This window comes from Bacteroides sp. 224 (assembly GCF_010500995.1).
Lineage (GTDB): Bacteria > Bacteroidota > Bacteroidia > Bacteroidales > Bacteroidaceae > Bacteroides.
This window is the reverse complement of record NZ_QVMK01000002.1, coordinates 1-115,343: the sequence shown is the minus strand read 5'-3', so window position 1 is coordinate 115,343 and position 115,343 is coordinate 1. Positions and strand designations below refer to the sequence as shown.

General features: G+C 37.2%; 131 protein-coding genes, 3 tRNA genes and 3 rRNA genes (1 of these 137 running past the window's edge). 61 read left to right on the top strand and 76 right to left on the bottom strand.

Annotated elements, in window-relative coordinates:
• From D0T60_RS01950 to D0T60_RS01755, 40 genes are all read right to left on the bottom strand, one after another.
• Positions 1 to 232, bottom strand: the 5' portion of a protein-coding gene (locus D0T60_RS01950; RefSeq protein ID WP_163216467.1) for a hypothetical protein. It extends 98 nt beyond the left edge of the window; only the first 232 of its 330 coding nucleotides appear in the window; its start codon is at positions 230 to 232; its stop codon lies beyond the left edge, outside the window.
• A gap of 38 nt (positions 233 to 270) precedes the next feature.
• Positions 271 to 636 (bottom strand): hypothetical protein, encoded by a 366-nt coding sequence (locus tag D0T60_RS01945; RefSeq protein ID WP_163216466.1) that lies wholly within the window; start codon positions 634 to 636, stop codon positions 271 to 273.
• Positions 637 to 642: 6 nt separating this feature from the next.
• Positions 643 to 1,215: a hypothetical protein gene (locus tag D0T60_RS01940; RefSeq protein WP_163216465.1), complete on the bottom strand. Its 573-nt coding sequence runs from the start codon at positions 1,213 to 1,215 to the stop codon at positions 643 to 645.
• Between the two features lie 19 nt (positions 1,216 to 1,234).
• Positions 1,235 to 2,098 (bottom strand): hypothetical protein, encoded by an 864-nt coding sequence (locus tag D0T60_RS01935; RefSeq protein ID WP_163216464.1) that lies wholly within the window; start codon positions 2,096 to 2,098, stop codon positions 1,235 to 1,237.
• On the bottom strand, positions 2,091 to 2,516 hold the full coding sequence (locus D0T60_RS01930; protein WP_163216463.1) for a helix-turn-helix transcriptional regulator: 426 nt from the start codon (positions 2,514 to 2,516) through the stop codon (positions 2,091 to 2,093). Before D0T60_RS01930 ends, D0T60_RS01935 begins: the two co-directional genes overlap by 8 nt.
• Before the next feature lie 84 nt (positions 2,517 to 2,600).
• On the bottom strand, positions 2,601 to 3,026 hold the full coding sequence (locus tag D0T60_RS01925) for a helix-turn-helix transcriptional regulator (RefSeq protein ID WP_163216462.1): 426 nt from the start codon (positions 3,024 to 3,026) through the stop codon (positions 2,601 to 2,603).
• 64 nt (positions 3,027 to 3,090) lie between these two features.
• A complete protein-coding gene (locus D0T60_RS01920; protein ID WP_163216461.1) occupies positions 3,091 to 3,327 on the bottom strand; it encodes a hypothetical protein in 237 nt (78 codons plus the stop codon).
• Between the two features lie 2 nt (positions 3,328 to 3,329).
• Entirely contained in the window at positions 3,330 to 3,665 is a 336-nt protein-coding gene (locus tag D0T60_RS01915) for a hypothetical protein (protein WP_163216460.1), read from the bottom strand.
• A complete protein-coding gene (locus D0T60_RS01910; RefSeq protein WP_163216459.1) occupies positions 3,649 to 3,837 on the bottom strand; it encodes a hypothetical protein in 189 nt (62 codons plus the stop codon). The genes D0T60_RS01915 and D0T60_RS01910 overlap by 17 nt, the downstream gene beginning before the upstream one ends.
• Entirely contained in the window at positions 3,834 to 4,091 is a 258-nt protein-coding gene (locus D0T60_RS01905; protein ID WP_163216458.1) for a hypothetical protein, read from the bottom strand. The genes D0T60_RS01910 and D0T60_RS01905 overlap by 4 nt, the downstream gene beginning before the upstream one ends.
• On the bottom strand, positions 4,084 to 4,515 hold the full coding sequence (locus D0T60_RS01900) for a hypothetical protein (protein ID WP_163216457.1): 432 nt from the start codon (positions 4,513 to 4,515) through the stop codon (positions 4,084 to 4,086). Before D0T60_RS01900 ends, D0T60_RS01905 begins: the two co-directional genes overlap by 8 nt.
• Positions 4,516 to 4,570: 55 nt before the next feature.
• Entirely contained in the window at positions 4,571 to 4,912 is a 342-nt protein-coding gene (locus D0T60_RS01895) for a DUF2829 domain-containing protein (protein WP_203558267.1), read from the bottom strand.
• Positions 4,913 to 4,958: 46 nt separating this feature from the next.
• Complete coding sequence (locus D0T60_RS01890) at positions 4,959 to 5,441, bottom strand: hypothetical protein (protein WP_163216456.1); 483 nt, start codon at positions 5,439 to 5,441, stop codon at positions 4,959 to 4,961.
• Positions 5,442 to 5,461: 20 nt separating this feature from the next.
• Entirely contained in the window at positions 5,462 to 6,445 is a 984-nt protein-coding gene (locus tag D0T60_RS01885) for a phosphoadenosine phosphosulfate reductase family protein (protein WP_163216455.1), read from the bottom strand.
• A gap of 13 nt (positions 6,446 to 6,458) precedes the next feature.
• The gene (locus D0T60_RS18730; protein ID WP_239059475.1) at positions 6,459 to 6,995 is read right to left on the bottom strand and encodes a hypothetical protein; all 537 of its coding nucleotides are present in this window, start codon (positions 6,993 to 6,995) and stop codon (positions 6,459 to 6,461) included.
• Positions 6,996 to 7,013: 18 nt separating this feature from the next.
• On the bottom strand, positions 7,014 to 7,238 hold the full coding sequence (locus D0T60_RS01875; RefSeq protein ID WP_163216454.1) for a hypothetical protein: 225 nt from the start codon (positions 7,236 to 7,238) through the stop codon (positions 7,014 to 7,016).
• A 20-nt stretch (positions 7,239 to 7,258) separates the two neighbouring features.
• On the bottom strand, positions 7,259 to 7,579 hold the full coding sequence (locus tag D0T60_RS01870; RefSeq protein WP_163216453.1) for a helix-turn-helix domain-containing protein: 321 nt from the start codon (positions 7,577 to 7,579) through the stop codon (positions 7,259 to 7,261).
• The gene (locus D0T60_RS01865; protein ID WP_163216452.1) at positions 7,563 to 7,826 is read right to left on the bottom strand and encodes a hypothetical protein; all 264 of its coding nucleotides are present in this window, start codon (positions 7,824 to 7,826) and stop codon (positions 7,563 to 7,565) included. The genes D0T60_RS01870 and D0T60_RS01865 overlap by 17 nt, the downstream gene beginning before the upstream one ends.
• Positions 7,827 to 7,843: 17 nt before the next feature.
• On the bottom strand, positions 7,844 to 8,029 hold the full coding sequence (locus tag D0T60_RS01860; RefSeq protein WP_163216451.1) for a hypothetical protein: 186 nt from the start codon (positions 8,027 to 8,029) through the stop codon (positions 7,844 to 7,846).
• Between the two features lie 6 nt (positions 8,030 to 8,035).
• Positions 8,036 to 8,389: a hypothetical protein gene (locus D0T60_RS01855; RefSeq protein ID WP_163216450.1), complete on the bottom strand. Its 354-nt coding sequence runs from the start codon at positions 8,387 to 8,389 to the stop codon at positions 8,036 to 8,038.
• Positions 8,390 to 8,430: 41 nt separating this feature from the next.
• Complete coding sequence (locus D0T60_RS01850; RefSeq protein ID WP_163216449.1) at positions 8,431 to 8,724, bottom strand: hypothetical protein; 294 nt, start codon at positions 8,722 to 8,724, stop codon at positions 8,431 to 8,433.
• 3 nt (positions 8,725 to 8,727) lie between these two features.
• Entirely contained in the window at positions 8,728 to 9,285 is a 558-nt protein-coding gene (locus D0T60_RS01845; protein WP_163216448.1) for a hypothetical protein, read from the bottom strand.
• Between the two features lie 4 nt (positions 9,286 to 9,289).
• A complete protein-coding gene (locus D0T60_RS01840; protein ID WP_163216447.1) occupies positions 9,290 to 9,754 on the bottom strand; it encodes a hypothetical protein in 465 nt (154 codons plus the stop codon).
• A gap of 23 nt (positions 9,755 to 9,777) precedes the next feature.
• Positions 9,778 to 10,335 carry a hypothetical protein gene (locus tag D0T60_RS01835; RefSeq protein ID WP_163216446.1) on the bottom strand — a complete coding sequence of 186 codons (558 nt, stop codon included), beginning with the start codon at positions 10,333 to 10,335 and terminating at the stop codon, positions 9,778 to 9,780.
• Between the two features lie 92 nt (positions 10,336 to 10,427).
• Positions 10,428 to 12,485, bottom strand: a complete 2,058-nt coding sequence (locus tag D0T60_RS01830; protein ID WP_370524362.1) for a DNA cytosine methyltransferase — start codon at positions 12,483 to 12,485, stop codon at positions 10,428 to 10,430.
• A gap of 27 nt (positions 12,486 to 12,512) precedes the next feature.
• Positions 12,513 to 12,797, bottom strand: a complete 285-nt coding sequence (locus tag D0T60_RS01825; RefSeq protein WP_163216444.1) for a hypothetical protein — start codon at positions 12,795 to 12,797, stop codon at positions 12,513 to 12,515.
• Positions 12,798 to 12,809: 12 nt separating this feature from the next.
• Positions 12,810 to 12,983 carry a hypothetical protein gene (locus tag D0T60_RS01820; protein ID WP_163216443.1) on the bottom strand — a complete coding sequence of 58 codons (174 nt, stop codon included), beginning with the start codon at positions 12,981 to 12,983 and terminating at the stop codon, positions 12,810 to 12,812.
• A 31-nt stretch (positions 12,984 to 13,014) separates the two neighbouring features.
• Positions 13,015 to 13,704, bottom strand: coding sequence for a hypothetical protein (locus D0T60_RS01815; RefSeq protein ID WP_163216442.1), 690 nt, complete (start codon positions 13,702 to 13,704; stop codon positions 13,015 to 13,017).
• Between the two features lie 163 nt (positions 13,705 to 13,867).
• A complete protein-coding gene (locus D0T60_RS01810) occupies positions 13,868 to 14,167 on the bottom strand; it encodes a hypothetical protein (protein ID WP_163216441.1) in 300 nt (99 codons plus the stop codon).
• 1 nt (position 14,168) lies between these two features.
• Positions 14,169 to 14,861: a hypothetical protein gene (locus D0T60_RS01805; protein WP_163216440.1), complete on the bottom strand. Its 693-nt coding sequence runs from the start codon at positions 14,859 to 14,861 to the stop codon at positions 14,169 to 14,171.
• 10 nt (positions 14,862 to 14,871) lie between these two features.
• Entirely contained in the window at positions 14,872 to 15,219 is a 348-nt protein-coding gene (locus tag D0T60_RS01800) for a hypothetical protein (RefSeq protein ID WP_163216439.1), read from the bottom strand.
• Between the two features lie 12 nt (positions 15,220 to 15,231).
• On the bottom strand, positions 15,232 to 15,738 hold the full coding sequence (locus tag D0T60_RS01795; RefSeq protein WP_163216438.1) for a hypothetical protein: 507 nt from the start codon (positions 15,736 to 15,738) through the stop codon (positions 15,232 to 15,234).
• A gap of 14 nt (positions 15,739 to 15,752) precedes the next feature.
• Positions 15,753 to 15,986: a hypothetical protein gene (locus tag D0T60_RS01790; protein WP_163216437.1), complete on the bottom strand. Its 234-nt coding sequence runs from the start codon at positions 15,984 to 15,986 to the stop codon at positions 15,753 to 15,755.
• 95 nt (positions 15,987 to 16,081) lie between these two features.
• The gene (locus D0T60_RS01785) at positions 16,082 to 16,387 is read right to left on the bottom strand and encodes a DUF4120 family protein (RefSeq protein ID WP_163216436.1); all 306 of its coding nucleotides are present in this window, start codon (positions 16,385 to 16,387) and stop codon (positions 16,082 to 16,084) included.
• A gap of 35 nt (positions 16,388 to 16,422) precedes the next feature.
• Positions 16,423 to 16,758, bottom strand: coding sequence for a hypothetical protein (locus D0T60_RS01780; RefSeq protein ID WP_163216435.1), 336 nt, complete (start codon positions 16,756 to 16,758; stop codon positions 16,423 to 16,425).
• Between the two features lie 10 nt (positions 16,759 to 16,768).
• Positions 16,769 to 17,038 (bottom strand): hypothetical protein, encoded by a 270-nt coding sequence (locus D0T60_RS01775; RefSeq protein ID WP_163216434.1) that lies wholly within the window; start codon positions 17,036 to 17,038, stop codon positions 16,769 to 16,771.
• A 21-nt stretch (positions 17,039 to 17,059) separates the two neighbouring features.
• Complete coding sequence (locus D0T60_RS01770; RefSeq protein ID WP_163216433.1) at positions 17,060 to 17,260, bottom strand: hypothetical protein; 201 nt, start codon at positions 17,258 to 17,260, stop codon at positions 17,060 to 17,062.
• 58 nt (positions 17,261 to 17,318) lie between these two features.
• Positions 17,319 to 17,618 (bottom strand): hypothetical protein, encoded by a 300-nt coding sequence (locus tag D0T60_RS01765; RefSeq protein ID WP_163216432.1) that lies wholly within the window; start codon positions 17,616 to 17,618, stop codon positions 17,319 to 17,321.
• 159 nt (positions 17,619 to 17,777) lie between these two features.
• Positions 17,778 to 18,206, bottom strand: a complete 429-nt coding sequence (locus D0T60_RS01760) for a hypothetical protein (RefSeq protein ID WP_163216431.1) — start codon at positions 18,204 to 18,206, stop codon at positions 17,778 to 17,780.
• Between the two features lie 266 nt (positions 18,207 to 18,472).
• Positions 18,473 to 19,063 (bottom strand): hypothetical protein, encoded by a 591-nt coding sequence (locus D0T60_RS01755; RefSeq protein ID WP_163216430.1) that lies wholly within the window; start codon positions 19,061 to 19,063, stop codon positions 18,473 to 18,475.
• Between the two features lie 1,199 nt (positions 19,064 to 20,262).
• Between D0T60_RS01755 and D0T60_RS01750 the strand changes: the two genes are divergently transcribed.
• A complete protein-coding gene (locus D0T60_RS01750; protein ID WP_163216429.1) occupies positions 20,263 to 21,153 on the top strand; it encodes a hypothetical protein in 891 nt (296 codons plus the stop codon).
• A gap of 114 nt (positions 21,154 to 21,267) precedes the next feature.
• Here D0T60_RS01750 and D0T60_RS01745 read toward each other — a convergent pair whose 3' ends face one another.
• From D0T60_RS01745 to D0T60_RS01660, 18 genes are all read right to left on the bottom strand, one after another.
• Positions 21,268 to 23,196: a hypothetical protein gene (locus D0T60_RS01745; RefSeq protein ID WP_163216428.1), complete on the bottom strand. Its 1,929-nt coding sequence runs from the start codon at positions 23,194 to 23,196 to the stop codon at positions 21,268 to 21,270.
• A 1-nt stretch (position 23,197) separates the two neighbouring features.
• On the bottom strand, positions 23,198 to 23,404 hold the full coding sequence (locus D0T60_RS01740) for a hypothetical protein (RefSeq protein ID WP_163216427.1): 207 nt from the start codon (positions 23,402 to 23,404) through the stop codon (positions 23,198 to 23,200).
• 106 nt (positions 23,405 to 23,510) lie between these two features.
• Positions 23,511 to 23,837 carry a thioredoxin gene (gene trxA / locus D0T60_RS01735; protein ID WP_163216426.1) on the bottom strand — a complete coding sequence of 109 codons (327 nt, stop codon included), beginning with the start codon at positions 23,835 to 23,837 and terminating at the stop codon, positions 23,511 to 23,513.
• Entirely contained in the window at positions 23,834 to 24,235 is a 402-nt protein-coding gene (locus D0T60_RS01730) for a hypothetical protein (protein ID WP_163216425.1), read from the bottom strand. Before D0T60_RS01730 ends, trxA begins: the two co-directional genes overlap by 4 nt.
• Before the next feature lie 188 nt (positions 24,236 to 24,423).
• Positions 24,424 to 24,846, bottom strand: coding sequence for a hypothetical protein (locus tag D0T60_RS01725; RefSeq protein ID WP_163216424.1), 423 nt, complete (start codon positions 24,844 to 24,846; stop codon positions 24,424 to 24,426).
• The gene (locus tag D0T60_RS01720; protein WP_163216423.1) at positions 24,815 to 25,159 is read right to left on the bottom strand and encodes a hypothetical protein; all 345 of its coding nucleotides are present in this window, start codon (positions 25,157 to 25,159) and stop codon (positions 24,815 to 24,817) included. The genes D0T60_RS01725 and D0T60_RS01720 overlap by 32 nt, the downstream gene beginning before the upstream one ends.
• Positions 25,156 to 25,668: a transglycosylase SLT domain-containing protein gene (locus D0T60_RS01715; RefSeq protein ID WP_163216422.1), complete on the bottom strand. Its 513-nt coding sequence runs from the start codon at positions 25,666 to 25,668 to the stop codon at positions 25,156 to 25,158. The genes D0T60_RS01720 and D0T60_RS01715 overlap by 4 nt, the downstream gene beginning before the upstream one ends.
• The gene (locus tag D0T60_RS01710) at positions 25,652 to 25,924 is read right to left on the bottom strand and encodes a hypothetical protein (RefSeq protein ID WP_163216421.1); all 273 of its coding nucleotides are present in this window, start codon (positions 25,922 to 25,924) and stop codon (positions 25,652 to 25,654) included. Before D0T60_RS01710 ends, D0T60_RS01715 begins: the two co-directional genes overlap by 17 nt.
• A 4-nt stretch (positions 25,925 to 25,928) precedes the next feature.
• Positions 25,929 to 26,204 carry a hypothetical protein gene (locus D0T60_RS01705; protein ID WP_163216420.1) on the bottom strand — a complete coding sequence of 92 codons (276 nt, stop codon included), beginning with the start codon at positions 26,202 to 26,204 and terminating at the stop codon, positions 25,929 to 25,931.
• A 5-nt stretch (positions 26,205 to 26,209) separates the two neighbouring features.
• Positions 26,210 to 26,719, bottom strand: a complete 510-nt coding sequence (locus tag D0T60_RS01700) for a hypothetical protein (protein ID WP_163216419.1) — start codon at positions 26,717 to 26,719, stop codon at positions 26,210 to 26,212.
• Between the two features lie 601 nt (positions 26,720 to 27,320).
• The gene (locus D0T60_RS01695; protein WP_163216418.1) at positions 27,321 to 27,899 is read right to left on the bottom strand and encodes a hypothetical protein; all 579 of its coding nucleotides are present in this window, start codon (positions 27,897 to 27,899) and stop codon (positions 27,321 to 27,323) included.
• A 102-nt stretch (positions 27,900 to 28,001) separates the two neighbouring features.
• Positions 28,002 to 28,589: a tyrosine-type recombinase/integrase gene (locus D0T60_RS01690; RefSeq protein WP_203558266.1), complete on the bottom strand. Its 588-nt coding sequence runs from the start codon at positions 28,587 to 28,589 to the stop codon at positions 28,002 to 28,004.
• A gap of 178 nt (positions 28,590 to 28,767) precedes the next feature.
• Positions 28,768 to 30,717 carry a BRCT domain-containing protein gene (locus tag D0T60_RS01685; protein ID WP_163216417.1) on the bottom strand — a complete coding sequence of 650 codons (1,950 nt, stop codon included), beginning with the start codon at positions 30,715 to 30,717 and terminating at the stop codon, positions 28,768 to 28,770.
• Positions 30,714 to 31,124 carry an NUMOD4 domain-containing protein gene (locus D0T60_RS19010; protein ID WP_163216416.1) on the bottom strand — a complete coding sequence of 137 codons (411 nt, stop codon included), beginning with the start codon at positions 31,122 to 31,124 and terminating at the stop codon, positions 30,714 to 30,716. Before D0T60_RS19010 ends, D0T60_RS01685 begins: the two co-directional genes overlap by 4 nt.
• Before the next feature lie 4 nt (positions 31,125 to 31,128).
• Positions 31,129 to 31,563: a dUTP diphosphatase gene (dut, locus tag D0T60_RS01675; RefSeq protein WP_163216415.1), complete on the bottom strand. Its 435-nt coding sequence runs from the start codon at positions 31,561 to 31,563 to the stop codon at positions 31,129 to 31,131.
• A 5-nt stretch (positions 31,564 to 31,568) separates the two neighbouring features.
• Positions 31,569 to 31,898, bottom strand: coding sequence for a hypothetical protein (locus D0T60_RS01670; protein WP_163216414.1), 330 nt, complete (start codon positions 31,896 to 31,898; stop codon positions 31,569 to 31,571).
• On the bottom strand, positions 31,882 to 32,337 hold the full coding sequence (locus tag D0T60_RS01665; protein ID WP_163216413.1) for a hypothetical protein: 456 nt from the start codon (positions 32,335 to 32,337) through the stop codon (positions 31,882 to 31,884). The genes D0T60_RS01670 and D0T60_RS01665 overlap by 17 nt, the downstream gene beginning before the upstream one ends.
• On the bottom strand, positions 32,337 to 32,891 hold the full coding sequence (locus D0T60_RS01660; RefSeq protein ID WP_163216412.1) for a DUF4494 family protein: 555 nt from the start codon (positions 32,889 to 32,891) through the stop codon (positions 32,337 to 32,339). Before D0T60_RS01660 ends, D0T60_RS01665 begins: the two co-directional genes overlap by 1 nt.
• A 264-nt stretch (positions 32,892 to 33,155) precedes the next feature.
• Here D0T60_RS01660 and D0T60_RS01655 point away from each other — a divergent pair, with 264 nt between their 5' ends.
• The 55 genes from D0T60_RS01655 to D0T60_RS01380 all read left to right on the top strand — a co-directional run bounded on the left by D0T60_RS01655 (position 33,156) and on the right by D0T60_RS01380 (position 97,863).
• Positions 33,156 to 34,463 carry a DUF935 family protein gene (locus D0T60_RS01655; protein WP_163216411.1) on the top strand — a complete coding sequence of 436 codons (1,308 nt, stop codon included), beginning with the start codon at positions 33,156 to 33,158 and terminating at the stop codon, positions 34,461 to 34,463.
• 26 nt (positions 34,464 to 34,489) lie between these two features.
• Positions 34,490 to 35,332 (top strand): hypothetical protein, encoded by an 843-nt coding sequence (locus tag D0T60_RS01650; protein ID WP_239059474.1) that lies wholly within the window; start codon positions 34,490 to 34,492, stop codon positions 35,330 to 35,332.
• Positions 35,322 to 35,834 carry a hypothetical protein gene (locus D0T60_RS01645; RefSeq protein ID WP_163216410.1) on the top strand — a complete coding sequence of 171 codons (513 nt, stop codon included), beginning with the start codon at positions 35,322 to 35,324 and terminating at the stop codon, positions 35,832 to 35,834. The genes D0T60_RS01650 and D0T60_RS01645 overlap by 11 nt, the downstream gene beginning before the upstream one ends.
• Positions 35,834 to 36,544, top strand: a complete 711-nt coding sequence (locus tag D0T60_RS01640) for a hypothetical protein (protein WP_163216409.1) — start codon at positions 35,834 to 35,836, stop codon at positions 36,542 to 36,544. The genes D0T60_RS01645 and D0T60_RS01640 overlap by 1 nt, the downstream gene beginning before the upstream one ends.
• Positions 36,545 to 36,601: 57 nt before the next feature.
• A complete protein-coding gene (locus D0T60_RS01635; protein WP_163216408.1) occupies positions 36,602 to 37,876 on the top strand; it encodes an ATP-dependent Clp protease proteolytic subunit in 1,275 nt (424 codons plus the stop codon).
• Between the two features lie 15 nt (positions 37,877 to 37,891).
• A complete protein-coding gene (locus D0T60_RS01630; RefSeq protein WP_163216407.1) occupies positions 37,892 to 38,956 on the top strand; it encodes a hypothetical protein in 1,065 nt (354 codons plus the stop codon).
• A gap of 74 nt (positions 38,957 to 39,030) precedes the next feature.
• Entirely contained in the window at positions 39,031 to 39,381 is a 351-nt protein-coding gene (locus D0T60_RS01625) for a hypothetical protein (protein WP_163216406.1), read from the top strand.
• A gap of 14 nt (positions 39,382 to 39,395) precedes the next feature.
• Entirely contained in the window at positions 39,396 to 40,721 is a 1,326-nt protein-coding gene (locus tag D0T60_RS01620; RefSeq protein WP_163216405.1) for a DUF2586 family protein, read from the top strand.
• Between the two features lie 3 nt (positions 40,722 to 40,724).
• Complete coding sequence (locus D0T60_RS01615) at positions 40,725 to 41,180, top strand: hypothetical protein (RefSeq protein WP_163216404.1); 456 nt, start codon at positions 40,725 to 40,727, stop codon at positions 41,178 to 41,180.
• A gap of 127 nt (positions 41,181 to 41,307) precedes the next feature.
• Positions 41,308 to 41,718, top strand: a complete 411-nt coding sequence (locus tag D0T60_RS01610; protein ID WP_163216403.1) for a hypothetical protein — start codon at positions 41,308 to 41,310, stop codon at positions 41,716 to 41,718.
• A gap of 276 nt (positions 41,719 to 41,994) precedes the next feature.
• A complete protein-coding gene (locus tag D0T60_RS01605; protein ID WP_163216402.1) occupies positions 41,995 to 45,519 on the top strand; it encodes a phage tail tape measure protein in 3,525 nt (1,174 codons plus the stop codon).
• Positions 45,520 to 45,522: 3 nt separating this feature from the next.
• On the top strand, positions 45,523 to 46,530 hold the full coding sequence (locus tag D0T60_RS01600; protein ID WP_163216401.1) for a DUF6046 domain-containing protein: 1,008 nt from the start codon (positions 45,523 to 45,525) through the stop codon (positions 46,528 to 46,530).
• A complete protein-coding gene (locus tag D0T60_RS01595; protein WP_163216400.1) occupies positions 46,530 to 47,960 on the top strand; it encodes a hypothetical protein in 1,431 nt (476 codons plus the stop codon). The genes D0T60_RS01600 and D0T60_RS01595 overlap by 1 nt, the downstream gene beginning before the upstream one ends.
• A complete protein-coding gene (locus D0T60_RS01590; RefSeq protein WP_163216399.1) occupies positions 47,950 to 48,903 on the top strand; it encodes a hypothetical protein in 954 nt (317 codons plus the stop codon). The genes D0T60_RS01595 and D0T60_RS01590 overlap by 11 nt, the downstream gene beginning before the upstream one ends.
• Positions 48,903 to 50,666 carry a hypothetical protein gene (locus tag D0T60_RS01585; RefSeq protein WP_163216398.1) on the top strand — a complete coding sequence of 588 codons (1,764 nt, stop codon included), beginning with the start codon at positions 48,903 to 48,905 and terminating at the stop codon, positions 50,664 to 50,666. Before D0T60_RS01590 ends, D0T60_RS01585 begins: the two co-directional genes overlap by 1 nt.
• A complete protein-coding gene (locus tag D0T60_RS01580) occupies positions 50,666 to 53,086 on the top strand; it encodes a hypothetical protein (RefSeq protein WP_203558265.1) in 2,421 nt (806 codons plus the stop codon). The genes D0T60_RS01585 and D0T60_RS01580 overlap by 1 nt, the downstream gene beginning before the upstream one ends.
• A complete protein-coding gene (locus D0T60_RS01575; RefSeq protein WP_163216397.1) occupies positions 53,079 to 59,732 on the top strand; it encodes a LamG-like jellyroll fold domain-containing protein in 6,654 nt (2,217 codons plus the stop codon). Before D0T60_RS01580 ends, D0T60_RS01575 begins: the two co-directional genes overlap by 8 nt.
• A 432-nt stretch (positions 59,733 to 60,164) precedes the next feature.
• Entirely contained in the window at positions 60,165 to 61,466 is a 1,302-nt protein-coding gene (locus tag D0T60_RS01570; protein ID WP_163216396.1) for a reverse transcriptase domain-containing protein, read from the top strand.
• On the top strand, positions 61,466 to 61,954 hold the full coding sequence (locus D0T60_RS01565; protein ID WP_163216395.1) for a hypothetical protein: 489 nt from the start codon (positions 61,466 to 61,468) through the stop codon (positions 61,952 to 61,954). The genes D0T60_RS01570 and D0T60_RS01565 overlap by 1 nt, the downstream gene beginning before the upstream one ends.
• A gap of 275 nt (positions 61,955 to 62,229) precedes the next feature.
• A complete protein-coding gene (locus tag D0T60_RS01560; RefSeq protein WP_163216394.1) occupies positions 62,230 to 65,757 on the top strand; it encodes a hypothetical protein in 3,528 nt (1,175 codons plus the stop codon).
• Positions 65,758 to 65,795: 38 nt separating this feature from the next.
• Positions 65,796 to 66,476, top strand: a complete 681-nt coding sequence (locus D0T60_RS01555; RefSeq protein ID WP_163216393.1) for a hypothetical protein — start codon at positions 65,796 to 65,798, stop codon at positions 66,474 to 66,476.
• On the top strand, positions 66,476 to 67,351 hold the full coding sequence (locus D0T60_RS01550; RefSeq protein WP_163216392.1) for a hypothetical protein: 876 nt from the start codon (positions 66,476 to 66,478) through the stop codon (positions 67,349 to 67,351). Before D0T60_RS01555 ends, D0T60_RS01550 begins: the two co-directional genes overlap by 1 nt.
• Positions 67,351 to 68,262: a hypothetical protein gene (locus D0T60_RS01545; RefSeq protein ID WP_163216391.1), complete on the top strand. Its 912-nt coding sequence runs from the start codon at positions 67,351 to 67,353 to the stop codon at positions 68,260 to 68,262. Before D0T60_RS01550 ends, D0T60_RS01545 begins: the two co-directional genes overlap by 1 nt.
• On the top strand, positions 68,259 to 68,789 hold the full coding sequence (locus D0T60_RS01540; RefSeq protein ID WP_163216390.1) for a hypothetical protein: 531 nt from the start codon (positions 68,259 to 68,261) through the stop codon (positions 68,787 to 68,789). Before D0T60_RS01545 ends, D0T60_RS01540 begins: the two co-directional genes overlap by 4 nt.
• 2 nt (positions 68,790 to 68,791) lie before the next feature.
• Positions 68,792 to 70,558, top strand: a complete 1,767-nt coding sequence (locus tag D0T60_RS01535) for a hypothetical protein (RefSeq protein ID WP_163216389.1) — start codon at positions 68,792 to 68,794, stop codon at positions 70,556 to 70,558.
• A gap of 45 nt (positions 70,559 to 70,603) precedes the next feature.
• Complete coding sequence (locus D0T60_RS01530; RefSeq protein WP_163216388.1) at positions 70,604 to 71,029, top strand: hypothetical protein; 426 nt, start codon at positions 70,604 to 70,606, stop codon at positions 71,027 to 71,029.
• Between the two features lie 10 nt (positions 71,030 to 71,039).
• A complete protein-coding gene (locus tag D0T60_RS01525) occupies positions 71,040 to 71,870 on the top strand; it encodes an FAD-dependent thymidylate synthase (RefSeq protein ID WP_163216387.1) in 831 nt (276 codons plus the stop codon).
• On the top strand, positions 71,861 to 74,023 hold the full coding sequence (gene nrdD / locus D0T60_RS01520) for an anaerobic ribonucleoside-triphosphate reductase (protein WP_163216386.1): 2,163 nt from the start codon (positions 71,861 to 71,863) through the stop codon (positions 74,021 to 74,023). The genes D0T60_RS01525 and nrdD overlap by 10 nt, the downstream gene beginning before the upstream one ends.
• Complete coding sequence (gene nrdG / locus D0T60_RS01515) at positions 74,023 to 74,499, top strand: anaerobic ribonucleoside-triphosphate reductase activating protein (protein ID WP_163216385.1); 477 nt, start codon at positions 74,023 to 74,025, stop codon at positions 74,497 to 74,499. The genes nrdD and nrdG overlap by 1 nt, the downstream gene beginning before the upstream one ends.
• A gap of 162 nt (positions 74,500 to 74,661) precedes the next feature.
• Entirely contained in the window at positions 74,662 to 75,132 is a 471-nt protein-coding gene (locus D0T60_RS01510; RefSeq protein ID WP_163216384.1) for a hypothetical protein, read from the top strand.
• Positions 75,133 to 75,148: 16 nt separating this feature from the next.
• Complete coding sequence (locus tag D0T60_RS01505) at positions 75,149 to 76,507, top strand: hypothetical protein (protein WP_163216383.1); 1,359 nt, start codon at positions 75,149 to 75,151, stop codon at positions 76,505 to 76,507.
• A 55-nt stretch (positions 76,508 to 76,562) separates the two neighbouring features.
• Positions 76,563 to 77,606 carry a phosphoesterase gene (locus D0T60_RS01500; protein ID WP_163216382.1) on the top strand — a complete coding sequence of 348 codons (1,044 nt, stop codon included), beginning with the start codon at positions 76,563 to 76,565 and terminating at the stop codon, positions 77,604 to 77,606.
• A gap of 2 nt (positions 77,607 to 77,608) precedes the next feature.
• Entirely contained in the window at positions 77,609 to 79,936 is a 2,328-nt protein-coding gene (locus tag D0T60_RS01495) for an AAA family ATPase (RefSeq protein WP_163216381.1), read from the top strand.
• Positions 79,926 to 80,429: a hypothetical protein gene (locus D0T60_RS01490; RefSeq protein ID WP_163216380.1), complete on the top strand. Its 504-nt coding sequence runs from the start codon at positions 79,926 to 79,928 to the stop codon at positions 80,427 to 80,429. Before D0T60_RS01495 ends, D0T60_RS01490 begins: the two co-directional genes overlap by 11 nt.
• Before the next feature lie 12 nt (positions 80,430 to 80,441).
• Complete coding sequence (locus D0T60_RS01485) at positions 80,442 to 80,723, top strand: hypothetical protein (protein ID WP_163216379.1); 282 nt, start codon at positions 80,442 to 80,444, stop codon at positions 80,721 to 80,723.
• Positions 80,678 to 81,301, top strand: a complete 624-nt coding sequence (locus tag D0T60_RS01480; RefSeq protein ID WP_370524361.1) for an RNA polymerase sigma factor — start codon at positions 80,678 to 80,680, stop codon at positions 81,299 to 81,301. Before D0T60_RS01485 ends, D0T60_RS01480 begins: the two co-directional genes overlap by 46 nt.
• A complete protein-coding gene (locus D0T60_RS01475; protein ID WP_239059473.1) occupies positions 81,279 to 81,872 on the top strand; it encodes a hypothetical protein in 594 nt (197 codons plus the stop codon). The genes D0T60_RS01480 and D0T60_RS01475 overlap by 23 nt, the downstream gene beginning before the upstream one ends.
• Positions 81,853 to 83,211, top strand: coding sequence for a DnaB-like helicase C-terminal domain-containing protein (locus D0T60_RS01470; protein WP_163216378.1), 1,359 nt, complete (start codon positions 81,853 to 81,855; stop codon positions 83,209 to 83,211). Before D0T60_RS01475 ends, D0T60_RS01470 begins: the two co-directional genes overlap by 20 nt.
• A gap of 7 nt (positions 83,212 to 83,218) precedes the next feature.
• Entirely contained in the window at positions 83,219 to 84,259 is a 1,041-nt protein-coding gene (locus D0T60_RS01465; RefSeq protein WP_163216377.1) for a toprim domain-containing protein, read from the top strand.
• The gene (locus D0T60_RS01460) at positions 84,256 to 85,968 is read left to right on the top strand and encodes a PHP domain-containing protein (RefSeq protein ID WP_163216376.1); all 1,713 of its coding nucleotides are present in this window, start codon (positions 84,256 to 84,258) and stop codon (positions 85,966 to 85,968) included. Before D0T60_RS01465 ends, D0T60_RS01460 begins: the two co-directional genes overlap by 4 nt.
• Positions 85,969 to 85,971: 3 nt before the next feature.
• Positions 85,972 to 87,270 carry an ATP-dependent RecD-like DNA helicase gene (locus D0T60_RS01455; RefSeq protein WP_163216375.1) on the top strand — a complete coding sequence of 433 codons (1,299 nt, stop codon included), beginning with the start codon at positions 85,972 to 85,974 and terminating at the stop codon, positions 87,268 to 87,270.
• A gap of 1 nt (position 87,271) precedes the next feature.
• On the top strand, positions 87,272 to 87,808 hold the full coding sequence (locus D0T60_RS01450) for an NUMOD4 domain-containing protein (protein WP_163216374.1): 537 nt from the start codon (positions 87,272 to 87,274) through the stop codon (positions 87,806 to 87,808).
• Between the two features lie 118 nt (positions 87,809 to 87,926).
• Positions 87,927 to 89,990 carry a DNA polymerase III subunit alpha gene (locus D0T60_RS01445; RefSeq protein ID WP_163216591.1) on the top strand — a complete coding sequence of 688 codons (2,064 nt, stop codon included), beginning with the start codon at positions 87,927 to 87,929 and terminating at the stop codon, positions 89,988 to 89,990.
• A complete protein-coding gene (locus D0T60_RS01440; RefSeq protein ID WP_163216373.1) occupies positions 89,987 to 90,490 on the top strand; it encodes a guanylate kinase in 504 nt (167 codons plus the stop codon). Before D0T60_RS01445 ends, D0T60_RS01440 begins: the two co-directional genes overlap by 4 nt.
• A gap of 3 nt (positions 90,491 to 90,493) precedes the next feature.
• Positions 90,494 to 91,276: a PolC-type DNA polymerase III gene (locus tag D0T60_RS01435; protein WP_163216372.1), complete on the top strand. Its 783-nt coding sequence runs from the start codon at positions 90,494 to 90,496 to the stop codon at positions 91,274 to 91,276.
• A gap of 7 nt (positions 91,277 to 91,283) precedes the next feature.
• Positions 91,284 to 91,553: a hypothetical protein gene (locus D0T60_RS01430; RefSeq protein ID WP_163216371.1), complete on the top strand. Its 270-nt coding sequence runs from the start codon at positions 91,284 to 91,286 to the stop codon at positions 91,551 to 91,553.
• 62 nt (positions 91,554 to 91,615) lie between these two features.
• Positions 91,616 to 92,113, top strand: coding sequence for a terminase small subunit (locus tag D0T60_RS01425; protein ID WP_163216370.1), 498 nt, complete (start codon positions 91,616 to 91,618; stop codon positions 92,111 to 92,113).
• Positions 92,114 to 92,147: 34 nt separating this feature from the next.
• Complete coding sequence (locus tag D0T60_RS01420) at positions 92,148 to 92,483, top strand: hypothetical protein (RefSeq protein ID WP_163216369.1); 336 nt, start codon at positions 92,148 to 92,150, stop codon at positions 92,481 to 92,483.
• Between the two features lie 9 nt (positions 92,484 to 92,492).
• On the top strand, positions 92,493 to 92,696 hold the full coding sequence (locus D0T60_RS01415; protein WP_163216368.1) for a hypothetical protein: 204 nt from the start codon (positions 92,493 to 92,495) through the stop codon (positions 92,694 to 92,696).
• A 15-nt stretch (positions 92,697 to 92,711) separates the two neighbouring features.
• Complete coding sequence (locus D0T60_RS01410; protein ID WP_163216367.1) at positions 92,712 to 93,164, top strand: DUF5675 family protein; 453 nt, start codon at positions 92,712 to 92,714, stop codon at positions 93,162 to 93,164.
• Positions 93,161 to 93,748 carry a hypothetical protein gene (locus D0T60_RS01405; RefSeq protein ID WP_163216366.1) on the top strand — a complete coding sequence of 196 codons (588 nt, stop codon included), beginning with the start codon at positions 93,161 to 93,163 and terminating at the stop codon, positions 93,746 to 93,748. Before D0T60_RS01410 ends, D0T60_RS01405 begins: the two co-directional genes overlap by 4 nt.
• 42 nt (positions 93,749 to 93,790) lie before the next feature.
• Entirely contained in the window at positions 93,791 to 94,117 is a 327-nt protein-coding gene (locus tag D0T60_RS01400; RefSeq protein WP_163216365.1) for an RNA-binding protein, read from the top strand.
• Positions 94,118 to 94,235: 118 nt separating this feature from the next.
• Positions 94,236 to 95,015: a hypothetical protein gene (locus D0T60_RS01395; protein WP_163216364.1), complete on the top strand. Its 780-nt coding sequence runs from the start codon at positions 94,236 to 94,238 to the stop codon at positions 95,013 to 95,015.
• A gap of 551 nt (positions 95,016 to 95,566) precedes the next feature.
• On the top strand, positions 95,567 to 96,844 hold the full coding sequence (locus tag D0T60_RS01385; protein ID WP_370524363.1) for a phage terminase large subunit: 1,278 nt from the start codon (positions 95,567 to 95,569) through the stop codon (positions 96,842 to 96,844).
• Positions 96,845 to 96,846: 2 nt separating this feature from the next.
• A complete protein-coding gene (locus D0T60_RS01380; RefSeq protein WP_163216362.1) occupies positions 96,847 to 97,863 on the top strand; it encodes a hypothetical protein in 1,017 nt (338 codons plus the stop codon).
• 85 nt (positions 97,864 to 97,948) lie between these two features.
• On the opposite strand, the gene D0T60_RS01375 is transcribed toward D0T60_RS01380, so the two are convergent.
• The 18 genes from D0T60_RS01375 to sppA all read right to left on the bottom strand — a co-directional run bounded on the left by D0T60_RS01375 (position 97,949) and on the right by sppA (position 108,829).
• Positions 97,949 to 98,167, bottom strand: a complete 219-nt coding sequence (locus D0T60_RS01375) for a hypothetical protein (protein WP_163216361.1) — start codon at positions 98,165 to 98,167, stop codon at positions 97,949 to 97,951.
• An 11-nt stretch (positions 98,168 to 98,178) separates the two neighbouring features.
• Positions 98,179 to 98,565: a hypothetical protein gene (locus tag D0T60_RS01370; protein ID WP_163216360.1), complete on the bottom strand. Its 387-nt coding sequence runs from the start codon at positions 98,563 to 98,565 to the stop codon at positions 98,179 to 98,181.
• Positions 98,566 to 98,567: 2 nt separating this feature from the next.
• Positions 98,568 to 98,780 (bottom strand): hypothetical protein, encoded by a 213-nt coding sequence (locus D0T60_RS01365; RefSeq protein ID WP_163216359.1) that lies wholly within the window; start codon positions 98,778 to 98,780, stop codon positions 98,568 to 98,570.
• A 7-nt stretch (positions 98,781 to 98,787) separates the two neighbouring features.
• Positions 98,788 to 99,018 (bottom strand): hypothetical protein, encoded by a 231-nt coding sequence (locus D0T60_RS01360; protein ID WP_163216358.1) that lies wholly within the window; start codon positions 99,016 to 99,018, stop codon positions 98,788 to 98,790.
• Positions 99,005 to 99,313 (bottom strand): hypothetical protein, encoded by a 309-nt coding sequence (locus tag D0T60_RS01355; RefSeq protein ID WP_163216357.1) that lies wholly within the window; start codon positions 99,311 to 99,313, stop codon positions 99,005 to 99,007. Before D0T60_RS01355 ends, D0T60_RS01360 begins: the two co-directional genes overlap by 14 nt.
• Entirely contained in the window at positions 99,310 to 99,516 is a 207-nt protein-coding gene (locus D0T60_RS01350; protein WP_163216356.1) for a hypothetical protein, read from the bottom strand. Before D0T60_RS01350 ends, D0T60_RS01355 begins: the two co-directional genes overlap by 4 nt.
• Positions 99,517 to 99,728: 212 nt before the next feature.
• Positions 99,729 to 100,088, bottom strand: a complete 360-nt coding sequence (locus tag D0T60_RS01345; protein ID WP_163216355.1) for a hypothetical protein — start codon at positions 100,086 to 100,088, stop codon at positions 99,729 to 99,731.
• 6 nt (positions 100,089 to 100,094) lie between these two features.
• Entirely contained in the window at positions 100,095 to 100,277 is a 183-nt protein-coding gene (locus D0T60_RS01340; RefSeq protein ID WP_163216354.1) for a hypothetical protein, read from the bottom strand.
• Between the two features lie 183 nt (positions 100,278 to 100,460).
• A complete protein-coding gene (locus D0T60_RS01335) occupies positions 100,461 to 100,766 on the bottom strand; it encodes a hypothetical protein (RefSeq protein ID WP_163216353.1) in 306 nt (101 codons plus the stop codon).
• Between the two features lie 6 nt (positions 100,767 to 100,772).
• On the bottom strand, positions 100,773 to 101,189 hold the full coding sequence (locus tag D0T60_RS01330) for a hypothetical protein (RefSeq protein ID WP_163216352.1): 417 nt from the start codon (positions 101,187 to 101,189) through the stop codon (positions 100,773 to 100,775).
• Positions 101,190 to 101,662: 473 nt separating this feature from the next.
• Positions 101,663 to 101,914 carry a hypothetical protein gene (locus D0T60_RS01325; protein WP_163216351.1) on the bottom strand — a complete coding sequence of 84 codons (252 nt, stop codon included), beginning with the start codon at positions 101,912 to 101,914 and terminating at the stop codon, positions 101,663 to 101,665.
• Positions 101,915 to 101,916: 2 nt separating this feature from the next.
• On the bottom strand, positions 101,917 to 102,456 hold the full coding sequence (locus tag D0T60_RS01320; protein WP_163216350.1) for a hypothetical protein: 540 nt from the start codon (positions 102,454 to 102,456) through the stop codon (positions 101,917 to 101,919).
• An 18-nt stretch (positions 102,457 to 102,474) separates the two neighbouring features.
• Positions 102,475 to 103,749: a tyrosine-type recombinase/integrase gene (locus tag D0T60_RS01315; RefSeq protein ID WP_163216349.1), complete on the bottom strand. Its 1,275-nt coding sequence runs from the start codon at positions 103,747 to 103,749 to the stop codon at positions 102,475 to 102,477.
• 259 nt (positions 103,750 to 104,008) lie between these two features.
• Positions 104,009 to 104,081: transfer RNA gene (locus D0T60_RS01310), tRNA-Phe, on the bottom strand.
• A 56-nt stretch (positions 104,082 to 104,137) separates the two neighbouring features.
• A complete protein-coding gene (gene thiL, locus D0T60_RS01305; protein ID WP_163216348.1) occupies positions 104,138 to 105,172 on the bottom strand; it encodes a thiamine-phosphate kinase in 1,035 nt (344 codons plus the stop codon).
• 3 nt (positions 105,173 to 105,175) lie between these two features.
• A complete protein-coding gene (locus D0T60_RS01300; RefSeq protein ID WP_163216347.1) occupies positions 105,176 to 105,985 on the bottom strand; it encodes a purine-nucleoside phosphorylase in 810 nt (269 codons plus the stop codon).
• Positions 105,924 to 107,045 (bottom strand): tetraacyldisaccharide 4'-kinase, encoded by a 1,122-nt coding sequence (lpxK, locus tag D0T60_RS01295; RefSeq protein ID WP_163216346.1) that lies wholly within the window; start codon positions 107,043 to 107,045, stop codon positions 105,924 to 105,926. Before lpxK ends, D0T60_RS01300 begins: the two co-directional genes overlap by 62 nt.
• 11 nt (positions 107,046 to 107,056) lie before the next feature.
• Positions 107,057 to 108,829, bottom strand: a complete 1,773-nt coding sequence (sppA, locus tag D0T60_RS01290; RefSeq protein WP_163216345.1) for a signal peptide peptidase SppA — start codon at positions 108,827 to 108,829, stop codon at positions 107,057 to 107,059.
• A gap of 1,106 nt (positions 108,830 to 109,935) precedes the next feature.
• On the opposite strand from sppA, the gene D0T60_RS01285 reads away from it, so the two are divergent.
• The 5 genes from D0T60_RS01285 (at position 109,936) to rrf (ending at position 115,320) form a co-directional block, all read left to right on the top strand.
• A 16S ribosomal RNA gene (locus D0T60_RS01285) occupies positions 109,936 to 111,462 on the top strand.
• Positions 111,463 to 111,743: 281 nt separating this feature from the next.
• Positions 111,744 to 111,817: transfer RNA gene (locus D0T60_RS01280), tRNA-Ile, on the top strand.
• A gap of 83 nt (positions 111,818 to 111,900) precedes the next feature.
• Positions 111,901 to 111,974, top strand: a tRNA-Ala gene (locus tag D0T60_RS01275).
• Positions 111,975 to 112,208: 234 nt separating this feature from the next.
• Positions 112,209 to 115,094, top strand: a 23S ribosomal RNA gene (locus tag D0T60_RS01270).
• A 115-nt stretch (positions 115,095 to 115,209) separates the two neighbouring features.
• Positions 115,210 to 115,320: ribosomal RNA gene (gene rrf, locus D0T60_RS01265) — 5S ribosomal RNA — on the top strand.
• The 16S, 23S and 5S rRNA genes sit together here with 2 tRNA genes alongside, the layout of an rRNA operon.
• The last annotated feature ends 23 nt before the right edge of the window (positions 115,321 to 115,343 follow it).

Genomic DNA, 115,343 nt, shown 5'->3' with positions numbered 1-115,343 from the left:
TATGAGATGCAAGCGTGGATACAAAATCAAGACCTTTGTCAACAGGGAATGTGATTTTGCAAAAAGTACTGTTGCTCACCTCTGTTTTTTCAATATCTAATCCAATGATTTTGGCAACTGATTCCGCATCTTCTTGGTAAACCTCATAGTTATTTCCTACTCGAAAAAGCACTACTGTGTTTGGATATTGTTCTTTGTAATAACAATATGCCTGAATGTTCTTGTTTCCCATAATTGTTAATTTTATTGTGTTACGATTAGGTATTCGCTTTATAATTTAATGGATAATGCAACACACCTATTGCAAACACCATCATTTTTGTTGTATTCACTTTTAGGTATTCGCTTCTGGCATTTTTTACACCAGTATTGAGATTTTTTCTTAGCATAGATAACAGTTTCGACTTTGGTTTTGGATACTTGATATTCATTAACCAGAGCTTCAACTATTTGTGTTGTGGTGTATTTTTTGTTTTTCTTTAGTGCTCTCCAATCATTTAGGATCAGTAAATTTCGAGCTTCGGTGTCGTCAAGTAAATTTTTAGCCTCCAGTTCTTGAAGTGTTTCAGTTGAAAAGTTGAGAATGCTGGATAATTTATTTATATCCTTTTCTCGAAGTCTTATTTTATGAGCCATTAAAATTTAATTATAATACATGATATCTCTTTCTATGATTGTGTAGCCAATATAGTTTTTGATCACTCTATATGTCCAATTTTTGCAATGATCGTCGTTACTCACAACAATATTCCCTTCAAAGCTCCATTTATAAGCTTCTGCCGGAACGTTAAAATCTTCTACAAAATATTTTTCTAAATATTCAGAGCAACTGATATGTGATATTTTTGTAGTCTGATTTTTTCGTGGGTTAAAATCATTTATTTCAATTAAAGAATCTTTTTCATTGTAAGTGAATTGTCTAATCCATGAAGGGTCAAATTGCAAGACTGATTGATTTCCCCAATAACTAATCTGTTTCTCTGCAAATCCATTCTCGTTAAAATACCACATTGAGCTTGCGTTTTGACTTTTCTTTTTTTTTAATTTTCCGGCAACGCCTTCTTCTCCTTCATACAGCCTTAATGAAACCGACCTAACAGTCCCATTCAATTTCAAATAAGTTAAATGATTTTCCTTTTTGTTTTCTGTATTACAAGCAAAAAGAACTAACGTAAAGAAAGTGATGTGGATAACTTTAAATATCAGGTGTCTCATTTTTGGAAGAATTAATGCGTTATATAAAAAACTGTATTATAAGATACAGCAAAAATACAAATATAAAAACCACAGTTCCAACAAAAAGACTTCTAAAAACACTGAAAATATTTATTCTTTTTGTTCTCAAAAACATATTGTTAAACGATAATATAACAATCCCTCCAACAAACATACCACAAATGATAGCCAATGGGATAGATTTTTTAAATAAAAGAAAATCATTTATCCATGCCCAGCGGAAAAGTAAAAACATTGGCAATAGCATCAACAGGGTAGCAACAGTTGTGTCTAACTTGTATTTCTTTTGTTCTTGCGTTATTTCTTCCTGATTTAGTATCTCAATAGAAAATCCATGTTGGTTTATAAAAGAGATTGCTAATTCATAATCTATATTCAACCCAACCATCTTTGGATAGTTCAAATTATATTTTTTTCTAAAATCAACAAACCATAATATAATATGTTCAAGAGCTTCATTTTTATGAGTTACTATTAAATCCATCAGCTCTTTTTCGTCCTTCTGAGAAATAAAACAACACTCGTAAGGAAGTGGTAATTGAATACCATTTTCCTCGGTTGCATAAAGAGGTGTGTCTTTTAATGGGAAAGAAGATAGCTTTTGAACCGGATGGGAGCTTTTGAATAAATTGATGATCTGGTCGATCTTCATTGGCGTAATGTTTTTATCCCAACAATTGCGTAACCATTCTGCAACTTTATTCTCAGCGGATTCTGCATATATCCAAAACAGAAACAGTCTTTCAATAGATGGGCTAACCGACAACAAAATTTCATCATCTGATTTTATTTCAAAAGAACCATTGTCTGCTTTTAAAGGGACGCATGTCATTGTGGCTCGAATAAAAAAACTATTATTCATTTCTTTTTTTTATAATTATTTGACAGTTAAGTTGCTGTAAGCATAAAAGCAAACTGTCTATTGCGGTGTTTTTTTTACCGCTTTCAATTCCTGTGATTACAGCATAAGAGACTCCAGCAACTGAAGCGAAATCTCGCTGAGATAGTTTTGCTGTTCCTCTTAACTTTTTAAAGTATTCGGAAAAATTTTCGCGGCAATCGAAAAAAAACAAATTTGTGTTATCTTCTTTTAGATATAGGCCATACCCAATAGCTTTTAGATATAAAAGTGCATTGTCTATAGAAAAATTATTTTCCCCAGCTTCTAATCTATATATTACAGTTGGCATAACATTCATAGCGAAACAAATATCTTTCATTTTTACTCCAGAAGACTTTCTACTTTCTGCTAATTTTTCACAAAATACCTTTCTTGTCATTTTTATTTTTATTAATTAAACGCCAAAAATAATATCATTATTTGATATACACAAATAAGAGCAGTTTCCTTTTGTTATTGTTTATCAAATGTTTGGTGATAGCTCCACTTCAAACCTAAGTGCATATACCAAACGTAGAAAAATATCTATGCTTACAATACTTTTCTCCGACTCAATATTTGCTATTGTTATATGGGAGCATTCTATATTCTCGGCTAACGAACGTTGAGTAAATTCTAATTTGCGGTATTTTACCAACCAATTCACAATACTTTTGTATTCTTTTATCAATACTACAGTATTTTTTTTAGAATCCTTTAATTTCATTTGAACTTCTATAGCTGACAAATACGAAATCGCATTATTCATGTTGAAGTTGTTCACACCTCGCTCTAAACGCTTTGTCTGCATTGGCTGAAAACCAGACCGTCTCCATACTTCATTCAAAGAAACCTTCGTTACCTCTTCTCGTAGCTGCTTGCATTTATCACAAAATTCTTGTCTTAACATATCTTTTTAATTATTTAAAGACAAAAATATATAATTATCTGCACTGTTCAAATGCTTTAATAAATTATTTTCCATTTATAACTGCATCAATTTTAGTTTTTAGTGTTTCAATGTCACTAATAAGTCCATCCAACTGATCCATAGCCTCCAGCATTGAATCTCCACGAGCGGAGTTTTGAAAACTTTCTGGCAGCGCATCAAAAGCGTCCTGCTCGTCACTTTTTATTTCTTCCACCCGGTCAATTGCTTCGTCCAGGTGAGAAATAACATCAACAAGTTCTTGCCTCCTCGCTTTATTCATAATTATTTTGTTATTTTTAATTTTACTTCAACTATTATTTTTTTATTGTTTTCCACCTGAGACATTGCAACATACGTGTCTTCCAGAAGGGCAAGCATAATCCGATTACTTTCCCCATGTGACATTTTCTCCCAGTCTATTTCAAGAGATTCAGCGATTTCTTTTGCCGGTAGATAAAATTCATTATCTGGAGGCATCTCATTTATATTATAGATTCCTTTATCTCCTTTTCCAAACAGATAGGAGCTTAAACCAACGTAGTTCAGATAGGTTTTCAAGAACAGCTCTTTATTGGCTGGGGTGGAGCCTTCCGCTGTGATACTATTTTTCTTCGTCATTTTCTAATTCCTGTAATTTATCATAAAGGTCTGATTGCAAGGAATCTGCATCAGTATAAGCATCTTCAAAGAATTCTTCGTCATCGCAATCTACACTATATTCTTTAATTTCTTCCAAAATAGCGGCTAACTTAAAAGCTAAGTCATGCGCTTCTCTAATTCTTGCTATCATATTGTTTTTTTGAGTTTCTTTTTAAGTTTTCTTGGCAAACGCATTTTCTTTGCCATGCAAATTTTTCGAAGACGGCGCAAGTTTTTCTTTGATAGTGTAACAGTGCCAGTAAATGAATGGGCTATATTATCAATCAAAATACCACTTTTCCCACGCCCAGCAATATTAATCGACGAATTTGTGATACCATATATTTTCCTTCCTCCTATCCGTATTTCAACATCACTCCAAGACATTTCTTTGTTCTCATTCATTTGCATACTCCATAGCATTTTCAATATCGTTGAATGGCTTTCCAGACAACTCATTGTATTCAGCAACTTCAAAATCGGAATCTATTCCAGAACGGATAATTCGCCCGGTATTTCCAGAAGAAATTTCAAAGCCATTCTCTATAAGCCACAAGACAGCTTCTCCAAGTGTATATTGCACTTCATCTGTCTCTTTGGATTTTGCCACAAAAGCTTTTAAAGATTCAGAAAAAATCTTTTCTGACAGCTCATTGAATTCTTTTTCATAATTTTCTTCATCAGATATCAAATACTCAACACAGTCGCCTTCAGACAATTCTCCATCCAAATATCTCGTTAAAACATCCAGTCGATGTATTTCTTTACTGTTGCAATAATTGGGAAAATAATTCTCAATCAGGTCGTTTACGCTTTTAGGTATGTACATAATTGTATTGTATTTAAGCCATACGATAGACTTTCTACCGTATGGCAATTTTTAATCATTCAATAATCAACCAGTCTTCGGCCAGAATATCGGTTTGAGAAGCAAGCCAGCCACGAACAATAGAGCCGGAAGCTGTTACCATATCAATGTTTGGCAATCTCGTAGTCGTTCCTGCATCACCTAAATTAAACAGACCCATATCTACCCCATCAATGCTGGAGCCATGTGGGTATTTGGGGTGATCCATGCCAACAAACCCATATATCTCTGGGTCAATATTGCCTACGTTTAAAGAAATGTGCATTCCTTTTCCATTCCAGCCAGAACGAGCGACAGCTTTTCCTTGTTTCATCGCTTCGATTGCTTGTCCAAAATTCAATGTCGTAACTTCACTCATAATTTATAATAGGTTTTATAAAGCCCTCCCAAGGCATTGTTATTTATTAATATTCAAATTTTGCAAGCTGAGATAATTGGCTGTGATGTTTGTCATACAGTGAATTAAACTCATCTTGAAATTCTTCTTTGTAGTTTTCACCATCACACATATCTTCAGGAAGTATGTGGTATTTGTCAACCAGTTCTTTTTCCGCTAACTCTGAAGCCAACTCCATAATTTGTGAGTTGGTTTCATCTTTCTCAATCTGATCATAAGTGTAAACCCAAGTTATAAACCAGTTAGATTCATTGATTTCTTCATTATTGAATTCATCCATAAAATCAGTTAAAGAGTAAATCATATACTCTGGAAAATTTGCTATTGAGTCAACATCGTCTTCATGGAAAGACAAGCTGGACAGTTCGGCATGGTTGTCGAAATCGTCAATCAACTCGCCTTCAATTCTTTCACAAACTTTTCTTGCGCTTTCTCCACAAGAGCCTACTGCATTTACATTTATAAGTACAATTATTATTTTCTTTTTCATATTTTTAATTTATTTGTTTATTAAGATGGCCCACACATTTCCCCATAAGCACCTGATGGCAATATCCATTCTTCACCATCAGGAAGAATAACTGGAAGGTTGTAATCGTAGCTTGCGGATAATTCTTTAAGTTGTTGCGTGATGTGTTGGTATGGTGTGCCAGAATCAATTAATGTTCGAAGATCGGTTGTGCGTTTCATTGTACATCCAAACACCTTTTCGAACTCTATGATTTCTTCTGTAAGTTCAGGACTAATAAATGCAGCACTGGCAAATTGATTTTTGTTGCCGAAAATACAGAACTTGCAACTACACCTTCCCCAACCCATATAATAGCATGGATGAGCTCTCACTCGGTATCTTTCGATGATTTCCCAAACTTGTTCTTCCTTCCAGTCACGAATTGGTCGGTGTCTATCCACATATCGCGGCCTGGTCTTGCTATTTCTAAGATCGGATCGATCAGGTTCTAAAATGTTGTATTTGGCTCTTTGTGGAGATTCTTCGCCTCTTTCTCCAGACAACACCAGTGTCCGTATATTATTAAATCGTTCCTGATTTCTTATAGCGGAAGAGCAGACATCAATTTTCAAATAAGCACTGCACCACCTTACCTTTAAATCCGGAGAGGATTGTGGGAATTTTAACCGGGTGCTTGGATTTCCTCTTGTGCCGCCAACTTTCTGAATTGTATTGTCTGGAAGCTCAAAACATATTGGGGCAGTTAGGGAATTTTCTCTTAGCATTTCTCTTTTAAAGCCACCCTCTTTCCATTGAAAGTAAATTTGCACCCCAAACGCTTCCGCAAACTTTCTACAATAATCAGGTGTAACTTCCCAGTCAAAGAAAACACTTTCTCTTCCATCGATGTCCTGATGCCACAGTTCTATGCGGTCTTTGGGGATACCTTGGTCAAGAAGGTAAAGAAAACAGGCGGTACTGTCTTTCCCGCCTGAGAATGACACGATGTATTTATCGTAACTGTAAATGTTAAATTCGTTCATGTAAAACATTAACTTATCTGTACCCCTTAAAGTCTAACCAAGATTTTCTGTAACTAATCTCTTCAATGGTTTCAATTGGATGATCGCAATTGTCTTTCGTGTACACATTGACAGATATATTCTCTGTGATAAATTGTCCTTCGGAGTTCTTATCGGCGGTTACTTCAAATACAATATTCGGCTCATCGTCTTCCGATCCGGCGCTAAACCAATAATCCCATAAATCTTCGTAATGATCTGGATCAATAGAATCCGTATAGATTCTCTCCGTATATAGAACCTCATTGTATTCAAACGCAATTTCTAAGTAGCTTCTCGACTTAAATAATTTTCTTATTGGGCTGTTATCAAATTGTGTTTCAGCTGTTAACTGCTCAATTTTGTTTTCTTTCAATGCAAAAAACTCATCGCCATTTGCTTGATTCATTGATTGAATATATAATTCAAACGCTTTTTCTATACTTAAACCTGTGGCTGGGGTGGATGCTAATAACTCTCCCATACATATATCGCCACTGTGATATTCTTTAATTATTTTATCTAATGTCATAACTTTCTAATTGTTAATTTAAAACCATTTCAAAATTCTTGGTGTGTCCCAGTAAAAATTATACTCCGGGTATTCTTCTTTCAATACTGACAGTACCTTTCCTCTTTTGGGGTGCTTTATAATAAATAGGTGGTCTCTATATGTCTGGAAATCTTTTCCTCTTTTAAACCCAATCAGCTGAAGTATGGAATTTGCGAAATCCTTTATCTGCACTTTAGGTCTTTTATCTTCGTTTCGTTTCATTATATTTAATTTACCCTTGTTTAAGGAGGTTTCTTTGGACGACGTTTACTGATTTTATTGTTTATATCTCCGTTTTTGTACAACTCTTGTTTTTTCTTCCGGTATTTCCTCTTGGCTTCGGCCCAATACTCTTTCGATTGTTTTTTTGATTTTGGCCTTTCTGGAGGATTGATTATGGACTGGATTGTCCATTTACTGACATTGAACATTGCGGCCAGTTTTCTATAACTATACCCTTCTTTGCGAAGGATTTTAATCGCTTGTTTTTGTTCTTCAGAAAGTTTGCGCCTGCCATCATGTTGTGTACCGGCAATTGGAATTTTCTCACTCCGATATGGCATCCTCTACTATTTTTCTGATTTCCTCCTCCGGGAGTTTCATTTCATTAGGCGTTACATAATAAACTATCCCATCATCAATGGCTTCAGCTTCTTTTGAAATACACTCAGTTCCTTCTTTATTTAGTAGTTCTGATTGCAATTCTTCTGTGGATACCGTTACACGCTCTTCTTTTTCTGTTTCCGGAAATAATGTAATTTCTACGGCATGGTATACTTTGTCCTGCCAGGGTATTAATTTGTGCATCATTGATTCTTTATTTTGTTTTAAACTTTCTCAATAAGTCTTTTAAATACCGCATACTCTGTTTTGTCCAGAGATAAAAGAAATCTCGCACAATCAGCATATTGATGCAAATCGTCATCCCATTCCATACACTCATCTACATTTCGTAAAATTGTACTTAATATTGAGTACTGGGCTGGTGTTAATTCAATTTTAATTTTCTTCATAGCCATTTAATTTATAAATGTGTACAGAGAATAAACATAGCCTTTGCCACCTCTATAGGCTATTCCGTTTTTTAGGTTTCGCATATTTTCGTTAGTGGATTCAATTCTGTTGTAATGCAGTTCGAAAGAGTCAGCGCCATTTTCATCTACAGAATAAAATTCTGTGAGTCGCTTAATTATTTCGTCTTCATTGACTTCATAGCTTCCATCTAAATAGATTATGGTTTGTTTTGTATTTTCCAGATTTTGAATATCAATAAATAAAACAGTGTGTCCATCAATCCTTAATTCATCCGGATCGCCTTCAAACCATGCCAACACATCATCAATCTCACACATTTCCATTGTCTCACGAACCAAATCGTTTTCATGTGCGATTTACCAGTTTATAATTGTTGTTTTCATTTCAATGAGTTTTTGATTCTTTTATTGACTGCATCTTCAATTTGTTGCTCAATGACAATCTTTACACCATTTTGTTCAACAGTCATTTCTTGTACTGACGCTTTCGGAATATTGACGCGAACATGTACATTAAATTCGTCTTTGTGCTGACGAACTATAATGTTGTGATATGTTCCATATCGGAAATATCCAGGGTAAGGTATGTGTATGTATTTGCACTTGTTTTGAATGCGTACCTCATACCCTAAAGCATCTGCCAGTTCCTCCAGCGTAACACCATTTGCTTTCATATTTTACACATTATCTGGAAGTTTGTCTTTATCATCAAGCACATGACTACCAATCCAATCGGAATGGTCATAAATTGCCAATAAGTAAGCATCTTTTTCAGCTTGGGTAGAAAATGTTCTTTCTGAATATCCATATCCTTTATCTTCGTTGACAAACTCCTCCAGTTCATTGTTTAAAAAAGCATTGATTGCATCGTCTCCAAATAGAACTCTTGTCTTGAATCCTTCTGAAGATACGTCATCAATTTGTTCTGTTTCTGGAATATAGCCTATAATATATGAAAGATGTCCTACAAAAACCTCATCTGGCTGGAACTGAATTTTATCGCCACGCTCTTTGTCTTCACCTACAATATTCAAAGCCCCGTTTTCAATATACACTTTCTCTACATTGACATCTATTGGTTCTGGAATGGTGGAGTAAATAGCGATAATAGGATAATCCTCTTCGCCATCCTCCCATTCATAAGAGCCTCCATGTGCCTCTACTGCTTTATAAAGCTCATTGCACTCTTTTCTTTTTATCTCTTCAATTTGAGCGTAAAAATCTGTATATTTCATGTTTTCAAGTCATTATTAAATTGTTGTTAAAATCATTCTCGTCTGGAAACATCAAATCATCATGTAGATTGTTCGGACAACGTTCATCAAACCAATGCCAAATATCATATCGATCAGTTCCTTTTGGCCAAATACAAAACCCGGTCTCAATACATTCATTTTTATCAATAGGTATATCCCCGAACTCATCCCACATTTCTTTCAGTTTTTCAAAACTTATTTCACCACAACATTCAGGGTCTTCTTCAACGGCTTCAATTAATTCATCTAAGCTATTTATCGGTGATGATGCAGTAAAAAAGTCAACATCACACACCTCTTCAACATCAACACCATCAAATAAATCTTCTGGGGATGAAGATAAGTTTACGTTTACGCTTCCTTCAACACAATACCACCCTTCGTATTCAAATATAGTACATGGTGTTTTGCAACTACCATAAGTACCTTCAAGTTCTCTTCCGTACATATTTATATTGTTATGTGTTTTTATTAAAATTCATTAGGAAACAATGTTCTTGCGATGGAAAACCCAAGCTCCTCATAACACAACCAGCACATAAAAGTGTAATGTGGTAAATGATTTTTATTTGTGATTGGTTCACCTAATTCATCTTCAAGGTTTAACTTAAACTCTTCCATGTCATCAAGATTATTGATGTAAATTCTTTTGCAGTCTGAATTATAAACTAAAATTCCAATCATCCCACTTTGGCATCCGTGAGTCAAATCTTTAAAGAAAGATAGCGGGTATTCGTACTCTATAGCATGAGCAACCATATCAGAAATAAAGCGGCCAGCAAAAGAAAAGTCATTTGCATAATTCCCTGCCGCTGTTCTAAACACAGAGTCAAGAAAGTCAACTCTGCTTTCTAAAGAAATATATTCAAAGTCAAACACCTTGTATTTTGTGTCTACATCTAAATTATCAAATCCATCTTCAGAAGTATCTAAGTTTTTTAATACTATATATTGTTCCTCTTCAGACAAATTCTCAAACCATAAATTCAAAATCTCATTTAATTGTTCTTCAAATGTATTTTCTTTCATATCTTTGCCCCGTGTGCGGCGAGGACTTGATTATCCCGCACATAACATAACATGACCCAGAGGCTATCCTTTAAATTGTCTCTGGGTTTTTATTATGCAGCAATTGATAATAAGTGTTTAAATATTGCCATTGAGATAGCTTCCGCTATTACCTGGCTTTGAGTACATTCTACCGCGTTACCGATGAATTTTTTCTTGTCAGTTTGTGATCCCAGAAGTATATAATCATCGCCGAATCCCATAATCCGCAACAACTCATCTACCATTAGCATTCGCATTTTTATATCAGTCAATCCATATAATGCCATGAATTCCTTGATCTCCTTCGTTTTAGGAGAATCATTTTCATAAATTTCATATACGATTGTGTTTCCAATTATTTTTATGAATGAGGGCAATTCATCCTGATCAGTTCGAATAGTGACCATACTTGGTGGTCGCTTATCCATTCTGGCAATCAATGTAAAGCAAGGAACTTCAATATTATTTCCAGCAGAACTGAACTGAGGGTTGACCAGGTAATGATGTTTTCTGTTCGCGGTAATAACTGGAGAGGGTTGATCGAGTCCTCTTCCTACATTCTTGTAATTAGTGTCTAAAAGCCAATCACAGCTACAAATCGCATATTTAGGGTTTGCTGTAATTGTACCAACAGGTCTAAGTATCGATGCCGGTTTGCTTTGTCCAAACTGTTGGTCTATAAAATGACATTTGCCAACAATCTGTTTTGGCAGAACAATTGCAACCCTGTCTTTTGTCAACAGTGTTGGACATGGTGCATTTATATCTTTTGGGCCATCCTTAAAATTATAAGAGCACAAGAAGCGTGGCATAACCACAGCACATCTGTCTTTAGTTGGAATTACTGGTGATGGTGATTCTACAGAGCTTGTGCCTCCATTTCCATAATATGTTTGGATGAAATCGCAACCAACAAGTGCATGGTGATCTATGGTAGTCACAGCTCCCACAGGCCCATCTGTTGATATATTCTTGCTTTCAGGATGTCCGCTGAATTGCTTTGATATAAAGTGTTTCCTTCCTGTTTTGTATGATATAATAGCTTGGCAATCTTTAGTTCTAATGGTATGCGCTGGTTCGTCTACACTGATATTTTTATGGGCTGGCTCACCTCCATAGTATTTGGAAATAAACCGTTGAGCTTTAATTACCCCAAGACGATTTTGACAACTCACAACCGGACATGGTTCGTCAACACCTGGAGGATTGTGCCTTCCAGTATCTCCATTGACAGAATTGTATTTGAGTAACCATTCATCTTTTCCACCGGCTACATGCTTTATTAGTCCAGACATAATGCGATCTTTAGTGTTTTCCACCAACTCTACATCACGATCGAAGATACTTATACCTTCATCAGAAAAGTCCAGAACATCTTTTACTGCTTTCCATTTCTCTTTACCGTCCTTTCCATCTTTAGAGTGGGTTTTCTCTGGGAAGACAATAAAGTCTTTCTCTTTGCTGAAGAAACCGAAATAGCGGGTTCGAGAAGTGTATGCGCCATAATCAGCAGCATTTAGTTTATCGTAATCATAGTGGTAGCCATAAGACTTGATTTGCTCTACCCAGGCATTATAGTACTCTTTCTTCCGTTCAGGTATCGGCACCCATTTAGGCCCAATAGAAATAACCTTCTTTGTCTTCTTGTCTTTCTTAATATCGATAGGGCAATACAGCTCATTACCTTTTTTATCTTTGACAACTTTCGGTTGCAATGGCCCCCAATCAAGGAACTCAACTACATTTTCCACTCCGATAATATCAGGCTGGAGGATTTCGATGTACTTGTAAGCATATTCAGGTAAGCTACGACTATCTGCATCGCGACTTTCCCCGCCTTTTGCTTTACTGTGATGAGTACACTCAGCACTCATCCAGAACATAACTTTTGCTTCCGGATATTTCTTCTTAGCTTCGTTTAAGATAGAAAGAAGATCGTGTGGGTCTATTGTACGGAAATCTTCAACAAAATGATGCGTATTTGGGTGATTTGCTTTATGGCTAAGAATTGCTTTTGCATCATGGTTAATTCCAATGATTACTTCTACACAATAATCGCCGTTTATTTTAGCCCGGTGGAATCCTTCAGTAACTCCACCGGCACCACAGAATGAGTCAATTACAATCAATTTAATCTTCTTGTTCATAACTTAATCTTAAATTATAGATTTCCCATTTTGGTACACTTCCTCACCAGTTTCATCAAAAAACACAGCTTCGGTAGATAACCCGTTGTTTTGCTCAATAGTGAAATACTCTTCTGTTTCATCCAAATGAGAAGAGTCAAAGCAATTGCTATTCACAAGGTTTTCACCCTCTCCAGTTTGAAAAGCTTCTCTGACGATTTTCAAAGCTTCCTCTTTTGTTTCAGCTTCAATAGTAAAGCTATCTCTGCGCCAACCAGTCATTTTCCGGTCTAAGAAAAAATCAAATTCTGCCATATTGTTGTTTTATTAAATTGTTGTCATTTTATACTCCCACCATCCATAAAACTCGTTTTCGTCAATGCTTTCGCAAAGTTCTCCAGATGTATAGCCATCTTTTATCATCTCGACTATCCGAGACATAGCTTGTTGTTCCAGGTACTCTATTTCTTCAAAGCTTAATTTTTCAAGCTCATCAGTCATGTTGTACCAGAATTTTATTTTTACTTCTCTTTCAAATTTTTGGTTCATGTTCGTATTCTTCGATTAATTGTTTTGCAATTTCTTCTTCATCAAAATCTCTCAGCCATGCAAGAGCTTCCCATATACTTTCAGAATCGTATGGAGAAACACAATCATCGGAATGATTTTGTTGATTGAATATAAATTCAAAAAGAATTCCGAGATATGTTTCATATTTTTCATCTTTTTCGTGTTTGTATTCACGATACTCAGATTTGAATTCCTGAAGGTTGTTTGGTATGAAACTGATAAAACCACTGACACTTGTGTAATTATCTTTTAAATGCTTTTCAAAAGATTTCTTTTTTTCACCAAAGCAGAATAATTCTATTTCTTCCAACTGCTCATCTGTGAAAGCAATCTTCATATAAATTTCATCAGTACGATAATTATAATACTTTGGGCTCCACAAATTATCAAAATCAATCATTTCAACCCATTCGCTGAAAGTATTGAAGTAAATGTTATCTACAAGCTGTTTGGAAATATTTTCCTTCGTCTTTTGCCAATCAACTATATCGCAAATCTTTTCGTAAAAATCGCGCTCAAGGTTTTTATCGCACAATTCACAATATAGTTCCGAATTATTGTCAGCAAAACTGGTTAAATCACCCAGCTCGCTGAATAACTCATATCCATAAAATCCGGAAAAATACGGAGCTTTTATAATTTGTTCTTGCATAACTATCTATGTGTTTTAGGATTTTTATTCTTTTTTCTTCTCTTAATTCGCTTTTTTATGAGCCTTTTTATAATCTGTTGGGCGCACCTTCTTCAATCTCGGTTGAGACGAATCATCTAACTGAAATGAAGGCATAAAATAGGGGTTGGGAATCAGCATAACTTTAATAATTTAAACTTTCTCTTACAGCTATAAATTTGTTTCCGAAAATCTCAGTGATATACGCAGATTTTCCACACAGGTGTCCACAACAGTCATGTTCACATCCGCAATATGGAATATCGAACACACAAGGATTTTCTTGAGTGTATATCTCAAAAGGACTGATTTCATCTAAACACTCTATCGTGTCGAATAAATAAAACACCTCGTCATAATCACTGGGAAGATATATCCTCCCTAATCCCATCCTTTCATCCAGCAATAAGCTAAATTTGTATTTTAAATGTTCATTTTCACTCATGCTATTCACTTTTTAATTCGTTGCAAAACACTTCCCAAGTCTCATCCATGTCAATGGTACGATTGTTCCCAACTGTCATCCACGAGACACCCATATTTGGACCATCAAGGAAATATCTTTCAATACACCCATCTCCAGTCATGTAAGCAGCCACATTTTCAGCAACTTCTTCCAAAGTTTTTTGGGAATTATATTTTTCATATTCTCTAATACAATCAGAATCAGAGGTTAAAACTTTCACTAATTGCTGATAGATTTGTTTTACTTCATCGTCAGAACAGCTCCATCTAAGTATGAGGCGAACGAGTTGTTCTTTAATTAAATCCTCTAATTCGGATTTTTGCATAGGAATCCACCAATCTTCATCCGGACTATATAAAAACTCACTGAATGCGTCACACTGAGTATCAATTCTATTTTCAATTTCATCGCGATAACCACATTCAAACATGTATAATTTCAACAGACTTTCAATTGTATCATTGAAATCATTGAAGTCATAATTCACAGATTTCATCTCTGAAATTAGCTCAATGTCATTTCCACCAGGTTTAGAGTCATTCCATACCGGAACTTTCCACATCCATTGAAATTCCCAAGGATTTGGGTACCATAAGGGAGAATGTTTTGAATTTGATGGTTCTGTGTTTTTGGCCTCCAGAATTTGCTGTTTTATTTGCTCGATTGTTCTCATAATGGATGTTTTAATACATGAATTTTACTTTACGTGTAGGCGTCTCTGTCTTGAACCATTCTTTCATTTTATTGAAAACTGGCATAGCTTCTTTCCATGAATTAAAGCCTCCCTGGATTTCTTTCACAAACCCGCTTTTGTCTCCGATATAAGCAATTGTGATAAAATGGAGATATGGTTTGAATGTTATATGTTGACGGATTTTGCGTAAGTTTTCTACATAGTCCTTTGTCAACTCTCTACGAATCGATTCAGGGAAATATCTATTTACATTTGTGCCATTTAACAAAATCTTATTTAACTCTGGGGCATAAAAATGTGTTTCAAAAGTATACTTGCTCTTTTTGTTTCGTTTCATTGATGTATGTTTTTATTGATCAGTCCGAAAAATTATATCTACACACGTTCCACCAATCCTGTTTGCATCATTGGTGGAATAGAAACCCTCAGTATCCCAATCTACATCTACCGGGTCCCCATCAACGCCTTCCAGAAAAGATTTGATCTCTCCCTCTTCCTCGTCATTGCAACCGGTAAAATCTCCGTTTATCAGTGGGTTAACCCAGTGGATTGGCAGTCTATATCTTGTTGTATTCGTAGTTTCATTGTTGGGGTTTGAACCAAAGCTTTGCTCTGTCAAATCGAAATTGTATTTCACTATGCCTTCACTGTCAACCATCCATTGACAATTATCCAGGCAATATTGACAATGATCAGATAGAAATAGCTCAATCTTAAAATCATCTGTCAAATCGAAATCCTCTCGTTCAGTTTCCTCCGATTCATAATATGAAAGAGCGAACGCATCAATAAATTCTTGGGTAGTAGAAACAATATCTACGCTATTATTTGAAAAATCTAATACTGTTATTTTCATGTCTTTTATTTGTTTTATCTGATTGCTAATTTCAAATTCTTGTTTTCGGAAGGATAAATAGATATGTATGGTCCATTAGGTGCATTGCACCCAGCATGATAGCAAGCAACCTCTAAATCTTTAAGTTTTTTGTAGGCCGCCTGTGATTCCGTTTCAGTAGGGAATTGTAAATCGATGGATGTTCCAACGACTACAGAATTGACAAGTAAGCAAGCTCCTTGCTTATTTTTTGAGATTACTGCTTCCATAAATTCTTTTTTTTACTGCTTTGTTTATGAATAGAGGCGCATGGTGTCCTAAGTTGTACACTTGCGCCTCTTTAACGAATTTTAATATTGTTGTTTTAGGTATGAATCTCCCAACGTGCATCATTTCTTCCGCTTAAAGACACGCTATAATTATTTTGGTCGGCAGAGGCTGAATGAAAGATTATTCCACCGCATACTCCAGTTCTTCCATCTTCGTACACTTCTCTAAATGAAAGAGAATGTTCTGCGAAATCACCTCCGATATAGATTGTTTTTGGGTGATCCGGATCGTTATATTCCCACCGACTAAGGCGATCTAAACAATCTTGCAATGTGTTGTCGTGGATGCTTGCAGCAAATTCACGTGCTTCCAGAAACTTTTCTTTATTTGTAATTTTCATAATATATATGTTTTGATTTTTATAATGTTCTAATTCTACTTGCTATTTGATCTTATTTTTTCATTTACGATATGAATATCGTCATGGTGGATTTTTTCATTACAGGAGTACCCATGCATCACCGTGTTTGCAGCTAATTTTTCAACTTCACTGACAAATAGGTGCATGTTTTCAGCACAAAAATCATGTTGTGCTTTTGTCGGAATGTAATATCCTCCAGCGCTTTCATATTCATATTTGCTCGTACTTCGTCTATTCTTTGCCCGTTGATCTTTCCGGGAATAATACGCTTCTCTGTAATCTGGATCGTTTTTCATTTTTTGCGCAAAATCTCGTTTTTGCGTTTTTGAAGGTCGCCATTTGTAAGCCATAGGAATAATTTTAAATTGATATAGCTCGCACATAAGTCAACTCCCCAGAGTAGCCACGTTTTCTGATTTCAGCAAATAAGCTTTCGTCAGAAAAATCGGCAATATTGAGAATCATATTTGTCTTTTTGGTCTGGTTTGCTTTTGTACAACCTCGCTTTTTTTCGCATTCCTTACAATAATGCTGCAAACCATCTCGACTTGCTGCGTTTTTGTAAAATTCATTCACGTTCTTGGTTTGACTACATTTTGGGCAAAACTTAGCGTTTCCTACTGCTTTCATTTTTTCGTTTATTTTTATTGATTAATTATTGTTTTGATTTGATAAATATTCCTCCAGTTCAAACAAATACTCTTGCTCCAGATACATTTCTTTTACCAGAGAATCGCGGTTTGCTACATAATAGTCCGCAAGTTGGTCAATATTCCACTCCGGGTAATCGGCTATGAGTTGATGGTATATAGGTTCCGGCATAGAATCAATTACATCACAGGTATATTCCATTCTACACGCTTTTGGCATGACGCATATAAGCACAGCGATAGCCAGATATTTCAATATTTTATTCACGGTTTTCATTTATTCTACTTCTGCGGTTATACACTTCTGTTGCACGCTTTACCAGCATATCTTGGTAGTAGTCACTTAGATTTGCGAAAAATTCTTCCACAGCCCCATGTCTTTCATTGTGCTTATTATATCCAATCCATTTCGACCACAAGTGATTCACATCATGTCCGGCAAATGCCATCTCACACTCGCTTCTACACCACGCATTCCACATGTAGTACATAAAACTTGCTACATCATTTTTCGGGTTTTCAGGCGCATTGCTTTGCGTACTTGTTGTATTTTCTTTCATTTTTATTGTTGTTATATGTTATTACTCCATTTTTGTTACACGATACTACCAGTCCATAGGCTCTGCCTTTGTGATATTTTATTGGTTGCATAATTTTTGGCATTAAAAAAGCCGTCAAAACTTGCGTAATGACGGCTTCGGATTAGTATGAAATTTGTATTAGATACGGATCATTCGCTGCATGGACTCATTAGCCATTTCGGTGCGTAAAAATCCTTTTTTACTTACTTTTTTGTGTGGGCGTTCGGGCATACCATCGTCAAAAGAGGTGGGTTTTTTTCGCACGATTCGCACTCTGTCATCGCGTTCTATGGGCTTTATAGGAGCGTAAAATTTACAGGATTCAGCCAGGTTATTACGTGTTATTTCACGCATTGCACCGTCATGTAGGAATAAAACTTGACCTTTGCGAACACGTCCAGACACAATTTTTGCAAGTAGTTCGGAACGTTCGCGCATTTCCAGAATATCAATCCCGTCTTTACTGATAAAAACGAAAAACCTATTGCCGGCACGCACTAAATTTTCAATTCTTTGCGCTTCACGTTCGGGCATAGTTATCCCTTTAGATGCGCACAATATTTTCATGGTAGCAACATGTTTACAGTCACTGTATAATTCGGATAATTTCATTTTTATTTATTGTTTAATTGTTTACGTTCGGGCATAGTTATCCCTACAAATTTTTACTCTCCATTCCAGCCCCCGGGAAAATCCAATTTCTCAGGCATTCTATTATATATTCATACGCATACGCGCACACAGATATACACGCACATATATACATACGCGTGTACAAAATAGGGTAACAAATTTGCATTCGTTACCCTGTGGTATTATATATTGGTAGCTATTTAAGCCGCTTTTTCAGTTTCTTTGTTGGCGGTTGTTTTGCTTTTTGGTTTACGCTCTTTAGTTATTTTTACGTCTTCGGAACAAAGAGAAATGATATTTTCAACCTCTTTGCCTATCATGGACAAATAACTACATTGCGCTAAAATCGCTTTTGAGTGTTGAAAGATAGCTGCTTTTGTGTTTTCGGGTTTCGCCGTTACAATAGCATGATTGTGCTTTATATTCATAGCGGTTTTATTGAACTCTATTTCAGAGATTAAAGCGCGAGAAATTTTACCTGTTGAATCGGTGCGAAATAGCACTTTTGTGTTTAAAAAAGGCTGCAAAATACGGCGCTGCCTTATTCCTGTCTCTTTAAAATCCGATTCAAAACCTTTTGATACATTGAACTCTGCTAAACAATAGCGCAACAAATTTTGTACAATTGTTAGCTCTTTTGTGTCTTTTAGTTCGCAAACCTCTATATAGTTAACGGTTGTATTTATCATTCCGTTACTTTCAGTTTCACGTACTTTTAATAAAACTAAACTGTTAGGTGCAAAACTAATGTTTTCAATAGCTACATTTTTAATTTGATTGATTGTTAACATAACGTTTGGTTTGATAAACTTTAACCGCTTGTTTATCGGGCTTTCCTTTAAGCCGTTTTTTTTGTTATCCGTTTGCGGTACGGTTGTTTATTAATTTATTTTTAACCCTCTCTCAACTTTGTACGGACTTGAGACCGTTATAATATTGCTATTATAGTGTTTTAAGGGTTTCAGGGTGGAACAATAACTATTTTCGTTTTTTGCCTATCAGATAGTGCAAACATTTTCTATATAATAGTAAAATGATAAGTTATAAACTTATAAAACTATTTTCGTTACCTCTCTGTTAAAGAACTCTGTCAATACTACTTTTGTTTGATTGACATTGCAAAGTAAAGCACATTATTTGAACCGTGCAAATAATATAGCAAAGAAAATTAGAGAAAAGCACAAAGAAAGTTGTAAGTCTCTGATTGCCAATAAGATAAAGCGGTGTTAATGAATGTTAATTGAAAATATGGATTGATTTAATAAAAGTTATAATACATTATTTAAAACGCGCGCGGGATTGTTATAATGCGTGTGCGCGCGTATGGGTGTATATGTAGAACTAAAAGATAGGCAAAAAAGCCGAAAGAAGGGAAACAATATGCAAAAACAAAAACCTCTCTAAAATCAAAAAAATATACAAAAATCAAAATTTGAAATAAGAGTAACGAAAAAAGAGGTGCAGTAAAGAAAAAAGGTTCACTTATAGCAAAAGTGAACCTTTTAAGTAGTTGATAGCCAGTAATATAAGAAAAAAAATAAGCGGGTGGGTGCCTCTTTGTGTGCGGATACCATATATATTTTCGACCCCATTTTTTGAGTTTCGTTTCTGGGGAACTTGAACTTTACTGGAATCAAGTAAACGATCTTCTTCCAGCACATTCATTTTAACCAAATCACTGAAGGAAATATTCCCAGCCAAAACCATTAAACAGAATTGTTCCGGAAACGAGTCTCAGACGGGCTATATAAGTCTTTCAGTACCACAATGAATCCAGATGTATCTCCGACCTATTAAAACAAAGCACAGCTCGTTAAAATCAATTTTCAATCTATATGCAAAATTCATGTTATACTAAATCCTAATTTTTTCCGGGCTCCGAAAATTTAGTCTCGTTTTCTGGGGATTATTGATTTTTTAAAGCTCATTTTCACGAAATTAAAAAATATACTTATATTTGTCGTTAAACTGAAATATAACAAAATCAATTATGAGTAAATTAGATTTTCAAGTCGAAAAGTTCCTTGAGCAATACACATTCAAATCCGAAATAGACTGGAAGGCTATCTCTTCTTTTTGCAAAGTTGAGTTAAACTTAAATTTTGAATACACCCCCAAAATCTCTCCAGATGGATTAAATACCTCTTCTTTCTTCTCATGGTTTGAAAATGGTTTCGGATCAGGCGATATTGCTTGGCATAATGGAAAGCTAATTATGGTTGGGGCTTGTAATCTGATTGATGCAAAAATCGAAGCAACTTTAAACGGAGATAAGATTGACACAACTCGTTCATCAACTAAAATATCCGAACTTTCAAAGCCTGTTGATGATGATATTGCTTTGTTTAACCGGACCCTGATGATTAATGAATTGCAATATACTGAAAAGAACCAGTTGGTAATAGAGAGACGCATTCCACATACAAACGAGCGCGTAAACTTTAAAAAACCGGGAGTAAGGGGTATTGGTGTTGTTAGGTCGGTATCTAAAGATGAAGATCGTTTTGAGCTTTATTGTTATCATATCTATCAAACAAATGAAACGCGTTATTCGATGCACGAAGAAATTGGTCCACTGAGCGAATACATATTTGATACCATGACTGTCACCGAACGTAGAAGGTTGGAAAATAGGCTGAATAAGCTTGGAAAGAGCTGGAAAGATAAGTTGCACCGAATTGAGCCGGTAAACCCTAAAGCAGAAATAGGCAAAAAGTATTGGTATATCACTGATAAAATGAAGATGACAAGTGCTATAGAAGAAGGGAAGCAGACTTCGAATATGAGATATTTTGCTGGGAATTATTTTTTGACTCAAGAAGATTGTCTGGTAAATCTTGGCCGGATCAATGAAATGCTGAGAGATTTTCTTGCTCGTTGAAAACAATAATACCCATCCTTGCATTTAAGATTTTCGTAAGGATGGGCATTGAGGGTTCTATGTTTCGTTTTAATTTGCGCGAAAAGGTTGTTTTCTTTCGATTTTAGAGGTTTTCTATTTCTGCTTGAGGGTTTTATTGTCTTTGATCTCAATTTTGCTCTCATGGCCTTTAATTGCGTTCCATTCTTTGATCTTTGCTGAACTGAACATCCTTGGCTTTAAAGTTAGGCATCCAGTTTGTTTATCTGGCGTGTTGCTAAATAAAACGCTAAGAAAATCTTTTTCCGTTAAGCCCTTTTCTGCTACAGACAAGTAAAACCTACTTAAAGACACTCTATTAACAAACTTCTGTGTCGGAGCCTCAACGCTTCCGTCTTCATTGATTTTAAAATAATCGCTGAGGAAATTATAGATAACAAGTTCAATCGGAGTTAAATCTTTGTAGCGTTCATCATCATCGCCAAGCAATATAATCTCCTGCATATAAGCTTTATCTTCTTCACGCCCTTCTTTAGTGGCTCTCTTTGGAGTGACTGGGATTAGATCGGCAAAAATGTTTCTAAAGCTTTTTTTTGATATGATGTAAACACGATCTTCGCCTTTTACCGTTAGCTGGAAGTCAAGAATGCGTTGTACATCATCAGGGTCTAATTCGGAAGCAGTAACCGGAAGCTCAATTCCACGAACATTCATTTTTCCACTGGAGATAATGTCTTGTGTTTCTTGAAAGGCTGGGGTTATGATATCTTGGATAATTCTATCTGCATAAAAAGACATCCCTTCAGGGTCTAACTGAGATTCGACTATCTCTTCATTTTCTCCTTCTTCTTCAGAAACAAAAAATGGAAGCAAGCATTCCCAAACCTGATTAATGAAAATCTTATCCGGACGATCCAAACAATTCGATGGGTCAGAAATAATCTTTTCAATTTCTTCAACTGGGAAATATGGCAGTCTGCTTTTATTTTTTAAATCTTGATAGCTAAGAGTTGAACGTTTATAGCTTCCTGAAACTTCATTAAGAAAATTGAAATCTATAAATTCTTCTTTTTCATCCTGAGAAATATTGCCTTCAAAATTTTGATGAGTCGAAGACGAATTAGAAGAAGTGTTTTGGTTCTTTTCAAAAAGAACCTCCCCGTTATTTATTTTATTTATATTTATTCCTTTATTTACTGTTCTAACATTTGTGAGAACCTCTTCTAAGAAAAGTGAGAACCCCCTTCTAAGAAAAGTGAGAAGCAGTTCTAAGAAAAGTGAGAACCATTCAATACCAAAATCAACATTTTCCAGTTGGTTCTTATCAAAAATAACCTCAACCATCTGTTCAATATCATCATCCGACAAAAAATGGTTGTAATTCATCTGAAAATACCCTAAAAGCTGAGCTTTATCACAGCTCTCAGATATAATTTGAACAATTTCCAAAGAGTTGCTTCTAAGAAATGTTAGAAGGTTCTCACTTTTCTTAGAACTATGAGTTGCATTGATGGGTATTGACTTCTCACTTTTCTTAGAAGGCTCTAACATTTGTGAGAAGTCACTTATAAAATTTGTGATAACCTTCTCACTTTTCTTAGAACCTTCTAATATTTGTGAGAGCCCACCGCCACCTTTCAAAGACAATAATTCCTTTTTTGAATTATGTTCTAACTGAAATCCGAATTTCTTTAATGAATCGTAATCTCCTTTTTCGAGAAACTCCGAAAACTCTTTTCTCTTGTCTTCGCCACCAGTTTTATTGAATCCTTTTATTAAGGACACAAATCGATCACCATCTAACGTACATAAGCTACCATCAAAAGTAATCAATTTCATTTTTTGAAAAGATTGTAGGCTATTAGCAACAGATTTCCAAGATAAGTTCCTGTCTTTTTTTATCTCATTTATACTAACATTGAAACTTAATGGTCTACCGTCTTTTAGTCGGTGAGAATATTCATCCATTAGATACATGAAAACAGACTGGTTCACAGCTGACCCAATCATCTGCGGAAAACATCGATAATGATGTGCGTATGGGATTGAATTTATGTTTTCCATATCAATCTTCTATTTGCTCATTAATATAAAACCATAGCACTTTCCTGTCAATCATTTGCTTTGTTAAACGATAACCAAGAGTTTTTGCCCATCTGCCAACTCTATTTTTGTTCGGCTTGAAATAACTTATTTGAGCATAAAGCACTGCCAGTTCATCATTTGTCATAACTGGTTTTAATTGACCTCTAATATCTTCTAATTTTTTCATATAAAATATCGTTTATTTACTAATAGATCACGTCGTTTATAAAAGTTCTGATTCGATGTGATTTTTATAGATAATTATTAGCCGGGCATTTCACCCGGCTATATCACTACTTATTAAAGCATGTCTTTATTTTGCTTTCCAAGATATCTTTTGCACCTCCACCAATGTGTTTATCAACAAGTTCTCCTTTTCTAAAGAACAAGATAGTCGGAACACTTCGAATGCTATTTCCAGCTACGATCTCTTGACAATCATCATTTTCAATATTTACTTTACCTACAGTTACCCTTCCAGCATATTGTTCGGACAGTTCATCAACAATAGGTGAAATCATTTTGCACGGACCACACCATTCAGCCCAAAAGTCTACAACTAAAGCTTCACTGTTTTCAATGAGCTCTTTCAAATTATTGTCTGTAATATTGATTGTCATTCTTTGTTTAATAAATCTTTTGCTAATTCCGGATTCTGTGCTATTGCAATTGCTTTTAATAAAGTATTGCCGTCAATTTTTTCTGGCTGGTAGTACTGAGGTGTAGCTGTCAACACACTCGCGTCTCCTTCCAGCCTCTTTCTCATGTCATCGAGTTTATTAACCACCCGGCCCACCAAATCTTCCTCCGCAGCTCTGACTTTATTTTTTGCGAAATGTTCTGCCACTATTTCAACAGGAATAGGCATCATAAAAGGCAGCATATCTGTTGGAGGATTATAAACCAAATAATAAGATATTCCATCATTTATTGCAAATAATCCTGGACCTGGATAAGCGTATTTTTCGCACATTTGCTTACCTTCAGGTAGTTTGATTTCGTTAATTTCTAAAAGCATAATTGTATTTGTTATATTATTAAATGTTAAATTTGTCAAATAATCCAGCGGCAGAGAAAAGCCAGAGTTCTATTAGGGTACATATAAAAGTTACCCAAAAGTTGTATCTTCCCGGTTTTGGTTCTTTATGTTTAGCAAGTGCAAAAAAACATTTCCAACCATGAGGATTAATATTATAACTGTTGCAATCATATCGTTACACCATTCTTTTTAAGTTTTTCTAATAATCTGTTTCTTTCTTCCATCAATTCAGTTAATAGTATTCCGAGAATTCTCAAAATAGATGCTTCTGAAAGCGATGGTTTCAAGATGTAATCAAACTGCTTTTCGACTTTGTTTTTGGTCTTGTTTGTTGGCCACCCATACAGGATAGCAAGAGGATTTTGTATTTCAAAAGATATACTGCCAGTTTTTAATGACCCATCTTCATCAAGAATTGATTTTTGATTAACCTCTTCATTTAAAAGATCATTTATTTTTAATTCAAAACTTGACTCAAATTTTCCACTGGAAATTACCAATGCTACTTTTTCAATTTCTGTAATTTCAGAATCTATATTTTCGATTCTACGCAATAGCTTACTGCTCTTTTTTAGATTTTTTACATCCATAGTATTTAATAAATGAGAATTTTTTTCTTGTTTTTAAATAATTGAGGTTGCCTGCATTGCTATAGGCTTCACGTTCGAAAGAAATGTTGTAATAGCTTTGCTTTCCATATTTTAACAACCTGATTAACCACTCCAGCATATACAGCACATAAAAGAAAATATATAACAATTCTTTAATCTGAGCTGTATGTATCTTCTCGTGATTGATTAATTTGTCTGTTGCCACAACTCCATTTTTTACGAATAGAATCCCAAAGAGATTGATAGCACTAAAGCCTTTTAGTGGAATAAGATTATTATATATGATTTTCATGTTAATCCAATTGTTGATTTTACACAATGTTTTCTTACAGCCTCACGTTTAGAGACCTCTTTCATCTTTTTTAGGATTTTTGCTCTATAACTTGCCGGTGCATGTGGGTTGTGCAGTTTTATAGCTTTTTCGATGTCCCGGTCTTTGTTATAAAAATCATTCATAGCATTAAACATATCTAACGATTTCTGTATATCAAATCGATCCTCCAGCGTAAACACCTCTTCGGATTGTATTCGATTGACTTCCTTCACATAGATTGGAGTTATCTGGAGGATTCCTCCGTCGTTGGTCTTTCCGATTATACCCGGATTGTTTTCGCTCTCTACTTCAATTAGAGCAAGGGTGAAAATTTGCCATTCGGTTACAGTGTCATTGTAATAAATGACCGGAACCGCTTCTTCAATGATTTGTGGAATTTCTAATGCTGGTTGCTCTTGAGATTTGTTACAGCTCAGCAAACTACATAGTGTGACACTTAGCAATAATGTTTTAATCACTCGTTTCATTAATTTTTGTTTTTAATTCTTGTATTGTGGATTCTGAAACGACAACGTAAATTGGAGGCAACCCATGAAGTTTTATATTTTTTAGTTCTTCATGGACTTCATTGAGATTTCCAACAAGTTGTTCAATTATTGTATATGGATTTTGACCTGATAAAATGGAGCGATAAATATTATACTCCAATGGATGTATTCTGCTTCTTTTTATAAACTCTTCTGAAAAATCAGAATCTCCCGGTTTCCCACTAACAGCATTCATACCTTTACTTAAAAAAGATTGATTTGATTTTCAACCAAATCAGTTTTCTCTTAATTTTCCTGACTGCTTTAAGAGCTGGTTTGGAGTCCACGGAAATATGAAACTCATATTCAATTATATTCTTCTTAGTAGCTACGGGTTTCAATTTCCCGATATAAATCCCAAAACAAAGCCATTCGAACTCAAATTGTTTTGATCCTAAATTGATATTGAGTGCTGGAAGCAATGCCCAAAACTTGGGATCAATGTCTATGTCTGTTTGAATAGTTATTCTTTTCATAAATGTTATTCGTAATAATTTACTGTTATTTGAAATGTTGAAAGTAGATCGTGACAAGCATCGCTGTACGGCTGAGCAAGGTGCTCTATATTCACGAATCCTTCTTCTATCAGTTTTCTCCCTAATTCTGAAGCAATTTCTCCATGTAAGTCACAATGAAGACAATCTCCAATTTGATAGAGATATCTCGCTTGCTGTAGTGATAAAACTTGCTCATCAAAATGAAATCTTGCTGGTGGTGATGTTGTGCGAGTCTTTACCACTTCCGGAAATCCAAAATTTGGTATAGCTATTTTTGCAATTGGAATGGCGTTGTATTTACTGAAATATCTTTGCTTCTCGCTTTTCTCTATCAGTTTAATTGCCTGATTAAAGCATTCGGCAGCTTGAGTATATTCCTTCTCAATTTTATCTTTCTCATCTTTAGATGAGCGTATCTGGTCATTCAGGTCATCAATGTATTTGGAGCTAAACATTAATCCAAACGCCACTTTTAGTCGGTCAATGAATTTCATAACTTTATAATAAATACTACTACAAATATTAACTGAGCAACACTGGTGATGTTGCTTACACTTGGTTTTTTACTTTTAGTCCATGTCCGGCTTCTGATTCTCTTCCAGTATATTACTTTCCGGAAATTCCCGCCTAACTGTTTTGATAATTGAGAATGCCATTCACAAATACTTTTAAAAGGATTTGTTTTTGATTTGACGATGTAGTATTCCACCACCCCCACGTCTATTGGGTCAGGTAGTTTGGCGTATTCTAATTCACAATCAATATCTGGAATGGTTGGTGTTTTTGTTGGCTCAAAGTCTTGATCAACAATTACTAAATTAGCATCTGCATTGGACTTTAAATCTGCTGAAATTGAACAGCCAGCCCCCAACTATAAGTATTATTGCCATCATAATCCGTTTGAAAATTGATCGTTAATAAATGGGTTGGAATGAATGTTGTTTTGGCAAGGTGGGGTTTTACCTTCTTTTGATGCTTTTAGACATTCTTCTTTCAGAGGACAATTTTGACATGTGATGCTTTGGATTAAGTATGTAAATGCTGTACATGCTGCCACAGCTATTATGACGAACACTGCAATTAATAATATATTTATCATAATTTATTTTTATTGATGAAGCTTTCGCAATTTTCTTCTCCTGGATTATGTGTTTTTGGAATTATATTCCAAGGGCCTGCGCCTTCTTCTATTGAAATGTCATACCTAAGGCAGTGATACCTATCCCAGCAACCTTTTGCTTTACATTGAAAGCTGTTATTTTTTAATTTTGTATAAGTTCTTTTTGAAATAAATTGAGCTGTATTTGGAAGGCTTTCACGAAAACGATCAGGTATTTTCCCTTGGAACCATACGTTATTCGACATGGCCAAAGATTTATCGTTGCGTAGTATATAGAACTCTCTACCACCACACCCTTGAAAATATGAGCGTTCATTTTGGGAAGGGTGAAATGTGCAGTGCTGCCCATCAATAATTTCCCTGTTTGGATTAGGGTTTTCAATTTTATCTAACCAAAAAGCACATTTGAAACAAATATTTCTTTGTTTCATTAATTGCGTCAAAGGCAGTTGTTTTTGAAATTCTTCGAGGTCGTAACTGTCACCACATATAGAACAGTTTTGGATGTGTTGATTTAAGGTACGTGATACACCTCTTGCTTTGTTGTCACACATAATTAAAATGTTTTTCTGCCAAAGAATTGGCAGTAAATTCAACTGGGGATTATGCAAGGGCGTGTGTTATCACGCTTCAAAATGAATTAGTTCCGCTGAACTTTAGAATTTGATGGAATCGAAGATGTTGTCAATTTCATCTTGTCTGATTCCGATGTATGTTTTTGTAATTGCTGTGCTTGAATGATTGAGGACTTTACATAAGAGAATCAAGCTTTCCTCGCTTCTATTATTTGCTTCATAGACATATCTTCCAAATGTTTTTCTGAATGTGTGAGTGGAAAAATTTCCAATATTAATCCTATATTTGCTTTTAAATTCTTTAAGCTTTCTGTTAATGTACTGTTTTGTAAAAGCACCTTTGGAGCGGTTTGTCTGAAAGATGTGCTCTTCTATTGAAGGACTGCCTAACAAACGGTACAACTCATTGGTTTTCTTCTTCACAGATGCGTTAAATTTGATACTTCTTAGTTTTCCAGTTTTTATTTCGAGAACAGTCACCTGGTCTTTATCCAGAATGTCCTTCCAATGTAAATTTAAAACATCCGAAACCCTACATGCAGTACAAAATGATAGTCGAGAGTAAAGTTCCCAAATATATTTTTTATCATCATGTAAGAGTTGCAGGAGTCTTTCGTATTCAGAGTACTCCAAGTAATCGCTTGTTGTTAATTGATTCTTTTTTGCCATAATAAATATTGTTTCATTTTCGAGGACAAATATATAAATGAACTTTCATATATCAAAAGAATAAGTTGATTATTTGGCATAATGATACGATATTTATGTTAATAGTGCTGATTATCAGTATTGTAAAAATAATTTAGCCCGTCTGTAAAAAGACGGGCTAAATTAACATTTCAATGGACTATATAGAATGTTTGAAATCTTCTATATTAATAACTTCTATACCTAACGTTTTTGCTTTAGCAATTTTACTGGAGGTACCATACTTGTCTTTTACAAGCAAGATAGTTGTATTTTTAGATACACCGCTTGCTATCTTTCCTCCTTCACTTATTATTTTCTCTTCCAGCTCGCTGTCTCGAACACCGGAAAAACAAATAGCCATACCAGCATATTTCCCGTTTGAATTAATTTCCTTTTTTGCCGGAGGAAGTATTGGTATTTGATTTTCAGAGATAAATTTGTAGAATGGCTCTATCCCTTTATAAAATGATTGCATTGTCTTAGACCCCTCTTTGAAAACTTCCGGAGAAACAGAAAACCAACCTTGATAAAATGAACATAAAGCTTCATCATCTTTAGCTATTTCATCTAAGATTTTTTGTGCTTTAACTTTGCCGATACCTTCAAAACAATCACTTGCGTGCATGAGTGTGGCCATATCTAACCCCTTCAAAATCCTCTTATTGTTTTCTAAGATGGTATTGGAAATCGATTCTCCAAAGCCATCAAGTTTGACAAGCTCATCAAACGTAACATTAAGAATACTTTTCAGTGTTGTGTAACCAGCATTAAACATTTTTGTGAATGTTTCCTCGCCGATATTTTCCGTCTCGCAGATAGTGAAGAAGAAAATTATTTTAGCAAGTTGACGACCAGGACAATCAGTGTTTGTACAACATAGTTCAACATAAGATTCGTTCCAAGCTGTTGGCGAAGAGCAGTGTGGACATTCAGCTAATTCATCCCACAAACTTTCCAATTCTGCCTGTGTCGCTGGATCAATAGTCTTTAGGATTTTAGGAATTACCCCACCTGATCTTGTTACAAGAACTTTAGCACCTTTGGCTATTTTCATGTCCTCAACCCAACTGGCATTATATCCAGTAGGATTTTCCATGTTACAATCACCAGTATCTACTGTTTCAATGTTAACCACAGGCTTTAATGCACCGGATTTACTTATTTTCCAAGCAATGTCTTTAACTGTTGTCTCGAAAGATTCTGTAAAATCTGGATGCTTATATGCTATGGCGTATAACGGATTTCCTGTCGATTGATGTCGGCCAATTGAATCCCAAATATCCAAATCATTGATATAGATAACAACTCCATCAATAGGATACAACTTGTTCCACTCATTAAATAAGACCAGTAAATCATTATCATTCAACTCCTCAAATGTAACTTTTTTATACAGTGGTATTTGATCGAATGATTTACAAAGCTCTTCAAGAACTTCTTCATAAAGACAATATGTTCCTAATGAATAATCATCCATACCATACCGATAGAATGACGTATGTTGGAGATACGGAGACGGTTCGTCTCTATTTAACAAACCGGCAGCTGTGTTTCTTGGAGATTTGAAAGGGTCGCCTGTATGTTCAGACACTTTTCCTTTGAAATATTTATCCCAATCTTCATAACTAAACATAAATTCTCCATAAGTGAATTGTGCAACATCTACACAAGAACCTATTCCGGCCAATGAAAGATGTTCGGTGCAATCTTGCCCTTCATTTTCAATCCCTCCACGGGAATACGCTTTCCCTTTGATTTCATCATGCAATAACGAGACTCCATCAAATTTCGGCATAATGATCACCTCAGTTTTGTCGATCAAACCTAAAGATTTTTTCCATTTATCTATTTCCGATTTATCTTTTGCCTTATTAAGAGACTTCATCTGGATTGGAAGAGAGACTTTTCTCTTTGCTGATACATTCACTGGCTCTGGATGAGAAAACCATTCGTTTTCAGGGTCTAATTCTTTCAATCTATTGACCAAAAAGTCATATTCTTTATCTGATATTTCGGGGTTCCCTGCACGATACGATTCGTTATATCCTTTTATTGTATTTAACAAGACATCTTTATTTTCTATTGTAAATGGGCTATCAGATTTCATTGCATTTTTTGTTTTTTACGTTTAACTGCTAATTTTTGACTTTTAGAATTATGTATCCGAGTAAGTGGGTTGTTGCAATTTTCTTTTCTTGAAACCCATCTTAAATTGTCTACACAATTGTCTGTCCGAATTGTATTTTGATGATCCACTTCACGTAGAGAGTCTGTGTTCGGAATAAACGTTTGTGCTACAAGGATGTGTATATATTTATCAAATGATTTATTGTTACATCTAAGGGAGACTCGTAAATACCCGCTTGTGTGTACGCGAGGTTTGAGTATTTTTTCTTTAGAATTCCATATAGCATGTCCATTAAACAATGGGCGAGCTACACTTTTCACTCTACCCATTGTTGAAATTTTATACGAACCCTCAAAACCTTTGATGTCTTTCCATATTTCTCCCATCAAGTTACTTGATCCCCGATGAACCAAAACCACCCACACCACGCTCTGAAGAATCTAATTCTTCAACTTCTACCCATTGAGCTTGCTTATATTTAGCAATTACCATTTGAGCTATACGCTCTCCATCTTCGATAATAAAATCTTCTGAAGAAAGATTAATGAGAATGACACCTATTTCTCCACGATAGTCTGCATCTATTGTTCCGGGTGCATTAAGAACAGTTATTCCTTTTTTTAGTGCCAACCCGCTTCTCGGTCTTATCTGTGCCTCAAAGCCTTGAGGCAATTGAACAAACAATCCGGTTGTAACTAACACACGTTCCATTGGTTTAAGTGTGATTGGTTTATCAATATTTGCTCGAAGATCAACTCCTGCCGACATCTTTGTGGCATACTCAGGAAGATTGTGTTTTGATTTGTTGATAATATTAATTTTCATATTACTTAATTTGTTAATTTGTTCTTATACTTCATTCCCTTACGTTCCATTTTACTGTTTGGATAAACTTTACGTTTTACACCACACAACTCATCATAGTCTTCCAACCTCAGTTCTCCCAAATCATCAAATGTGATTTCGATATCTTCAGATAAATGACGTAGATATAATTTTCCTACAGCAATACATCTTCCAGTACAAGCATAATGAACTGATTGGGTATGTACACCCAGTGTTTTTGCAGCAGCCAGTGCAGAGTGAAATATAGCAACAAGTCTTTTTTGTGGGTTAAATACAAGCACTTGTTTAGCGTCAGTGTTATCGAATTTGCTCATTACCTACTATCTTTTCCAAGACTGTTTTTTGTGGCAATCTGGTTTTAGCCAGATTTAAGATTTGAGTATCTGATACACAAAATCCGGTAGTAAACAAATCATTAATTCGTTCACACATGTACGCCAAAAAATCAGGTTCTACAAAAGATATAAAAAGGTAAACAAATGTACCGTCAATTAACACATGACCTTCTTTATTTAATTTACATATATCTTCTATGTTAAGCTGATACGCTTTACATAGTGATTCTATCTGGGCTTTATAGTCCTTAAAGAAATCATTTATTTTTAAAGAAGGTTGTTTTTTTTGAATATATACGGTGGCATTGAAGAAAATGCCATTATCAACTGATGTCCCAAAGAGCATATCGGGAAATTCTGGAAGCGCCAGCTCATTACAGGTAAGATCAATAGGCTTTCCAGATAAATGAGGAAGCATTAAAGGTTTTCGAACTGTCTTACTTTTTCTTTATGGGTGTCAGATCCCCACAATACAGCTTCAGCTTTATCGAATTTTGTATCACGAATAACAAAGTCTCTTGTATCATCATATTCCTGCAAGTATCTTTTTACAAAGTTTGCAGCATCAGTATTGGATGTTGCTGGTGTGTAAATTGTCTCATTTGAGCGTTTTTCTTTACCAGTTTTTTCATCTTGCTCAGTATACATAACCTTGACCGCATACATTCCGACACCTGTGTTGTCCTCCTCCTCAAAAAAATTGTGAACCAAACCGGCAATTAAATTGCTATCAGTACTCAATGTTAAATTGAACAAAATTTGATCAATTTTGGTTTTTGTAATTTCCAAATTGATTGACGAATTGAATCGCATTCGATTTTGATCTTCCGCAATTGCGTAAGCCACTTTTTCTGCTTCTGTGTAACAAGAAGCTAACACCAACTCTTCTGTTTTTCTCTTGGACAAGCTACCATCGCTGCTTTCACCAGTCCACTCCGTTTTAATCCGGAAGAAACTAAATCCGTTTTCCATCTTTTTAAATGAATTTTTGAGTAAATACTAAAACTAATTTCACGGCAAATATAAAATGTTTCATATATATATCAATGCAAAGATGTGTTTTTAACATAATATATTTTTAATATCAATTGATAATCAGTGTATTGGAGTATATTTCTTTTGGATTAAAATTTATAGTGTGATTACAAATCTATTTTGCAACAGATCAGCTCCTTTTGCCTTTCAAAAACTGCTTGTCCTTACTCAACCTATTCTTTCATAAAAAGAAAAAATGTAATGACAGTAGATACCAAAGAAAAATTCGATGCAAAATTGTTCGAAAGTATTTTTAGAACAAGCAAAAAGACTATACAAGAATATGTTAGAGAAATAGAACGGTATTGTCGATTCAAATCAGTACAACACCAAGTTGTTGATGGAGCTGTACTGGATGACCGGGGAAAACTCATTGATTTATATGAAGCATGTGTTCAACAAGACGCTCATTTAGCAGCAGTACTTGAAACATTGGTTTCTCAAATTGTTGGAGAGCGTTACATGTTAGCTAAGCAAAACGCTAAAGGTAAATATGTAAAAGACGTTGAAGAAACAAAGAAAATTCAAGGCACTCAGTTTATAAAAATCATTCGAGGAATTGTGGAATCAAAATTATATGGTTACACTTTATTAGAAATTACTCCGGAGATAGACGAAAGAACTGGAAGGCTAAAGGAGGTGAATAGCATTGAGCGAAGAAATGTTCTTCCAGATCAAAAACGTGCAGTACGAAGACAAAGCATGTGGAGTCCTGGCTGGAATCTCGATTCACCTCAATATAAGGACAACTATATTTTGATTAATTCAGGCACGCTTGGGTTGTTCTCTGCAACCACACCATTGATTCTTGCCAAAAAATTTACTTTAGCCAATTACGTTAATTTTTCACACACTTATGGCCAGCCCATTATACATGGGAAAACAGACAGCGAGAACAATGGTGATCGAAAGAGGTTAGCTAACGACATATCAAGCGCAGCTCAGAATAAAGTGATTGTTACTGGATTGCAGGATGAAGTGGACATTAAAACTTTCACAATGTCCAATTCTGAAAAGATATACACCAGCCTTATTGAGACAGTAAATGCCGAAGTATCTAACCTGATCTTGGGCTCAGAAAGTATGGCTGGAGCAACACAGTCTTATGTTGGATCAACAAGAGCTCATCAAGATATATTTCGTGATAGAGTTGATGTATACCGCGAAGATATTGAAAATGTAATGAACGAAGAGGTTATTCCAAGACTCGTTAAAATGGGATACCTTAAACCTGGAACAGAGTTCAAATATTCAAATCGTCTTGAAATGTCAAATAAAGACAAAATAGAACTTTATACTTTCCTCACTGATAAATTTGAAATATCAGGCGATGAAATCGATAAAGAGTTTGGCATTACGGTCGGAAAACAATTGAACTTAGATGTCGGTGGAGTTGGTGGGGTAGGAACCGGCTCTTATGAAGGACACGGGCCAATGTCTGATGAAGAGTATTACAAAAGATATGGAAGACATCGTGGCGTTGCAAATTTTTTGCGGGAGAGGAGGTAAATGGTGACACCTCTCTCTCCGAAGTAATGGCGAAAAAGTCACCGGAGGCTGATACAGAAGAACAAGAAAAAGAGTACGCAGCACTCTTTGCTGTTTTTATAAAGTTGCTTGAAGCTATTTCAAATGACATGAGTCAATGGGAAGTTCTGGAAGAATTGATGGCGCTTCGAGCCGAATTTGCTATTAAACATGCAGTCAAAGGTTTCGGGGTTGATTACGACCAAGCTTTAGAGTTAGTGCGTAATTATGATGGAGACCTATCTGATATAGAAAAAGAAGAGCGTGATATTCTTGTTGCAGCAATAGACAACCTTGTTGATTTCGCGGTTGGCGCAGAATACCAGATGTCAACTGAGCTTCCAGACATAGACGATTTGGAAGAAGAAAACATGGAAATGCTGGAAGCGATCTGTTATAAGTATAATTTCAAATATGCTAATGTTGAGAATTTAGATATTGAATATGCAATGATTGTTGCCGCTGGTTTTGTGTCAATATCATCTCAAACGGTTCTGACTTACATGACACAAGGGGACGAACGCGTGAGACCCTGGCATCTTCAATATGAAGGATATTCTGCACCAAAATCACAATTCCCAGCGTGGCTAATACCTCCAATTGAATATGGCTGTCGTTGCTATTTAATAGAAGAAAGCGCATTTGCACAGCTAACAAGAGTAAAAGCTTCTTCCAATAAAAGACCTAAAATGCCAGAATGGTTCAATCCAGTGTTTAAAGAAAGCGTAGCGTTGGGTGGCCGCATTTTTTCTGATGACCATAGATATTTCGAATGCAACGAACAACATGCAGACAAATTGAGGGAAATATCATCTCGAATAAAGAACAAATACTTAACTAATGGCAAATAACACTGTTGGGGCCAAAAAGATAACCCCCAAACAATTAATAAATCAATGGATGACATTGCCGAACAAATTTGATGTTAACGTCTGGAACTTTGAAGTTAAAGCGGGTAAAGCTGCTACTGCAATATTCAAAGAATCATTCGATCTGCGGAGATTTAATTCATCAGGTGAATTTGGATGGCGGGAGCGTAAAAAACCAAAACCTCACCCCATCTTGGATGAAACTGGATCACTAAAAGGCTCTATAAAGTGGAAACACTTAGGAGCAAAAGGAAATCGAAATTCTGCTGGTGTTCGTATTTATACAGACCCAAATGGTTTCAAGCATACTAAAAGACATAGAGGGTTTTGTTATGCAGCTGTGCATAATGCAGCAGATGGAACATACACTTACGGCAAAACAGGTGTCAGGAGCATACAACGACAATACATTGGTCATTCCACTGTTCTTAAAAATAAATTGAAAGAATTATCTCCAATACTTTTTGATGGATTCCCTAAATAATGATTGTAGACAAAAAGTCAAAAATAAAGCAACCGGTAGTTGTTGTTTCTGACGAAAATATAGAAAGTACAGAAGAAATACAATACACCACCAATGCGTTGTGTGATGTGTTTAATGCGGTAAAAAAAATTCTGGGTAGTCTAAAAGAAGATGAAAGTGATCCAGAAAGCCCTTCTTTGTTCAAAACAATTGCATTAAACACAGGCCAATTATCTCGCATAAAAAACAGTAAACAAAACAAAGAGTCCGCTTTAATCTTCCCAGCGGTATTTCTTCATTTTATCAATGTGAGATACTTAGTTCAACAAGCAAGGGTTGGGGAAGGCAGAGCAACCCTTAGAGTCCAATATGTTCTCAATAGATTAAATAATAGCGATGAAGAATTTGAATTGGAGGGATATGAGTTGTTTCAACGTATCAATGTTGCATTACAAGACGGAAAAAATGAATATCCAGCTTTAACTGAAAGATTTAGCTTGACATATTTTGATCAACCGGAATCTTTTGGCGATGGTCTTCAGCCATACTGGATAGACTATGAAGTGTATTTCAGAGAAAACTCAGCATATAAATTCAGAAATTATGTTGATCGATACCTGGTGATCCCGCCTTTCACAAATCATTCTGATCAATTAATTGAAAACAACACAGACAACCATGACAATCACATTGAACCATCATACGACGAAGTGAGTGGCATAAATGAATAAAATGACAAATTTCAACTTTTTGCTAATAAATAATCTATTCTTCAAAAAACTGAATGAATGGATATAAGTAAATTAAAATACGTTGTCGGCAAAGTTGAACAGGATCACCCAGCGATAATCCGCTTCTTTGAATCGGTGAATGCAGAATCCGTACAACGTTTTAATGATGAATTTCTTTGGCTTCAGGAAGTGATTAGACCATCCAAAATCATTGTTCTGTTGAACTGTGAAGGTGGTAGTGTGATGTATGGGATGAGTGCTTTCTCAATAATGCAATCTTGCCCAATTGAAGTGCAATGCGTAATTGAAGGCATTGCAGCATCAATGGGTAGTGTTCTTTGGGCGGGTGGCGCAAAGTCATACATGCACGATTATTCAATCTTAATGCTTCACAACCCATTTCTTGCCGACAAAGACTGCGAAGACCCTAACGTAAGAAATATGGTTAATGCTTTCAGGCAGCAAATCGAAACAATTTACAGAAGACGTTTCGGTCTTTCAAAAGAAAAAGTCAATGCCATAATGGATGGTAAAGACAATGCTGATGGAACATTTTTTACAGCCAAAGAAGCTGTCGAGGCTGGCATAATACCAGCAAGTCATGTGATAAAGACCTCCAAACAGGTTTGTGATAAAGTAAAGAATGCAATTGATGGAACTACGGATATAAGTGCAATAAAGGATGTGATGAACTCAATTGCATTAGAAGTTGATGAAAATAAACTTTCTGAACTTTCCTGCGCTATTCCTAAACAAAATGAAGAATTACAAGCTAAAGAATTACAAGCTAAAAAAACAATGGAAGAAAAAGAATTCTCTTTTGGCGCAGTAGCCGCACAGCTTGGTTTTGCTAAAGACGCTCCTGTAACAAACGTCACTGCACGTATTACAGAACTGATAAACGCGGAAAAAGAACTCCCGAAAATCAAAGATGATTTTAGCAAATTAGAGATTAAATACAAAGGAAAAGAAACCGAAGTAGTTAATCTACAAGAAACATTAACCGGTGTAAACGCTGAACTTAAAAAGTACAAAGACGCTGAAGAAGCTGCGAAAACGCAAGCTATCACTGATATGGTAGAAGCAGCTATTAAAGAAGGAAAAATTGAAGAGTCGTCTAAAGCATCTTGGGTTGAAATGGCAAAAAACAACCTTGAATTGACGAAAAGTACCTTAGCATCTATTCCTGCCCGTGAAAAAATCAGTGAAGCTATCGCAAGTGATCCTAAAAATGTGAAGGATGCTGCTGAAACTTTAACTGAAGCCGAAAAACAAATGGCAGCGAAAGTAGCAGGTGTTGTAGGTGAAAAATTTGAATTCAAAAGTTTTTAAATTGGAATCTGATTAATGCCTACAAATGGTACAATAAATTATGCCGGGAATACCTATTCAGGTGAGGTTTTAACTGACCTCTTAGTTTACACAGCACATGGCAACGACACATACAACGAGGGCTTGATCCACATCAAGCCTGGTATTCAAAAAAAATTCGTCTTGCCTCATGTAAAACTTGGCAAAATCATACAAGACAACAAACCTACCCCAACTTCTACGGAAGGCGCTAAAGGTGCTGATGGGCACAATGAATACACACATTCAGAGCGTTACCTTGAACCTCAAGACTTTATGGTCTATCTTGAATTTAACCCAAGAGACTTTGAAGAATACTGGAAGCCATTCCAGCCGGAAGGAGAATTGATCTTCCGTGAACTTGATCCGAAAATTCAAGCAACTATGCTCCACCTATTGATTGACCGTAAGGATCAGTATATCGGTGATTGTATTTGGTGCTCAAAAAAAGGTGGTCCTGACGCAAGTATTTCTTCTGACAGCGCAGACAATGTAGTTCTTGGCGGCGATTCTGAAGCCGGACCAATGAAGTATTTCGATGGAGCCCTTGCCCGTGTTATCACTAACCTGAATTCTACGGATGCAAATGAAAAAGCTTCCGGTCAGGTTATTTTGGCAGGAAATACTGCAATGACAACCGGAGAACAAGTGGAAAGCGCGTTATATGCCATGTACAGAAAATGCCCTAAAAACCTCCGTAAGAGCAATAAGCTTGTTTACGTGATGGGCTGGGATTTATGGGACGCTTATGACCAATATTTGACTTCTAAGGATGTGAAATATACAGAAAACGCCGATGTTAACAGATACCGCTTCAAAGGAAAACGTATTGTTGTTATAAACGGAATTACTGAGCAAACTATATTCTTAGGCAAATTTACTACTGGAATGGATTCTTGTCTGTGGATGGGCGTTGACTATGCTACCGATCAAGAGTCTGTTAAAGTTGAACGTCTCCAAGCAAACTCAGAATTGTACTTTTTCCAGATGAGAATGAAAATCGATGTTAACATCGTTTTACCTTCCGAAATCGTGGTTTGGACTACATACAAAAAATCGTAAAAAACATCATCTAAATTGCATAACCAGGGGAGTGGAGGGAAAAGCTCCATTCCCTTTTTTAATTAAAGATTGCTATGGCTAAAAGAAAAGAAACCCCAATACAAACTGACGAGAATAAAGACGCACCAGAAGTTGTAAACGAAAATATAGATGGGCAACCTGAAGTGTCTAATGTTTCCGAAGAATCTGGCGAATCAGAGGGAGAATCACCCGAACAAACTACCCCAGATACTCCAGAAGTACCAAAAGCAAAAAATAAGACAGTAGAAGTTGAAATACCGGATATTGCAAAAGCAATATTGCAACAATATCCCAATGAAAAAGAACTGTACGTTGATAACTGGGGTGGTGCCTTTGCTAAAGGGACTCAACCTGCCTTGGTCAAGAACGCTATTCTTTATAAAAATCCTTTTTATAAAAAATAATACGAATAAAAACAATGGCATTAGGCAATGTTATTATGACCGATACTGATGGAAATATCAGTTCAGACCTCTCTTCTTCTACAGAAAAGGTGTGTGGTCTGTTGTTTGATATTTCAGCGCAGCCGAACTTCTGGACAAAGGGGGCAGGCTTGGCATTAGTTGACACATTAAAAGACAATGTGGTTGAATTAAACAGCCTTGACGACGCAGATAAGATCGGAATCACCGCATACAGTGGCGAACTTGATGAAAACCAAGTGAGCAAAGATTTTCTTTTCGGAATCCCGTATTATCACATCAAACACTTCTTCACTATCTCTGGTGGAACTGGCCGTTTGTTCGTCATGTTTGCTGATTGCTCTCAGAACTGGAATGCAGTTATTGATATGCAAAAAGCAGCACATGGGACCATCAATCAATTCGGTGTTTGGACTGAGAAGAATTTGTGGAAAAAGACCGACCCAACCGCTTCAACCTACAGCATCCAATTAGTAGGCGACTTGCAATCTATTGGTGAGTCTTTAGCAAACACTTACCATTCACCAGTTAGCATTCTGCTTAATGCAAATAGCGCTAAGATAGCAACAACTTCCGGAGATGAAGCAAAAGTGACTCTAAGCATGATCCCTACATGTGTTATAGATTCAAGATATGTGACTGTATTACTTGGACAAGGGCTTGACACAGACGTATCGGCAATGCAAGCATCATTAGCTTCATGTACTCCTGTTGGAAATATAGGTGCCGCGTTAGGTTGTTTGACACAAGCAAGTGTGGCTGAATCAATTGGGTGGGTTCAAAACTTTGACCTGATTAACTACTTTCCAGATATCGAATTCGGATTCGGAGACTCAACTCTTTCTGATAAAAAGTTGGTCAACACAACTAAATACTCATCTCTGTCTGCTTTTCAACTTGAAGATTTAGATGATCGCGGATATGTTTTCCTGATGAAATACAATGGACTGGAAGGTCACATCTATTTCTCCGGTGATCAAACTTGTTCGAATGGGGATTACCGTACAATTGCAAGAAACCGTACAATAAACAAATCACGTAGATCAGTTCGTACAGCCTTGCTTCCTTACGTTAATTCTCCAATTAAAGTTGACCCTTCAACCGGATATTTATCAAGTGCTCAAAGCACAATTTTTTCAAATATTGTAAATGACATTCTGCAAGCAATGGTCGATGCAGAAGAGATTAGTGGCTTTAGTGTTAAAATCCCATCTAATCAAAATGTATTGAAAAACGACACACTGCTCATCACATACATACTGATACCGATTGGCACATCCAGAAAGATCAATGTAACTGAAGGGCTTTCAATTAAAAAATAATCAATGTTAGTAAATAATGTGGCTTATTCATGGGCCATGATTGAACTTACAGCTCCGGCACTTACAGGCTCTGCTAATGCGAACTCACAGATTTTGCAGGGAGTGTCCGGAATCAAATGGAACATCAAACACAAGGTTGAGACAAATTACGGTCTTGGTGGAGAGCCTGTTAATCGAGGATTTGGAAACACTGAGTATACAGCATCCATCACAATGGATTACAACACTCAGGTTATGCTACGAGCTTTAAAAGGGTCGTTGATGGCGCTTGGAGAATTCGATTTAGTGATCTCGTTCGCCAACCAGCTGGGAACTACTGACTGGACAACAGAAACTATAACATTGAAAGGATGTCTGTTTAACGAAGATGGTATGGAAGCACAGCAGGATGACACAAGTCTCACCAAAGAATTTGATCTTAATCCGTTTAAAATAATCCCAAGCACAACAGCTGCTTAGGAGATTTGTGGATAGAATTTGTAAAGGGAAGGTATGAAAATATCTTCCCTTCTTTCAAACTAATAAAAGCTGTTCTTGCTATTCATAATTGAACATATAATTTATTTAAAAACTTTATTAACAGGTTATGGGAGAAGATATTACAATCGAAGACTTTCAGCAAGAAGATGAGACACTTGATGTTTCTGCTGAATTAAAAAAAACAATTGAGAAAGAAGTTGCGGCATTGAAAGCAAAAGACCCTAAGCTTAAACAAATTTTCCCCATTGTTGTATTCGGTGGCGATGGTGATGATAAAGAACAATACATAGGATATTTCCGACAGCCCTCATTTGCTTCATTTAGCAAATATTTAAGCGCCTCACAATCAAATAACGCCGTAGCAATGCGAACGCTTGCTAAGGATTGTTTTTTATCAGGGGATCAGGAATTGATCAGCGATGATTCACTGTTCCTTTTCGGGTTGATGGGCCAAATGTCTAAAATGATAGAAATGAGACAAGGCTTGCTCGTAAATTTATCGAAACCTGGGAAGTAAAAGAGAAACAGTATTTTAGAAAAAAATTAATATACATTCGACATTACTTTCCAGGAGTCAATATAGAAAAGCTAAATGATGAGGAATTTGCAATAATAGCTAATGATGCTGAGTGGATGCACGCACAGCAAATTCAATCACAGCAAGCAAAAACACTTGGGCTTCTTTCATAGACATCTGCTTTACCGCCCCATTTCCATGTTTTATGGTGATGGGGCTTCTTTTTAACCGTACACAAGGCTGGTGGACTATTCTTCAGAAATATAGTTTGTTTTAATGGCAGAAAATTATGTAGTTAATTATGACATAAACGTTAGATCACAACAAGCATTAGATAGCATTCGTAAATTTCAAGAAGCTACTAAGAAATTAGATCAATGTGGTCAAAAACTTAAAGCGTTCCAAAGAAAAATAGAATCGGTACACGCTAAGTTCTCTCAGATGGCAAAAAAGGCTCCTGTGATTGATGTTGCAACTTCAAAAGCAAATCAGAAATTAGACAGGACAATTGCTAAACTGGAGAGAATTCACAGTTTGGCGAAAAAGACGGCAGCTCTTAATATAAGTGCTTCCACCACTGGGAAAACAACCAATAAAAACACCGGAAAAACAGGTAGCTCAACCACTGTTGTAGGTGGAAGCAATAAACCACGGCCAAACACGCCACATCCGTCAAGCAAACCAGTGGTAAACAGGAGGCTTGTTCCACGGAATATAAGTTATCGCAATCTTGGGCCTACAATGCTTGACTCTGGAGGCATTGGAGCATTTAATATGGTCAAGGGTATGGGGATCGCTTATGGTATTGCTGGTCTTGGATCACTTATGGGAAATGTGGGAAGAGATGCGACAGAGTATGATAACTTGATGCAAACCACCAAAAATATCCTTCAGACCCATGATAAACTTCCCGGTTTCAATCGAAGGTTTCAAGAAATGGCCCATACTGTTCGAAATGTGGGCGTTGAGACTAAATTTACTGCGCCACAAGTAGCTGATGCGAGTAAATTTCTTGCAATGGCTGGTTTTGACATAGATGCAATAAATAAATCTATTAGGCCAATATCAGATATTGCATTGGTTGGTGACACTGATTTGGGTGAAACAGCAGACGTTGTAACTAACATTATGACAGGTTACGGAATCTCGCCTGAGAAGATTAGGCGAGCTTCCGATGTTATGACCATGACATTTACTAAAAGTAATACGACATTACTTGAAATAGCAGAGGCTTACAAATACTCTGCAAGTTTGCTCTCTGCCGGTGGTGTATCTTTTGAAGAAGCAACAGCAGCATTGGGGGTTTTGGGGGATGCCGGAGTAAAAGGCTCCCAGGCTGGTACAACAATGCGTACCATAATTGCAAACCTCGTAAACCCTACGAAGAAACAACTAAAACAATGGGATGAAATTGGTGTTGATCGTTTAGATGAAAATGGTCGCCTGCGTCCATTGACTGATATCTTCGGAGACTTGAATAAGGCAGACTTAGAAGTATCTGACTTTTATAAAATGTTCCATAAGACTTCTGCGCAGGGAGCGGTTTCATTAACTAACAATGTTGATAAATGGAACGAAATAGTTTATCAAAACTTTCTGTCGGATGGGCTTGTAGGAAAATTAGCTGAAGAAAAGAAAAACACAATACAAGGACTTTGGTATCAGTTGACTTCGATGTTCACTGAAGATGGTATGCAGGCTTTTGAAGAACTTCAACAACCAATTAAGGATATGTTGAACCAAACAATTAATTGGTTGAAAACTCCAGAAGCAGTTCAAACCATTAAACAGTTGTCAAAAGATTTCTTTGAATTGATAAGTATGCTCAAAGACTTTGCTTTATTTTGTATTAAAGCATACAATAGTATGAGTTGGTTCATAAAACCATGGCTCAAATTTCAAGTCATCATGTGGCCTATACTTTCATTTTTCAGGGCCTTCAAAGCTTTAGGAAATATGGGAATGTATATCTTTAGCTTAGGGGCTGGAGTAACAAGACTTGCTGGAGCTTTTGCCGGATTGCTTAGGATTGCAAAAGCAATTATGAAAGCTGGTGTGCTTAATACTATTAGGAATATTTTTACAGCTGGCTGGAGTGGGGTTACTGGAACATTTGTTTCTGCACGAGCAAATACAGCAGCCACTGTAGCGCAGTTAGCAGGAGTAGCCACCCCAGCTACAGTGGCTGCTGGCAATGCTACAACAGGGGCGGTTGCGGGAGCTACTGCTGCTGGTGGCAAGTTTCTTGCGGCATTGCCTTGGCTTGGAGCGGCAGCAGCAGTTGGTGTGCTTACCTATGGAATCTACAGCGCATATAGTCACTTAAATGATTTAAGCAAAGCTTACGACACATGGTATGAAAAAGTATATTCTACAAAAGGATATTTGTCTGAAGGGCTGTCTCCCACAGAACGTTATCTAAAACTTGTACACGACAAACAGTTGAGTGCTAATCAAAAAGTAGAAGAATACATAAGATTGAGGAGAATCCAAATTGGATTGGAAAGCGAGGCGACATCTGCCATGGAAGGAAAGAAAATAAATGAAGTATATAAAGATAAAATAAAAAGCGTAACAGATCATCCATGGCACTCATTTTTATCTGGAACGGCAAAAATTGAAACGATTTGGGAAAAATCACAAGAAGCCTTAGACCATCTTCCAGATAATATAAGAAAGCAATACGAATTAAAAACTTACTCATACAATGGGCAGCATTCTGCGTATTTGCAAAAAAATGGGCAAACGTACAACAGTGACAATCTTACCAGTGATGTAATTGCCGCCACTATTGGTTGGGACGCGCCTCAATCAAAAGAAGTTATAGAAGAGTTTACAACAGCTTTTAAACAATCTCCGATAGAGGAATGGGGCGAGATTAGGAAACGTTTGGAGCTACGGCTTTTAGAATACAAAAACAAGACCAACCCAGAATACAATAACCTTTCTTTGGATAAGCTTGGTGGATTAAATTCTTCAGAGATATTGTCCATACCACTTGCTTATGAATCTTTTGCCAATAGAATATTTCAAGCATTTGATTTCAGTGGCGACAATGAGAATGCAAAGGCATTAGTGTCTTTGCAAAACCTTTTAAAAACACCAGGTGAATGGGGCTATGAAGATCAGGTGAAAGCTCTTGCAAATAATGGTGTTGGCGTTTTCAAAGACCTTGATGAAAATCTTGTTTCAAATTTTACTGAATGGACACGTATTAACGGTTTCGACCCTGAAACTGGAAGGTTTGTTCAGTATGGAAGTAAAACCGCAGATTACTGGGCACAGCAGGCACACCAAGTAATAACAGGCGATATAGTAAATTTCCTAAGTACTTTTAATAAAGAGTTTAGAGAGAAATTCACCATTCTATCTTCACCATTCTTCCAAGAAGCTTATGCGCACTCAGGTCAAATTGCAGATAAAGAGCCCCAAATAGGACAAAGGCAATATATAAATGGAATTATGAGTGAGTATCGATTTAATGGCCCTACCGGTAAAAACGAATGGGTACCTGTTGTTGGTGGCGCAGGTATAGAAGGAGCCGGTGGAACTGGTGGAGGTTTCGGTACAGGCAATGGAACAGGTGCAACAGGAACAGATCAATCGAAATATAAATCTCACTATAATTCCGGCTCCGCTGCTCCAAAACAAATTATCGTAAAAATAGAGAATTTGATGAATGTCAAGTCTATCGACCTAACTAACTCAGATAATTCTGCTGCAATTGATAACATCAAAGGACAGCTTACACAAGCGTTAATTGATGCCGTGCATGATTTTGATGACACTTTTCATGGATAGTGAATGAGTATTTGGAATTCATTAAAGTTTAGTGCTGGCAGTGCCGGAGTTGATCTTGCCAGCAATATAAGCTATCGTTATATAAAAAAGAAAGATGGCAATTTGATATATAAGAATAATAGAGGTTATAAATCTCTTATTGTTTACATAGCAAAACGAACTGCCGCCCAGTATGTTGAGCAAAAGGTAAATACGTTATTTCCAAAATATCAAAGATATCTGGAAAATCAATTGCGTGACACTGTTTTAAAACAACAAGATGCCAACTTAAAAAAACTAATTGAAGCTGGTGAACGGGTGGATAAGGGGCTTGGTTTTATCGAAATCCCAGGGCATAGGATTATTGCAAAAAATAAGTATGGCGATCAAGTTCCAGAGGCACTAATGGTTTATTATGAATCAGACAAAGACATTGATGTTCAGGATGTGGTTTATCAAAATGGGAAAGCTGTGAAAACATCTTATAAAACAAATGTGGTTTGTTTTATTGACTTAACAGCATCTGTGTCAATGCAAAGTGCAAAAAACTTAGTGTTAACACAAGTTCAAGGGCGTGATTTTACCCGGAAAGAGCTCGTGTCTGGTGGTGATTTGACTTTTTCTGTAACAGGGAAAATTGTCGGGAATGATAGGGGTGTTTATCCGGAAAATGATGTCAAAAAGTTTGTCCAACTCGCTCAGTATGGTGGTGTTATTAAGGTGAATCATTTCTTATTTCGTCAATTTAATATAGAGCAAATCATTATTAAAGAATTTAATCTGAATACTTCGGATTGCAAAAATGTCCAGCCATACACATTTACTTGTGTAGCAGTTGAGCCTGACGAAGATGTTTCTATCATTGCCGACACTATTGGTGTGTTGAACGCAGAAATTGCTATAAGTCCTATGAATAAATGGTATAAATTGATATTGAATAATAAATTGACTTCAATTGTTGCGAATACCGCTGCAAATAGTGTTTCATCACTTGCAGCCGGTGGTTTAGACGCATTAGTTCCTAATATTTAATGGCAGCTATTAAATCACAGCCAAGCTTTCATATTTTGATAAGCTTAATTCAGGTGTGGACTCCGGATGATCCTAAAAAACCAATGGAAGAACCGCCAAGCCCACGCCTGATAACAGAAATCGAAGAATTAGAAATAGTGGATTCCTATCGTAAATTGATAGGAACCGCTTCTGTGAAATTTCCGAGAGGAACTGTAATCAAAAAAACAATCACAGAATTAAATTCAGAAGAGATTGCACAGAACAGTGTTGTTTCAGCTAATGTTGATAACGGAATACTTGTTACAACTCGAACTAACTCCAAATTGGCCGATACAGCTGATTTTAAGATTGGGGACCGTATACGAATCATGCTTGGATATACCACTGACCCTAAAGTGGCTGCATTGGCAAAAGTAGATAGTTCTGGAAAATCACTTCATAACGATACCGATAAATTGACTGAATATAAAAAGCATTTGACCACAATGTTTGATGGATATATTACTAAATGCAGTATATCTACCCCCATTGAGATCAAATGTGAAAATCTTGCCAGTCGATTAAAGAAAATTTCCTGCCCTAAAGTAAAGGCTTCTAAAAATATGACAGTGAACGATTTGCTGTCTGACAATGGACAATGGAAGTTGTTAAAAAACTCCGGATTAAAACTCCACCCAGACACGGAGTCATGCGATATTAATATTGGGAAGGTTTCATTGACCCCAGACCTTACCATTGCAGATGTACTGACAGAGTGGTCTAAGTATAAAGTATTTGCTTATGTAAAATATAACAATGAAGAGCCCTGTATAGCAGTAGGTAGGTCATATTTTTCAAATGCAGGAAAGGATTCTATAATACAGAAGGATTCAAGTGATATACCGATTATTCTTTTCAACTATCATGTTGCTGATGATGATTTGACATTAATGAATACAGATAAAAATTTTTTGGCAGTGGAAGCAACTTCACTGGAAACAAATTCTAAGTTTTATCATATCACAATACGAAAAAATCCTGATTATGATTCGACAAACCCTGATTCAAAAAAGTGGCAGGTGCTAAATGAAACCACAATATCTAAGAAAGCTCAGAAATGTGGTGCTACTGTGTTGAAAAGGTCAAAGGACAAGGTTGATCTTAGCCAATACACCATAATTCCATACATGTCTCGAAAGATAGGCATTAGCCATGAAGATTTATTAAAAGAAGCTATCCAATATTTTGAAAGCTACAATATGAATGGAGTTGATGGGTCACTGACGATCTTTGGGGACTTAAAATTAAAATCGGGTGTAAAAGTCGAATTAAAGGATGACCGATTCACTCAAAGAAATGGCTATTATTTAGTAGATGAAGTAACTACAAAATTTGGAGTAAGTGGGTTCAGGCAAACTATAAAGTTACCTTATTTAATATCTCGAAAAAAGAACACCAATGAAGAATAGAGCTGATTTAAGCAGCAATCAATCCATCCGGGAGGCAATACGCCGTATTGCGCTACATGGGTTAATAAACCCTTCCACCGGCGTTATTCGTGATAGCGCTAAAATTACCGGATATGTTGCTAAAATACATACAGATGGTGAATTCGCAGGAACTATTGATGTTCAAGAATTTTCGAATTTATCTATTGAGGGTGATGATGATACGAAAATTGGCTACCATGAAGGGGTTTATTTGAGTGCGATACAGGATAATTCTAAAGGTCTTGTGATTGTTCCGAAGATGTATTCTGAAGTCACTATCGTTACTGATCCGGATACAAAAATTGAATATGTATCCATGTTCTCTCATGTTGACATCATCCAACTTGATTCTCACGAAAAGGTGACAATAGGCGTTACTGAACGCGAAGAGTATGATCCTGGAGATGAAAACTCTCCAGATATTGATGAATTGGAAGAGACAGGTGTTCATGCTCGAACAACATATAAAAAGAACTCTGCTATAACAGAAGTTCAGGGTGAAGAAAAAGCAAATCACACAACACAAACGATTGATGACGCAAAATTTCAAGTTGTTGTTGGTGACAATAAAAGCCAGCAATTAATTGATCAAGAAAAAATTCAACTACAGCACAATAAGGCTGATATCACATTGAGTGATAGTGATGCGACTATGAAGCACGGCTCTTCCTCTGTTATAGCCAAAGATGGCATTGTGTACCTTGGAAGTGAAAGTGGTGTTGACGATGCTGTGTTAGGGGTAGAATTAGCTACGATATTGATGGACATACTGAATTATATCAGCCAAATAAAAACTACCACACAGTTGGGGCCACAGCCCCCACTTAATATGGCTCAATTCATTGCACTAAAAGCAAAAATAAATTCGTTTAAGAGCTCTCACTCCGGGTTCTTGACTAAAAAAGTACAAGTTCAAAAATAATGGCAGAAGCAACACTTATATTTGATGAAAATAGTTTAGATAAAAAGACCTCATTGTATGAACTCTACAGTAGGTTATTTGAAGGTATGCGGACAGCTAATACTGTTGATGCGCCTGATTTTACAGACAACCCACCATTGACCCCAGCAGGTGAAATCGACATCGATGCTATTGATAAAAAGATGGCAGAGTATTCATCTATTTTGATTAAAAACTCTGCATATATGATGGCCAATTCGATTGTTTCAACCCTTAATGGTAACGGAAATGGAGGGTCTGCTGGGGTTGGCTTTTTATCGCGTAGTGGAGACACAATGGAAGGAAGACTCGGCGCATTGCATGGTTTTCAAGCTGGATATGAAGGAACACTAATTCTTGAAACAACTATAAATGCCGAGAAGAAAAAGCTTGCTAAGGTTTCTGGAAGTCTTATTGTGGATGGAGATGCGACACTATCGGGAACATTAAATCTCAGTAATAAAGGAATAAGCATTTCTAATGTCAACGTTTTGTTTTACGCTGACAATAAATTAAATATTGCATCCGGGTGTATCGCTATGAAAGGAAATATATCAGTAGATGGGATATTTGAGCTTGGCCAAATTACGATAAATAAGGATGGCTTGTTTTTTAATGATAAAGAATTTTATCATGGCTATAATAGCAATAAAAAAGATGTTGACTGGAATATGCGTAATGGGCATGTGTACGGAACCTTGCAAGTTGATGGCCAAACAACATTAAACGACACTTTATCTGCTATTAACGGCTTTAAGTTAGGCGCAATAAACAAACCCCTATTCTATTCAGATAAAAAAGAAGGTGGGGAAGTTTTTCTTCAATTAGCAACTGATTTAAGTTTGTGGTCCGGCTATGGAATTCAATTTGATGGTAGGTATATAATAAAAGTAAGAGGCGGTTTAGACAATACAGTATCATTCTCAGCTCCTGGAATGACCATCAATCTTGGAGATAGTGATAATGACATGCAAACCAAAAAGATTGCTTTACAGACAGGTATATACAATTATAATAGCAGCTATCAGATCATATCTCAATATGGAGATGGTAATTTCCCAAACTCTTTCAGTGCAGGGTGTGGCAATTCAGGACCAACTGTTATCCAAACCTATTATAAAACCGGAGAGGATGCAGGCGTTGTTTTTGCAAAAAAAATACGATTAGGCAAGAATAATGGGCCGTCACTTAATGCAAGTGATATTAAGACACTTGTGTTCGAGGCTCCTTATATTCACGTTACAAATGACATTCAGCAAACTGATTATATACAGAGTTCTATTTTATATAAACAGACAAACAGTCTTTTTAGAGATCAAAGTCTCCCATGGTCTGCCAGTTTAAATTTTGAGACAGATGCTGAGTTTTTTGTTTTCAATAAACCAATAGAAGCTACAAAATTTTCAATACTTAGTGAGAAATATAAAACTCAATTGATTGAAAATGCCCTATTCTTTGGTGACGGAATATTCTTCGAAGGTATCGTGGATGGGATATTGCATAGCGGTAACGCTTATTTTGTAGATAGTTTAAGTTCAAGGCGATTTGCTTCAGGGTTTGCCGGTTATGGGTGGAGCATTGCGAAAGACAAAACCTATGGGAATATTGCCGCAACATTTGACGAGCTGACGATTCGAAAAAAAATGCGAGTCTATGAGCTGGAAGTACAAAAGATGTCAGTTACAAACGGATCATTATGGGTAAGCGACTCATGCTCTGGTGATTTGGTTGAAGAAATAGTTTAATGTCTGTATTTAATTACAAGAAATATAAAGTATCGCTAAAATACGATTCCAAGAAAACACAGGGTTTGCGTACCGGAGATATTGTTAGACGACAATATTTCGATGGAAAAAATGTAATATACTCCCTTATGTGCGTCCTTGATTATGGGATAGACAAAGTTGTAGGTGAAGACAATGAAATAAAAGAACAACCCTTTTTTATTGCTGCTCTACTTGAAGGGGATGCTCCTCAAACAGAGGAAATACTTGATTTTATGAGAGTCACCAGTTTGTATGATTTGAATCGATCAGGCGCATTATACTTAACGGCATCAGACGATCAGGCTCCATACATGGATGTGGTTGACGGCATTGGTCGAAATCAAAGTTTATGTTGGCCAGAAAGTCTTGGAAATGGTGAATACACAGATTCATCAGCTCAGTATATTGTAATTGGTGAGAATTACGTTACATCTGAATATTTAAAATCAGAGTTAGATAATTACCGAATTTGTCATATCACACGTAATTCAGTTGGTTACTCCGGGTTCATCGGTCTTCAGCAAGATTTCTATCAATATGTTGAAAATCCACAAAGAGTTCTGATTTCATATAAAATAAAAGCCAACCGGAAACTACAAAAAATCAAAGGTTCTCTCGAATATATTACTGGTACGAGGGTTGATGGTGAAGTTGTCATAACAGCCAATACCGATTGGGAATACAAATTTCACGCAATCACTGTTGATTGGTCAGGAAGACATTTGCGAACATTTAAACTGAACTTAAATGATGGATTAAAAGACGGTGATGAAGTTTGGATTGCTGATTTTAATATCATTTTACTTTCCAGTATAACCGGATTTCAAGATGCCAGTCAAATAAGAATCGGGAAAATGAATGGTATTAATGACCCGGTTTTTGGTAAATTAGACGGTTACGGAGGATATTTACAGAAAATCTACGCCACAAAATCTGCCCATATTTCGGGGACATTAACTGCTGGAGATGAAAATGGCTTTGCTGCAACTTTTTATGCAGGAAAAATACACAAGAATGCTTTTGTTAATTCCATAAATGTAAGCTTTGAGTCAGATGTTTTAGCTGATGCTAATATAATTAACCCAACAGGAGTTGGTGGAGTTTATGTTTCATCGACCCAATTTACAGCTATTGCTCAAACATCCGGGTGGTTAAAAACAAAGGTTGGAAATAAATATTGTTTTTCGTTTTGGCTCTATTCGAAAAAGAAATGCGTTTTCTATATCATTCAAAATGGTGTGACAGTAGGTGTTATAAACATTGATCAATTTAGCACTCATCAATGGAATAGACAACATGTAGCTTTTGAATTGATAGCTCCAAAATCTGAAACAGACAACTTATCATTGTCTATTGTTCCTGAATTTGATAAAGCAAACATAAGTGGCGATGGCAATATAAAAGATGAGAACTTATTCTACTTTACAGCCCCTCAGTTGGAATCTGGAGATCATGTAACACAATACCAACCCACAGACGGCATATTGAGTCTTGTAGAAGATTATGGCGCATGGTTTTCTCGTGGAGGTATCGGAGGCACCATCCAGAACCCATTACTACAGCTTAATTATGACAATGAGGGAAGTATAGGTACAAGAACAAATTCTTTTCTATTAAAGGTAGATGGCAGCGGATATCTGGCAAATCGAAATATTCGATGGGATGAATTCGGTAAAGTAACTTTTGGAAAAGATGTTACTCTTAATTGGGACAACCTGGATGAAAACGCTCAGGCTGAATTGGCACCCAAATCCATCAGGCTTACCGGAGGAAATAGCATAACAATTGTTAATCATTCACTTTCTGGAAAAACCACATATTCCCCCTCAAAAGTAAAATTAAAAATTTCTTCGGAAGGGTTTGATCTGACAAAAAGTGAAATATCGTGGTATTATCAAAATAGAGACGGGAAATACATACCGATACCAAATCATTCTCTGGACTCATTAGATATTCTGCCTACTGGAGATTATTGGCTTGAAGGCGATTCATGCAATATAAAATGTGAAGTTCGATTCAACCATAACAATTACACCGACACTATTCTTATCCAAAAGAACGTAACAGAAGGATATGAAGTAAAAGTAAGCTCAACAAAAGGCGATCTGTTCAAAAATGGTGATTGTAACACTATTCTGAAGGCAGATGTTTATTTTCAGGGGGTATTGATCCCAGAAAAACAAGCCAAAGAAGAATTTGAATTTACATGGAAAAAATACTCATCCGATGATCAGGAGTTAACTGACTGGGGAGGCATTGATATACATCAACCGGTTATAAATCTGAATTACAACTTATATAATATAGAAAAATTCTCATGTGAAATAACATCAAAATTGTCATCATTTGTTCTTGGACAAGGAGTTTTAGGAAAAGATATATTAAAAATTAATGGGTAAAATAGACAAACGATTTTCTGATGGAAGCACCCTCTATGCAGAAGAGCTTAATGAATTAGTTGACGCAATAAATGGATTAGATGATGCTAATAATAAGAAGGTCGATAAAGAAAGTGGAAAAGTGTTATCTTCAAATGATTTCACCAAAACATTAAAAGATAAATTAGATAAAATAGAAGCAGGAGCTCAGATCAATACCGTAACAAGCGTTGCCGGAAGAAAAGGGGCAGTTACACTTGCAAAAGAAGATGTTGGTTTGTCTAAAGTTGATAACACATCCGACTTAGAAAAACCTGTTAGCAATCCAGCTAAAAATGCTTTTGTCGCAAAAGAAACAGGAAAGGCATTGTCCACAAACGACTTTTCCGATGATTACAAGAAGAAATTAGATAATGCTCCAGAGTTTAAGAAAAATGGCGCTGGAGATATGTATCTCTCAGATGATGGGACATATAAAAAGAGTAAAGGGACTGGTGGCGGTTTTTATGATATCACAAAACAACACCCTTTAAGCTCCGGGTATTATACAAAAGACACTGCTATTGCCGCATTAAAAGACGCGGCTATTGATGATGGCGATAAACGAGGTATCATCATTACATTTGAAGCCTCTCAGGGAACTTGGGAAGAGTATCGCTTTGAGGGCACAAGCATCTCATCCTTTTTAGAACCTTCAGCTTGGAATAAGTTTGGTGGAGCTGATTCCGTGAAAGAAATATCCTTAAATGGCACAACTCTTAATAAAGATGAGTCAGGAAGGGTAAATATCACTATTGATGAAATAGAAGTTGATGAAAGTTTAGACCCAAAATCAACTAATCCTGTACAGAACGCAGCTGTGGCAGCTAAACTTAATGAAATTGATGCAAACACCATCTTTGGTGCAAACGCAGAGCTTAGCGATGACGAGAGTACTGTGCGACTAACATTGACTAACAAAAGCGGCGCAGAAGTTGTTGGAGTTGACCTACCGGCCGGTGGCGGTGGTGGAACCGGTGAAGGTGGGGCAGCTACTAAGATAGTAATTGGAGCTATGGTGGATAAATCAACCATCAAAGAAGGCGACAACGTTCTTCTTACTTACACCTACGATCATCAATATTCATCTGGAGACGAGAAAGGTGAGAGTACAGGACAAAAAGCAGCTATTACGATTCAAATAAAGAGAGGTGCAACTATTTCCTTTTCAGAAACAATTCAAGAAGTAAGCAAAGGTTCGTACACACTCGACCTTACTAAGTATTTGCTTGTTGGAACAAGTGATATATACATTATAGCTACCACAACCGACCCAGATACGGGAAAAGCGCAAAAAAAACAAGCGTATGTGACAGTTAAATCGGTGTCACTCACGCTTACAAGCAGCTACAATCTTGCTGGAGGTATTTCTTCAGGTGGGTATGGAGCAAATGACACAGTAAGTGTCCCATATTCAGTGAATGGAACAGGAACAAAAGTGGTTGCCCTGTATGTTGACGGCGTACAACAAAATGCACACACAATAACTCGAAGCGGTACCACAAATAGCAGCTTTAATGTTTCAATGTCTAACCTTTCTTCTGGCAGACATACGCTTCAAATGGTAGCAGAGATGGAGGCCGGAGACAACTTGATATTAAAAAGTGAAAGCATCTACATTGATATTCTGAAAACAGGTTCAATGTCACCTTTTGTTGGTTTAATGATGATCAACAATGATGGGCGCATATTTGACAGCTCAACACATCTGTCTCCAACGTTTGAAATAGGACAGTATGAACAATGCAGGTTTAATTTTGTAGCTTACGATCCTACAACCACCCCTGCTAATTTGGAAATCCTGCGCGATGAAACACTTGTTCAAAGCGTTAGTGTTCCTCGCGCAGTGCAAACATATCAGAATCGTTTTACCGAACAAGGTCTTTTGAAGATGAAGTTCGTTGTCGGAAACTTCGTGTCGTCCTTTTTAATTGATGTTACTGAAAGTGGAATAGATATTTCTGAATCCACTTATGGAATGGTGGTTAAACTTAGCCCTTCCGGACGAAGTAATGATGAGAGCAATCCTGCTGTATGGGAGTCGGGAGAGGCAAAAACCACCTTTGAGAATGTGGACTTCAAAACAAGTGGTTGGTTTGACGGTACACTTAGACTTATCAACGGGGCTAAGATCAATATTGACTATCAACTCTTCAAACAAGATGCTGGAGCTACCGGTATGACTGTTGAAATGGAGTACCGTGTTACCAATGTATTGGAGCGCAATAGTGAGGTTGTTAGTTGTATGGACAATGGTAAAGGGCTTAGTATTACCACCGAAGAAGCAAGTATTAAGACTGGTACTATCATTCATTATATAAATGAGGATGGGGAAGATACCAGTCGTGAAGTAAAAATTGGAACAAAATTCGCTCCGGACAAATGGCTCAAGGTGGCATTTGTCATCAGCAAGCGAAACGATGGCCGACTCATGGAGTTGTATGTGAATGGCAACCGTGCCGGTGCTGATATTTACGACAATAGCTATTACTTCCAGCAAGACAACCCGCAAGGAATAACCATAACGTCGGAGATGGCAGACGTGGAGATAAAAAACATTCGTATTTACAATCGTGCTTTGTCCGATGATGAAGTACTTGAAAATCGAATGGTAGACAGCGAAAGTCTCGACGACATGATGAGGCTGTATGAAGAAAATGATGTACTTGGAATTTCTGGAGATGTGGACCTGGATAAGCTTAGAGCTAAAGGTAAGGGGGTGATGCGTATTGTTCGTCAAGGTGGACTTGATGAGCTCAACGAAACAAACAACAAGAGTACTGACTTTCTTGCTGATGTCTATTTTTATTCGCCTTTCGGCAAGGAGTATGACTTTGTGCTCCGCAGTTGTTATATTCGCATACAAGGTACATCATCAACAAAATATCCAAGTAAGAATATCCGTATCTATATGAGTAAGGGTGGGCCGGAGTTGTCCCTTACTGTAAACGGAGAACTCGTTTCGGGTAAAAAGTACTCTATGCAACCTGGAGCTATTGAAATGAACCTATTCTGTATGAAGTCGGATTATTCGGACTCGTCTATGACTTCTAACACCGGGGGTGCGAAGTTGTATAACGATGTCATGCTCGACATGGGATTGATGACACCCCCACAACAGTATCAGTACGAGAAGTCAGGTGGAGACCTCAATGCCGTAAGAGTTCGTCAAGCAATCGGTGGTTTCCCTATTGATATTTACTCGGCTGAATCTGTTGAAGGGGAATCTACCTATTATGGTCAATATAACTTTAATAATGAGAAGTCAAAAAGCGGTAAACTTTTCGGAATGGAGGGTGTGAGCGGATTCACACCCGAATGCCCGATGACTCTCGAAACATTAAATAATGGTGAAGGCACCTGTTTGTTTCAATCGAAAAGTGATGCCGATTTAGCAGCGAACTTCGATGCCGGGTTGGAAATAAACTACCCCGATGATGTAAAGTGGGCAGGGATGAACGACACACAACGTGCTGCCCTCACCAGACTGTTTGCATGGATACGTTCGTGCGTGCCATCAGGGGCTACGGCAGAAGATATTTCGACTTTCGCGAGCGCTAAGTTCAAAGCGGAAGTAAGCCAATATTTTAATGTCAAACACGCTATAGCCTATTATATACACACCGATTATCACCTGAGTGTTGACCAGCGTGCTAAAAACATGTTGCTGCGCACATGGGACGGTAAAATATGGTACATAACATACTATGATGGCGATACTCAATACGGTAAGCGTAATGACTGTTTTCTGGTGTACGACTACACTACCGACCGCAATACATGGGATGCCGAAGCCGGGAAATATGCCTTTGAAGGCCGAGAATCGTGGTTGTGGAATCTCATATTGGCTAACCTTCAAGATGAAGTTAAAGAAGTGGCATCCGAGTATCGTTCCAAAATGACACTTGACCGTGTACTCAATATGCTCAATGTGGAGCAAATGGGAAACTGGAGTGATCGTGTATATAATAAATCGGGCTACATTAAGTATATTCGCCCAGCCATGGTTGAAACTTACGGCAAGAAGTGGCCGTTCATCTATGCCCTTCAAGGCAATAACCTGGCACACCGAATTTACCTCATCACAAACCGTTTTGCGCTTCTTGATGCGAAGTATGGCACAAGTAACTTCACCTCTGATAATATCGACCTGTATATGGCTCGCGGAGCAAGCGATGCGGCTGATGTGGTAAAAGTAACAGCCAATGAAGTGTATGCTTTCGGATATGGAACAAACAATAGCCCCAATATTGCCAACACGGGGATTGTGGAAGGTGGAAAGGTTGCTTCTCTACAAATAACCGGTGCTTACACAGTAAATGACCCGCTCCGTATTTATGGCGCAAGTCGTATGCGTGTTCTTGATATGACAGGAGCAGCAGATCGATTGAAAAATGGTTTTGATCTTGGCAAGTGTACGGTTTTACGAGAGATAAATTTACAATCATCAACCACCGGTTCTACTGGATGGTGGCTTAACTTGGGTAGTTGCAAACAGTTACGAAAAGTAAATCTTCGCAATCAAGCGCAAGCAAAAACAGGAAGTAACACCAGCACAGAGCTTGACTTTAGCAATCAGAACAAATTGGAATGGCTTGATACTCGTGGTACAAAGGTTCAGAGTATTACGTTTTCTAAGGGAGCTCCGCTCTCTGCTGCATACCTTCCAGCAACGTTAACGGTTCTCAAACTTGAAAATCTTGGAAAACTATTGACCAAGAATCTTCATTTAGAGGGCTATTCAAACGTTAAAACGTTTATTGTGGATGGCTGCCCGGGCATTGACTGGGAATCAATCTTATCGCTTTGCACCAATGTTGAGCGTATTCGCATTACGGGTATTGATCGTGAGGGCAATGAGGCATGGTTGTCTAAATTTATGTCGATTGGTGGAGTTGATGCAGATGGCAATGCTACTGATACGTGTACGTTGGTGGGAACATATAAACTTACACAGTATTTGGCAGACGAGCAATTTGAAGTATATAAAAAGCACTTTCCGGAATTAAATATCATCCAACCGGAATATACAATGATTGAGTTTGATGATTCTGTGTCTGATGACAGAAACATTACTAATCTTGACAATAATACTGGCTATAACAGTGGAACAGACTATATTCCCAGCGGCCACATTAAAAGCATCATGTCTAAACGTCGTAGATGTTTGGGTAAATTGATTGCTACAAACAAAATGGCTATCTATCCGCTTCATAATACAAATTCCAATTATTATGCGGATGCACAATATATCGCCAGCGCCACTCCAGCTAAGCTTGATGCAACAGAAGGTGATGTCTGGATGGATGAACCTAAATATTGGTATAAAGGAATAAATGATTATTTGAATGATAAGAAATATTCTTGTTTTTCGAGCTTGTCAAAAATGCCATCAAGACCTGACTCTTCTCTTTATAAAATAATCACTTTAGATGAGGTTGTTGCTTCGAAAAATTACAAAAACAAGTACAAGCTTTTAAGTAATTTTTCAACAATAACAGCTTCTTATTCATCAGATGCAAGTTATAGTGTTTGTCAGGTTGATGTTTCTGGGTATAAAAAAGTGCGATTTCCAACGGTTTTAGGTACAAGCTTGATTTGTTCTATTTTTGCAGATGATGGTGGAAATGTAATACAGAATATCGTAGTGCCAACTTTGAATAATAAATTTGAAAATGGCATGTATCTAATTGTAGATGTTCCTCAAAATGCCAAATTTCTATGCTTTACAGTTCATAATAATGCTGAATTTGACATGGTTCTTCTATCTAATAGTGACAAAATAGAGGACATGGAACCAGACTGGGTGTGTCACGAAAGATGTCTTGTAGGAGTTTTCGAAGCTGTTGCAAAGGGTAGTAAACTATATTCCGCTATCACCGGGGAAACAAGTGTTGCGAGTCTTTCAAAAACAGACATGGAACATTACGCCACTCAAAGGCAATTGCAACTTGTTGATTATGAAATGCACAAAGATGTTGCAAACTTGTTTTTCGCACATTATGGAAGAAGAGATTCGCAAGATCAGTGCGGTTATGGGCAAAACACTAATGCTCGCATAATTGGCGAAACATCTATTCTCGGCATGAAAGATACTGTAAACCAAAATAAAGCAGTAGAATATTCGTGGTACGAAAGCAAAAATGAATTTGGAGAAATCACCTATGTTCGCATTCCAAGCTCGAACTGTCTTGGTTATGAGAATTGGTATGGGAATAAGTGTGAGTGGATGTCTAAGGTTGGCATTCCAAATACGACGGCCGCTGAACAATTAAAAACTTACATTGAAATGCCAGACGGGAGTACTCGAAAAGTTAAAACAGCCAGCGCCGGAACGTATTATGCCGGAACACACCATCAAAAATATATGGATGTGCTTTTTGTTGGAGCTGCCGTCGCAAGTACCACAACATTTTACTGTGACTATTTCCACGCCAGCACTGCAATCAGTCGTGCGTTTTATCGGTCGAGCTACAACGCGTTCGCGAGCGGTGGTGTTTCGTACTCGCACGGCGGTCACGATTCGTCGCACACGAACCCGCACATCGGCTCTCGGCTCGCCTTCCGCGGTCAAATCGAAGAATCCGCGAACGTAACAGCGTATAAAGCGCTGACTGCGATAGCGTAAACGTAAGCGCAAAGCGGGAGCGTAGCGACAAAGCGTAACCGTGAAACGGTTTTATACGGGCGAAGCCCGTCGAATTTGAAAATTTTTCGTTGAAAAATATTAATTTTGCATTTTGAATGGGTAGCGCCCTCTGAGAGTCGTGTGTTTTATCGGTCGAACAACAACGCGAACGCGAACGGTGGTGTTTCGTACTCGAACGGCGGTAACGATTCGTCGAACACGAACCCGAACATCGGCTCTCGGCTCGTAAACAACAAAAGAAATTGATAATTGGCATAAAGCACCGAAAGCGTGTCTTTCAAAGCGGAGCCAAAGGGGGCAAGCCTCAACAATAGCGAATATAGTTCGGAAAGTTGAAAAAACAAAGTAGCGGGTAGAGTTTGGTAGGGCAGAAATGTTTCGAAGAAGTTGGACCCAAGGATTGAAGGCTTTATGCGAAGAAAAGGTTTCATTATTGAAGAAATTATTGCGTATCCCAACATGGAGAAATCGTTCCGCAAGGTAATGAGTGGAACCAAACGAAAAAATAGCCGAGTTGGGAAACACCTCATCGAAAACAAAGAGGAGGTGATCAAAGAAATGACAAAACAAATTGCAGATGGGTCGTTTCGAGTAAAGGGGTACGAAGAAAAGGATATACCCCAGGCTGATAAAATAAGACATATTCAGGTTATCCCACTTCAAGATAGAATAGCAACTCATGCTATAATGAACGTAGTGGACAAACATTTGAAAAGTCATTTTATTCGCACAACATCTGCAAGTATTCAAGGGAGAGGTATGCACGATCTTATGAAGTATATTCAGAGAGACATGCGGGAAGACCCTATTGGTACGCAATATTGCTATAAATTTGACATCAGCAAATTTTATGAAAGTATCAATCCAGATACTGTTATGGAATGTGTACGTCGAGTTTTTAAGGACAGTAGGCTTATTTCCATAATAGATGGATTTGTACACCTAACTCCGAACGGTTTGAGCATTGGTCTCAGAAGTTCTCAGGGGTTAGGTAATCTTTTATTGTCATTTCATTTAGATCATATTATAAAAGATAAAATGGGAGTTAAGTATTTATATCGTTATTGCGATGATATTGTAATACTTGATGCGACAAAAGAGAATCTGTGGGAGATAAGAGATATTGTGCATGAACAAATAAATAAAATTGGATTAAAAATCAAAGGGAATGAAAGGATATTCCCAGTTGAAGATGGAGTTGATTTCTTGGGATATGTAATTCGCCCTGATTATGTGCGCCTTCGTAAACGCGTAAAGAAAAACTTTGCTCAAAAATTGCACAAAGTAAAAAGCAAACGTAGAAGAAATGAATTGATTGCAAGTTTTTATGGCATGGCAAAACATGCTGATTGTAATAATCTATATAAAGTAATAACAGGTACAGACATGAAAAGTTTTAAAGATTTAAACGTATCATACCAGCCTGAAGACGGGAAGAAGCGTTTTCAGGGCTCTGTCGTTTCAATACGAGAGCTGGTAAATTTACCCATTATTGTTAAAGACTTCGAAATGGGTATTAAGACAGAGCAAGGCCCCGACCGTTGCTTGGTATCAATTGAACACAATGGAGAAATGAAGAAGTTTTTCACCGCAAGTGAAGAAATGAAAAATATTCTCCAGCAAATCAAAGAAATTCCGGATGGGCTTCCGTTTGAAACAACAATCAAAACGGAACCATTTGGAAAGGGACGCACTAAATATATTTTTAGTTAATGAGAAGAGTGTATGGAAATCCAGATGTATCATTCTTAGAATGCACAAATCCTAAGAAAAACAAATGGCGTGTTCGATGGGATATTCAAGAAGACGAAGATGGTGCTAATTATATGGAAACAGAATTGGACCACAAGCCTTCATTGAACGAAATCAAACAAATCATTTTGGGATGGCATAATAATCAAATTGAAGAAAAAATTCTTTCTGGATTCATATACGAAGAAAGCCAAGTTTGGCTTAGCACTACCAATCAATTTAATTACAAATCAGCCTACGATTTGGCTGTACAAAAAATTGAAGGTTCACTCCCCGTAACGTTTAAGTTCGGAACAGATGAACAGCCCAAGTATCGTGAATTTACGACCTTAGAGGAGTTAACAGATTTTTATTTGAAATCACAACAACACATACAAAACACATTGTTGGAAGGATGGAAAAAGAAAGAAAGTTTTAATGAAAGTCAGTACTTGGGAAACAAATTATAAAATGTCTATTGGGGAAAAAGAAAAGTCCCCGGCCTGTTAAAGTCATCTCACCTACATTTAACAATAAAGCACGCCGAAACGCACAACCGGGGACCTAAATCCTCGTTGCATTTCGGCTTTATCATACTTTTATCTACATTAAATGTAGGTGAGATGCTGCAAATATAATCATAATTAGAGAATCAACAAAGCACTAACGCCATCAGCCTTATTTGTACTCATTGAATAACCAAAACAATGCTGTTCTATCTATTCTTTATAAATAGAACAAATTAATGAGTAAAAACATAATAGCGTCAGATAGTATAATTCTAACACCTGTTAAGGATGGTCTTACTATTTCGATGTCTCCAGCGTCATGTTCAATTAGTGCAGATTTCAACGGAGGGAATCAAAATTTAGATAAAGCATTCACTGACCTGAATTTATTTTTAGGTCCAAAACAACTTGCGTATACTTTAAAAGTCGTTGAAGTCAGTGATGCTCGGATACAGTACACTATTTCAGACATCAACAATGGTCTCACTAAAAGATTCAGGCTTAAAACAGTTCCAACCGATATTTTAACCGGACATGTAAAATTCGAATTCACCACAACCTATGGGGAAACAACTGGCGGTACATTTCAATTTACAACAATAAGGGATGTAAATACTTTAGACTGGATTAAAGATTGGGAGAATAATAAAACCAAGATTGGTAGCGATTATCTTATCACTCCTCAAATATTTGTTGGTAAAAAGGTAACGTCGGAAAGCCAAATGAGTGTACTTACGGGTGTTTATATTGGACCTGAAGGTATAGCTCCAAACAGTAGTGCTGGTATTTATGGGTATAAAGAGGGAAAAGAAATTTTTCATATAAATGAAACTGGTGGAAGCATCGGCGGTTGGGATATAAACAATGGTGGAATACAAACTGCTGATGGCTGTTTGCAGATATTGTCTGAGGGCAGCATTTTTGCAAAGGATATTAATAACAATATCTTTTGGGGAATATACAAAAATGGTGAAGCCGTTTTCTCCAAAGGGAATGTGAAATTCTCTAAGGATGGTTCAGCCTACTTTAAAGGAAAAGTAACGTCCTCTGAAGGCGACATCGGTGGGTGGAAAATAACAAAAAACTTGCTTTATTCCAACTACATTGTTCTTGACTCATCCAAACATTATATTGGCGTTAGTCCATTCGATATGTCTACTTTAAGCAGTGTAGCTGATACGTTCAAGCATTATGATAAAGTGGTAAGTAGCGGAGGCATTGCTATACATTACACTTCAGCCAATTCTTATGGCATTGAAGGATATATGTCTGGTTCAAAAAACACTTTCAAACTTGGTTCAACAAACTTCATTGCCGGATGGAATTTTGACAATGAGTCTTTTTATATAGGCACTAAAAACAATACCACAAAGCAGTACACCAGCGCTTCAGGCTCTATAACGATTGGTACAGGAGGTGTAAGGGGTTATGGTTGGTATATTGATGCAAATGGCGACATAAGCTTTATGAAAGGCTTGATCACTTTTAATAGCACTTCCGGAACTTTGCTTGGCTGGAAGATGTCTTCGCAAAGGTTGTCAAACCAGTATGTTGCATTAATTTCAGAAGCAGCTTTAGCGGGACTTTACCTTTCAGCTACTGACATAAGTAATATTGCTTCATCTTCACTTGAAACTACGATAAAAAGCAATAGTGGTATTTTCTTAAAAAGAGGTTCCAGTCGTGTTGAATTAACGGGAGTTAATGGTGGAAAAACAATCTTTTCCCTTATTTCTTCGGGAGATTCGACAATTGCCGGTTGGAAATTTAATAATGAGGCAATTTATTCAGGTACCCTTAAATCTTCCGGATTCACAAGTGCCGCCAGCAATATCACTATTAGTACATCTGGTATTCGTGGTTTTAAATGGCGGTTTGATTCTAATGGTGCCGGAGCTATTGCTGGAGGGAATATAAGTTGGGATAATAATGGCGTTGTTACTTTTGCTTCTTCAGTATCTTTAAACTGGACGAATGCGGCCAATAGTGCATTGTCATCTGCCAAGACGTATGCTGATGAAAAGAAGACGGAGGCTATTAATGCGGCTGCTACTGATGCTGCAAACAAAGTAAAGGTGGCTACCGATGCAGCAAATGCGGCTCAGGCAAAGGCAAACGATGCTAATTCAGTTGCTATTGCTGCAAGAGATCGGCTTAATGACTGGGCGAAAGATTCAATTATTTCCCCAACCGAAAAATTAGCGTTGAAACAGGAGCAAAAGGGGTTAGCTGATGAGAAGATTCAGATTGTTGCAGATGCGGCAAAATATTCAGTAAGCTCAACAGCTTATGTTACTGCTTATACGAATTACAATACTCAATTAACCAATCACACAGCTGCATCACCCGAAAATATTACTATTGCTGCGGCTTTTACTACCACCCAGACTGCTTATTATGCAGCAAAACAAACTGTGTTAAATGCAATTGCTGCTGCTGCTAAAAAATATGCAGAAGATAAGGCTGCAAAAGCTAAAGAAGAGGCTATTAATGCGGCTGCTACTGATGCTACTGCTAAAGCAGAAGCCGCAAAAGAGTTGGCGTTGGCTATGGCTTTTGGAAGGATGTTGTATCGCGACCCAACATTTATCAATGGGAACAATAGTGTCGATGTATACAATAATTCGAATAATGGAACGGTAACAATCACTCGCACTTCGGATTCTTCTGCTCCTAATGACAATAAGATTTCTTTAGTTGTAACAAATACTGGTGCTGCCTCTCCGTATTGCGGAGGCTTTTATTTTGGCACTGTCACCACAGCGTGTCGTGTTTTGATTGCACGAATTGTAGCAAATATTCCTGTGGGAAGAGCTATATCCCATCATAGTAATTCGATTGGAGATGGGGGAAGTCAGAAGTGGTTAACCCCTACAGCCGGAACTGGTAATTGGGAAGAGTACATTTGCAAGATCGTGTGTGGGAAAAGTGGTACTTTTTCATCAACTTGTTTCTTTGCTCTTACTGGCGCTGTAGGTACAGATAGTTCTCCTGTAAAATGGAAGGTTGCTTATGCTACGGTGTTCGATGTTCAGTCTACTGAGCGGTATATGACAACTATCGACGCTAATGGAATCTACACAGGTACGGTTAAAGCCGGACAAATACTGGTTGACTCTACCTTGGTTGTTGGTGGCAGCAAATATAATGGCAGCATTTCCGTCAGAGATGACTCCAATGTAGCAAAAGTAACTTTGGATAGAACCGGAATTACTGCTGTTGGAGGCACTATTGGAGGTTGGACGATCGATACAAATCAAATATCGAAAAATGGTATTACATTGGGTGCTGATGGCTCCATAACCAATGGAACCAAGTGGAAACTCAATTACAACGGATCAGGCCAACTTGCGAATGGCGGGTTATCTTGGGATGCTAATGGTAATTTATCATTGTCAAGTAGTAATAGTGGAAACAGGATAATGATAACACCAAATTCAAATGGAAGTACAATCAGACTTGTAAATTCTGCCGGAACAATAGTTAGTGAGTGGGGTTTTTATGCAGGAGGGTGGGCTCGGCTCTCGATCGACGATAAGACAAGAATAGACCCTGGCGTTGTTTATGTTGGGAGGTCTACACATTTGAGAGATGACGAACTGGTTGTTGCTGCTGATAAGAATTCATCTGGTGGTCCAGTTTTTGCTGTGCATACCTACAACTCAATGTTGGAGGTGATACTACAAAAATTACCCACCTCAGCATCCGGTCTTTCTCCCGGCTCTGTATGGCGCGATGGCAACACACTCAAAATTATTCCTTAAATACTAAAATATCACAAATAGAATAATTATCATTATAGATGCGTAAAGATATTGAGATACATATAAATACTGGGGATATTGTTATAAACCCTCACAACACCCCTAAGCTGCGAACTTTCAATTGGATAACCAACAATGGAGGGCTTGAGCGGTATATCTATGGAGAGATTCAACTACCAGGCAATATTTCAGAAGCCACAATAAAAGAAAATGGGGTATATATATCAATCCCATACACTCCAAAATACAAAGAGTTTTATGTTAGAATAAAAAGAATTTTTAGTGATGAAACAAGTTCCTTTATTCAAAACCCGGTAGATGGAAGTGATTGGTTTTTGGCAAGATCAGGACTATGTGGGGGTGATATGAAAAACATATACGCTTCTCAATTATTATTGATTTCAGAAAATGTTTTTTATATAAGATTAAATAAGGGTTATGCTAATATTTATTCTGGAAATGAAAGCGATGTCAATATAGTTCCTGCAAAACGACAAAATGCAAACCTTATGTTGAAATGTTTGCCTACAAATAATTATCGTTACCCTTTGACTGGAGTTGGGTTGATACGATGGGTAAACAGTAATATACATTACACTGAATTATCCGCTGTATTGCAGAGGGAATTTGGAGATGATGGTATGAATGTAAAAAATGCAGCATTTGATTTGGAGTCAAAAGACTTGCAACTTGAATTAGAACACTATAATAATGATTGATGGCGCAACATATAGTAAAACCCAATCAAAATATATTTGATGTAGCATTAGAGCTGTACGGCTCTGTTGAAGGATTGTTTGATCTTCTGATAAGTAACGAATCACTCACAATGAATACCGACTTAAAAACCGGAACGAGATTAGAGTACCATGACTATTTTGTGATAAATGATGGTATTGTTAAGAGCATCAAAGAAAACAATTATATCCCGGCAAATGGAGAGCGACATGTTTATTTTAAAAAACCAAATTATGATTTATTTGCCGTATGTGGAATAGATAATAAGATAGTGTCCTCCAGCATCATTATTGGTGGACAAGGTAATGTTCAAATAGACTGGGGGGATAATTCTGATTTAGAGACGATTGCTCTATCAAATCAACCACAAGAAATAACTCACTATTTTGATAGCATTGTTGATACAAGGCGGTTGAAATTTTATGGTGATTGTACTTTTACGACCTTTGATGCGTCTAATTTGAATGGAGACATGTTCTTAACAAGACCTTTGATTGTTGATGAATATATAAGCAAATCAAACGGATATTCTTTAAAAGGTCTATTCTTGTTTGAGGGAACAGTAATATTGAACTTGCAAGGTATGGTAATTTCAGAATTAGAGCCCATATCTGATATGAGTCTTCAGGAATTGAATCTCTTGAATGTTCGATTTACCGATGTTTCTGTATTGGACAATTATCTGCAATACATAGCAACTAATTATGGCAATAGACGTAATTGTGTTGTTCTCTTGAATACAACACCAACAGAAAAGGGAATGCAAGCCATACAAACAATTATCAACGAACCAAGTTGGAATGACGCTGGTAAATGGAAATTTATTATTAACGGAGATATTTATACAAAAGAATAATGGCAAGATCATTAACTGAAATATATGCTACATCAAAGCAAATTAGGGATCAATATTTAGAGTTGACAGAATTTACAAATTCATCTAAAATGTCTGTTTTGGATGCCTTCACTTGGGTCGTTTCGGCCTGTATAATGGTGTTTGAAACAGTTTTAGATGTGTTTAAAATAGACTTGGCCAAGGAATTACAAAACAGAATAAATGGCACACCGGCCTATTATGCAAATGCTTTGTTGAAATATCAATCTGGCGGCGAGTTGATGATGAATGAGGAAGGTACTGCTTTTTCTTATGGTGTTATAAATGAGGAAAAACGAATTATTTCAAGAGTGAGTTATTCTGAATATTCATCCGCAGGTTTTAATGACAAACTTTTGTTGCTAAAAATTGCAACAGGTAAATCGGGAGCCTACGAACGAATAGAAGGCAATGAACTTTTAGCAATACGATCTTATGTTGACAAAATTAAATTTGCCGGAACGAGCATCAATGTTGTTAGTCGCCATGGCGATGTCTTGGTCCCGAGAGTAACAGTTTATTATGATGGAGCGGTAAGTGAAGATGAAGTGTACCAAAATATAGAAAATTCTTTGAATGATTTTATAGCTAATATTGAATTTAATGGGGTTGTATATGTGCAAAGAATTGTCGATGCTATTCAAAAAGCGGATCATGTATTAGATGTCTACATAAGCGATTCATCCAGCGATCATCAAGGAATTTTTGTCGCTCAATATGATGACGACAATTTACTCATTGAAGATGAGAAGAATCCGGGTACTTATGAAAAAAGAGTTGATAGGATGTTCACCCCAAACAGCGGTTTCATAAAACAAAGTTCTAAGGAAGGTTCTGAAGCTACACTACAGACTTGGAGAGAATCTATAATTTTGAAAATTGAAGAAAGATGAGGTACAGTATAAATTTTGATAAAACTATAAATCAACTTTCTGCCCATTACCTATCAGGAAGGAAGCTGATTTTATATTTGCAAGCTTTAATGAAACCATTACAGATCATAAATGATGAGTTTGCAAAATGGGCCAAGGAAACTAAAATAGAGGCAACTATGACCTCGCAAATAATTAAGCTGGAGTGGTTTTTAAATCGAAAATTTGATGTTTATTTTAAAGACAAAACCCAACATGTTTTCGTTAAAAATGGAAAAAGGGTTGGGGTGCCTATATATTCGGAAGCTGCTGACATTATTAAAGTAGATAATTTACTGTTCAAATATGAGTCAGAAGGCAAGAAGAATTCAACCCCACTCAACTATAATGGTGAATTAACCGATGAAAACGAATGCAGTTTTTATGTTTATTCCCCAGAAATAGATACAAGATTGATTTCAAAAGAGGCCTATATCGCCATGGTCACTTATTATGTTGACAAATACAAAATCTCTGGTAAAACTTTTAAGATAAAATTTAATTCGTAATAATGAAAGAATTTGCTGCTCAAACAGGAGGGCGATACACATACGTTGATGATGTTCTGAACCTTCAAAATCTTGCATTAGCATTCTCTTCTATTTTTGATGGCTGTGACAATTTCATCGTAAATGGATGTAAAGTATCCGGCACAACAATAAGTGATGGCTATATCTATATAAATGGCAAATTACGCTACTTCCAAGGTGCTACTGGTTGTACCTGGCCACAATATATTTATGAATCGAATAAAACTGAAAGTGTGGCCTATGCAAGTGGAACAGACAAAGTAGGGCGTAATATTTATGGATGCGCTATCGGTAAGAGTGTGCCGACTGTTCTTGATCCTTTGACCGGAGCAATCCCGCAATATATTTCAATATCGGCATCCGGTGGAAAACAAATGAAAGATGCTCTCTTTGGGAAATACGCTTTAGTCTTAGACCCTTCAGCGGGTACACAAGATGTAAAGGGAATCGTTAACTTTTTGAATAAAGTAAATTCTAAAGGAACGATACAAACCGAGGATAGGGCTATTGTAAAGTCAGGAAATTCAGTTGGGCAAATATTTTATGAGGGCACAAATCTTATAATTCAATCCCAGATCAGCAATGGTCCTGTTTACAAAATTGCGTTATCTAACGATAATGGCTTTCTTTTTAGCATCAACAACAACGCAATATTCTCAGCTAATGGTCAACTTGTTAGCTTTAAAAAACCGATAGCATCTGATTCTGGAAAATTTGGAAACATAAAAAACACTGGCAATAACTTATATAACGATGGTGTGCCAACTGATTCCGGATCATTGTATGTCAATTATCTGGGCTACAATGGTGGAAACCAATATTACCGTAATACATACATTGGAAATGGAAAAAGTGGGGTTATTTTAGGAATTGATGGTAAAACCTCATTGGCAACTTTGAATGGGCAATTAAATATTTCAGGTTCCCAAGCAGCCGGGCTTATTCTGAAAAGTTCTTTTGCAAAGTCAAATAATTCCCTTCAAAAAATTGTTTCTTGGGTGGATTCTTCTTCCAGTCAAGTTGCATATATTGGCTACAACTCAACAACCGATAAAATATTTGAAATATATAATTCATTAGCAAATATATCTATCAAAGGACTGGAGGCTGTTAATTTAGGTCCGGTCATTATGGAGAATGGCGCTAAGCTTTCTGATAAATATGCTCTAAAAAACGATGTCTCATTAGAGTTTAAGAAATACGCTAAGGCTGATGGCGTTTACTCAACAACAGATGCAGATAAGAGGTTTGCTGCAATTAATGGCGGCTTCTCTCAGTTTATCTCAACAACTGTATTAAAATCCACTTTGCGTTCGCAAATTGATGCTGTCTCGATGGATGATGTTATAAAGAAAGTTCCTGAATTGTCTAAGTTACTATCTGACATGGCTTCAACGGAAGATGCAAAGAAAAAGATATGTTCTAATATTGGAGCTACTTACGGTGGAGACTTCCAGCCGAAAATGAAAGATTCTGGCTGGGTGAAAATAACCAGTGATTTATATGTACGACAAATAGGTAATATTGTCTCCATTCAAGGTTACGTTACCACTATTCATTCAAATACATTATTCATAATCCCAAATACAATTGACCCACCTACTTACGCTGTCGCCTTTAGCACAGTTGTGTCGTCCTATTCCGGACAATGGCGTTGCCATATTGACGCTAATAGTAGAAACTGCATCGTTGATTATTGCAATAATCATGGTGTAAGAATCCCATTCTCAATAACATATATGGTATAATGAAGATTCACAATTTTGTAAAAGACTCGAAAGCAATGGCTCAGAATGAAGAAGAAGCTGTTAGAAAACGAGAAAGAAATCACAAAGAAGATGAACGACTCAAAGAAGAATCCAGAGCAGAAGAGCTTACCGAAGGGGGTGAGCAAATCGAAAGTAAAAAGAAAAAGACCCGGAAGAAAGAGGATAAAGAGGACGTTTGATGAAACTCGGATTGGACATTATTTAAAACATGAAGCTCCGTTGGAATACAAACTTATTATTGACGCTAATGGAGCTTCATTCGCTCCATCAGCAGATTTAATCGAGGCTATTGGATACGCATCAAACAATCCTCTGTTTCAGAAACCGAAATTCAGACGGTGTTTGATTAAATACAGAAAATACGGTTTGTATGCTGGCAGGCCAGTAAAAACAAATGCAAGTATTGAACTCTACTACATAAAAATGCGCAAAAGGATGGTTGACAATTAATCTGTTATCCATGATTCGAATAAGGGGGTATAAATATATTCCCTTTATTTTTCTTTTCTTCTTAAATAGAATTATTACCTTTGTCATCTCAATTGAAATACTCCAGAATCCCCTTATTTATTTCATTCAGTTATTTTTAATGAAAGATTTTGTTGTATCCGTCCGCAAGGTAACGGACGAATCTCTCATGCAAGAGGCGTGTGAGATGACTTTCCTCGGTAAAAGCCGACAACAATTATTAAGCATTTACAAATCGGAGCACTCTCCAGCCAGAACTCAACTATTCTGGATCACGGCCAAAAACATTCCATTATTTATTGCAACTCATCTTTTGAGGCATCACGTCGGCTCTGTGCCCTTCCAGTTAACATGCAGAGACGATAGAAAAGGTGGAAACCCCGGGCTTATTGCGAAGGTGTCTTCTGTCGTAGAAAAGTTAAGTCTTCATTTGAATATGCACCAAAATGGATACAATGACGGATTGGAAGAAGCGTTGGAAGACTCAATTCAAGAGTTGGAATGGCTAAAGGAGAACTCTGACCGTTACACTCCAGTAAATCTTGGATTATTTGTTAATGCACAATCATTAATAGATATGGCCAAGTTGCGCCTTTGCCTTCAAGCGCATAAGGAAACTGTTCTGGTTTTCCAAGAAATCAAAAAACAAATTGAACTTGTCGATCCAGCACTATCTTCTGTGATGGTACGAAAATGTGTTTATCGCGGAGGAATCTGCGGAGAATCAACTTGCTGTGGATTCAACAATACACCAGCATTTAAAATTGAATTAGAACAGTATCTTACTAACTTTTCTGAAAAACAACAAGGGTTATGCAAGTAATCAAAAGAGACGGAACAATAGAAAGTTTTAATGAAGCTAAAGTATATAATGCTGTAAAAAAGGCATTCATGGCTTCACATAGTGATTTGAATTTTTGCGAAAAGTCAGCGAAAACAGTAACAGAAGTGGTGTGTGGGCTTCTGGAGAATTCTAAAAAAAAACTGTGCGTTGAAGAAATTCAAGACATTATTCAAAATGCCTTGATTGGGCTTAAATGCTCTAAAACCGCTATAGTGTTTGCGGTATATCGCGAAAAACATAAAGAACTGCGATTAATCAAAGACCGGGCCGATTACATTGAAAAATATAGCACAAGTAATGAAAATGCTGCCACGTCTTCTGAAATAGATGGAAATGCCAATATTCAGAATAAAAATGTTGCTACGTTGGAAGCCGAATTATACAAAACATTTAATACTGACGTTAGCCGGTATCGTATTGTGAAGAAGCTGAAAGAGCTGTATGGTGTTAGTGCGCCCGATTATATTAAGGACTTGAATTCAAAAACTATTTATAAACATGATGAGGGTTCTGCACCGGCTATTAAGCCATATTGTGTAGCTGTAAATCTATATCCGTTCATGCAACGAGGAACAGCCACTTTAGATCGTTTGGGAACGAAAGCTCCTCAAAATCTGGATTCGTTCACCGGGCAATTCGGTAATCTTGCATTCTTATTATCATCTCAATTTCAGGGAGCTGTTGCTTTTGGGGAGTTTTTCAACGTGATTGCTTATTATTGCATAAAAGAATGGGGTGAATTCTTTTATATGAATGATTATGACATCGTTCAACATTCTAAAATAAAGCACAAAACAATTTCTGACACGATTGAGCAAGCCTTCCAGAACATTGTTTACACAATTAATCAACCGGCAGGAAACAGGAGTTATCAGTCTCCATTTACAAATATCAGCTATTATGATAAAAATTACTGGGAGGCTTTGTTTTCGGATTTTGTATATCCGGATGGAACAAAGCCGAGTTGGGAAGCGGTAGATTACCTCCAGAAGAAATTTATGCGTTGGTTTAATGCAGAAAGACAAAAGTGCCTTCTTACGTTTCCAGTGGAGACTGTTGCCATGTTGTCTGATGGAAATGATATTATCGATAAAGATTATAAAGAATTTGTTGCTGAAATGTATGCAGCAGGACATTCATTTTTTACATATATCTCCGATAATGCTGACTCACTAAGCAGTTGCTGCCGGTTAAAAAACAAACTTGAAAAGAACGAATTTAGTTTTACCAGTGGCCTTACAGGAGTTGCAACTGGAAGCAAGTCTGTTATTACACTCAATCTAAACCGAATCATTCAAGACTTCATGCGTTTAAATAATAAAGTTGATGGAGAATATGATCCTAACGATTTAAAGCGCTACCTGTCTGACATATTGGATCGAGTATATAAATACCACACTGCATACAACGAATTGCTTTGGGATTTATATGACAATAAAATGATGCCCGTTTATTCAGAAGGTTATATTTCTTTAAACCAACAATTTCTGACTATTGGCATCAATGGACTAAATGAAGCTGCTGAATTTATTGGCATCAAAATCAATGACAATAAACGCTATCAGGATTTTTGCAATCTAATAACTTCAACCATTGGAGAACAAAACAGGTTACATGAAGACATCAAAAGTAAACATCATCTGAAATTTAATTGCGAATTTGTACCAGCAGAAAGTCTCGCTATCAAGAATTATCAATGGGATAAGGAAGATGGATATTGGATTCCTGAAGATAGAAACTGTTACAACAGTTATTTCTACAAACCAGACGATGAATCTGTGTCAGTTCTCGAAAAATTCAGGCTTCATGGCAAGAAATATGTTGAGTCATTGGATGGAGGCGTTGCTTTACACTGCAACCTGGAAGAACACCTCAGTCAAGAACAGTATCGGTTGTTGATTGAATATGCGGTAAAAGAAGGAACAAACTATTTCACATTCAATATTCCAAACTCTCAATGTGCTGAATGCGGCCATATATCGAAACACAAGCTCTCTCAATGCCCTCAATGCGGAAGCGATAGGATTACCTGGTGGACACGAATTATTGGTTACTTGAGACCTATTTCCAACTTCAGCAAAGGTCGCAGAGTCGAGGCCGGAAAACGTGTCTATTCACAAATTATTGAATAATGCTAAAGTTTGTTGATACAAAAGTGGTTTTTTCTGAAATACCAGACGAAATCACTCTTGCAATCAATATAAGTGGGTGCCCCTGTCATTGTCGGGGGTGCCATTCCTTATATTTATGGCATGATATAGGTGAATGCCTAACTGAAAACTCCTTGTTGAAACTTATCAAAAAAAACAATGGAATAACATGTGTATCAATAATGGGTGGGGATTCAAATCCTGAGTATGTTGATTATTTATCAAGTGTAATAAAATCATTAAACTTAAAATCGGCATGGTATTCTGGACGAGACAAAATCTCATCTAAAATCAATATTTCTAATTTTGATTACATAAAAATCGGGTCATACATTGAAGGTCGTGGTCCATTAAGTGACAAAAACACAAACCAAAGATTTTACTTAGTAGATGAAAGTGGCAAATTGGTAGATTACACACATAAATTTCAAAATAAATATCATAATCGCATATATTAATAATATATTTATGATATATTATAACATAAACATACACTGTGTTTCAGTCGTTTACAATTCGCATAGTGATTTGAATATATAAAAGTTTGAAGAATCATTTGCACATTTATATTTTTTATATACCTTTGCCTTCACAAAACTCAAAAATAATGTATCTATGTAATGATTAAAAGTAAAGGCATTATCAACATCGACAATGGTAATGCCGACAAAACAGAGCTGATGGATTCTATTAATGAACTGGAAGATGGCGAATATGGCTATCTCCTTTTCGATAAAGAAAAAAATAAAGCTCTACCTCAATTGAAGTACCTATTTGGAATCGTTTTAAAGCGAATATCTGATGCTCTTCCAGAACATCCGTCAGTAGGTGCCCTATACAGTTACTTTGAGGAGATATATGCTCCAATGAGAACTGATATAATCGCAGGAGAAAAGTACGAATACTTTGACTTGAAAACAGAAAAATCAATTGAGGTGAATGATGTTATCGAGAAAATCATTCGCCATGCTGAAACTGAATGGGGCATAAAAGAAATCCCGGTTAGGGATGAATTGAAAGCTCCGGAAGCAAAAGAAATTTACGCAGGAGCGTATGCTTCCCAGTGGGATAATTATTCTCGGAAAATTTAATATCATTCTTACTAAGATGACGGAACAAGAAAAAAATCTATCTGTATTTGACATTTTCAGTCAAGCACAAGAAACCTTTGAAGAAGCAAAAAAGAAAAGTGCGAGCGAATCTGGTAGTCGCACAAAACATTTCAGAATGACTGCTGATGGCACGTACAGTGTTCGAATCCTTCCTTTGGCCCCAGTAATAGACCAAGATGGCAAAGCTCTTCCTATGGAGCGTAAAGGCTATGAGTATCCAATCAAGGATATGGTTCTGAAAATCATGGGCAAGGACAATAAGGGCAAAGAAAAACCAGTCTATGTTAATATCTGCAATGCTAATTATGCTTTCCCTGATTTAAAATGCGACCTTGTTGACGAATACGTTTCTGTCGCTTCCGAAAAGTACAGCGATGATGAAGCTCTCATTAAGAAGATCAAAGAAAGCAGCTTTAATGGTGGATTAAAATGGAACTCTAACCGTTGTATGTATATTTTGGATGCAGACAAACGTGCAGATGGAATGCAGATTTTAGGTTTATCGTATTCTCAATACAAGGATTTGGAAGACCGAAAAATCAAGCTTTGGGAAAAGTTACTCAAAAAAGGCAAAGCGCCATGTCCTATCTCTTCCATTGAAAATGCGTATTTGGTCGAAATAACACGTAAAACAGAAAAGAAAAAAACGGAATATTCTTTCAATATTGACGCAGTTTCCGACACTGATATTTTGAGTGATGATGAATTGCAATCATTACTTGATGCGCCTCGTTTGCCAGAAGCTCTTTATCGTTATACCCGCTTCCACTTAGAAGCAACTATTGCATTCCTCAAACAGTTTGACGAGAAACTTCAAATAGATGTAATGAGTGAGGAAAGAATTGCTAATTGCATTGACAAGATAAAGATGACTCTCCCAGCTGATGATAACAGTCATTTCACATTTGATGGCAGCGCGTCAGATGCCGTCACTCAAACTGGAGGCAACGGAATTGACGCGTTGTGGGACGCTTTTGATCGCTTAGAAGAAAATGGGTTAGATGACAAATCGGAAGAAGGACAAGACCTTCGTGCAGATATCAAAGAATTCATTGAGGTGAATGATCTTGAAGTGGTATTTTCTCGTAAAAAAACAAATCTTGATTTACTTAAAGAAATCGAAGATGTGTTGGGTGAAGATGATGGACAACAAGATAACCAACCTGCACCTGCCGCAGAACCGGAACCGGAAGGCTCTGACGAAGAACCGGAGAATGAGCCGGAACAAGAACCGGAGCCGGAAAGACCATCACGTTCTGCGCGAGGTCGTAGAAACGAAGACACAAACGAACCTGCTGAACGTCCAGGAAGAACAGATAGACGTAGTGCTCGTCCAGAGAGAAAAAGAAGATAATTAATCCCAATATGGGCACGTCATTAAGTTGGCGTGCCCTAATCCTAAATGATTTATGGTAGAAAACAAAGTACCATGTGCATTATTGATCAATGATGTGCATGTCAGCAAAGATAATATTCCAGAATTTCATAAGAATTGGGACGAGGCTTTATCAATATGTCAAAAGGAGGGGATTCCTGACTTAATCGTTGGAGGTGATTTATGGCAAAGTCGTTCATCGCAAACGTTGAGTACATTATTGGCCGTCCGCGATGCTTTTATGAGAAGCAATAAATTAGGTATTGATGTGACATTATCGGAAGGGAATCACTGTAAGGTTGATCAAGAATCTATTTATGGATACAGTCATGTTTTCGATCAATATCCAGGTGTGTTTGCAATAGATGATGTGAAGTGCTATGATTATGATGATGTTTCACTCTATATAATGAGCTATTTCCCTGAGAACGGAAGCTGTATAGATAGATTAAATTGCATTATCGCCAATCTTGATAAATCTCGTTATAATATATTGTACGCACACCAAGGAATTAATGGAGCGTTGGCTGTAGCCACAGATAATGAATTGCCAACCAAAGCATTTAAAGATTTCGACAAGGTGCTGGTTGGGCATTATCACAATCGTTGTAAAATCAAAAATACAAATATCGAATACATCGGCTCTTCCCGTCAACATAATTTTGGAGAAGATGAAGAGAAGGGGTACACCTTGCTTTATTCCGATGGGAGTACAAAGTTCATCAAAAACAAAGTAAATATTCGCTATAAGGTTTTTGAGCTTACATCTAAGCAAATAAATGATGCAATGCTGGCCGAAGTTACAGTACTTGCTAAAAACCCTCAATACCTCATTAAAACTAAAATCAATTGTAGTGCAGCAGAAGCCTCATTGGTAGATAAAAGCAAATTGCTTTCCGCTGGCGTGTCAAAGATTGATATTGTTACAGATGATGTTCTTCCGGGTGTATGTCAGCAAGCAACACTGGAGTCCAAGTTTGATAAATTAGGTATCAAAAAAGAATACACCAGCTTTTGTGAGCAAAAAGAATTCCTTAATGTTGAATTGGGTCTAAAGTACCTCGATAAAATTAATTGAATATGTGGTCATTAACTAATATAACAGCAGAGAATATAGCAGCATTTAAAGAGCTTGCTTATAACCTTACGCAAGGTGTTACCACCCTTGTATTTGGTAATAATATGGATAATGACTCACAAGGTTCTAATGGGTCGGGAAAATCTGCTTTATTGGAAGCTATTTCGATTGCTTTTACCGGCGAACCTTTAAGGAAAGTCAAGATAGATGAAATAATAAACGATTCATCTGAAAATGCTTTTGTTAAGGCTGTTTTCCACAATAGTTTGTCTGGGGAGGATTTTATTGTTGAAAGAACATTTTATAGGAAAAACCCCCAACAGATTGAGTGTCGTATTTGTAAAAATGGGAAAGAGGTTGAATCAGAAGAAACCAAGCAATCAGGTGTTTCTGAATACAATAAATATATCCTTGGGAAAATTGGCTTATCTAAAGATGATATTTTCAGCAATTTCATTTTAAGTAAACACAAATTCCAATGTTTCCTTTCCAGTCCTGATAAAGACAAAAAGGAGATCATCAACCGTTTCTCGAATGCTATAATTGTCGATGATGCCATTGACGCATTAAACAAAGATTTAGACCCTGAAGTGGGATTGTTGAGAGCAGCTGAACTTAAAGTCTCCTCTATTGAAGGTAGTATTACCGCTATCGAGGAACAAATCGTCAAAGCGAATGACGATGAGGCTGCCAACAAAACAAATAAAGCCCAGCGAAAGAAAGAGCTGGAAGAAGCTGTCGAAAACAAGAAAAAGATTATTGAGGGGGCAAATCTAATGATTAGGTCTCACAAAAATCGTTTGTCAGTATTGGACGACACTTACAATTCAATCATTAACATAGAAGGCGATGAGAGTCTTTCTTTGTTGGATAGCTATAATTCAATTCGGTTGATATTTGAAAAGAACGAAATTGCTGGATTTGAGGATTGGAGTGAGAAATCAAAAGAACTTTCTGACGAATTGGTTGAAATACAGAAAGAACAAGAATTAGTAACCGATAAGGCAGAACAAGCTTTAGTTGAATACGAAAAAGCAAAAAAGGAACTCGAAGTTATTCGTAAAAACTACTTTTCTTTTGAGGCTTTAAATACGGAAAAAGTAAACCAACTCAAAAAAGAACTGTCTCTTGCAAAAGAAAAAGCCGATAAAGCAGAGAGTGAGCTGGAAGACATAAACAAACAGCAACAGCAGATCAAGAAACAAATTACTGAATTAAAAAATAAGATTGCGGGAGAGATTGTTTGTCCTAAATGCAAACACACTTTCGTTCTTGATCCAGATGTTGATATCATAGCAACAAAAGTACTGATTGAAAAATCGGAGAAAAATCTTCAAGTGCTCTCTGGTAAATACACAAAGAAAGAGGCTGATATAAAGGAATTTGCTGATAACAAAACTCAAATTACTTCCAACCAAAAAGAATTGTCAAATGAGTTAGATAAAGAGTATGAAAAGCTTCGAGTAAAGGGCATTGATGTCAATAAACTTAACGAAAATCATCAATCATTAAAAGAAAAAAATGATACTGTTAATGGAAAATTAAAACAGATCGAAGACAAACTTGACCGTGTATTAGATGATATGTTTGACTCTGCGTTTGGCATTGTAGACAGATTGACAAAAGAGTCTGAATCTCAAATTGAACAGCAAGAGCTTAATATTTCGACAAGCAATGGTTCTATTGCTACCTTCCAGAAATCAATAAAAGATTTGGATGTCGTTAAAGAAGAATCTTTGGTCTCTCAGTTGAAAGAAAGCTTAAAAGAGTATGAAAAAAAACTTGAAGAATCTAATTCAGACAAACGTAAGCATGAAGATAAAGTAAATGAGCTAAAAGCACAAGAACGTCGATTTCTTGAATTTAAAACGCATCTGGCAAACAGTAAAATAGATGCCTTGGGAGAAATGACCAATAAATTTTTGGAACAAATTGGGAGTGATATTAGGATTCGTTTCAGTGGCTATACTGTACTAAAAACAGGTAAAGTCCGCGATAAGATTTCTATTTCCCTTATCCGGAACGGTATTGATTGCGGCTCATTTGACAAATTCTCAGAAGGAGAAAAGGCTCGTGTTAACCTGGCCAATATTCTTGCTATGCACAAATTGACTAATGTAAGTTGCGAGGACGGCAAAGGTCTCGACTTATTAGTATTGGATGAAATCTTGGAAGCCACAGATGAATCCGGTTTAGCTAATATATTCGAAGCACTAAATTCCCTCCAGATTACATCATTGGTGGTTAGCCATGGCAACATTGCCGAGAACTACCCACATAGATTAATTGTGAATAAGAAAAACGGTGTATCATTTATAAATGAAAACTAATCATGGAGACAAGGCAGAAAATTCCAAAATAACACGGGATAATGTTCTGGGTTTGGATATTGCAACCCATACAGGATATTATTCAACTCATGGAAGCGGAACTTGGGATTTCTCGGAAAGTATGCGCAGAAACAACAATAAACAGCATAAGGCATTCCGGGACACGCTAATTGAGTTTATAACCAATCATAACATTAAAGTAATTGTCGCAGAGGACGTGAATTGCGGAAGATCAAGTAAAGAGTTCGCGTCATCTCGGAAGTTATCAGAATTCAGAGGCATACTGTTTGAAATATGCGACAGCTTGGATTTGCCAGAGCCAATATTCTTAAACCTCAGAACAGTAAAAAAATGGGCTACTGGAAATGGCAATGCTGACAAAAAGATGATGGTTGATTTTTGCAAAACGCGCTGGAAGACAAACCCGGTGGATGACAATGAAGCAGATGCAACACACATCTTTATGTATTATATAAGGAAATTTAATCTATAAAAGTAAATCGTAATGAGTATAGCGAGACGAAATCGACGAGCACAAGCTCGCGAATCACAGAAACATTTTAATGTCCTTGCAGAATTATTGATGGGTTTCTATGAGTTTTTGGAACAAGAAGAAAAACCATCTAATGAGCAAGTTCGTACAGAATTCAAAATAAGGGAAAAACATTGGAAAGGATACTGCAAAGCCCATCAATTGACTGAAGAAGCATCTCTATTGTTTAACAAAGAGGTAGGCCAGTCGTGGAAGAACAGATATGCGGAGCAACAATCACCGATCCAGAATTAGACCCTAAAGTTGCTGAACGAAGAAATTCATTATTTGAAAAATACGTTACCCCTTACTTAAATATGGTGTATAAGTTGTGCATCAACTACACCTACAATTCAGCTAACGTAGAAGAAAATTACACAGAGGTTCTTGTGAACTTTTATCGTAGAATTGAAACCTACGACCCAAATCGCTCTATACTTACTTGGCTACATATTGTCACTAAACGGCAAATTGCCGAAATAGAGAGGAAAAGAAAACAACTTGATATTAACAACTATGATCAGGACATTGAAATGTACGCTGATTCTGTTTTTAGTGATAGCGAAGTAAGTGGAAATACGATGGGTGTCGATAATTATAAAGAATTATACAACGATGACATTCTCTCTGTTTTAAACGGGATGAAAAGTATTCATAGAGATGCTTTTCTCCTTCAGGAAGCAGGTTATTCATTGAAAGAAATAGCTGAAATTGAGTTTAAGAAGGGGACATTAAAATCTCGCAATATAGAAACGGTTAAAAGTAGATTATTCCTTGCTCGTCAACATCTAAAGAATCACCTAACAAGAGATGGCAAGAGAAAGACAAATTAAACAAGTAATGACCGTTTATACGGAGATAGTGACCCGGTTGGTTGATAAGTCCTTCCGTTTTTCGCAAGGAGGTATAACCATCCGCGCTATCTCCAAATTTTTAGACGAATTCGAAAAAGAATACGGAATAATTACAAAAGAGCGTCTTGTAGATTTCTGTATATGTGCAGCTCATACTTTTCGGGAAAGGGAAAAGTGGACCATACAGCAAGTTTTTGGCCCAAAATCACAAACCCGATTTAGAGAGTCTAAGCAAGGAAAGGTGTATTACGAAGATAATTGGTTGTCCGAAGCTCAATTAACAAGGGATTATTTATACAACCTAATAGCTGACAGAAAAGAGCATCCACAGGCAAAATACATTCATGTTTTGTCTGAAGAGAGCACTAAAAAGAGACTGTTAAACCAAAAGATTGGGTACTTGCTTTGCCAGACATCCACACTTGGTTGGAGCCCTGTTTCAGAAACGTGTGAACAGTGTAATTTCCAACAGGATTGTAAGAAGGAAACGCAAAGTAAGTATCCCGAACTTTATCGAATTCGTTTAGAATATGGCAAACCAAAAGAATAATGTGTTAACGCCGGAGTTTCTTATGGACCTGTTTATGACCTGTATGGAAAACGACTACATACTTGGGGTTGTTTCAGAGCATTTAAAAAAAGAATATCTTCCAGACCGGGACTTTCAGGCATTGCATAATTATCTCTGTGAGTATTTTCAATCATACAAAAAATCTCCATCATATAGCGTTTTGAAACAAATGATGGTGAGCAATAGAGGTGCATCCATATTATTAGAAGATATTTATGACACTGCTTCTCCAATAGAATCTGAAGTTCTATTAGAGCAGTTAGAAGAATATATTAAGCAAGTAAGGTTCCAAAAAATGTATCAGGAAGTTGGAAAACTTTTCGTACAACAAGATCATAAAGGCTCTTCTGATAAAATGCACGAATACGTTGACTGGGTTAACTCGTTCAGTTTGAGGTCATCGGAATTCATTGATGTGTTGGGAACATTTGGACAAAGATTCAAAGCAAACAGGCAAAGACATAATTCAGAAAACAAATTATCTCCGATTACCAGATTTTACATAGATGACCTTGATGTAATGAATGAAGGCAGGGAACTAAGAACACAGCTGTCCTGTTTTCTTGCACCTACCGGAGTTGGTAAAAGTCATGCGGCCAGATGGATTGGAAAATGCGCTTGTCAAATCGATGGGCTCAATGTTCTCCATTTTCAGTTAGAAGGAAGTGAAGATGAAGTTGCTAATGCTTATTCCGCATCATTGGTTGCTTGCAACACATTTCGTTATGAAACTGGCACATTGCGTGATGCGGATATCGCCAAAATGGAAGAAATGATTCAATCTGTATCCGGGGCGTTGTTTGTTAAGTCTTATCCAAAATTCAATACCAAAGTTTCTACCATTGATGTAAAAAATGGTATTGGCGAATTTAGGAAAAGATATGGTATTAACCCAGATGTGGTGATAATTGATTCGATAGACTTGCTTACTGATTCCAGCGGCAAAAAATGGAGCGAGAATGGCACCCGGCATCAAAGAATAGCTGTGGCTAATGATTTGAAAGATTTAGCTGCGGACGAGAAAGTTTGGATGGTCGGAACATATCAAGCGACTATAGAAAATAGGGACTGGCTGAATGATGAGAAAAATGTTCTTACCGAATATAATTGCGCTGAAGCGAAAGGTCTGGCTCGTCCAATGACACATCTGATTACTTTAAATCAGAGCGACCGAGAAAGAAAAGAACGAGTTATGCGGCTCTATGTTGCTAAAAGTCGTTTTTTTGAAAAAGGAGAGCCATTTAAAATTGCAACAGACTACAACTCCGAACAATTTTATGATCCTGTTAGAACACTAAATCTCAACAAAGTAAATTAGTTGCATTATGGTTATTACGAAACAAGATAGAGAGCATCTTATTAGTGAATTGTCAATAGAGTTGCACGCTAAACCTGATGGGGGTAATAAAAATCTTATTGCTCCCAGATGCCCTTATTGCGGCAAAGAAGGTGGAAAATTTGGCATATATATTGGCAAAGAAACTGATAAGAAAAAGCTGTTTGTTAGTCACTGTTTTTCGTGTGGGCATACAACAAAAGACATCAATCAACTACTGGAAGATATTGGCCGTTCGGATTTGAAACTGGTTGAAACTGCTGATTTTCGACCAATAACTGAACAAAACCCTTTCTTTCAGTTGGATGATGAAAACGAAATTGACGATGAGTTATCTGTTGTAGAAATGCCTGAAGGGTGGAAGAAATGCTTTAAGAATCCTTACCTAAAAGAACGTGGATTTACAAGCGATGACTATGATTATTTCCCAGTTGGCACTACGCGTGGTTTGAATTTTAAATTTGAGAATTATGTAGTATTCCCCATTATTGATAATGGTGATATTGTAGGGTATATATCAAGACATATCTGGTCGAAAGATAAAATTGAAGACTACAACCGGAAAGCAAGACGAGCTGGTAAATATGAAATCAGGCGATACAACAACAGTATGGAAAATGATTTTTCAAAACTATTGTATAACTACGATAGTGTGATTGAAGATGAAACAGACACTGTAATCATTGTTGAAGGAGTATTTGATGTTGTTGCTTTGACTCGTAAGCTTGAATTGTATGACAATGAGCGAGTTGCCGTTGTTGCGACTTTCGGAAAGAAAATCTCACAAACTCAAATCTACAAACTACAAACAAAGGGTGTAAAAACCGTTGTTCTCGGATATGATGGTGATGCAGTTGAGGCTATAAATAACACTGCAATGCAGTTGAATGAGTATTTCGACACTTTTATAGCGTATATTGACCTTCCAGATGCCGATTTTGATAGTATGGATTTTTGGGATATTTATGATGTCTTTTCTTCAAACTTAAAGACCCCAGTGGAATATAAATTAAACACTATTCAGTTATGAAAGAATTGATAGAATGGTTGATCACTAATAAGGTTTCATATAAAGTGATTGATGATGAAGTAATTGAAATAATCGGTTTTGGAAAAATGTTTTTTGAAGATACCGATAAAATCCAATCTATTTTTAAAAAAAATAAAGATGGCGCTCTGGTATTTAACAGCATGGAACAGCCATCTGTATTAATTGAAGAAGGTATTAATTATGCTGTTTTTAAATTTGGCAATAATTTCTATTATACAGATTTACGCAAAGATTTCAAGCTTAATATTCTAAAGTATATTGGTGAAAAAGTACCACCATCACAACAGTTTGAATATGCAAACTTGGGTATCCACACCCCCTATGAATTGCTTAATGGAAGCTTTATGCCGAAGTCATGGGTAGAAAAAGCACAATTTTGCAGACATCCTGGTATTGGAATATGTGACCAGAATACCATGGCTGCCTGCTTTAACCTTCAAAAAGAATGTGAAGCGAAAAACCTAAAATTTGTCTTTGGGTATTCGTTGAATTTCATTGAAGGTGAAAACAAAATTGGAGCTAAAGTCTATGTGCAGACGCAGAAAGGGCTGCAAAATCTGTTGAGAATTCAAAAGGCTATTATGGTCGATAGTTCTGATAAAACTATTCAATTTGATGAGCTTATTCGTCGCGGTGATGGAAATATTATTGTTTTAAATAAATATTCTTCTTTTTGGATTAAAGACAATAAGGAAGCTGTCTGGGATTTACAAGACAATTTCATTGATGTTTTCTTTCAGGTTGATTTATCAGAATATAAGGCTGAGAGGATTGATGTTAAAGTCTTGAACGCAGCTAAACTATATTTTGATGAAATATATCAAGATAAAGAATTCGATCTTCCACCAGTACTTCTGACCGATTGTTATTATCTCGACCGAGATGATGCAAAGAATAAAATCATTTTAAACAAAGTCGCAGAAGGCGCTGCTCACGAACAAAGTGAGGAACAGTTTTACAAAGATGTTGATGATCATTACAGTTTGTTTGAGCAATTGTTTGATAGTGAAAAATGGGATATTCCAGCATTATTTCAAGAATGTTGTGATAACTCAATGGATATACTGGAAAACGCAAATGCCCGGTTTGACAATACTCGAAATTTCATGCCTAAATATGACCTGACTCTGGAAGAAGCCAGGAAATATGGAAGTGCTCATAATATGTTTAATCAACTTTTAGATGAAGGGTTTGAGCGATTGGTGCCGAAAGGTAAAGAAGAACAGTACCGGAAACAAATGGAATATGAAAAATATATCATTGAGTCTACAAACAATGTAGACTACCTTCTTGTGCAGTATGACACATGCAACTGGGCAAGACAAAATGGTATATTGGTAGGGTGTGGCCGTGGGTCAGCTGCTGGTTCACTACTGTTATTTTTGTTAGGCATAACTTTAATTGATCCGATAAAATACGACTTGATTTTTGAACGATTTCTTCTTCCGGAAAGAGCGGGTTTGTATCCCTCTGAAACAACTATTATATCTGAGGATATTTCATCGAACGATTTCATTGAAATCACTCTTGAAAACGGAAAAACAATCAAAGTAGATAAGGATGCCGAATTAATCGTAAAGAGAGAAGCGGAACATGATTCAATAGTAGTATATGCTGATGAGATACAGGAAGGGGATGATATTCTGTTTGACAACAGAGATGTTTTATTTACCATAAATGAGTTATAAACCATGATAACAATTACAGATGAAATGAAAGAAGCGTTGGATTTGATTAATAATACAAATTCGACAATATATATAACAGGAAAAGCGGGTACTGGAAAGACGACTCTGTTGAGGTATATAAAAGAAACAGTTCAAAAACAGTTTCTTATAGCCGCTCCAACCGGCGTTGCAGCTATAAATGCAGGTGGTGTAACTCTTCATAGTTTGTTCAATATCCCATTTGGACCTATAAATCCTTATACAAGTATCAAATCAACCATAAGTCAGGAAAAAGCGGAAATACTTAATTCAATGGAGGTTCTTGTTATTGATGAAATCAGCATGGTACGCCCTGATGTATTAGATTTCATAAATAGGAGATTGCAAATATGTAGAAACTGCTCTCTTCCTTTTGGTGGGGTTCAGGTCATCATGTTTGGAGACCTATTTCAATTGCCACCAGTTGTTCTTGATGATGAAAAATCTATCTTATTGCAGTTTTACAGTGGGATTTACTTTTTCTATGCAAAAGCATTCCAAGAGAATGGTTTTCACATAGTAGAGCTAAATCGCATATTTCGACAATCAGAACCGAGATTCATTGAACTTTTGAATAATATTCGTGAATACAAGATCACTAATAGTGATTTAGAAGAATTGGAAGAGCTGAGAAATAAAAAGATTAGTGACAAATTTGACAACCAATACATTCATATCTGCACTCATAAAAAGGACGTTCAGAATATCAATGAAACTATGTTGGGAGAGCCGACTCATACATTTTATGCAGAGGTTGAAGGTGATTTCTCATTAAATAGCGCTCCATGTGATCGCAAACTTATGGTTAGAAAGGACGCACGTGTTATGATACTGGTAAATGATCGATTCCAACAGTATTGTAATGGCACACTTGGGGTAGTTGAAAGCATTGATGATAAGACTATAGTTATAAAATTAGATAATGGATCAACTGTTGGAATCTCAAAATGCAAGTGGGTAACTTATGAATATAAGATGGAAGATGGAGAAATAACAGCAAAAGAAAAAGGTAGCTGCACGCAGTTTCCTATCACTTTAGCGTGGGCCATTACTATTCATAAGAGCCAAGGGTTAACTTTTGATCGTGTGGTTATACACACCCAAGGTGTTTTCTGTCCAGGGCAAATTTATGTAGCTTTAAGTCGATGCAGGACACTGGAAGGCATTGTTTCGGATACCTTTATTGATAAACGACACATTATTCCAGATTATGAATTACTTCAATTTGAAAAAGCTTATAAAAAAGCAAATAACTTTTTTAACAGTAGTTGTATGAAAACATAGAATGAAAGAAGTTTGGAAAGATATTCCTGAATATGAAGGATACTATCAAGTAAGTAATAATGGTAACGTTAGAAGTGTTGATAGGTATGTTGACAAAAGTGATGGGACAATTCAGTTTTGTAAAGGAAGGGTACTAACACCATTTAAAGGCGCAACATGCAACTATTTAAGCATTCAATTAAGCAAGTACAACTGTACACATAAATTTTTGATACATAGGCTGGTGGCTATTGTGTTTTTAGAGTTAGATACAAATTCAAAATTAGAAGTCAATCATAAAAATGGAGTAAGATTTGACAATAGAGCCGCCAATTTAGAGGTTGTTACGCATCAGGTAAACATAGATCATTCGGTAGCAAACATGCTTAAAAATGATTATGGAGAATTAAGTACTAATGCAAAGCTGACAAATCAACAAGCTGCTGAAATCAGGGAACAACACTCCAAGGGTGTTTTGCAAAAAGACTTAGCTGCAACTTATGGTGTCCATAAGCAAACAATATGTAACATAGTTAACAATAAAACTTATTTCAAATGAAAATTTTAAATGTAAAACAAATTAAAAGTACGAAGTCGGTCAATGTTCTTGATTGCTTCGTTGATGGAGGGTATTTGCAGGGAGCCAATGGCTCCCTGCCGTAAGGTCGGATGTAGATATTGATTTTCAGTCAGATAGAAGGGGTGAAATAAAAGAATATATTGAAACCCGTTATAATTATAATGGAAAGCAACGTGTATTCTCAGCAGGAACATTGACTACATTGAAAGTAAAAGCGGTATTGAAAGATGTTGGGCGAACAAAACGTATACCCCCACAATTGGTTAATTATCTAACAGCTATATTTGATGATGACAAATGTGATTTTACAGGCATATTCAAGTTAGCAGCTGAAAACAGAAAGGTTGCTAAGTTCGTTGAAGATTACCCTGATTTATTTGAAGATATTCGAACATTAATGTTTCAGCCACGTTCAGCTTCAATTCACGCATCGGCCCTACTTGTAACGCCAGACGAAAAGGATGGGGAGAGTGCGGAATGTTTTGATTTTATCCCCATCAAAAAAGTTGACGGAATTTTAGTTTCTGAGAATGATGGCTATGAGTTGGATGAGCTTGGCTTATTGAAAAATGACTGCTTGGCCACAAAAGAACTATCTAAGCTGCAATCAACAATGAATATCTGTAACCGTGAATATGGAACAAACTTATCATTAGAATTAATTGCAACAAGCGATTTAGATAACGCAAAAGCTTACGAGCTATTGGCGCAAGGATTTACACAAAACGTTTTCCAGTTTGCTTCAAGGGGGATGACTAAATTCTTGGTTAGCATGAAACCTACGTGCATCAATGACCTAATTGCAGCGAACGCATTGTATCGTCCAGCCACCTTAGAAAATGGATCAACAGAAGCATATATTGATTGTAAGAGTGGGTTAGTGGCTCCGACATATCTTTGGGGGACTTACAATGCACTGAAGGACACTTATGGTTTGATTACTTATCAGGAACAGGTGGTTTTAATCTCCAGAGAAGTCGGTGATTTCTCTCTTGGAGATGGTGTGAAGCTGGTAAAGCTAATTTCAAAAAAGAAGACAGATAAAATTCAAGAAATGAAAAGCAAGTTCATGGAAGGCGCTAAGAAAAATGGTTGCCCAAATGAAGATGCAATCGCTCTCTGGAATCAAATTGAGGCATGTGGAAGCTATTTATTTAATAAATCACATGCTACCGCTTATGCAGTAACATCTTATGTAGGAGCTTTCCTTAAAGCAAATTACCCAACTGCATTTTATACAGTGGCTTTACAGTGGGCTGATGACGATGAACTTGTTACATTAATGGGGGAAATGGAAGCGTGTAGCAATGCGAAAGTTGTACCTCCAGATATAAATGTTAGTGAAGAAAAATTTTACACTGATTATGCCTCCAATTCTATTTTCTGGTCTTTGTCACGTATAAAACAACTTGGGACAAAGGCGGTAAGTTGGATTGTTGGGGAACGCAATAAAAATGGGGATTTCACCAGTATTGAAAATTTTATAGATCGAGTTTTCAAATACAAGTTGAAAAAATATGAATACTGGGATGATCCGGATAATGAAGATGAAGTGGAGAGATGTCCAGTTAATGCCAGACATGTTTCTAATCTTATTTTGGCTGGATGTTTCGACAAGATAGAGAAAGCAGAATCAGTTGTTGAACGCTACGCCATACTTGAAAAAGCAGCAAATCGATTAGGGTTTGAGATTAAAGAAAAAGATATTCCGATTGAAATGAGAAACAAGCATTATTTCTGGTCACAGCAACAGGTGAAAGTTTCAGGAATCGGAGCTATTGATTACAAACGTATTTATGATAACTCAGAAGCAAAAACTGCTATTAGAGGAAAAGCTTCCTATTCTACCTTACAGGGAATAGCCCCATTAGAAGAAGAGGGTAAAAAAGTAGCAATTTGTGCGACTATTGTAGAAATCGAAGAAAAAAAATTCAAAAATAAGAAAACAGGAGACACTGAAACATTTTGTAAAATGGTGTTACAGCAAAATAATGACACTTGCGAATGTGTTATTTGGCCTGGCGAATATGCTGACAATAGAGGGAAACTATTGAATGCAAAAGACAAATTGATAATATTCTCGGCTATCGTAAAGTACAGCGATTATTCGGGAAAGAATAGTTTACAGTTTACTAAAAATTCGATTGTAGAAGTATTATGAAATTAGGAATTATCGCAATTGTAGGCCCATCTGGGGCTGGTAAAACATTGGCAACGCAAATTCTCAAAAAGAAAGCTGGGGTTCCAGACATCGTGTCTTATACAACACGTCCAATGAGAGAAGGGGAAACAAATGGAGTTGAACATCATTTTGTATCTGAGAAAGACATGCCGGACATGCTTGAAATGATGGCGTACACATATTATGGTGGTTATCATTATTGGGCAACTTTCAGCCAAGTTCCAGATGATTCATTATGTGTCTATGTAGTTGATGAAAAAGGGTTGAAAGACTTGATATACGCTAATTTTACAGAAATACATGCCGTATATATTGACCGTAACAATGAGAAAATTGCAGCAAGCGTTGCAAAGGAAAGAATTGAAAGAGACTCGAATAGAATTCAAGTAAATGATCTGTTATACAAACATGTGATTGAAAATAACGGAACAGTAGAAGAATTTGAAGAAAAATTATTATTAATGGTTGAAAATATTTAAGTTATGGCTGCACCAAAAGAAGAAGCAACAGTATTAGTAGCATTTACATTAGACTTTGAAACTGGAGGATTAAAATGTCAAACTGCGGCATGTACTCAAATCTCTATTCATGCAACAAGATTGGATACATTTGAGCGTCTTGATTCCTATATGAGCTACATTCAGCCATACGATCAAAAGGAAGTTAAAGGAGTGGGGGCTAAAAGGAAAGTATTAAAAAGCAAACATGATGTACCTGAAAGCAATCCTATGGAGTATGACGCAAAAGCTTTGACATATTCAGCTATTACAATGGATATGCTTTATGGGATGGGTAAAAATATTGAGGTTGTGGCCGCTGAAGTTATTGAGTTTATAAAACGTAATACTCCAGAGAAAACTCCAAAGAATATGAAGCCATTTTTAATTGGGCAAAATGTCGGATTTGACGTTGGTTTTTTGCAACAAATGATGGCTTATGCAGGATTGACTGGAGAGTTGTCAAAACTACTTCGCGGACAAGCTGATTTCTATGGCAATTTTCAGCCGTTAGCGTTGGACACAATTTCGCTTGGTCAATTAGCGATGTGTCATATTCCTAATATGAATTCATACAAATTAGAAATCATGTGTGAAAGATTGGGGATTGAATTGGACGACGCTCACGATGCCGACGCTGACGTATCTGCAACTACAAATGTAGTCAGTGTTCTCACCCAAAGACTAAGAAGTGTCGGTGGAACAATACCCGGAGAATCATTAGCTATTTCCAAGACAGAGAAAAGTAGAAAGCATTTTAAAATATGATTCTAATATGATGGACGAAAAAAAACAAATTGTGAACACAGAAGATGAACACACTGTTGAATTCAAAATGATAACAGATAGAACAGTGTGTGCTATTGTAAATGACGAAATAAATCAAACATTAATAGAAATATCCGGATATGACCTTATGATAAATTTCAATATGGAATATATTAACAGTGTTGAGGATGTTGAAGCTGCTGTTAGTGGAATCGCTGATTTATTTAGAAAAGAAATCATGTCCAAATTATTGGAACACAAAAAACAAAATAGTTAGATATACACTATTCATATTCAGAAAGGCCCTGACTTTTCAGGGCTTTATTTGTATTATGGATAATGGAAAATAACGAAATAAATTCTTCTCTTACAGACCAAGAACTTGTATTCTGCGAGCTATTTGTAAATGGATGCGCACCTTATTGTGGCAATGCGCCTAAATGTTACGAAGAGGCATTCAATATCACTTCTACAACTTCAGCCGGAAAAGCGAAAAGGCTTCTTTCTCAAAAACATATTAAAAACCACATAGAAGAGCTTGAGTCTTTAAGCTATGAAGAAGCTAAGCACATGAAAAAAAGATTAACAGAAAATCTTTTTAAAATAATAGAAGAAACTTCTACAGCGGAATATACAGACCGACGAGGAACAAAACTCTCCCCAGCTCCATTACGAAGTGTTGCCGTACAAGCAACGAAAGCGCTTATGGATTTACATCCTATTAAAGAAGCAAATGTCAGTAAACTCAACATTGAGGGCACTGGTGAGGGTGGCATTGTATTTAATGTTATCGTTCCCACTCCAGAAAAATTACAAAAAGAAACTGAAGATAACTAACATATAAATTTAAACTAAAATGACACTGAATTAAATGGATTTGGGAACTGTAATCGCCACTGTGGTTGGCTTGATTGGCGGGAATATTACTGCTTTTATGTTTTTTCCTCAAATGAGAAAAACAAAAAATATTGAAAATGAAGCCAAGCAATCAGAAGAGTGGAAAAAGCTATACGATGAAACAAAATCCGAAATCAAAGAATTGAATGAAAAAATTGATTCTCTCTATTCTAAAATAGAAGAACATAGAGATGAGAAAGTTGAATTGCATAAAGAGATAAAAAAATTAGTGGTAGACAACACAAGGCTGGCAATTTTAAAATGTGAAGTTCCTGCTTGTCTAAAAAGAACACCACCTACAGGATTTTAATTAAAGATTATGAAAAAAGGAGATAAGGTTATAATCATTCCTTCAAAGGAATTAACAGAAATGAAACTGGATGAACTTTGCGGACGAGAAGTAATTGTCGATGAAGTATTAGATTCAGAAAATCGCAAAATGAAAGGTTGTTGGGTCACTTTGATTGGAGAGCCTTTTGAGGATGAATTAGAATGGTTTGTTCCTCTTAGTTCAATTGTATAGCTATAAAGACTATGAATGAAACTATTATTAAAAAGAATTGCGAGAACAGACGGGTACACTATCGGAAAACTGTACATTGATGGGGTTTATTTTTGCGATACACTGGAGGACAAAGATAGAGGACTAACCCAAAACATGTCACTTGCAGAAATCGCTCAGAAGAAAATAAAACGAGAAACAGCTATTCCGGCGGGGACATATAAAATAACACTGGAGGTTGTAAGTCCTAAATATTCAACTCGTGATGCGTATAAATTTTGTGGGGGCAAATTACCTCGTTTGCTAAATGTTCCAGGATACGATGGGATTTTGATTCATATTGGGAATTACCCTAAAGATACAGAGGGTTGTCTTTTAGTAGGAGCCAATAACGTAAAGGGTGCTGTGATGAATTCAACGGCAACATTTAAAAAATTGTACGAAACTCTATTGAAAGATAGATACAACTTAACAATAACAATAGAATGAAAAAAACAGTAATACTATTATTTCTCGTTTGCTTGTCGTTGTCTGGATGTCGCACACTGAAAAATAATGAAACCTCATACAATGAGGTGGAAAATACTATACAAGAAACTGAATCAGACAAACATGAGGAGGAATTTTTGACGAAAAATACAACAGAGGAAACTGAAAAGAGCACCAGAGAGGAAACTGAAAAGACGGAAGCTTTGATAGAGCACACCACGGATTTTTATGAACCTACTTTAGAAAGCCCTAAAGGTGGAGCGCCAAAATCAACAACGACAAAAATTTATGTCACAAATGAAAAGGCTCTCAAAGAGGCTCAGGAAAAAGCAATAAAAGAAACAGAGGAAAAATATGAAAAACTTTTATCTGAAAAAAACAAGATCATAGAAAGTAAAGATAAAGAGATAGAATTACTTGAGTCTTCAATAAGTGAAAAGGACTCCAGATTAATTCAAAAAACAGAATGGTTTTGGGTGTCTCTTGCTTTTTCTACTGTTTTGATTCTTGCATTTATAATCATGTGTTCATATAAAAAGTTGAAGAGTGGCGGTCTGTTTAAAAAATTATTTTCCAATTCTTAAACCCTGATTGTTTTACAGAGCTATTCATAAATAAAAAGAATTATGGATTTATATATCAAAGACAGATTTTACATCCCTCAGATGTTTCCCCAGCAAGGCAAGTTTACAGAGTTTAACTTGAAGCGTGGCATTATTGCAAAAATTGCGATCACGAAAAAGGACAAAAAGGAATATTCGATTATAGAACACCCGGAAGACGGAAAAATTGAATGGGATTCTAAAAAAGATTTTGAATGCCCGTTAGCTGTGGAGTTTTCGAAAGAGGAAATTGATTATTTGAAGAAATCCTGTGAAAGCCTTGTCGAAACTGCTTTCCCGGATGATTTCTGGCTGACAGTTGAGAAAATATATGATGCAGCGAATTCTTAAAAATCTTGTTTCGTAACATATAAGAAAAGACGTGTCACCTTAATATGGCACGTCTTTTTAATTTTATATGTAATTCATAAATAAACTTTTACCTCCTCCTATAGACTATTCATAAACGATGATAGTCTATATATTAAAAGACCCTTTAGATAATTTGATAAAATATGTTGGTATTTCAAATAATACTGCATGGCACAGATTCAAAACGCACCGTAAGGATGCTAAAACAAGAAAAAGAAAGGGCGAATATTTAAGTAGGAAAGATAAATGGATTCTAAAATTGGATGACTTAGGTTTAGTGCCGATTATTGAAACCGTTTTTGAGGGCAATGAAGAAGATGCTGTACTAAAAGAAGTAGAACTGATTCGGTTATATAAAAGAAGTTATGAAGGGGGCTCTTTACTAAATGTACAGGAAGGAGGTTATTATGTCAGTGACATGACAATCCCGTGGAATAAGGGAGTGAAAAATTGTTATGATGAAGATTTACTGAAAAATAATAGAGAAAAACAACCAAATAGAAAAACAGTGTACCGTTTTGATAAGGATGGAAAATTACTGGATGAATGGTTGAGTTTAAGGTTTATGTGTGATTCGTTAAATTTAGATAGACGCGCTGTTATGAGATGCCTAAACAAAAGTCAAAATTTTATTTCTCATAAAGGATTTATGTTTAGTCATTGTGAAGAACCGCCAGTTTATTTAAACAAATCATCACTAAATACAGGTCCACGACACCATCGAAGGAAAGTTGTTGGACAAAAAGATGGAAAAATATATCAATTTGAGTCTATCAAGATTGCTGCCGCTTCACTTGGGGTAAATCCAACAAGTATAAGTTCAGTTTTGTCTGGTAGATATAGAACAGCTGGTGGTTACACTTGGAAATATTTATAAATGGCGTATGGATTATTAAAAGCACCTAAAAATTTGACTATAAATTTGGAGCCGTCTCCAAGACAATATGAACTTTGGAAACTGTTGCAACCAGATTACTGTCCTCATTGTGGGGGGAATATAAAACAGGTTTTAATAGGACATGACCCTAAAGGAAACCCTCAATACAAACCACAATGCACATCATGTAAAACACAAAATCTGCCCCAACTTATATTGGGTGGGGGAGCTGCTGGTAAACGACTCCACTGCCAGCCTTCACGGTAACGTGTCGACAACAAGCCCTTTAATTGCTGGGAAGCCGTACAGGTGATCAGCAGCCAGGCATAAAGCAAGGTTCAACGACTATTCCGAAAGGAAGTACAATCAAGCGATTGGAAACAAGGGCCTCCGGAAACGGATGAAGATATAGTCTAATCTATATGGAAACATATAGCAGGGAAACCGGTCAAGGGGGTAGCGAACCTTGGCGAATATAATTGGGAGGAAAATCATACTTAGGAAGCGCATGGATTATAAGTAGTTGTATTCGGTTTGAGAATATCCGAGCAGTGGTAGCTCGTAAAACTATCAAATCTTTGAAAGAATCCACTTTCAACACTATAAAGACAATCCTGAAGACGTGGGGGCTAAAAGAGGGGGTAAATTATAAAATCAACAACTTAGAGGGAACTGTTACTTTCTGGAATGATTCGGTCATCTTATTAAAAGAGATGGTTGACTTGCCTTCAGACCCAAACTTTGAACGATTTGGCTCTTCGGAGTACACAATAGCCTTTGTCGATGAGGTTTCGGAGATTTCGGAAAGAGCTGTAGAAGTTCTCTTTTCTCGTCTTAGATGGCGCACACACGAGACATTTAAGACCCCCAGAATGTTTCTCTCTACCAACCCTACAATCAATTGGGTTCGCAGTAGATTCGTTCAAGATGACGACGGAAATCCTGTTGTGTGTAAAGAGGGGGAAGCTTATGTGCCATTTTCTATATTTGACAATCCGGATATAGCCTTCAGGCAAACATACGAAGCATCTTTAAATAAAATACGGGATAAGGCAACAAAGGAAAGGCTTCTTTATGGTAACTGGGATTTTATTGATGTCAATGAAATGGCTGCTTACTGGGAATTCTCAGGAGAAAAGCATTTGGTGTCCGGATTACGGGAAAAAGTCTATAATTCACTAAATCCAATTATTGTTAGTTGGGACTTTAACGTATCTCCGTTTATGAGTACGTTATCTATGCAGTTTGATTACGATAATAAAAAAGTATATATACTGGAGGAAATACTTGGTAAGCCGGAAGCTAAAGAGAATAATACTCCGATGTTGGCCAAAAAGATTTCTAAGAAATATTTAACCGAAAAACACGTTGGGGGTCTATTCATAACGGGTGATCCTTCAGGACTTGCTCGATCAACTCAGACAGAAGATGGTGTGAATAATTACACAATCATTCTAAGCAATATGGACAGTCCTATTTTGAGGGCAAAAACCAAATTGTTGAGCAAGCAGCCATCACAAACAGCCAGGTTGGAATTTATAAATGAATTGTTTAAGGGCTATGATGGTTGGGAGATATTAATTGATATGCGGTGCCGTAGATTTGCGGAAGATTTAACTTACCAGAAGAAAAACCCTGATGGTACAAAATCTAAAGCAAAAGTAACTGATCCTAAAACCGGTCAGAAATACGAGAAGTATGGACACCTTTCAGATTGTCTTGATTATGCCATCTGTTACTTTTTAAAGGATAGCTGGAAGAAATATCAAAGAAATCAATCTACAATCGAAACAACTACCACACCGGTTTATGGTGCTTTTGAGTTTTAATAATGTATCAAAGATTTCTAAATAATTCTGATTATAGTGGGCTTATCACAGAAAAGCACCTAAATCAATTGATTCGTGAAGACGAAAAATGTTTAGATAGAGCAGAAGAAAATGCTGAGGCATCCATTCTTGAATATCTGACTGAGAATTATGAGGTGGAAAAAGCTCTACTGGTAGGAAAGAATATTATAGAGCAGAACCGGCAAATCACATATCCGGTTGGAAGTCATTTCTATAAAGACAATAAAATTTGGGAAGTGATACGGACTATTGGTGGATATGTAGCTCCAACAAATATAAATTACTGGGAAGAGTACACCGATATGCCAAAAGAAGAACCAATGGTTTACCTCCAGTTGAAAAGCTATGCTCCGGGTGATATTGTATCTTTTGCAAACACTCTCTATAAGTGCCTTGAATATAATGGCCTTGATTATGGAAATATACGCATACCTGGATTAACCGGTTGGGAGCAAGTATCGGCATATCCTTGGGAAGCCAATTTTGAATATAATGTTTGGGATGTGGTAAGTTGGGGTGGTAATTTTTATGCGTTACTTGACACAGCAGAAATAGACTTAACTGAAAATCCGGACATTTCAGACAACTGGGGACTTATCGGAGATTATGATCCGGAGTACAATGAATATGAGTTCTCTGACAACGAATATGTTGTATTTGATGGCGCAGTTTATATTCCGACAATGGAAGTAAATTCCGATGAAGTAAAAGAGGGATACAATGTAAAATTAGGAGACCCCAGAAACAAAAACTTGAAGAAACATATTGCGCGAATAGCTATATATGAAGTACATAAATTGATTTCGCCAAATAATGTTAGTGAGGTAAGAATCACTGACTATGAAGAAACTACTCGATGGCTGAGAGATGCCTCGAAATTACGGATAAATCCACAAATACCAAGGAAGTTAGACGAAGACAACAAGCCTATCACAGACTGGCAAGTAGCAACTTTCCAGCGGGACTATGACCCGTATAAAAATCCTTGGCAAATTTGATTCTTTTCTTTTAATTTTTACTGCTTAACTAAAATGGGTGGAAGGCTGTGAAGCTATCCACCCATTGCTTTTTACACTCCAAATGTTAGAAATTTCCAGAATGGATCGACAAATCTTCTTCTGGTGCCCAGCCAAGATTCTTGCCATTCAATGAAACTCGGTAGACAGCTTGGTCCTCAAATCCAGCACCTTCTTTAAATTTAGCGTGTCCAACAACTTCAATTAAAACTGTTTTTCCAATCATTTCAGAGTTAGGATGATTGTTTATAACTGCATTGTCTCCCTTTTTAAACTTTGCTTCCATAATTTGTTTTTCTATAAATCATTAATATATTTTTTCACATCATCAATTGTACCTCCAGCATTGAGGATAGTTTCTATATCCGACTTAAAAAGTTCGTAGAAGTGTTTTTGTTGAGCGTCGTCGATTACAGATTTCATTGCTTCTACAGTGTAGTTTGGCTTACTCATATTGCCCATACTGGCATGATCAAGAATAAGACAGAATCGAGTCTCCATTTCATCATATTCTTTCAGTCTTTTTGCCATTTCGCAGAAAAGCATATCCGGATCATTATTAAAATCAACAGGAACACGCAAGTTCCATGCTTGTCCTCCAGTTCTGGCAAGTTTGCTAACCCACTCATTGCTTTTTGTAATTAGTTCTGCATTCGAGAGCGTACATCTATTTTCCTCTTCCATAATTAACAACTCCCATATTTATAAGAATAAAACCCATCTTCAAAATCTGAATCTTCACCAGAATAGAACCCAAGCTCTTCAAGTTCTTTCTTGTCCTCTTCAGAAACAAGCTCTGGAGAGATGTCAACATAAAGAACGTCATGCTCGCAATGTGTTGGGTAATCCGGGTTGCCATACTTTAACAGTATCTGCAATGCTTTAATTAAGTTTTCCATTTTATATTTATAAACTGATTAATATTGTTCTATCAAATCTCTGTTTGTCTATTAATTGAGCTGGAATGCCCGGAGTAATGTCCCAGAGAAGATATTCTTCAATTAGTTTAATATCACTATTAGTTTTTAAAGCCATCTTTCCAACTTTAATTGCTGTTTCTTTAGTTCGAAAGGCCACTTCTTTTCCTCCAATGGACACATAAAACTTTGTGATAGTTTTTGTTTTACTGCTCACCATTATTGTTAAATTGCATTCTCTGTAATCTATCAATCTCGGCAGCAATAAGTGCTCCGGCTTTGGCTAATTCTCTTATACGATCATTTGGGGTAGGCTTCCACCAACTTATATCCCATGGCCAGGTGTTTTTTATCTGAAGCTCATATTCTCTGTAGTCTGAAGGTATGGCATAGGTTACAGCGGCCATTGCCAGTTGTTCGTCATTGTTGCCAATGTCGTCATGGTCTGCATCCCATCCTTCTACATTTATTTGCCGTTCTCTTTCTTCGGCGATAATTTCAATTCCTGTTTTCATTTTTCTACGAATTTAATTTCTTCAACTTTTCCCATTTCGACAAAAAGTCTATTATTTGCAGCATCTACAATATCACATGCCGGACATCTGCCTTCGTCGCACATAATAGTTATGTCTTTTAAATCACAGCAGTTACATAGCCAATCTTCCTCTTTACATGGAAGAGATTCGTAACATATTCCATTGATTATTATTTTTCCCATTAAGTGAATGATGATAAATAAACAAAATCATAATACATATTATCTCGATTGTGTGGATTGATTACCTCGTGACAAATCAAAATACAGGGATATTCATTTGGGGTTTGCTCTTCTGATGAAATTAGCAACCAATTTTTGTCAGAAAACATATACCACTCATCCCACTCTCTCTTATTTCTTAAAATAACTTGTTCCATGTCCTTGGTTTTACATTATACCTGTGGCATAGGAATGCCTGTTATTTTCACCAATCTATCAAACTGGTTTCTCATAAAGTTGGAGGTTTCAATAGCATCCAGCACCTCCTTGTATTCGGTAGCATTTTCAACTAAGGCTATTGTGATACTTCCACCTCGCTTATCGTCTGGACTGGCATTTAAAGCAAGGCACTTATATTTACCATAGTCAAAGAATTTGAACTGTCTTTTTCCTTCGAAAATGGCTGTCGTTTTATCACTATCCAATCGAATAACTTCACGCTCTTCTTCACGGCTGAATTGCCCCACAATTGCAGTAAAATAATGCCCAGCCACACCGCCTCCTTGTGTTCCAAAATATGCAACTCGTTTCATATCTTTTTATTCAATTTCAAGTAATTCATCAAGCGACTTCTGTAACAAAGCCTTTGAATTAATTATGAACTCTATCGTCTTTCTTTTGTCCTCCCCATTCGTTGCATTCTCATATTTTTCTATGAGTGCAATAATGTTTTTGAGGGGAGTTAGCTTATTTCTAATTTTGTGATTTATTGTTTCCATCATTTTTAGTCAGTATTGATTCTACAGTCTCGTATCTAAATCCGAAGCACCATTTTATCATAAGTCGCCTAAACCTATTAATCGGTTTATATACTGCTATTTTTGTTTTGGTAGCCTCATGGACAAGGTGCCCTAACACTTTTGTCTGTTTAATCATGTACCCAGTTTTCATATTTCTATACAGTTTTACGCATTAATAAAAGAATATTCTCCACTCTCAAAACCCCAAAGGGTATGTTGTAAGTTCCAATCTTCGTGCCAGGCAGAACCTGTTCTCTCACACTTGACAGCAAGTATTTCTCCTTTTATTTCTATAGGGGTTACGTTTCCGGCGAAGTGCGTTCCAGTGAATTGTTCACCGTCCTTTAACCGGTTGAGAATTCGTTCCTCTCTCGCCTTTGCGCGATCAGCTTTCATTTTCTCCTGAATATGTTCCGGCAAAGCGTCCTGTGCAGCTTTGTCGAATGTTATACACTTTGTTCTTTCCATCATTTCTATCTATAAGTTATTATTAAAATGACTAATAAGTTCCCCAACTGTTGCTTTATGAGTCTTAGAATAATCAAATCCGATTTCTTCAAAATACTCTTTCAATTCAAGTAAATGATGGATATCACTGATGACCCATTTTTCACCGTCTGTAAACCATTGAAATATGTCAGTGTCATCCCTTAAAGCCGCAATTGCAAAAAACAAATCTTCATTATCTCCACAATCAATGAACCCCTGTTTTAAAGCGCATTCTATCATTTGATCACTTCGATATGTTACTGTTCTTGGCCGTTTTCCATAATAACATTCTAACGTGGTAATACATCGCATTTTTCTTGTGTCATTTTCGTATCCAATCAAAGACAGCTTTCTGCGAATTTTTCTTGTGTTTTTTCTGATTAAACACTCTGTTGTAAATCCCATATTTTAATCGTTAAGAATTAAATTGTTTATCCAAATCACTTCCCCAATAATTACAATATCCTCTAACCTCCACTTCTCCAGAATCATAATTGTAATCAATATGACTGACTGCGTAGAGGTAATTGTCTATTGTAAAACATCCTTTAAGTTGTGGGATTCTGGGGTCTCCAATTTTGAAGTATAAAAAACACAAATTGCGTTTGGAGCCGTTGGGGTATACTTTTCTCATTTTCCTATTCTTGTTTTATTTAAAATTTCATTAAGCAATCCCAGCTGCCATAGACATTCTAATCAATCTACTACGAAGTCTATTTAAAATAGTGTTTGCCTTATTTCTCTGTATGGTAGAATAATTGCAATGTTTACAGTAGAGTTTGGCTCTATGGCATTTACTGCACCCTATTTGTGACTTTCTGAGGATTTTCTTTGCTATTCTTAATTTCATTTTCTTGGGTAATTGTACTTATTCTCCTTTACTTACTTTTCTTCTGCTTTTCCATTATCATTTCCAAAACTGTGTTGCAGCCATCTTTCAAACCATCTCTGTATCCTTTTGATCGTTCTCCGATATTATAGACATAGAAACCTATGATGATAAAAAACACCCCGATAGAGCGGTGCCAGTAAGGTAATGAAATGCTGAATGGTTTTACACTAATTGAAAAGTGTCCTACAAACAAGAGCGCTATGAGCAATAGCGCTACTCCAATGATTAATTCTTTCATATTTATCTATTATTTTTTTGATATTCCTTCAAAAAACGTTCAGACCAAACTGGAACATAGTCATTTAGGCAGTCTTTCAAACAATAAGTGGCATCAGAGTTTGGGTTAGCGAAATATCTTGGGGTTCCATCAGGCGATAACTCCGAAGGATGTTTAAGTTTTAAACATCCAGCAGAAGTGATGAAAGCGAGTGGGTATTTTACATCTTTTTCTTTTGTGCAGTTTTCAACTGATATATCTAACTTTCCTTTAAGTTGATTTAGCCTTTCTTCCAGTAATTCATATTCAATACATTTGACAAGTCTGGAATCATAGCCTACATACACTCTATCTCGATCAAGATAGCCGGAATACCATCTTTCGACTTTTGTACGCCCAAAGGAGTCAAGGAAATATCCGTATTGATTTTTGTGTTCTTCCTTTTTTGCATGTGGGTCGTCTCCCATATACACAAACACTTGGAATCCATTAATGGTCACTCTTGTGACTTTATCTCCAATCTGAAGTTGATTGAATGATGTTAATCTTGCTAATGCGTTCATATTATTCTATATTTTAAATTAATTTGCTGCACCCATAAATGCTTGTTTCAACCGATCTGTATTCATTTGGTTATCTCCATTATAATAATGCTTCTGGATCATCGTTGTGCTGGTTCCGGCAGCCATAGCCACATAAGATATAGGAACACCACTATCCAATGCAACAGTAATGGCTGTGTGGCGAAAAACATAGGCATATAGATTGTAATCCACCCCCAGTTCATTGCCAACGCATTTCAACCAAGTATTGATACGTTCCCTGAATTTCTTGAATATATAATCTTTAGTGGTGTATTCTTTTTCTTTTTCGTCATCCATGATGGGAAAGACATAGCCATTTTTTGTTTGTCCCCGATATTTATTGATGATGTTTTCCAGAACCGGGTTAAGTGGTATTTCTACCGGCTTATGAGTTTTCTTCCTCTTTACATGAATTTTACCCTGTTTGGTAATATCCTTGTATTTCAGTTTTATCACGTCACAAGGCGCAAAAAAGGTATGGAACATAAACACACAAAAGTCGTAGTACAATTCAACCTGTTTGCGGTCTTTATAACTGGGAGTCATGCTGGAGACATCTGCATTCAAAAACTCTTTCAGCTGATCTGGATTAAGTACATCCGGCCGGTTAAAATCGACTTCATTGATTTTAGGATCATAGTTGGCAAACATAAAGTCTCCGATTTGGGAAATACTGAAATTTACCCCCTGATCTTTCCCAGCCTTTCCTAATAAGTTCCGGAATGATTTGGATGTTCCTTTATAGCCATCGTGTTTGGCGAAAGTACGGGCAATACTAACGCATTTGTCGAAATTGATTTCCTGGAAGGTTAGAGAGGAAAAGCCTCGAAACAACTTCCTGCATTTCTTCAGTAATTTGTAATACGGCTCAAAATTACACCCCGGCTTTACCTTTTCACGCTCAATGACAACCTCCAGGTATTTTTCAACCAGATTCATGTCACTGTTTTCGGTGCTTGGAGTTTGTTCTTGAGATTGTAAAACAACAACCGGTTTAGATGATGAGTAATACTGAGCTACTTGTTTGGCAGAAAGCTCCGGGTATTCTTTGATAAGGGAAGAGTAAGTGTTCTTGAAGTCTTCAAGAATTTGATTGTTTTCTGCATAAGATACAGCGTAACTTGAAAACCGTTCTTTGTCATTACTCCAATGACGCTGGATGTTCGGATTTCCTTTTAGTAAGTGCTTAACTGATTTGTAAAATCGTTCTTTGTTTTCACTGATTCTTAAAACGAGAGCGTTGTCCCGAATGACAAATTTCAACTTAACCATAATTTGAACTTCTTTAATATTCTAAGAATAGAAATCTGGAAGGTCAAATGTTTCGTTTTTAGTGTGCATTTTTATTTTTTCAATGTACACTTTCCGCACACTCGGTAGGTCGTTCCTTATTTTTCGATTTTTCAGTTTAATCAGTTTTGAAAACTCTGATAAATCTCAAATGTATTGTGAATCAATGATTTACGCTCTTATTTTATGATTTTTTGTTTAACGAAAAAAGGGAAGCTAATTTCTTAACTTCCCTTCTGGGTGGTGCCACCAGGAATCGAACCGGGGACACAAGGATTTTCAGTCCTTTGCTCTACCAACTGAGCTATGGCACCTTAACCGTTTTGCGATTGCAAAGATAGGTATTTCTTTTATATCTCCAAAGAAAATCTTATTTTTTTTTCTCCTGTAATGGATTCCACCCTTGCGCTTTCAACTTAAACTCCTGATTATCACGGGTTATGAGGAAACAACCTAAATCTTTTTTTGTGATATGTCCAATAAGCTTAACTCCCTCCATCTCGGTTATTTTCTCATGATCGGCAATGGGAACAGTGAAAAGCAATTCATAATCTTCTCCGCCATTAAGGGCGCAAGTGGTAAGATTCATGTTAAACTCTTCGGCCATTACTGCTGTTTGGTAATCAATAGGGATATGTTCCTCATAAACGCGGCATCCTACATTGCTTTGCGTGCAGATGTGCATTAACTCAGAAGAAAGACCGTCAGATATATCCATCATAGAAGTAGGCCGGATGTTTGCTTTGGCCAGTTTCTCTATGATATCTTTGCGGGCTTCGGGTTTTAACTGACGTTCAAGGAGATATTCTTTTCCGGCAAAATCGGGTTGTACTTCTTTCTCTCCTTTGAAAACGGCTTTCTCACGTTCTAATAGTTGAAGCCCCATATAAGCAGCACCTAAGTCTCCGCTGACGCAGATTAAATCTGTGTCTTTGGCGCCATTTCGATATATGACTTTATCTTTGTCTGCTTCTCCTATACAAGTAATGCTGATGGCTAATCCTGTAAGAGATGAACTTGTGTCGCCGCCAACGATATCTACTTGATGCATTTTGCAAGCCAGTTGAACACCGGCATAGAAATCTTCTATATCTTCTACAGAGAAACGTTTGGATAAAGCTATGGATACGGTAATCTGCCTGGGCAAGCCATTCATTGCATAGATATCTGAGAAGTTGACCATGGCAGCTTTATACCCTAAATGCTTTAAAGGTACGTAGGTAAGGTCAAAATGAATCCCTTCCATTAATAAGTCGGTAGTGACTAACACTTGCTTGTCGGGATAGGATAATACGGCGGCATCATCGCCTACACCATATTTGCTTGAACTATTTTGTAGTTCAATGTTTTCGGTGAGTCGGCGGATCAAGCCAAACTCACCTAAAGTTGCTATTTCTGTTCTCATATATTAATCGGCGCGATTTATAAGTTCGCGCATAATGGCTGTCATTAATGGTTGTACTTCATTGGCTGCTTTTTGTACCTCTTCGTGAGAAACTTCTACGATTTTGCCTTCTACACCAAGGTCGGTAATGATTGACATGCCGAATACTTTAATCTTACAATGATTGGCAACAATAACCTCTGGTACGGTAGACATACCTACTGCGTCACCTCCCATAATTCTAAAGAGCTTATATTCTGCCGGGGTTTCAAAAGTTGGCCCTTGAGTTCCTACATATACGCCTTCTTTTACAGAGATTCCTTTTTCTTTGGCTATTAATTTAGCTTTCTCTATGAGCGGTTTAGAGTATGCTTCGCTCATATCGGGGAAGCGATCTCCGTACAAATTCTTACCGCGCAGAGGGTGCTCGGGGAAATGATTGATATGATCGGTGATAATCATTAAGTCGCCTATTTCGAAATCCGGATTGGTTCCTCCACTGGCGTTCGATACGAAAAGAGTTTTAATGCCAAGCTCTTTCATTACTCGTACCGGGAATGTAACTTCCTTCATGGAGTATCCCTCATAATAATGAAAACGGCCCTGCATTGCCATAATATCTTTTTCTCCTAATTTACCGAAAATCAGTTTGCCACTATGACCCTCTACCGTCGATACCGGAAAGTTGGGAATATCTTCGTATTTGACTTCATATTTTTCGGTAATCTCGTTTACTAAACTACCCAATCCAGTGCCAAGTATAATAGCAGTTTCAGGGCTTGTATGCATTTTCCCTTTCAGGTATGCTGCTGTCTCTTTTATTTTTTCTAACATAATCAATGATGTTTTGATTTAATATATATTCTTGATTTTGTAAAATCTTCACTTGAATAGGTAATATGTAAAGATTATCTTTTATTCTTTTGGAGATATCCGGATGATTGACTAACCGGGTGGCATCTTTCTCCGTTGTAATAATAATCTTTCTTTTGGAAGGAATGTTGTTAAAACGTTCGGTAATATGCTTGATGTCCTTCTTGGAGAAATTATGATGATCGCCGAAAGATTCTACTTGAATTTGTTGAGAGTATTTCTTTAATTCATCTATCAAAGAAGTTGGAGATGCTATGCCTGTAACAAGTAAGATTTGTTCGTAGTGTTGTAAGTCTTTTAAGGCTAACTCTTGCCCTGAAGTAAAAGCCGGAATTAATTTGCCATATTCAAATCTCGAAAAGAAAAGCCTTTGAAAAGGATATAATTTCAATCGCTTTGCAATGATATTGAAGTCTATGGGCTTCATGTCTTCCGGGCATTTGGTTACAATTACAATTTGTGCCCTGGATTTATTCTTAGCCGGTTCTCGTAAACGACCGGCCGGCAGTAGAGCATCGTCACAAAATAAACGGTGATAATCTGTAAGCAGAATATTAAGCCCGGCTTCTACATAACGGTGCTGAAAGGCGTCGTCCAGCAATATAACATCGGCTTTCGGCTCGTTTATAGCCATCAGATTTTCTATGCCATGGCAGCGGTTTTCGTCGACAGCCACCATCGTGTTCGGGAATTTTTGTTTAATTTGATAAGGTTCGTCTCCTATGCTTTGTGCATCACTATCCAAAGTTGATAAGAGATATCCTTTTGTACGGCGTTTGTAACCTCGGCTGAGGACGGCCGTTTGATAGTTCTTTTGTAATAGTTTAATGAGATATTCTGTATGAGGAGTCTTTCCTGTACCACCTACGGCAAGATTGCCTATGCATATAATCGGAATATTAAAACTCTTCGACTGGAGAATTTTCCGGTCAAAGAGCTTATTCCGAAAGGCTACCCCTAAGCCATATAAGAAGGATAGGGGATAGAACCATTTGTGTATTTTTACGAAATGTTCCTCCATAGATAATAGAGCTATTTGATATTAAGATCAAAAGGAAGTCGCGCTTGAATCAGGTCGGCGTTTTCTATACTTTTGATGAAGTTCAGTTGGTTATAGTAATCTCCCAATTTACTTTTCAAGAGCTTACTCTCGATATAACTTTCGCCTTTCTCTTTCAGAAATAAAGAGAAAAAGTCTTCTTTTTCCGGATAGCTAACAACGGTATATCCTTCTACGTCAGCCTTTTCTATCGCAATCTGAAGCGCCTTGTCTAACCCCCCAAGCTCGTCTACAAGTCCCAGTTCTTTGGCTTTGCTTCCTGTCCACACACGTCCTTCTGCTACTTTAGCAATTTCTTCTTTGGGCATATTTCTTCCGTCGGCGCAACGTGTTAAAAAGAGATCATAACCATCGTTCACCATCATCTGTAGGAGGCTTTTTTCATCATTATTTAATCCGCGTCCTAAAGCGCCAAAATCAGAGAACTTATTTGTTTTAACTACGTCGAATGTAAGTCCTACCTTTTTGGTTAGTCCTCCGATGTTAGGCATCATTCCAAATATTCCAATAGATCCTGTTAATGTAGTGGGTTCGGCTACAATGCAATCTGCACTACATGAAATATAATAGCCCCCCGAAGCGGCATAATTACCCATTGACACGATTACAGGTTTTTCTGCTTTCAGTTCTTCAACAGCATGCCAAATTTGCTCAGAGCCATAGGCGCTACCTCCTCCGGAGTTTACACGTAAAACAACAGCCTTAACGCTTTCCTGATCTTTCAATTTCTTTAAATCGCGAATTACCTTACTCGAAATAATGGTTTCCTCGGTAGAGTAAGAAGAAGATCCCATGTCTATGCCTCCGGCAGCATAATAAACGGCAATAATATTTCCACTTTTATCTTTGGGCACGTTTCTTCGCACATTAACCATTTCTGCCAGATTGTATACTGATAGCTTGCCATCCTTATCAATATTGGCTAATGATTTAAGATAATCACGAACATCGTTTTTATAAATAAGAGAGTCAACTAAACCATAGTTAAGAATATCTTCAGCTTGAGAGAACATCACCATTTTGTCTGCAATCATATTTAATGAATCGGCCGAGATGTTACGCGAAATCGAAACATCCTCAACAAGTTGACTCCATATTGAGCTGATATATTCTTTTACTTGTTCACGATTGGCCTCGCTCATTTCGGTATTAATATATGGCTCTACGGCAGATTTATATGTTCCGACTTTAAATATTTGCATCTCAATGCCAAGCTTTTCGAGCAAATCCTTGTAAAAAATAGGCGTTGAGGCCAGTCCTTTCCATTCTACTCGTCCTTTAGGATTTAGCAGCACCTTATCCGATACACTTGATAGGTAGTATAAACCTTGTGTGTAAACATCTCCGTATGAAACAATAAACTTACCGGTAGTTTTAAAATCTGCCAAGGCATCGCGTATCTCTTGCAAAGCCGCAAAGGAGGTGCTTAAATGGGTGGCTTGTATATAAATACCCTTTATATCGTTATGATCTTTGGCTTTTTGAATGGAGGAAAGAATGTCATCCAACCCGTAACTAACATAATCTTCGTCTCCAAAAAACTCTTCGAACGGATTTTCTTGTGACCTTTCTCTTAATTCGCCACTTAAATCCAACATCATTACTGAGCTTTTATTAATAACAGTTTCAGACTCGGAGACAGACATCAAGCCTACCAAAATCATTATTCCGATAAAAAACAAAACGATGCTTGATACAACTATACCTGTAATCGTTGCCAAAGTGAATTTAAAAAAATCTTTCATATACTTGTACTATATTACGCTATTCTCAGTAAGAATAGCAAAGTTAATTAATTGAATTGACATTATTCTATATGTCGTGTGCTTTTTTGAATTGCCATAATCTTCTATTTTTTCACTCCCTTTCTTCTCCTTTTCCTTTCTTCTTTTCTGTATTTCTTAAAATTTCTAAACTGGTTTCGTTATTTCTCTTCTTTTTCTTTTGTTTCTTGGGTAAAATATTCTGTTAATTCCCATCTCATTAAACCTCTTTCTTTACTTTTGATAAGCCGTTATATTCAAATCCGTACGCATTCCTTCTTCTTACACTTCTTTTAAAAACAGCATATCAAAAGTATAGCAAACAGTATAGCAAAAAAATGGCTATATATATAGTAGTAATAGTAATACTAAATATCAAACCAAGAAAAAGAACACAGTACCTTAAGGCAAAACAGAAAACATCCCCTGTTGCTACCATCACTTTCTCAACCTTCCAGTAGCATTTACTTCAATTGCCGGTATCACTTTTTGTAATTCCCGGCACCTTTTTCTCTCCTTTTCCCCGATCTGGAAACCGAATCTCACATTCGCTTAGTCTATTTTCCGGCCTTTATATATATTATAATGTGTCTTCTTTTCGCCCGTTTTCCGGTCTTCAAAAAAAGTTTCATTTCCACTACCTTGTCTTTCAGCGAGTTATAAAAAAGTTCATAATATTCTTCACTTTTTTCCTCCAATTATTTGGTTCGTATACCAAAACTCTCTACCTTTGCACTCGCTTTCCAGGAGATGGGGAGTCAAACAAACGAGTTCTTTGAAATATTTACATAACAACAAGTAGTACAAGCCAATCAATATTTGATTGGAAAATTTAAACCGTCAACCTATAAATATAGGTGTAGATCTTATAGATTTACGGTATCCTGAACAGAGCAAGACTAGTTACGAGTGACTAGTTACCAGTTACGAGTTTTTTCTTGTAACTTGTAACTCTTATCTTGTAACTTCAACAATACTTTTACAATGAAGAGTTTGATCCTGGCTCAGGATGAACGCTAGCTACAGGCTTAACACATGCAAGTCGAGGGGCATCGAGATGTAGCAATANACTCAAAAACAATACTTTTACAATGAAGAGTTTGATCCTGGCTCAGGATGAACGCTAGCTACAGGCTTAACACATGCAAGTCGAGGGGCATCGAGATGTAGCAATACATTGTCGGCGACCGGCGCACGGGTGAGTAACACGTATCCAACCTACCGTTCACTCGGGGATAGCCTTCTGAAAGGAAGATTAATACCCGATGGTATGCGAGTATCGCATGATGCTTTCATTAAAGAATTTCGGTGATCGATGGGGATGCGTTTCATTAGATTGTTGGTGAGGTAACGGCTCACCAAGTCTTCGATGAATAGGGGTTCTGAGAGGAAGGTCCCCCACACTGGTACTGAGACACGGACCAGACTCCTACGGGAGGCAGCAGTGAGGAATATTGGTCAATGGACGAGAGTCTGAACCAGCCAAGTAGCGTGAAGGATGACTGCCCTATGGGTTGTAAACTTCTTTTATAAGGGAATAAAGTGCAGTATGTATACTGTTTTGTATGTACCTTACGAATAAGGATCGGCTAACTCCGTGCCAGCAGCCGCGGTAATACGGAGGATCCAAGCGTTATCCGGATTTATTGGGTTTAAAGGGTGCGTAGGCGGACTGATAAGTCAGCTGTGAAAGTTTGCGGCTCAACCGTAAAATTGCAGTTGATACTGTTAGTCTTGAGTGTAGCGGAGGTAAGCGGAATTCGTGGTGTAGCGGTGAAATGCTTAGATATCACGAAGAACTCCAATTGCGTAGGCAGCTTACTATACTATAACTGACGCTGAGGCACGAAAGTGTGGGTATCAAACAGGATTAGATACCCTGGTAGTCCACACAGTAAACGATGAATACTCGCTGTTTGCGATATACTGCAAGCGGCCACGCGAAAGCATTAAGTATTCCACCTGGGGAGTACGCCGGCAACGGTGAAACTCAAAGGAATTGACGGGGGCCCGCACAAGCGGAGGAACATGTGGTTTAATTCGATGATACGCGAGGAACCTTACCCGGGCTTGAAATATGTCTGACCGGGGTGGAAACACCCTTTCTAGCAATAGCAGATATGTAGGTGCTGCATGGTTGTCGTCAGCTCGTGCCGTGAGGTGTCGGCTTAAGTGCCATAACGAGCGCAACCCTTATCTTTAGTTACTAACAGGTTATGCTGAGGACTCTGAAGAGACTGCCGTCGTAAGATGTGAGGAAGGTGGGGATGACGTCAAATCAGCACGGCCCTTACGTCCGGGGCTACACACGTGTTACAATGGGGGGTACAGCGAGTTGCTTACTGGTGACAGTTGGCTAATCTTGAAAACCTCTCTCAGTTCGGATCGAAGTCTGCAACCCGACTTCGTGAAGCTGGATTCGCTAGTAATCGCGCATCAGCCACGGCGCGGTGAATACGTTCCCGGGCCTTGTACACACCGCCCGTCAAGCCATGGGAGCCGGGGGTACCTGAAGTACGTAACCTAATTGGGGTCGTCCTAGGGTAAAACTGGTGACTGGGGCTAAGTCGTAACAAGGTAGCCGTACCGGAAGGTGCGGCTGGAACACCTCCTTTCTGGAGTGATACCGTTTTTTTAGTTGAGAGTTGAGAGTTGAGAGTTGAGAGTTTAGTTTTTGCTTTTCTTTTTCTCTTTTACTTTTCATCTTCTTCTACTAAAGGATCTGGATGGTTTAATAAGGCGTTAAGTTGTTTGTTAGTTGTATTGAGGTGAGTTAACTCTCCACTCTCAACTCTCAACTCTCAACTCCCTTGTGCTGCTGTTTGTTGTGTATATAATATAGATTGTAAAATAGATTGAGAAATCAAGAAGCCGAGCCGTAAGGCGAGGTTGAACTAGTCCTATAGCTCAGTTGGTTAGAGCGCTACACTGATAATGTAGAGGTCGGCAGTTCAACTCTGCCTGGGACTACGATTCTAATGTTTAATTTTTAATGTTTAATTTTGAATTTTCTTCATTGAACATTTCCCATTAAAAATTAGTCATTACTTATCGGGGGATTAGCTCAGCTGGCTAGAGCACCTGCCTTGCACGCAGGGGGTCAACGGTTCGAATCCGTTATTCTCCACTCTCATTTAATGTTTAATTTTGAGTTTTTAGTGTTCAATTCATTCAACATTATTCATTCAACATTAAAAATTAGAAGAAACGATCTTTGACATGTTGTACAAAAGCAAAAAGTAATTTTTTAGTTAAAAGCTAAAAGTATATATCAACCTTTGAGTTTTAAGTTAATTGTTTTTGGTTTTAAGTTTCGACTTGCTACTAACTACTTATTACTTACTACTTTAAAGCGGCGATAAAGAAAGTAATTAAGGGCACATGGCGGATGCCTTGGCTCTCGGAGGCGATGAAGGACGTGATAAGCTGCGATAAGCTTCGGGAAGGTGCAAATGACCTTTGATCCGGAGATTTCCGAATGGGACAACCCAATATCTTGAAGAGATATTATCCTATTCTATAGGAGGCGAACGCAGGGAACTGAAACATCTTAGTACCTGTAGGAAAAGAAAATAATAATGATTCCGTAAGTAGTGGCGAGCGAACGCGGATTAGCCCAAACCATAGTTGTTACGGCAATTATGGGGTTGTAGGACTACGTTGTGGGACGACATATAGTGAGTAGAATGTTTTGGAAAGAACAATCGTAGAAGGTGACAATCCTGTATACGAAGCTATATTAACCCTAGTAGTATCCTGAGTAGCGCGGGACACGTGAAATCCTGTGTGAATCTGCCGGGACCATCCGGTAAGGCTAAATACTCCCGAGAGACCGATAGTGAACCAGTACCGTGAGGGAAAGGTGAAAAGCACCTCGAATAGAGGAGTGAAATAGTTCCTGAAACCATGTGCCTACAAGCGGTCGGAGCATCTTAATGGTGTGACGGCGTGCCTTTTGCATAATGAACCTACGAGTTACTTTTACTGGCAAGGTTAAGACTTTAGAAAGTTGGATCCGAAGCGAAAGCGAGTCTTAATAGGGCGTATAGTCAGTAGGAGTAGACGCGAAACCAAGTGATCTACCCTTGGGCAGGTTGAAGGTTAGGTAACACTAACTGGAGGACCGAACCGATAAGCGTTGAAAAGCTTCCGGATGACCTGAGGGTGGGGGTGAAAGGCTAATCAAACTTGGAGATAGCTCGTACTCCCCGAAATGCATTTAGGTGCAGCCTTGTTTTATTACTAATGTGAGGTAGAGCGACTGATTAGATGCGAGGGCTTCACCGCCTATCAAGTCTTGATAAACTCCGAATGCGCATTAGTTAAGAACAGGAGTGAGGGCATGGGTGCTAAGGTCCATGTCCGAGAGGAGAAGAATCCGGACCATCAGCTAAGGTCCCCAAATATATGCTGAGTTGAACTAACGAAGTCAGATTGCTAAGACAGCTAGGATGTTGGCTTGGAAGCAGCCATTCATTTAAAGAGTGCGTAACAGCTCACTAGTCGAGGAGTTTGGCGTGGATAATAATCGGGCATAAGCATATTACCGAAGCTATGGGATGTGTAAACATCGGTAGGGGAGCATTCCACTCTGCGTTGAAGGCGTAGCGTAAGCTACTCTGGAGCGTGTGGAAACGCAAATGTAGGTATAAGTAACGATAAAGGGGGTGAGAAACCCCCTCGCCGAAAGACTAAGGTTTCCTGATCAACGCTAATCGGATCAGGGTTAGTCGGGTCCTAAGGTGTAGCCTAATGGCGAAGCCGATGGCAGAACTGGTTAATATTCCAGTACTACCTTAAGGAGTGATGTGGGGACGGAGTTGTGACAATGCCGCGAACTGACGGAATAGTTCGTTAAAGGGTGTAGATGTTGATTGGTGTAGGCAAATCCGCACTGAGAGTCGAACCTGATAGTATGGAGCGTTCTTTGAACAATCCAATAGTGCATGTAATCATACTTCCAAGAAAATCCGCTAAACTTAATCTTTAAGGTACCCGTACCGTAAACGGACACACGTAGTCGGGTTGAATATACTAAGGCGCTTGAGTGATTCACGGTTAAGGAACTAGGCAAATTGACCCTGTAACTTCGGGATAAAGGGTCCCTACCCAGTGATGGGAGGGCGCAGAGAATCGGTCCAGGCAACTGTTTAACAAAAACACAGGGCTATGCCAAATTTAACGATGAAGTATATAGCCTGACACCTGCCCGGTGCTGGAAGGTTAAGAGGAGATGTCATCGCAAGAGAAGCATTGAATTGAAGCCCCAGTAAACGGCGGCCGTAACTATAACGGTCCTAAGGTAGCGAAATTCCTTGTCGGGTAAGTTCCGACCTGCACGAATGGTGTAATGATCTGGACACTGTCTCAACCGTGAGCTCAGTGAAATTGTAGTATCGGTGAAGATGCCGATTACCCGCGATGGGACGAAAAGACCCCGTGAACCTTTACTATAGCTTAACATTGAATTTGGGCACGTGATGTGTAGGATAGGTCGGAGACTTTGAAGCAGGTACGCTAGTATTTGTGGAGTCGCTGTTGAAATACGACCCTTTGCCTGTCTGAGTTCTAACTCGCTGATGCGAGGACACTGTTTGGTGGGTAGTTTGACTGGGGTGGTCGCCTCCAAAAGTGTAACGGAGGCTTCTAAAGGTACCCTCACGACGATTGGTAACCGTCGGTAGAGTGTAATGGCATAAGGGTGCTTGACTGGGAGACATACACGTCGATCAGGTAGGAAACTAGAGCATAGTGATCCGGTGTTTCTGTATGGAAAGGACATCGCTCAAAGGATAAAAGGTACTCCGGGGATAACAGGCTGATCCCTCCCAAGAGCTCATATCGACGGAGGGGTTTGGCACCTCGATGTCGGCTCGTCACATCCTGGGGCTGGAGAAGGTCCCAAGGGTTGGGCTGTTCGCCCATTAAAGTGGCACGCGAGCTGGGTTCAGAACGTCGTGAGACAGTTCGGTCTCTATCTATCGTGGGCGTATGAAATTTGCGTGGCTCTGACACTAGTACGAGAGGACCGTGTTGGACTGACCTCTGGTTTATCGGTTGTGCCGCCAGGTGCATTGCCGAGTAGCTACGTCGGGATCGGATAAGTGCTGAAAGCATCTAAGTACGAAGCCGGCCACAAGATTAGATTTCTTTAGGGTCGTTGTAGACTACAACGTTGATAGGACGCAGGTGTACGTATAGAGATATGCTTAGCCGAGCGTTACTAATTGCCCGTTCACTTTCTTTATCTCGCAACTGGGTTGTTATATACGTTTAGCTTATCATGTTGCTAAATTATTATTATTTTGCTTTTGTATCACCATGTTTTAATTGTCAATAGTTCATTGTCAATTATAAAATATTAAGGTGACTATAGCACGAGGGTTCCACCTCTTCCCTTTCCGAACAGAGAAGTTAAGCCTCGTCACGCTGATGGTACTGCGTAACAGTGGGAGAGTAAGTAGTTGCCGTTTTAATGAAGAGCCTTCTTATCAAA

Coding starts and splice junctions, on each gene's coding strand:
- D0T60_RS01570 (WP_163216396.1), top strand. CDS start 60,165: ATGCGAAGAAAAGGTTTCATTATTGAAGAAATTATTGCGTATCCCAAC.
- D0T60_RS01330 (WP_163216352.1), bottom strand. CDS start 101,189: ATGGGATTTACAACAGAGTGTTTAATCAGAAAAAACACAAGAAAAATT.
- D0T60_RS01745 (WP_163216428.1), bottom strand. CDS start 23,196: ATGGAAAACATAAATTCAATCCCATACGCACATCATTATCGATGTTTT.
- D0T60_RS01565 (WP_163216395.1), top strand. CDS start 61,466: ATGAGAAGAGTGTATGGAAATCCAGATGTATCATTCTTAGAATGCACA.
- D0T60_RS01470 (WP_163216378.1), top strand. CDS start 81,853: ATGGCAAACCAAAAGAATAATGTGTTAACGCCGGAGTTTCTTATGGAC.
- D0T60_RS01845 (WP_163216448.1), bottom strand. CDS start 9,285: ATGAAATATACAGATTTTTACGCTCAAATTGAAGAGATAAAAAGAAAA.
- D0T60_RS01560 (WP_163216394.1), top strand. CDS start 62,230: ATGAGTAAAAACATAATAGCGTCAGATAGTATAATTCTAACACCTGTT.
- D0T60_RS01375 (WP_163216361.1), bottom strand. CDS start 98,167: ATGGAAGCAAAGTTTAAAAAGGGAGACAATGCAGTTATAAACAATCAT.
- D0T60_RS01835 (WP_163216446.1), bottom strand. CDS start 10,335: ATGAAAGAAAATACATTTGAAGAACAATTAAATGAGATTTTGAATTTA.
- D0T60_RS01465 (WP_163216377.1), top strand. CDS start 83,219: ATGGTTATTACGAAACAAGATAGAGAGCATCTTATTAGTGAATTGTCA.
- D0T60_RS01525 (WP_163216387.1), top strand. CDS start 71,040: ATGATTCGAATAAGGGGGTATAAATATATTCCCTTTATTTTTCTTTTC.
- thiL (WP_163216348.1), bottom strand. CDS start 105,172: ATGAGAACAGAAATAGCAACTTTAGGTGAGTTTGGCTTGATCCGCCGA.
- D0T60_RS01900 (WP_163216457.1), bottom strand. CDS start 4,515: ATGTACATACCTAAAAGCGTAAACGACCTGATTGAGAATTATTTTCCC.
- D0T60_RS01415 (WP_163216368.1), top strand. CDS start 92,493: ATGAAAAAAGGAGATAAGGTTATAATCATTCCTTCAAAGGAATTAACA.
- D0T60_RS01605 (WP_163216402.1), top strand. CDS start 41,995: ATGGCAGAAAATTATGTAGTTAATTATGACATAAACGTTAGATCACAA.
- D0T60_RS01665 (WP_163216413.1), bottom strand. CDS start 32,337: ATGCTTCCTCATTTATCTGGAAAGCCTATTGATCTTACCTGTAATGAG.
- D0T60_RS01610 (WP_163216403.1), top strand. CDS start 41,308: ATGGGAGAAGATATTACAATCGAAGACTTTCAGCAAGAAGATGAGACA.
- D0T60_RS01435 (WP_163216372.1), top strand. CDS start 90,494: ATGGCTGCACCAAAAGAAGAAGCAACAGTATTAGTAGCATTTACATTA.
- D0T60_RS01630 (WP_163216407.1), top strand. CDS start 37,892: ATGCCTACAAATGGTACAATAAATTATGCCGGGAATACCTATTCAGGT.
- D0T60_RS01530 (WP_163216388.1), top strand. CDS start 70,604: ATGAAGAAGAAGCTGTTAGAAAACGAGAAAGAAATCACAAAGAAGATG.
- D0T60_RS01755 (WP_163216430.1), bottom strand. CDS start 19,063: ATGTTAACAATCAATCAAATTAAAAATGTAGCTATTGAAAACATTAGT.
- D0T60_RS01545 (WP_163216391.1), top strand. CDS start 67,351: ATGGCAAGATCATTAACTGAAATATATGCTACATCAAAGCAAATTAGG.
- D0T60_RS01915 (WP_163216460.1), bottom strand. CDS start 3,665: ATGACGAAGAAAAATAGTATCACAGCGGAAGGCTCCACCCCAGCCAAT.
- D0T60_RS01725 (WP_163216424.1), bottom strand. CDS start 24,846: ATGGATGTAAAAAATCTAAAAAAGAGCAGTAAGCTATTGCGTAGAATC.
- D0T60_RS01935 (WP_163216464.1), bottom strand. CDS start 2,098: ATGAATAATAGTTTTTTTATTCGAGCCACAATGACATGCGTCCCTTTA.
- D0T60_RS01740 (WP_163216427.1), bottom strand. CDS start 23,404: ATGAAAAAATTAGAAGATATTAGAGGTCAATTAAAACCAGTTATGACA.
- D0T60_RS01700 (WP_163216419.1), bottom strand. CDS start 26,719: ATGAAATTCATTGACCGACTAAAAGTGGCGTTTGGATTAATGTTTAGC.
- D0T60_RS01865 (WP_163216452.1), bottom strand. CDS start 7,826: ATGATGCACAAATTAATACCCTGGCAGGACAAAGTATACCATGCCGTA.
- D0T60_RS01590 (WP_163216399.1), top strand. CDS start 47,950: ATGAAGAATAGAGCTGATTTAAGCAGCAATCAATCCATCCGGGAGGCA.
- D0T60_RS01425 (WP_163216370.1), top strand. CDS start 91,616: ATGGAAAATAACGAAATAAATTCTTCTCTTACAGACCAAGAACTTGTA.
- D0T60_RS01345 (WP_163216355.1), bottom strand. CDS start 100,088: ATGAAACGAGTTGCATATTTTGGAACACAAGGAGGCGGTGTGGCTGGG.
- D0T60_RS01380 (WP_163216362.1), top strand. CDS start 96,847: ATGTATCAAAGATTTCTAAATAATTCTGATTATAGTGGGCTTATCACA.
- D0T60_RS01705 (WP_163216420.1), bottom strand. CDS start 26,204: ATGAAAAGAATAACTATTCAAACAGACATAGACATTGATCCCAAGTTT.
- D0T60_RS01400 (WP_163216365.1), top strand. CDS start 93,791: ATGGATTTATATATCAAAGACAGATTTTACATCCCTCAGATGTTTCCC.
- D0T60_RS01325 (WP_163216351.1), bottom strand. CDS start 101,914: ATGAAAGAATTAATCATTGGAGTAGCGCTATTGCTCATAGCGCTCTTG.
- D0T60_RS01510 (WP_163216384.1), top strand. CDS start 74,662: ATGATTAAAAGTAAAGGCATTATCAACATCGACAATGGTAATGCCGAC.
- D0T60_RS01455 (WP_163216375.1), top strand. CDS start 85,972: ATGATAACAATTACAGATGAAATGAAAGAAGCGTTGGATTTGATTAAT.
- D0T60_RS01505 (WP_163216383.1), top strand. CDS start 75,149: ATGACGGAACAAGAAAAAAATCTATCTGTATTTGACATTTTCAGTCAA.
- D0T60_RS01795 (WP_163216438.1), bottom strand. CDS start 15,738: ATGAAAATAACAGTATTAGATTTTTCAAATAATAGCGTAGATATTGTT.
- D0T60_RS01595 (WP_163216400.1), top strand. CDS start 46,530: ATGGCAGCTATTAAATCACAGCCAAGCTTTCATATTTTGATAAGCTTA.
- D0T60_RS01485 (WP_163216379.1), top strand. CDS start 80,442: ATGAGTATAGCGAGACGAAATCGACGAGCACAAGCTCGCGAATCACAG.
- nrdD (WP_163216386.1), top strand. CDS start 71,861: ATGCAAGTAATCAAAAGAGACGGAACAATAGAAAGTTTTAATGAAGCT.
- D0T60_RS01715 (WP_163216422.1), bottom strand. CDS start 25,668: ATGAAACGAGTGATTAAAACATTATTGCTAAGTGTCACACTATGTAGT.
- D0T60_RS01825 (WP_163216444.1), bottom strand. CDS start 12,797: ATGGCAGAATTTGATTTTTTCTTAGACCGGAAAATGACTGGTTGGCGC.
- D0T60_RS01645 (WP_163216410.1), top strand. CDS start 35,322: ATGGCAAATAACACTGTTGGGGCCAAAAAGATAACCCCCAAACAATTA.
- D0T60_RS01300 (WP_163216347.1), bottom strand. CDS start 105,985: ATGTTAGAAAAAATAAAAGAGACAGCAGCATACCTGAAAGGGAAAATG.
- D0T60_RS01670 (WP_163216414.1), bottom strand. CDS start 31,898: ATGAGCAAATTCGATAACACTGACGCTAAACAAGTGCTTGTATTTAAC.
- D0T60_RS01780 (WP_163216435.1), bottom strand. CDS start 16,758: ATGGCTTACAAATGGCGACCTTCAAAAACGCAAAAACGAGATTTTGCG.
- D0T60_RS18730 (WP_239059475.1), bottom strand. CDS start 6,995: ATGACATTAGATAAAATAATTAAAGAATATCACAGTGGCGATATATGT.
- D0T60_RS01805 (WP_163216440.1), bottom strand. CDS start 14,861: ATGAGAACAATCGAGCAAATAAAACAGCAAATTCTGGAGGCCAAAAAC.
- D0T60_RS01620 (WP_163216405.1), top strand. CDS start 39,396: ATGGCATTAGGCAATGTTATTATGACCGATACTGATGGAAATATCAGT.
- D0T60_RS01910 (WP_163216459.1), bottom strand. CDS start 3,837: ATGATAGCAAGAATTAGAGAAGCGCATGACTTAGCTTTTAAGTTAGCC.
- D0T60_RS01420 (WP_163216369.1), top strand. CDS start 92,148: ATGGATTTGGGAACTGTAATCGCCACTGTGGTTGGCTTGATTGGCGGG.
- D0T60_RS01750 (WP_163216429.1), top strand. CDS start 20,263: ATGAGTAAATTAGATTTTCAAGTCGAAAAGTTCCTTGAGCAATACACA.
- D0T60_RS01495 (WP_163216381.1), top strand. CDS start 77,609: ATGTGGTCATTAACTAATATAACAGCAGAGAATATAGCAGCATTTAAA.
- D0T60_RS01775 (WP_163216434.1), bottom strand. CDS start 17,038: ATGAAAGCAGTAGGAAACGCTAAGTTTTGCCCAAAATGTAGTCAAACC.
- D0T60_RS01710 (WP_163216421.1), bottom strand. CDS start 25,924: ATGAATGCTGTTAGTGGGAAACCGGGAGATTCTGATTTTTCAGAAGAG.
- D0T60_RS01895 (WP_203558267.1), bottom strand. CDS start 4,912: ATGAGTGAAGTTACGACATTGAATTTTGGACAAGCAATCGAAGCGATG.
- D0T60_RS01770 (WP_163216433.1), bottom strand. CDS start 17,260: ATGGAATATACCTGTGATGTAATTGATTCTATGCCGGAACCTATATAC.
- D0T60_RS01870 (WP_163216453.1), bottom strand. CDS start 7,579: ATGCCATATCGGAGTGAGAAAATTCCAATTGCCGGTACACAACATGAT.
- D0T60_RS01460 (WP_163216376.1), top strand. CDS start 84,256: ATGAAAGAATTGATAGAATGGTTGATCACTAATAAGGTTTCATATAAA.
- D0T60_RS01580 (WP_203558265.1), top strand. CDS start 50,666: ATGTCTGTATTTAATTACAAGAAATATAAAGTATCGCTAAAATACGAT.
- D0T60_RS01340 (WP_163216354.1), bottom strand. CDS start 100,277: ATGATGGAAACAATAAATCACAAAATTAGAAATAAGCTAACTCCCCTC.
- D0T60_RS01785 (WP_163216436.1), bottom strand. CDS start 16,387: ATGAAAATTACAAATAAAGAAAAGTTTCTGGAAGCACGTGAATTTGCT.
- D0T60_RS01535 (WP_163216389.1), top strand. CDS start 68,792: ATGAAAGAATTTGCTGCTCAAACAGGAGGGCGATACACATACGTTGAT.
- D0T60_RS01355 (WP_163216357.1), bottom strand. CDS start 99,313: ATGAAAACAGGAATTGAAATTATCGCCGAAGAAAGAGAACGGCAAATA.
- D0T60_RS01365 (WP_163216359.1), bottom strand. CDS start 98,780: ATGGAAAACTTAATTAAAGCATTGCAGATACTGTTAAAGTATGGCAAC.
- D0T60_RS01490 (WP_163216380.1), top strand. CDS start 79,926: ATGAAAACTAATCATGGAGACAAGGCAGAAAATTCCAAAATAACACGG.
- D0T60_RS01585 (WP_163216398.1), top strand. CDS start 48,903: ATGGCAGAAGCAACACTTATATTTGATGAAAATAGTTTAGATAAAAAG.
- D0T60_RS01650 (WP_239059474.1), top strand. CDS start 34,490: ATGGCGAAAAAGTCACCGGAGGCTGATACAGAAGAACAAGAAAAAGAG.
- D0T60_RS01625 (WP_163216406.1), top strand. CDS start 39,031: ATGGCTAAAAGAAAAGAAACCCCAATACAAACTGACGAGAATAAAGAC.
- D0T60_RS01815 (WP_163216442.1), bottom strand. CDS start 13,704: ATGCAAGAACAAATTATAAAAGCTCCGTATTTTTCCGGATTTTATGGA.
- D0T60_RS01640 (WP_163216409.1), top strand. CDS start 35,834: ATGATTGTAGACAAAAAGTCAAAAATAAAGCAACCGGTAGTTGTTGTT.
- D0T60_RS01925 (WP_163216462.1), bottom strand. CDS start 3,026: ATGTTAAGACAAGAATTTTGTGATAAATGCAAGCAGCTACGAGAAGAG.
- lpxK (WP_163216346.1), bottom strand. CDS start 107,045: ATGGAGGAACATTTCGTAAAAATACACAAATGGTTCTATCCCCTATCC.
- sppA (WP_163216345.1), bottom strand. CDS start 108,829: ATGAAAGATTTTTTTAAATTCACTTTGGCAACGATTACAGGTATAGTT.
- D0T60_RS01600 (WP_163216401.1), top strand. CDS start 45,523: ATGAGTATTTGGAATTCATTAAAGTTTAGTGCTGGCAGTGCCGGAGTT.
- D0T60_RS01660 (WP_163216412.1), bottom strand. CDS start 32,891: ATGGAAAACGGATTTAGTTTCTTCCGGATTAAAACGGAGTGGACTGGT.
- nrdG (WP_163216385.1), top strand. CDS start 74,023: ATGCTAAAGTTTGTTGATACAAAAGTGGTTTTTTCTGAAATACCAGAC.
- trxA (WP_163216426.1), bottom strand. CDS start 23,837: ATGACAATCAATATTACAGACAATAATTTGAAAGAGCTCATTGAAAAC.
- D0T60_RS01430 (WP_163216371.1), top strand. CDS start 91,284: ATGATGGACGAAAAAAAACAAATTGTGAACACAGAAGATGAACACACT.
- D0T60_RS01920 (WP_163216461.1), bottom strand. CDS start 3,327: ATGAATAAAGCGAGGAGGCAAGAACTTGTTGATGTTATTTCTCACCTG.
- D0T60_RS01320 (WP_163216350.1), bottom strand. CDS start 102,456: ATGAACGCATTAGCAAGATTAACATCATTCAATCAACTTCAGATTGGA.
- D0T60_RS01940 (WP_163216465.1), bottom strand. CDS start 1,215: ATGAGACACCTGATATTTAAAGTTATCCACATCACTTTCTTTACGTTA.
- D0T60_RS01555 (WP_163216393.1), top strand. CDS start 65,796: ATGCGTAAAGATATTGAGATACATATAAATACTGGGGATATTGTTATA.
- D0T60_RS01800 (WP_163216439.1), bottom strand. CDS start 15,219: ATGAAACGAAACAAAAAGAGCAAGTATACTTTTGAAACACATTTTTAT.
- D0T60_RS01540 (WP_163216390.1), top strand. CDS start 68,259: ATGAGGTACAGTATAAATTTTGATAAAACTATAAATCAACTTTCTGCC.
- D0T60_RS01475 (WP_239059473.1), top strand. CDS start 81,279: ATGGCAAGAGAAAGACAAATTAAACAAGTAATGACCGTTTATACGGAG.
- D0T60_RS01840 (WP_163216447.1), bottom strand. CDS start 9,754: ATGTACGGAAGAGAACTTGAAGGTACTTATGGTAGTTGCAAAACACCA.
- D0T60_RS01760 (WP_163216431.1), bottom strand. CDS start 18,206: ATGAAAATATTGTGCGCATCTAAAGGGATAACTATGCCCGAACGTGAA.
- D0T60_RS01405 (WP_163216366.1), top strand. CDS start 93,161: ATGAAAAAAACAGTAATACTATTATTTCTCGTTTGCTTGTCGTTGTCT.
- D0T60_RS01615 (WP_163216404.1), top strand. CDS start 40,725: ATGTTAGTAAATAATGTGGCTTATTCATGGGCCATGATTGAACTTACA.
- D0T60_RS01655 (WP_163216411.1), top strand. CDS start 33,156: ATGACAGTAGATACCAAAGAAAAATTCGATGCAAAATTGTTCGAAAGT.
- D0T60_RS01820 (WP_163216443.1), bottom strand. CDS start 12,983: ATGACTGATGAGCTTGAAAAATTAAGCTTTGAAGAAATAGAGTACCTG.
- D0T60_RS01315 (WP_163216349.1), bottom strand. CDS start 103,749: ATGGTTAAGTTGAAATTTGTCATTCGGGACAACGCTCTCGTTTTAAGA.
- D0T60_RS01500 (WP_163216382.1), top strand. CDS start 76,563: ATGGTAGAAAACAAAGTACCATGTGCATTATTGATCAATGATGTGCAT.
- D0T60_RS01335 (WP_163216353.1), bottom strand. CDS start 100,766: ATGATGGAAAGAACAAAGTGTATAACATTCGACAAAGCTGCACAGGAC.
- D0T60_RS01905 (WP_163216458.1), bottom strand. CDS start 4,091: ATGAATGAGAACAAAGAAATGTCTTGGAGTGATGTTGAAATACGGATA.
- D0T60_RS01550 (WP_163216392.1), top strand. CDS start 66,476: ATGGCGCAACATATAGTAAAACCCAATCAAAATATATTTGATGTAGCA.
- D0T60_RS01875 (WP_163216454.1), bottom strand. CDS start 7,238: ATGAAACGAAACGAAGATAAAAGACCTAAAGTGCAGATAAAGGATTTC.
- D0T60_RS01685 (WP_163216417.1), bottom strand. CDS start 30,717: ATGAAATCTGATAGCCCATTTACAATAGAAAATAAAGATGTCTTGTTA.
- D0T60_RS01790 (WP_163216437.1), bottom strand. CDS start 15,986: ATGGAAGCAGTAATCTCAAAAAATAAGCAAGGAGCTTGCTTACTTGTC.
- D0T60_RS01765 (WP_163216432.1), bottom strand. CDS start 17,618: ATGAAAGAAAATACAACAAGTACGCAAAGCAATGCGCCTGAAAACCCG.
- D0T60_RS01945 (WP_163216466.1), bottom strand. CDS start 636: ATGGCTCATAAAATAAGACTTCGAGAAAAGGATATAAATAAATTATCC.
- D0T60_RS01890 (WP_163216456.1), bottom strand. CDS start 5,441: ATGAAAAAGAAAATAATAATTGTACTTATAAATGTAAATGCAGTAGGC.
- D0T60_RS01440 (WP_163216373.1), top strand. CDS start 89,987: ATGAAATTAGGAATTATCGCAATTGTAGGCCCATCTGGGGCTGGTAAA.
- D0T60_RS01930 (WP_163216463.1), bottom strand. CDS start 2,516: ATGACAAGAAAGGTATTTTGTGAAAAATTAGCAGAAAGTAGAAAGTCT.
- D0T60_RS01370 (WP_163216360.1), bottom strand. CDS start 98,565: ATGGAAGAGGAAAATAGATGTACGCTCTCGAATGCAGAACTAATTACA.
- D0T60_RS01360 (WP_163216358.1), bottom strand. CDS start 99,018: ATGGTGAGCAGTAAAACAAAAACTATCACAAAGTTTTATGTGTCCATT.
- D0T60_RS01690 (WP_203558266.1), bottom strand. CDS start 28,589: ATGGCAAAAAAGAATCAATTAACAACAAGCGATTACTTGGAGTACTCT.
- D0T60_RS01395 (WP_163216364.1), top strand. CDS start 94,236: ATGATAGTCTATATATTAAAAGACCCTTTAGATAATTTGATAAAATAT.
- D0T60_RS01885 (WP_163216455.1), bottom strand. CDS start 6,445: ATGAACGAATTTAACATTTACAGTTACGATAAATACATCGTGTCATTC.
- D0T60_RS01850 (WP_163216449.1), bottom strand. CDS start 8,724: ATGAAAGCAAATGGTGTTACGCTGGAGGAACTGGCAGATGCTTTAGGG.
- D0T60_RS01635 (WP_163216408.1), top strand. CDS start 36,602: ATGGATATAAGTAAATTAAAATACGTTGTCGGCAAAGTTGAACAGGAT.
- D0T60_RS01410 (WP_163216367.1), top strand. CDS start 92,712: ATGAAACTATTATTAAAAAGAATTGCGAGAACAGACGGGTACACTATC.
- D0T60_RS19010 (WP_163216416.1), bottom strand. CDS start 31,124: ATGGGAGAAATATGGAAAGACATCAAAGGTTTTGAGGGTTCGTATAAA.
- D0T60_RS01575 (WP_163216397.1), top strand. CDS start 53,079: ATGGGTAAAATAGACAAACGATTTTCTGATGGAAGCACCCTCTATGCA.
- dut (WP_163216415.1), bottom strand. CDS start 31,563: ATGAAAATTAATATTATCAACAAATCAAAACACAATCTTCCTGAGTAT.
- D0T60_RS01720 (WP_163216423.1), bottom strand. CDS start 25,159: ATGAAAATCATATATAATAATCTTATTCCACTAAAAGGCTTTAGTGCT.
- D0T60_RS01730 (WP_163216425.1), bottom strand. CDS start 24,235: ATGCTTTTAGAAATTAACGAAATCAAACTACCTGAAGGTAAGCAAATG.
- D0T60_RS01860 (WP_163216451.1), bottom strand. CDS start 8,029: ATGAAGAAAATTAAAATTGAATTAACACCAGCCCAGTACTCAATATTA.
- D0T60_RS01450 (WP_163216374.1), top strand. CDS start 87,272: ATGAAAGAAGTTTGGAAAGATATTCCTGAATATGAAGGATACTATCAA.
- D0T60_RS01810 (WP_163216441.1), bottom strand. CDS start 14,167: ATGAGTGAAAATGAACATTTAAAATACAAATTTAGCTTATTGCTGGAT.
- D0T60_RS01695 (WP_163216418.1), bottom strand. CDS start 27,899: ATGTGTGACAACAAAGCAAGAGGTGTATCACGTACCTTAAATCAACAC.
- D0T60_RS01350 (WP_163216356.1), bottom strand. CDS start 99,516: ATGGGAAAAATAATAATCAATGGAATATGTTACGAATCTCTTCCATGT.